Source organism: Kribbella sp. NPDC043289 (assembly GCF_056436705.1).
This window is the reverse complement of the sequence record NZ_JBWKCB010000010.1, coordinates 1-112,355: the sequence shown is the minus strand read 5'-3', so window position 1 is coordinate 112,355 and position 112,355 is coordinate 1. Positions and strand designations below refer to the sequence as shown.

110 protein-coding genes and 1 tRNA gene (1 of these 111 running past the window's edge) are annotated in these 112,355 nt (G+C 68.5%); 49 read left to right on the top strand and 62 right to left on the bottom strand.

Features of this window, described 5'->3' with window-relative positions; genetic code table 11:
- The 5 genes from AC0662_RS37950 to AC0662_RS37930 form a co-directional block, all read right to left on the bottom strand.
- Positions 1–334 carry the start of a DUF917 domain-containing protein gene (locus AC0662_RS37950; RefSeq protein WP_478306733.1) on the bottom strand. 737 nt of this gene lie to the left of the window's left edge, so the window shows 334 of its 1,071 coding nt (coding positions 1–334); its start codon is at positions 332–334; its stop codon lies beyond the left edge, outside the window.
- A gap of 171 nt (positions 335–505) precedes the next feature.
- Positions 506–1,621, bottom strand: a complete 1,116-nt coding sequence (locus tag AC0662_RS37945) for a DUF917 domain-containing protein (protein ID WP_478306731.1) — start codon at positions 1,619–1,621, stop codon at positions 506–508.
- Positions 1,618–2,691 (bottom strand): DUF917 domain-containing protein, encoded by a 1,074-nt coding sequence (locus AC0662_RS37940; protein ID WP_478306729.1) that lies wholly within the window; start codon positions 2,689–2,691, stop codon positions 1,618–1,620. Before AC0662_RS37940 ends, AC0662_RS37945 begins: the two co-directional genes overlap by 4 nt.
- A gap of 109 nt (positions 2,692–2,800) precedes the next feature.
- Positions 2,801–4,360: a hydantoinase/oxoprolinase N-terminal domain-containing protein gene (locus AC0662_RS37935; RefSeq protein ID WP_452200013.1), complete on the bottom strand. Its 1,560-nt coding sequence runs from the start codon at positions 4,358–4,360 to the stop codon at positions 2,801–2,803.
- Between the two features lie 43 nt (positions 4,361–4,403).
- On the bottom strand, positions 4,404–5,750 hold the full coding sequence (locus AC0662_RS37930; protein ID WP_452200011.1) for a purine-cytosine permease family protein: 1,347 nt from the start codon (positions 5,748–5,750) through the stop codon (positions 4,404–4,406).
- Between the two features lie 118 nt (positions 5,751–5,868).
- Between AC0662_RS37930 and AC0662_RS37925 the strand changes: the two genes are divergently transcribed.
- Together AC0662_RS37925 and AC0662_RS37920 are read left to right on the top strand one after the other, a co-directional pair.
- Positions 5,869–6,255 carry a DUF6153 family protein gene (locus AC0662_RS37925; protein ID WP_452200009.1) on the top strand — a complete coding sequence of 129 codons (387 nt, stop codon included), beginning with the start codon at positions 5,869–5,871 and terminating at the stop codon, positions 6,253–6,255.
- 55 nt (positions 6,256–6,310) lie between these two features.
- Complete coding sequence (locus AC0662_RS37920) at positions 6,311–6,916, top strand: DUF305 domain-containing protein (protein ID WP_478306726.1); 606 nt, start codon at positions 6,311–6,313, stop codon at positions 6,914–6,916.
- A gap of 22 nt (positions 6,917–6,938) precedes the next feature.
- On the opposite strand, the gene AC0662_RS37915 is transcribed toward AC0662_RS37920, so the two are convergent.
- Positions 6,939–7,235 (bottom strand): DUF2218 domain-containing protein, encoded by a 297-nt coding sequence (locus tag AC0662_RS37915; RefSeq protein WP_452200006.1) that lies wholly within the window; start codon positions 7,233–7,235, stop codon positions 6,939–6,941.
- A 65-nt stretch (positions 7,236–7,300) separates the two neighbouring features.
- On the opposite strand from AC0662_RS37915, the gene AC0662_RS37910 reads away from it, so the two are divergent.
- Positions 7,301–7,846 carry a TetR/AcrR family transcriptional regulator gene (locus tag AC0662_RS37910; protein ID WP_478306724.1) on the top strand — a complete coding sequence of 182 codons (546 nt, stop codon included), beginning with the start codon at positions 7,301–7,303 and terminating at the stop codon, positions 7,844–7,846.
- Here the strand turns inward: AC0662_RS37910 and AC0662_RS37905 are convergent.
- From AC0662_RS37905 to AC0662_RS37890, 4 genes are all read right to left on the bottom strand, one after another.
- Positions 7,823–9,889, bottom strand: coding sequence for a copper-translocating P-type ATPase (locus tag AC0662_RS37905; protein ID WP_478306722.1), 2,067 nt, complete (start codon positions 9,887–9,889; stop codon positions 7,823–7,825). The genes AC0662_RS37910 and AC0662_RS37905 overlap by 24 nt on opposite strands.
- Before the next feature lie 88 nt (positions 9,890–9,977).
- A complete protein-coding gene (locus AC0662_RS37900) occupies positions 9,978–11,558 on the bottom strand; it encodes an ABC-F family ATP-binding cassette domain-containing protein (protein WP_478306720.1) in 1,581 nt (526 codons plus the stop codon).
- A 148-nt stretch (positions 11,559–11,706) separates the two neighbouring features.
- Positions 11,707–11,913, bottom strand: a complete 207-nt coding sequence (locus tag AC0662_RS37895) for a DUF6343 family protein (protein WP_452199998.1) — start codon at positions 11,911–11,913, stop codon at positions 11,707–11,709.
- A 15-nt stretch (positions 11,914–11,928) separates the two neighbouring features.
- Positions 11,929–12,600: a FadR/GntR family transcriptional regulator gene (locus AC0662_RS37890; RefSeq protein ID WP_452199996.1), complete on the bottom strand. Its 672-nt coding sequence runs from the start codon at positions 12,598–12,600 to the stop codon at positions 11,929–11,931.
- Between the two features lie 500 nt (positions 12,601–13,100).
- On the opposite strand from AC0662_RS37890, the gene AC0662_RS37885 reads away from it, so the two are divergent.
- From AC0662_RS37885 to AC0662_RS37875, 3 genes are read left to right on the top strand one after another with little or no spacing between them, the layout of a single operon-like run.
- Positions 13,101–16,910 (top strand): multifunctional oxoglutarate decarboxylase/oxoglutarate dehydrogenase thiamine pyrophosphate-binding subunit/dihydrolipoyllysine-residue succinyltransferase subunit, encoded by a 3,810-nt coding sequence (locus AC0662_RS37885; RefSeq protein WP_478306718.1) that lies wholly within the window; start codon positions 13,101–13,103, stop codon positions 16,908–16,910.
- A gap of 1 nt (position 16,911) precedes the next feature.
- Complete coding sequence (locus AC0662_RS37880; RefSeq protein WP_350274116.1) at positions 16,912–17,088, top strand: DUF6104 family protein; 177 nt, start codon at positions 16,912–16,914, stop codon at positions 17,086–17,088.
- Positions 17,089–17,097: 9 nt separating this feature from the next.
- Positions 17,098–17,823 carry an AAA family ATPase gene (locus AC0662_RS37875; RefSeq protein ID WP_452199992.1) on the top strand — a complete coding sequence of 242 codons (726 nt, stop codon included), beginning with the start codon at positions 17,098–17,100 and terminating at the stop codon, positions 17,821–17,823.
- A gap of 94 nt (positions 17,824–17,917) precedes the next feature.
- On the opposite strand, the gene AC0662_RS37870 is transcribed toward AC0662_RS37875, so the two are convergent.
- Positions 17,918–18,268, bottom strand: a complete 351-nt coding sequence (locus tag AC0662_RS37870; protein WP_387782290.1) for an ArsR/SmtB family transcription factor — start codon at positions 18,266–18,268, stop codon at positions 17,918–17,920.
- A 114-nt stretch (positions 18,269–18,382) separates the two neighbouring features.
- Between AC0662_RS37870 and AC0662_RS37865 the strand changes: the two genes are divergently transcribed.
- A complete protein-coding gene (locus AC0662_RS37865) occupies positions 18,383–19,612 on the top strand; it encodes a sodium:proton exchanger (RefSeq protein ID WP_478306715.1) in 1,230 nt (409 codons plus the stop codon).
- On the opposite strand, the gene AC0662_RS37860 is transcribed toward AC0662_RS37865, so the two are convergent.
- The 10 genes from AC0662_RS37860 to AC0662_RS37815 all read right to left on the bottom strand — a co-directional run bounded on the left by AC0662_RS37860 (position 19,613) and on the right by AC0662_RS37815 (position 28,754).
- On the bottom strand, positions 19,613–19,837 hold the full coding sequence (locus tag AC0662_RS37860) for a hypothetical protein (RefSeq protein WP_452199988.1): 225 nt from the start codon (positions 19,835–19,837) through the stop codon (positions 19,613–19,615).
- A gap of 56 nt (positions 19,838–19,893) precedes the next feature.
- On the bottom strand, positions 19,894–20,205 hold the full coding sequence (locus AC0662_RS37855; RefSeq protein WP_452199986.1) for a WhiB family transcriptional regulator: 312 nt from the start codon (positions 20,203–20,205) through the stop codon (positions 19,894–19,896).
- A 132-nt stretch (positions 20,206–20,337) separates the two neighbouring features.
- Positions 20,338–20,841: an N-acetyltransferase family protein gene (locus AC0662_RS37850; RefSeq protein ID WP_478306712.1), complete on the bottom strand. Its 504-nt coding sequence runs from the start codon at positions 20,839–20,841 to the stop codon at positions 20,338–20,340.
- Positions 20,842–21,810: a zinc-binding dehydrogenase gene (locus AC0662_RS37845; protein ID WP_478306710.1), complete on the bottom strand. Its 969-nt coding sequence runs from the start codon at positions 21,808–21,810 to the stop codon at positions 20,842–20,844.
- A gap of 45 nt (positions 21,811–21,855) precedes the next feature.
- Positions 21,856–23,406, bottom strand: a complete 1,551-nt coding sequence (locus AC0662_RS37840; protein ID WP_478306708.1) for an inositol monophosphatase family protein — start codon at positions 23,404–23,406, stop codon at positions 21,856–21,858.
- Positions 23,403–24,467: an ABC transporter ATP-binding protein gene (locus tag AC0662_RS37835; RefSeq protein WP_478306706.1), complete on the bottom strand. Its 1,065-nt coding sequence runs from the start codon at positions 24,465–24,467 to the stop codon at positions 23,403–23,405. Before AC0662_RS37835 ends, AC0662_RS37840 begins: the two co-directional genes overlap by 4 nt.
- Positions 24,468–24,474: 7 nt before the next feature.
- Complete coding sequence (locus tag AC0662_RS37830; protein WP_452199976.1) at positions 24,475–25,284, bottom strand: ABC transporter permease; 810 nt, start codon at positions 25,282–25,284, stop codon at positions 24,475–24,477.
- Positions 25,284–26,231, bottom strand: coding sequence for an ABC transporter permease (locus AC0662_RS37825; protein ID WP_452199974.1), 948 nt, complete (start codon positions 26,229–26,231; stop codon positions 25,284–25,286). Before AC0662_RS37825 ends, AC0662_RS37830 begins: the two co-directional genes overlap by 1 nt.
- Positions 26,228–27,385: an extracellular solute-binding protein gene (locus tag AC0662_RS37820; protein WP_478306703.1), complete on the bottom strand. Its 1,158-nt coding sequence runs from the start codon at positions 27,383–27,385 to the stop codon at positions 26,228–26,230. Before AC0662_RS37820 ends, AC0662_RS37825 begins: the two co-directional genes overlap by 4 nt.
- 163 nt (positions 27,386–27,548) lie before the next feature.
- On the bottom strand, positions 27,549–28,754 hold the full coding sequence (locus tag AC0662_RS37815; RefSeq protein WP_478306701.1) for an NAD(P)-dependent malic enzyme: 1,206 nt from the start codon (positions 28,752–28,754) through the stop codon (positions 27,549–27,551).
- Between the two features lie 209 nt (positions 28,755–28,963).
- Between AC0662_RS37815 and AC0662_RS37810 the strand changes: the two genes are divergently transcribed.
- The 3 genes from AC0662_RS37810 to AC0662_RS37800 are packed head-to-tail and all read left to right on the top strand — an operon-like array spanning position 28,964 to position 31,387.
- A complete protein-coding gene (locus AC0662_RS37810; protein ID WP_478306699.1) occupies positions 28,964–29,806 on the top strand; it encodes an ABC transporter substrate-binding protein in 843 nt (280 codons plus the stop codon).
- On the top strand, positions 29,803–30,630 hold the full coding sequence (locus AC0662_RS37805; RefSeq protein WP_478306697.1) for an amino acid ABC transporter permease: 828 nt from the start codon (positions 29,803–29,805) through the stop codon (positions 30,628–30,630). Before AC0662_RS37810 ends, AC0662_RS37805 begins: the two co-directional genes overlap by 4 nt.
- A 1-nt stretch (position 30,631) precedes the next feature.
- Positions 30,632–31,387 (top strand): amino acid ABC transporter ATP-binding protein, encoded by a 756-nt coding sequence (locus AC0662_RS37800; protein WP_478306695.1) that lies wholly within the window; start codon positions 30,632–30,634, stop codon positions 31,385–31,387.
- 38 nt (positions 31,388–31,425) lie between these two features.
- Here the strand turns inward: AC0662_RS37800 and AC0662_RS37795 are convergent, their stop codons facing one another.
- The 7 genes from AC0662_RS37795 to AC0662_RS37765 form a co-directional block, all read right to left on the bottom strand.
- The gene (locus AC0662_RS37795; RefSeq protein ID WP_478306693.1) at positions 31,426–32,052 is read right to left on the bottom strand and encodes a hypothetical protein; all 627 of its coding nucleotides are present in this window, start codon (positions 32,050–32,052) and stop codon (positions 31,426–31,428) included.
- Positions 32,053–32,132: 80 nt separating this feature from the next.
- Positions 32,133–32,636 (bottom strand): twin-arginine translocation signal domain-containing protein, encoded by a 504-nt coding sequence (locus tag AC0662_RS37790; RefSeq protein ID WP_478306691.1) that lies wholly within the window; start codon positions 32,634–32,636, stop codon positions 32,133–32,135.
- Positions 32,637–32,673: 37 nt separating this feature from the next.
- Positions 32,674–33,204, bottom strand: coding sequence for a hypothetical protein (locus AC0662_RS37785; RefSeq protein ID WP_478306689.1), 531 nt, complete (start codon positions 33,202–33,204; stop codon positions 32,674–32,676).
- A 21-nt stretch (positions 33,205–33,225) separates the two neighbouring features.
- On the bottom strand, positions 33,226–33,753 hold the full coding sequence (locus AC0662_RS37780) for a MauE/DoxX family redox-associated membrane protein (protein ID WP_478306687.1): 528 nt from the start codon (positions 33,751–33,753) through the stop codon (positions 33,226–33,228).
- A 138-nt stretch (positions 33,754–33,891) separates the two neighbouring features.
- Positions 33,892–35,628, bottom strand: coding sequence for a selenocysteine-specific translation elongation factor (gene selB, locus AC0662_RS37775; RefSeq protein WP_478306685.1), 1,737 nt, complete (start codon positions 35,626–35,628; stop codon positions 33,892–33,894).
- A gap of 3 nt (positions 35,629–35,631) precedes the next feature.
- Positions 35,632–36,921 (bottom strand): L-seryl-tRNA(Sec) selenium transferase, encoded by a 1,290-nt coding sequence (selA, locus tag AC0662_RS37770; RefSeq protein ID WP_478306683.1) that lies wholly within the window; start codon positions 36,919–36,921, stop codon positions 35,632–35,634.
- A gap of 25 nt (positions 36,922–36,946) precedes the next feature.
- Positions 36,947–37,041 (bottom strand) — tRNA-Sec (locus tag AC0662_RS37765).
- 85 nt (positions 37,042–37,126) lie between these two features.
- Between AC0662_RS37765 and selD the strand changes: the two genes are divergently transcribed.
- The 6 genes from selD to AC0662_RS37735 all read left to right on the top strand — a co-directional run bounded on the left by selD (position 37,127) and on the right by AC0662_RS37735 (position 42,290).
- The gene (gene selD / locus AC0662_RS37760) at positions 37,127–38,119 is read left to right on the top strand and encodes a selenide, water dikinase SelD (protein ID WP_478306682.1); all 993 of its coding nucleotides are present in this window, start codon (positions 37,127–37,129) and stop codon (positions 38,117–38,119) included.
- A gap of 164 nt (positions 38,120–38,283) precedes the next feature.
- The gene (locus AC0662_RS37755; RefSeq protein ID WP_478306680.1) at positions 38,284–39,186 is read left to right on the top strand and encodes an ABC transporter substrate-binding protein; all 903 of its coding nucleotides are present in this window, start codon (positions 38,284–38,286) and stop codon (positions 39,184–39,186) included.
- 8 nt (positions 39,187–39,194) lie between these two features.
- On the top strand, positions 39,195–40,157 hold the full coding sequence (locus tag AC0662_RS37750) for an amino acid ABC transporter permease (protein ID WP_478306678.1): 963 nt from the start codon (positions 39,195–39,197) through the stop codon (positions 40,155–40,157).
- Entirely contained in the window at positions 40,157–40,933 is a 777-nt protein-coding gene (locus tag AC0662_RS37745) for an amino acid ABC transporter ATP-binding protein (RefSeq protein WP_478306676.1), read from the top strand. Before AC0662_RS37750 ends, AC0662_RS37745 begins: the two co-directional genes overlap by 1 nt.
- A gap of 170 nt (positions 40,934–41,103) precedes the next feature.
- The gene (locus AC0662_RS37740; protein ID WP_452199956.1) at positions 41,104–41,496 is read left to right on the top strand and encodes an ATP-binding protein; all 393 of its coding nucleotides are present in this window, start codon (positions 41,104–41,106) and stop codon (positions 41,494–41,496) included.
- The gene (locus AC0662_RS37735) at positions 41,493–42,290 is read left to right on the top strand and encodes an RNA polymerase sigma factor SigF (protein ID WP_452199954.1); all 798 of its coding nucleotides are present in this window, start codon (positions 41,493–41,495) and stop codon (positions 42,288–42,290) included. Before AC0662_RS37740 ends, AC0662_RS37735 begins: the two co-directional genes overlap by 4 nt.
- A 6-nt stretch (positions 42,291–42,296) precedes the next feature.
- Here AC0662_RS37735 and AC0662_RS37730 read toward each other — a convergent pair whose 3' ends face one another.
- Positions 42,297–42,707: a hypothetical protein gene (locus AC0662_RS37730; RefSeq protein ID WP_478306673.1), complete on the bottom strand. Its 411-nt coding sequence runs from the start codon at positions 42,705–42,707 to the stop codon at positions 42,297–42,299.
- A gap of 465 nt (positions 42,708–43,172) precedes the next feature.
- Between AC0662_RS37730 and AC0662_RS37725 the strand changes: the two genes are divergently transcribed.
- Positions 43,173–43,424, top strand: coding sequence for a WhiB family transcriptional regulator (locus tag AC0662_RS37725; RefSeq protein ID WP_130383822.1), 252 nt, complete (start codon positions 43,173–43,175; stop codon positions 43,422–43,424).
- Positions 43,425–43,491: 67 nt separating this feature from the next.
- On the opposite strand, the gene AC0662_RS37720 is transcribed toward AC0662_RS37725, so the two are convergent.
- The 3 genes from AC0662_RS37720 to AC0662_RS37710 form a co-directional block, all read right to left on the bottom strand.
- Positions 43,492–44,424 (bottom strand): helix-turn-helix domain-containing protein, encoded by a 933-nt coding sequence (locus AC0662_RS37720; protein ID WP_452199950.1) that lies wholly within the window; start codon positions 44,422–44,424, stop codon positions 43,492–43,494.
- 90 nt (positions 44,425–44,514) lie between these two features.
- Entirely contained in the window at positions 44,515–45,342 is an 828-nt protein-coding gene (locus tag AC0662_RS37715) for an SAM-dependent methyltransferase (protein WP_452199948.1), read from the bottom strand.
- A gap of 120 nt (positions 45,343–45,462) precedes the next feature.
- Entirely contained in the window at positions 45,463–46,941 is a 1,479-nt protein-coding gene (locus AC0662_RS37710; RefSeq protein WP_452199946.1) for a sensor histidine kinase, read from the bottom strand.
- A gap of 269 nt (positions 46,942–47,210) precedes the next feature.
- On the opposite strand from AC0662_RS37710, the gene AC0662_RS37705 reads away from it, so the two are divergent.
- A complete protein-coding gene (locus AC0662_RS37705) occupies positions 47,211–48,116 on the top strand; it encodes a DUF2785 domain-containing protein (protein ID WP_452199944.1) in 906 nt (301 codons plus the stop codon).
- Here the strand turns inward: AC0662_RS37705 and AC0662_RS37700 are convergent.
- Complete coding sequence (locus AC0662_RS37700; protein ID WP_452199942.1) at positions 48,113–49,081, bottom strand: endonuclease/exonuclease/phosphatase family protein; 969 nt, start codon at positions 49,079–49,081, stop codon at positions 48,113–48,115. The two genes, AC0662_RS37705 and AC0662_RS37700, sit on opposite strands and share 4 nt — an antisense overlap.
- A gap of 83 nt (positions 49,082–49,164) precedes the next feature.
- Between AC0662_RS37700 and AC0662_RS37695 the strand changes: the two genes are divergently transcribed.
- From AC0662_RS37695 to AC0662_RS37685, 3 genes are all read left to right on the top strand, one after another.
- Positions 49,165–49,431 carry a DUF3311 domain-containing protein gene (locus AC0662_RS37695; RefSeq protein WP_452199940.1) on the top strand — a complete coding sequence of 89 codons (267 nt, stop codon included), beginning with the start codon at positions 49,165–49,167 and terminating at the stop codon, positions 49,429–49,431.
- Entirely contained in the window at positions 49,428–51,083 is a 1,656-nt protein-coding gene (mctP, locus tag AC0662_RS37690; protein WP_478306668.1) for a monocarboxylate uptake permease MctP, read from the top strand. Before AC0662_RS37695 ends, mctP begins: the two co-directional genes overlap by 4 nt.
- Positions 51,084–51,214: 131 nt before the next feature.
- A complete protein-coding gene (locus tag AC0662_RS37685) occupies positions 51,215–51,922 on the top strand; it encodes a DUF5317 domain-containing protein (protein ID WP_478306666.1) in 708 nt (235 codons plus the stop codon).
- Here AC0662_RS37685 and AC0662_RS37680 read toward each other — a convergent pair.
- Together AC0662_RS37680 and AC0662_RS37675 are read right to left on the bottom strand one after the other, a co-directional pair.
- Positions 51,884–53,170, bottom strand: a complete 1,287-nt coding sequence (locus tag AC0662_RS37680; protein ID WP_478306664.1) for an HD-GYP domain-containing protein — start codon at positions 53,168–53,170, stop codon at positions 51,884–51,886. The two genes, AC0662_RS37685 and AC0662_RS37680, sit on opposite strands and share 39 nt — an antisense overlap.
- Positions 53,167–54,516 carry an HD-GYP domain-containing protein gene (locus AC0662_RS37675; RefSeq protein WP_478306662.1) on the bottom strand — a complete coding sequence of 450 codons (1,350 nt, stop codon included), beginning with the start codon at positions 54,514–54,516 and terminating at the stop codon, positions 53,167–53,169. The genes AC0662_RS37680 and AC0662_RS37675 overlap by 4 nt, the downstream gene beginning before the upstream one ends.
- A 278-nt stretch (positions 54,517–54,794) precedes the next feature.
- Here AC0662_RS37675 and AC0662_RS37670 point away from each other — a divergent pair, with 278 nt between their 5' ends.
- Both AC0662_RS37670 and AC0662_RS37665 read left to right on the top strand, forming a co-directional pair.
- The gene (locus AC0662_RS37670; RefSeq protein WP_369759046.1) at positions 54,795–54,869 is read left to right on the top strand and encodes a 50S ribosomal protein bL37; all 75 of its coding nucleotides are present in this window, start codon (positions 54,795–54,797) and stop codon (positions 54,867–54,869) included.
- Positions 54,870–55,200: 331 nt separating this feature from the next.
- Complete coding sequence (locus tag AC0662_RS37665) at positions 55,201–57,669, top strand: helix-turn-helix domain-containing protein (RefSeq protein WP_478306660.1); 2,469 nt, start codon at positions 55,201–55,203, stop codon at positions 57,667–57,669.
- Positions 57,670–57,675: 6 nt separating this feature from the next.
- Here AC0662_RS37665 and rsrA read toward each other — a convergent pair whose 3' ends face one another.
- The 4 genes from rsrA to AC0662_RS37645 all read right to left on the bottom strand — a co-directional run bounded on the left by rsrA (position 57,676) and on the right by AC0662_RS37645 (position 60,206).
- On the bottom strand, positions 57,676–57,954 hold the full coding sequence (rsrA, locus tag AC0662_RS37660; RefSeq protein WP_355476190.1) for a mycothiol system anti-sigma-R factor: 279 nt from the start codon (positions 57,952–57,954) through the stop codon (positions 57,676–57,678).
- The gene (locus tag AC0662_RS37655) at positions 57,951–58,601 is read right to left on the bottom strand and encodes a sigma-70 family RNA polymerase sigma factor (protein WP_478306658.1); all 651 of its coding nucleotides are present in this window, start codon (positions 58,599–58,601) and stop codon (positions 57,951–57,953) included. The genes rsrA and AC0662_RS37655 overlap by 4 nt, the downstream gene beginning before the upstream one ends.
- Positions 58,602–58,716: 115 nt before the next feature.
- Positions 58,717–59,358 carry an alpha/beta hydrolase family protein gene (locus AC0662_RS37650; protein WP_452199925.1) on the bottom strand — a complete coding sequence of 214 codons (642 nt, stop codon included), beginning with the start codon at positions 59,356–59,358 and terminating at the stop codon, positions 58,717–58,719.
- 62 nt (positions 59,359–59,420) lie between these two features.
- Positions 59,421–60,206 (bottom strand): SOS response-associated peptidase, encoded by a 786-nt coding sequence (locus tag AC0662_RS37645; RefSeq protein ID WP_478306656.1) that lies wholly within the window; start codon positions 60,204–60,206, stop codon positions 59,421–59,423.
- 82 nt (positions 60,207–60,288) lie between these two features.
- On the opposite strand from AC0662_RS37645, the gene AC0662_RS37640 reads away from it, so the two are divergent.
- Together AC0662_RS37640 and AC0662_RS37635 are read left to right on the top strand one after the other, a co-directional pair.
- Entirely contained in the window at positions 60,289–60,741 is a 453-nt protein-coding gene (locus AC0662_RS37640; RefSeq protein WP_452202115.1) for a MarR family winged helix-turn-helix transcriptional regulator, read from the top strand.
- Positions 60,742–60,745: 4 nt separating this feature from the next.
- The gene (locus AC0662_RS37635) at positions 60,746–61,222 is read left to right on the top strand and encodes a universal stress protein (protein WP_478306654.1); all 477 of its coding nucleotides are present in this window, start codon (positions 60,746–60,748) and stop codon (positions 61,220–61,222) included.
- Positions 61,223–61,337: 115 nt separating this feature from the next.
- Here AC0662_RS37635 and AC0662_RS37630 read toward each other — a convergent pair whose 3' ends face one another.
- Positions 61,338–62,168, bottom strand: coding sequence for a hypothetical protein (locus AC0662_RS37630; RefSeq protein WP_452202111.1), 831 nt, complete (start codon positions 62,166–62,168; stop codon positions 61,338–61,340).
- A 274-nt stretch (positions 62,169–62,442) separates the two neighbouring features.
- On the opposite strand from AC0662_RS37630, the gene AC0662_RS37625 reads away from it, so the two are divergent.
- From AC0662_RS37625 to AC0662_RS37610, 4 genes are all read left to right on the top strand, one after another.
- Complete coding sequence (locus AC0662_RS37625; protein ID WP_478306652.1) at positions 62,443–64,755, top strand: sigma-70 family RNA polymerase sigma factor; 2,313 nt, start codon at positions 62,443–62,445, stop codon at positions 64,753–64,755.
- Positions 64,756–65,003: 248 nt separating this feature from the next.
- Entirely contained in the window at positions 65,004–66,287 is a 1,284-nt protein-coding gene (gene aspS / locus AC0662_RS37620) for an aspartate--tRNA(Asn) ligase (RefSeq protein ID WP_452202107.1), read from the top strand.
- A complete protein-coding gene (locus AC0662_RS37615; protein WP_478306650.1) occupies positions 66,284–67,162 on the top strand; it encodes a phosphotransferase family protein in 879 nt (292 codons plus the stop codon). The genes aspS and AC0662_RS37615 overlap by 4 nt, the downstream gene beginning before the upstream one ends.
- A gap of 296 nt (positions 67,163–67,458) precedes the next feature.
- On the top strand, positions 67,459–68,688 hold the full coding sequence (locus AC0662_RS37610) for an ArgE/DapE family deacylase (RefSeq protein WP_478306648.1): 1,230 nt from the start codon (positions 67,459–67,461) through the stop codon (positions 68,686–68,688).
- On the opposite strand, the gene AC0662_RS37605 is transcribed toward AC0662_RS37610, so the two are convergent.
- The 3 genes from AC0662_RS37605 to AC0662_RS37595 all read right to left on the bottom strand — a co-directional run bounded on the left by AC0662_RS37605 (position 68,685) and on the right by AC0662_RS37595 (position 71,665).
- The gene (locus AC0662_RS37605; RefSeq protein WP_478306646.1) at positions 68,685–69,917 is read right to left on the bottom strand and encodes a serine hydrolase domain-containing protein; all 1,233 of its coding nucleotides are present in this window, start codon (positions 69,915–69,917) and stop codon (positions 68,685–68,687) included. The two genes, AC0662_RS37610 and AC0662_RS37605, sit on opposite strands and share 4 nt — an antisense overlap.
- Before the next feature lie 57 nt (positions 69,918–69,974).
- Positions 69,975–70,643: a DUF4097 family beta strand repeat-containing protein gene (locus AC0662_RS37600; RefSeq protein ID WP_478306644.1), complete on the bottom strand. Its 669-nt coding sequence runs from the start codon at positions 70,641–70,643 to the stop codon at positions 69,975–69,977.
- Between the two features lie 206 nt (positions 70,644–70,849).
- Complete coding sequence (locus AC0662_RS37595; RefSeq protein ID WP_478306642.1) at positions 70,850–71,665, bottom strand: aminoglycoside phosphotransferase family protein; 816 nt, start codon at positions 71,663–71,665, stop codon at positions 70,850–70,852.
- A gap of 97 nt (positions 71,666–71,762) precedes the next feature.
- On the opposite strand from AC0662_RS37595, the gene AC0662_RS37590 reads away from it, so the two are divergent.
- Positions 71,763–72,494, top strand: coding sequence for a DsbA family oxidoreductase (locus tag AC0662_RS37590; protein WP_478306640.1), 732 nt, complete (start codon positions 71,763–71,765; stop codon positions 72,492–72,494).
- Positions 72,495–72,594: 100 nt separating this feature from the next.
- Here AC0662_RS37590 and AC0662_RS37585 read toward each other — a convergent pair whose 3' ends face one another.
- Positions 72,595–73,833 carry an RNA-guided endonuclease InsQ/TnpB family protein gene (locus AC0662_RS37585; RefSeq protein ID WP_478306638.1) on the bottom strand — a complete coding sequence of 413 codons (1,239 nt, stop codon included), beginning with the start codon at positions 73,831–73,833 and terminating at the stop codon, positions 72,595–72,597.
- A gap of 53 nt (positions 73,834–73,886) precedes the next feature.
- Between AC0662_RS37585 and AC0662_RS37580 the strand changes: the two genes are divergently transcribed.
- From AC0662_RS37580 to rsgA, 3 genes are all read left to right on the top strand, one after another.
- Entirely contained in the window at positions 73,887–74,459 is a 573-nt protein-coding gene (locus AC0662_RS37580) for a DoxX family protein (protein WP_452202091.1), read from the top strand.
- An 89-nt stretch (positions 74,460–74,548) separates the two neighbouring features.
- Entirely contained in the window at positions 74,549–75,820 is a 1,272-nt protein-coding gene (aroA, locus tag AC0662_RS37575) for a 3-phosphoshikimate 1-carboxyvinyltransferase (RefSeq protein WP_478306636.1), read from the top strand.
- The gene (rsgA, locus tag AC0662_RS37570) at positions 75,820–76,791 is read left to right on the top strand and encodes a ribosome small subunit-dependent GTPase A (protein ID WP_478306634.1); all 972 of its coding nucleotides are present in this window, start codon (positions 75,820–75,822) and stop codon (positions 76,789–76,791) included. Before aroA ends, rsgA begins: the two co-directional genes overlap by 1 nt.
- A 24-nt stretch (positions 76,792–76,815) precedes the next feature.
- Here rsgA and AC0662_RS37565 read toward each other — a convergent pair whose 3' ends face one another.
- Entirely contained in the window at positions 76,816–77,310 is a 495-nt protein-coding gene (locus AC0662_RS37565) for a DUF2231 domain-containing protein (RefSeq protein WP_452202085.1), read from the bottom strand.
- A gap of 148 nt (positions 77,311–77,458) precedes the next feature.
- On the opposite strand from AC0662_RS37565, the gene hisN reads away from it, so the two are divergent.
- The gene (gene hisN, locus AC0662_RS37560) at positions 77,459–78,238 is read left to right on the top strand and encodes a histidinol-phosphatase (RefSeq protein ID WP_452202083.1); all 780 of its coding nucleotides are present in this window, start codon (positions 77,459–77,461) and stop codon (positions 78,236–78,238) included.
- Here hisN and AC0662_RS37555 read toward each other — a convergent pair.
- Positions 78,222–79,403 (bottom strand): RNA polymerase sigma factor, encoded by a 1,182-nt coding sequence (locus AC0662_RS37555; protein ID WP_452202081.1) that lies wholly within the window; start codon positions 79,401–79,403, stop codon positions 78,222–78,224. The genes hisN and AC0662_RS37555 overlap by 17 nt on opposite strands.
- A gap of 16 nt (positions 79,404–79,419) precedes the next feature.
- Positions 79,420–79,767, bottom strand: coding sequence for a YciI family protein (locus AC0662_RS37550; RefSeq protein WP_387782187.1), 348 nt, complete (start codon positions 79,765–79,767; stop codon positions 79,420–79,422).
- A gap of 117 nt (positions 79,768–79,884) precedes the next feature.
- Between AC0662_RS37550 and AC0662_RS37545 the strand changes: the two genes are divergently transcribed.
- The 3 genes from AC0662_RS37545 to AC0662_RS37535 are packed head-to-tail and all read left to right on the top strand — an operon-like array spanning position 79,885 to position 82,901.
- A complete protein-coding gene (locus AC0662_RS37545; protein ID WP_478306631.1) occupies positions 79,885–81,186 on the top strand; it encodes a M16 family metallopeptidase in 1,302 nt (433 codons plus the stop codon).
- Complete coding sequence (locus tag AC0662_RS37540) at positions 81,183–82,532, top strand: M16 family metallopeptidase (protein ID WP_452202077.1); 1,350 nt, start codon at positions 81,183–81,185, stop codon at positions 82,530–82,532. Before AC0662_RS37545 ends, AC0662_RS37540 begins: the two co-directional genes overlap by 4 nt.
- 45 nt (positions 82,533–82,577) lie before the next feature.
- The gene (locus AC0662_RS37535) at positions 82,578–82,901 is read left to right on the top strand and encodes a DUF4190 domain-containing protein (protein ID WP_478306629.1); all 324 of its coding nucleotides are present in this window, start codon (positions 82,578–82,580) and stop codon (positions 82,899–82,901) included.
- On the opposite strand, the gene AC0662_RS37530 is transcribed toward AC0662_RS37535, so the two are convergent.
- Entirely contained in the window at positions 82,902–83,327 is a 426-nt protein-coding gene (locus AC0662_RS37530) for a CBS domain-containing protein (protein ID WP_452202073.1), read from the bottom strand. It lies immediately after the preceding gene.
- Positions 83,328–83,488: 161 nt separating this feature from the next.
- Between AC0662_RS37530 and AC0662_RS37525 the strand changes: the two genes are divergently transcribed.
- Positions 83,489–84,700: an MFS transporter gene (locus AC0662_RS37525; RefSeq protein WP_452202071.1), complete on the top strand. Its 1,212-nt coding sequence runs from the start codon at positions 83,489–83,491 to the stop codon at positions 84,698–84,700.
- The gene (locus AC0662_RS37520) at positions 84,697–85,371 is read left to right on the top strand and encodes a hypothetical protein (protein WP_452202069.1); all 675 of its coding nucleotides are present in this window, start codon (positions 84,697–84,699) and stop codon (positions 85,369–85,371) included. The genes AC0662_RS37525 and AC0662_RS37520 overlap by 4 nt, the downstream gene beginning before the upstream one ends.
- A gap of 18 nt (positions 85,372–85,389) precedes the next feature.
- Here the strand turns inward: AC0662_RS37520 and AC0662_RS37515 are convergent, their stop codons facing one another.
- Complete coding sequence (locus tag AC0662_RS37515; RefSeq protein ID WP_478306626.1) at positions 85,390–86,277, bottom strand: helix-turn-helix domain-containing protein; 888 nt, start codon at positions 86,275–86,277, stop codon at positions 85,390–85,392.
- A 94-nt stretch (positions 86,278–86,371) separates the two neighbouring features.
- On the opposite strand from AC0662_RS37515, the gene AC0662_RS37510 reads away from it, so the two are divergent.
- On the top strand, positions 86,372–87,211 hold the full coding sequence (locus AC0662_RS37510) for a phytanoyl-CoA dioxygenase family protein (protein ID WP_478306624.1): 840 nt from the start codon (positions 86,372–86,374) through the stop codon (positions 87,209–87,211).
- On the opposite strand, the gene AC0662_RS37505 is transcribed toward AC0662_RS37510, so the two are convergent.
- The 4 genes from AC0662_RS37505 to AC0662_RS37490 form a co-directional block, all read right to left on the bottom strand.
- Positions 87,212–88,039, bottom strand: a complete 828-nt coding sequence (locus AC0662_RS37505; RefSeq protein ID WP_452202064.1) for a carbohydrate ABC transporter permease — start codon at positions 88,037–88,039, stop codon at positions 87,212–87,214. It lies immediately after the preceding gene.
- 115 nt (positions 88,040–88,154) lie between these two features.
- Complete coding sequence (locus AC0662_RS37500; protein WP_478306622.1) at positions 88,155–89,078, bottom strand: carbohydrate ABC transporter permease; 924 nt, start codon at positions 89,076–89,078, stop codon at positions 88,155–88,157.
- 27 nt (positions 89,079–89,105) lie between these two features.
- Positions 89,106–90,506, bottom strand: a complete 1,401-nt coding sequence (locus tag AC0662_RS37495; RefSeq protein WP_478306620.1) for an extracellular solute-binding protein — start codon at positions 90,504–90,506, stop codon at positions 89,106–89,108.
- A 190-nt stretch (positions 90,507–90,696) separates the two neighbouring features.
- On the bottom strand, positions 90,697–91,680 hold the full coding sequence (locus tag AC0662_RS37490) for a hypothetical protein (RefSeq protein WP_478306618.1): 984 nt from the start codon (positions 91,678–91,680) through the stop codon (positions 90,697–90,699).
- A gap of 110 nt (positions 91,681–91,790) precedes the next feature.
- Between AC0662_RS37490 and AC0662_RS37485 the strand changes: the two genes are divergently transcribed.
- The 3 genes from AC0662_RS37485 to AC0662_RS37475 all read left to right on the top strand — a co-directional run bounded on the left by AC0662_RS37485 (position 91,791) and on the right by AC0662_RS37475 (position 95,709).
- Complete coding sequence (locus AC0662_RS37485; protein WP_452202056.1) at positions 91,791–92,387, top strand: TetR/AcrR family transcriptional regulator; 597 nt, start codon at positions 91,791–91,793, stop codon at positions 92,385–92,387.
- Positions 92,388–92,461: 74 nt separating this feature from the next.
- Positions 92,462–93,247 (top strand): ABC transporter ATP-binding protein, encoded by a 786-nt coding sequence (locus tag AC0662_RS37480; protein ID WP_478306616.1) that lies wholly within the window; start codon positions 92,462–92,464, stop codon positions 93,245–93,247.
- Complete coding sequence (locus AC0662_RS37475) at positions 93,244–95,709, top strand: ABC transporter permease (protein ID WP_478306614.1); 2,466 nt, start codon at positions 93,244–93,246, stop codon at positions 95,707–95,709. The genes AC0662_RS37480 and AC0662_RS37475 overlap by 4 nt, the downstream gene beginning before the upstream one ends.
- A 1,300-nt stretch (positions 95,710–97,009) precedes the next feature.
- Here AC0662_RS37475 and AC0662_RS37470 read toward each other — a convergent pair.
- Together AC0662_RS37470 and AC0662_RS37465 are read right to left on the bottom strand one after the other, a co-directional pair.
- Positions 97,010–97,624 carry an NADPH-dependent FMN reductase gene (locus AC0662_RS37470; RefSeq protein WP_452202048.1) on the bottom strand — a complete coding sequence of 205 codons (615 nt, stop codon included), beginning with the start codon at positions 97,622–97,624 and terminating at the stop codon, positions 97,010–97,012.
- Between the two features lie 59 nt (positions 97,625–97,683).
- A complete protein-coding gene (locus tag AC0662_RS37465) occupies positions 97,684–98,361 on the bottom strand; it encodes a DedA family protein (RefSeq protein WP_452202046.1) in 678 nt (225 codons plus the stop codon).
- A gap of 143 nt (positions 98,362–98,504) precedes the next feature.
- On the opposite strand from AC0662_RS37465, the gene AC0662_RS37460 reads away from it, so the two are divergent.
- Positions 98,505–99,233 carry a 6-phosphogluconolactonase gene (locus tag AC0662_RS37460; protein ID WP_452202044.1) on the top strand — a complete coding sequence of 243 codons (729 nt, stop codon included), beginning with the start codon at positions 98,505–98,507 and terminating at the stop codon, positions 99,231–99,233.
- Positions 99,234–99,253: 20 nt separating this feature from the next.
- On the opposite strand, the gene AC0662_RS37455 is transcribed toward AC0662_RS37460, so the two are convergent.
- A complete protein-coding gene (locus AC0662_RS37455; RefSeq protein WP_452202043.1) occupies positions 99,254–99,997 on the bottom strand; it encodes an SDR family oxidoreductase in 744 nt (247 codons plus the stop codon).
- A gap of 33 nt (positions 99,998–100,030) precedes the next feature.
- Here AC0662_RS37455 and AC0662_RS37450 point away from each other — a divergent pair, with 33 nt between their 5' ends.
- Together AC0662_RS37450 and AC0662_RS37445 are read left to right on the top strand one after the other, a co-directional pair.
- A complete protein-coding gene (locus tag AC0662_RS37450) occupies positions 100,031–100,600 on the top strand; it encodes a TetR/AcrR family transcriptional regulator (RefSeq protein ID WP_452202041.1) in 570 nt (189 codons plus the stop codon).
- 51 nt (positions 100,601–100,651) lie between these two features.
- Positions 100,652–100,957, top strand: coding sequence for an ArsR/SmtB family transcription factor (locus AC0662_RS37445; RefSeq protein WP_387782138.1), 306 nt, complete (start codon positions 100,652–100,654; stop codon positions 100,955–100,957).
- A 67-nt stretch (positions 100,958–101,024) separates the two neighbouring features.
- Here AC0662_RS37445 and AC0662_RS37440 read toward each other — a convergent pair whose 3' ends face one another.
- From AC0662_RS37440 to AC0662_RS37420, 5 genes are all read right to left on the bottom strand, one after another.
- Positions 101,025–101,648 carry a hypothetical protein gene (locus tag AC0662_RS37440; protein WP_452202039.1) on the bottom strand — a complete coding sequence of 208 codons (624 nt, stop codon included), beginning with the start codon at positions 101,646–101,648 and terminating at the stop codon, positions 101,025–101,027.
- A 127-nt stretch (positions 101,649–101,775) separates the two neighbouring features.
- On the bottom strand, positions 101,776–102,126 hold the full coding sequence (locus AC0662_RS37435) for a VOC family protein (protein WP_452202037.1): 351 nt from the start codon (positions 102,124–102,126) through the stop codon (positions 101,776–101,778).
- A gap of 3 nt (positions 102,127–102,129) precedes the next feature.
- Positions 102,130–102,942: a MerR family transcriptional regulator gene (locus tag AC0662_RS37430; protein WP_452202035.1), complete on the bottom strand. Its 813-nt coding sequence runs from the start codon at positions 102,940–102,942 to the stop codon at positions 102,130–102,132.
- A 131-nt stretch (positions 102,943–103,073) separates the two neighbouring features.
- Complete coding sequence (locus AC0662_RS37425) at positions 103,074–104,435, bottom strand: lectin (protein WP_478306611.1); 1,362 nt, start codon at positions 104,433–104,435, stop codon at positions 103,074–103,076.
- Positions 104,432–106,297, bottom strand: coding sequence for a lectin (locus AC0662_RS37420; RefSeq protein ID WP_452202031.1), 1,866 nt, complete (start codon positions 106,295–106,297; stop codon positions 104,432–104,434). The genes AC0662_RS37425 and AC0662_RS37420 overlap by 4 nt, the downstream gene beginning before the upstream one ends.
- A gap of 235 nt (positions 106,298–106,532) precedes the next feature.
- Between AC0662_RS37420 and AC0662_RS37415 the strand changes: the two genes are divergently transcribed.
- Positions 106,533–107,759, top strand: coding sequence for a family 16 glycosylhydrolase (locus AC0662_RS37415; RefSeq protein WP_478306609.1), 1,227 nt, complete (start codon positions 106,533–106,535; stop codon positions 107,757–107,759).
- On the opposite strand, the gene AC0662_RS37410 is transcribed toward AC0662_RS37415, so the two are convergent.
- Positions 107,756–108,931, bottom strand: coding sequence for an ROK family transcriptional regulator (locus AC0662_RS37410; protein WP_452202028.1), 1,176 nt, complete (start codon positions 108,929–108,931; stop codon positions 107,756–107,758). The genes AC0662_RS37415 and AC0662_RS37410 overlap by 4 nt on opposite strands.
- A gap of 219 nt (positions 108,932–109,150) precedes the next feature.
- Between AC0662_RS37410 and AC0662_RS37405 the strand changes: the two genes are divergently transcribed.
- A complete protein-coding gene (locus AC0662_RS37405) occupies positions 109,151–110,194 on the top strand; it encodes a LacI family DNA-binding transcriptional regulator (protein WP_478306607.1) in 1,044 nt (347 codons plus the stop codon).
- 265 nt (positions 110,195–110,459) lie between these two features.
- Positions 110,460–112,205, top strand: a complete 1,746-nt coding sequence (locus AC0662_RS37400) for an ABC transporter substrate-binding protein (protein WP_478306605.1) — start codon at positions 110,460–110,462, stop codon at positions 112,203–112,205.
- Positions 112,206–112,355 lie beyond the last annotated feature (150 nt).

The window sequence follows — 112,355 nt, the reverse complement described above, 5'->3', positions numbered from 1 at the left end:
TCAGCGGAGTCAGCCCGTTGAGCCCACCGGCCTCCAGCGACATCAGTCCGGTCACTTCCGCACCGGTCCACCGGCTGACCGCCCGGACCGCCGTCTCGAACTCGCCACCGCTCGGCAGCTTCTCCATCAAGACGCTGGTCGCACCGACCACGCCGATGGGGCTGACCGACACACCGGGTACGTCGGCCGCGTCCCGCAGTACCAGCTCGCCCGCGCCGAGGCGGCGTCGCAGCATCCGGCCGAACGCACCGGTGTCACCGCCACCGCCGGAACCGAGCAGCGTGACGCCGACGACCAGCGCCTCCAGATCCTGCTCCCGCACGACCGTGCTCATGAGCTGATCCTGCCACCGCGGACCTGCAGCACTCATCAACCGCGCCAATTCGGCCCGGCCGACCGCTGCTCAGGCGTGGAGCGCCCGCAGCGCCCGAGGTTGATGAGTGCTGGACGTCCGGGGTGGAGCCCCGGCCCACCGCGGAGGGGTTTCAGCACGGTGGGCCGAGGGTCAGGGGGTGGCGACCAGGTTGTCGCTGCGCAGCTCCACCGGGCTGAACTCGACGTCGAGCCCGAAGCAGGACGGTCCGAACACCGCGAGCGCCTCGGGCGTGCGCATCAGGTCCGGGGTGGAGATGCCGACCACGGTCACCCGCTGGCCGTACCGCAGTCCTTCGGTGGTGATCGGTTCGGCGGTGTCGGCTTCGAGCACGCAGATCAGGTCCGGGACCGTGCAGACGATCTCACCGTCGACGACCGCGAGCAGGTTCTCGTTCTGGAACCGCAACTCCAGCTCCGACGAGCCGTCGTACGTCGTGAACCGGGCCCGGCCGCGCGCGAACCCCTCGACGGTACGCCGCTCGACATCGATCACCTTGCCGCGGAACAGCACCCGCAACTCGTTGTACAGCGTCGGCGCCAGCGCGGCCCGCACCGCCTCGATCGGATCCTCGTGCGCCGCCCGCGCCTCGCGCACAGCCCGCCCGATCGACAGCCCGAGCGACAACGTCCGCGGTACGGCGGTCCGCTTCACGTCGGCGCCCGTCATCGAGTACTCCGCGATGTGCGCGACCCCGCCGAGCCGGATGGTGATGCCGCGAGCCAGCCACTCCATCTGCTTGTTGTCCGTGGCGGTGTCGATCACCACGGTCTCGTCGTGCTCGCCGGCGATCGCCATCGGGGACCCGGGCACGCCGTACACCGAGAAGGTCTCCATCTGGAGCTCGGGGAACGCCCGTCCCATGCCGTCGGCGTCGACGACGGGCAGACCGGTCCGGGCCGCGACGAGCAGCGGGATCATCGAGTTGATCCCACCGCACTCGATCGGCATCGTCGCGTCGGCCGTTCGCCCGAGATGATTCTCGAGCGCCCGGAGCGCGCCGACCGGTTCGCTGCCGCGCGGGATCTTCTCCACGATCACCGTCGGCGCGCCCATCTGCGCGGTCGGGATCACGAACGCGTCGTCGTCCAGCTCGTCGGGATCGAGGACCGTGATCGGTCCGTGTTCCCGGATCGCCTGCTCCACCAGCAGCCGCCCGATCAGCGGATCACCGCCACCACCGGTCCCGAGGATCGCCGCGCCGCGAGCGAGGTCCCTCAGGTGCTCGATGCCGAGTTGCCAGCTCATACGGTCTCCAAGGCGCGGATCGGGTCCAGGTCGTAGCCGAAGTACCGCGGGCCGACCAGCTCGATGCCGGCCGGCGAGTGCCAGCGTTCGTCGGCGGGGGCGGCGAGCACGCTGACGCGGTGGCCGTAGCGCAGCGCCTCGGTGGTGATAGGTTCACCGGACTCGGTGTCGAGCACGATGATCAGGTCCGGCGTGGTCACCACCGCCGTACCGTCGAGCTCGGCCACCAGGTGCTCGTTCTGGAACCGCAGCACCATCAGCCGCCCGTGCGACGCGTCCAGCCCGTCGACCGCCGCGTCACCCCGGGCGAAGCCGGTCGTCGTACGGCGTTGCACGTCGACGACCTTGCCTACGTGCAGCAGCCGCCCACCGAGCTCGTCGACCACGGCCGCGACCGGGTCGGAGTGCGTACGCTGCGCCTGCTCGATCGCGCGGCCGATCGTGACGCACTTGCTGAGCGTCCCCTCGACGAACGACCCGCGCACCTCGGCGCCGGTCATCGCGTAGAGCGAGACGATCGCCGAGCAGCCCATGTCGATGGTCGCCGACCGCGCGAGCCGCTCGGCCCACTCGTTCGTGACCGTGTCGAACACGCCACGGTTGCCCTTCTCGTCGACGATCGCCATCGGCGTCGCCTCGATCCCGGCGAGCGTCGGCAGCACCATCTGCAGCTCGGGGAACGCGCGGCCCATCCCGTCACCGTCCACCAGCGGCAGCCCGAGCTGCGCCGCGGCGATCACCGGGACGGTCGAGTTCACCCCGCCGGCCTCGATACAGGCCAGGTGGGTCGGCGTCTTCCCGACGTACTTCGCCAGCGTCTGCACGGCGACCGAGATCTGGTCGGCCGACGGGAGCTTCTCGATCATTACGGTCGGCGCGCCCATCATCGCCACCGGCAGCACGCACGCGTCGTCCGGAAGGTCGCCGACGGCAACGATCTCCACCGGCCCGTGCTCCCGCAGCGCCTGCTCCGCCAGCAACCGCCCGATATGCGGATCGCCACCGCCACCGGTGCCCAGCACGGCGGCGCCGCGAGCGAGCGCGCCGAGGTCCTCAGCCCGCAGCTTCATCGCCACCACTCCACCCCGGACGCCCAGCCCATCACAATCGCGGACTCCGCCACGCGCCCCGCGTAGGCGATCGCCGAACCAGGGATTGTGATGGCCTGCAGATCCGCGCTCATCGGGTCTCTCCCAGTCGCAGGTCGCCGACCGCCTTGCAGCGGATCCGGGTCGCGTTGCCGGGCAGGTACGGGATCGGGACCTCGTCGAAGTCGACGATCCGCACCGCGGCGGGGTCGGCACCGGCCGCGACCGCCCGATCGACGGCCTCCTGCCGTGCCTCGTCCACGACCGCGTCCCGGCGGCCCGGGTCGATCGCGTACACCCGGTCCACCTCGCCGCCGACCTGCGCGATCGCCGCGCCGATCGCGTTCGCCACCGCGAAGTTCTCCGGCCGATGTACGGCGAGACTCCCCGGCAGATCGTCCGGGAGCAGGATCGAGCCACCACCGACCGCCACCACCGGCAGCGGGTCAGGCGACGTCCGCATCCGCTCGACCGCGTCCGCGATATCCGCGGCGACCCGTGCCAACGCGGCCTTCACCAGCGTCGGATCGAGGTCCGCGACAGCGTCCGTGGAACCGACCTCGGCACGCCCGGCCGCGACCGCGATGTCCGTCGCGGTCAGCGTCTTGCCGCCGAAGACCAGCGCTTCCTCGGTCAAGCGATACCCGACCGACCGCGGACCCACCGACACGTGACCGTTGCTCTCGGCCACCAAGCTGCCACCGCCGATCCCGATGCTCAGCACGTCGGGCATCCGGAAGTTCGTCCGGACGCCGGCCACGTCGACCTCGGTGGTAGCCTCCCGCGGGAACCCGTGCGTGAGGACGCCGACGTCACTCGTCGTACCGCCGACGTCGACCACGGCGCAGGTGTCCAGGCCGGACAGCAGCGCCGCGCCGCGCATCGAGTTCGTCGGACCGGACGCGAACGTGGCGACCGGGTACCTGCGGGCGAAGTCGACGTCCATCAGCGTGCCGTCGTTCTGGCTGAGGTAGAGCGGTGCGGAGATCCCGTGACCCTCGACGGCGCTGGCCAGTCCATCGACGATCGAAGCGGCGAGTTCGCGGAGCGCGGCGTTGATGATCGTCGCGTTCTCCCGCTCCAGCAGACCGATCCGGCCGATCTCGTGGGACAGCGAGATCGCCACGTCGTCACCGAGCTCGGAGCGCAGGATCTCGGCCGCGCGGAGCTCGAACTCGTTGCTCACCGGCGAGAACACCGACGAGATCGCCACCGAGCGGACGCCGTGCGCGACCATGTCGCCCGCGTGCCGGCGCAGCTCGTCCTCGTCCAGCTCGGCGATGTGCCGGCCGTCGAACTCGTGCCCGCCGTGCGCCAGGTAGCTGCGTCCACTGATCGCCTCGACCAACCGCTCCGGCCAGTCCACCAGCGGCGGCAGCGACGCGGTCGCCGGCAGTCCGAGCCGCAGCGCCGCGGTCGGCGCCAGCCGCCGGGCCTCGATCAGCGCGTTGATGAAGTGCGTGGTGCCGATCATCACGGCCTGCACCTGCGCCGGGTCGAAGGATCGCTCCGCCTGCAACCGGTCCAGGGTGTCGATGATGCCGGCGGTCACGTCCGCACTGGTCGCCGACTTGTTCGCCGCCAGCACGGTGGTGCCGTCCAGCAGCACGGCGTCGGTGTTGGTGCCACCGACATCGATGCCGATACGCATTCCAGATCCTCCCGTTGAGTGCCTGAGCTGGGATGTGAGGTTGTCAGTTGGTCGCCGGTACGGCGTTCACGCCGGCCGGCTCGCTGTCCATCGTGCGGCTGGTCCCGACCCCGCGGACCAGGCCGAGCTTCCCGGCGACGACGTACGCGCCGAAGCCGACGATCAGCGAGTTGATGCTCGGCAGGCCCCAGCCGACGTACTTGCCGATCAGGGCGGCGCCGATCCAGATCACGATCGTGGCCGGCACCCAGGTCGGCGCGGTCGCGGGGAGCGCGCCCTCGGCGCGGGTCGCGTCCAACTCGGGGCGCCAGCGCTTCACCACGAAGTACTCCGCGACCATGATCCCGGCGATCGGCGGGAACGCGACGCCGAGGACGATCAGGAAGTCGGTGAACTTGTCCAGGATTCCACCGGCCGCGAGCACGCTGCCGGCGACGCCGACCACCAGCGTGACGACGGCCCGGTTGACGTGCCGGCCGAAGACGGTGCCGATGAAGTTCACGATGCCGAGGCCGGAGCTGTACAGGTTCCAGTCGTTGATCTTGATCGTGCCGAGGATGATCACCAGCGTGCCGACCCAGCCGACCGACGAGGTGACGATGGTGATCACGTTGGCCGAACCAACGGCATGCGCGAGCAGTACGCCGACCAGGCCGATCACGTACTCGCCGAGGGTGATGCCGAGGACGGTCTGCTTGACCACGTCGCCGACGCTGCGGTTGAAGCGGGTCATGTCCGGCGTGATCACCGCACCGACGATGAAGCCGCCGGCCACTAGCGTCGTCCCCTGCAGCAGGCTCAGGTGCGGACCGGGCGGGGCCGAGTTCACCAGCGAGCCGAGGCTGTGGTCGGACAACTCGCTGATGATCGACCAGCCGACCAGGACCAGGAAGGCCGGGACGGTCACGTACGCGACCCAGGCCATCGAGTGGAAGCCGCGGAGCACGACGAGCGTCACTGCGAGACCGAAGACGAGCGACCAGCCCCAGGTCGGGAGGATGCCGACCAGCTGGCTCAGACCGGCCGCGGACACCGCGGACTGGATCCCGAACCACCCGATCAGGCTGATCCCGATCGCGAGGCCGATCAGCGACGAGCCGGCCTGGCCGAAACCGGTCCAGCGCGCGATCACCGAGGTCTGCAGGCCCTCACGGGCACCGATGACACCGATCAGGATCGCGACCAGCTCGAGGATCACAGCGCCGAGCGTGAGGGCCCAGAACGCGGTCCAGAAACTCATCCCGAACCCGAGCGTCGCGCCGAGCAGGAACTGACTCAGCGCCGAGATCTGGCCGAACCGCTGGGTCGCGACGGACCACCACGAGTACCTCGCCTGTTCCGGGACCCGGGCAAGCGCGTAGTCGTCGGCACCAACAGATGAACCGGCCATGGGAGGACCTCCAGCCCTGGGATTTCATCGAAAGTACGACGGTTGTCCCGCAGCCTCACCGTCCAGTGTGCACACTCGCCGGACGCCGACTGTGCAACCTGCCCTACTCTTGGTCGCGATGGCTCGTCGCTGGCACAGGCACGGAGCGCGACTGCTCCGCATACTCGGCGTACTCGTTGTGGTCGCCGGAGTGTTCGCCATGCACGGCCTCACCTCCCACCACGATGCGGCCATGGCCATGCCTGAGTCACCGATGGTGATGGAGCACACCGACCAGGCTGTCCTGCACGTCGACCCGGCCGACGAGATGCCGGGGATGGGCGGAGCGTGCCTCGCGATTCTCACCGGTCTGGTCCTGTTGCTCGCGTTGTCGCTGGCCCTGCGCAGCCTGCTGGTCTGGCGGGCCGTATGGGTGCCGGCCGCGGGTACGTGGCTGGCGGTGAGTGAGCGGTCGCCGCCGTGGCGGGCGCCGTCGTTGTCGTCGTTGGGTGTACTGCGGATATAGGCCGGCGTGCGCCGCACTTCGCCGTACCCAATTCTCGACACACCCAAGGAATGTGATGACGCACGTCTACCGTACGACCGCGGTCTCGGCCGCTCTGCTCGCTGCCGTCTTCGGCATGGCCGGCTGTGGGGACTCCGACGCCGGGGGCAGCCCCAGTACGCCGGTTGCCACGTCGGCGGCCGCTTTCAACGACGCGGATGTGGCGTTCGCGACGCAGATGATCCCGCACCACCAGCAGGCCGTCGAGATGGCCGACCTGGCGTTGCGGAAGGCAACGACCGCTGAGGTGAAGACTCTCGCGACCGCGATCAAGACGGCCCAGGCCCCAGAGATCAAGCAGCTGTCCGGGTGGCTGACGACGTGGGGCGAGCCGGTGCCGACACCCGGTGAACACAGCGGGCACGACATGTCCGGGTCGATGACCGGGATGATGACGCCGGAGGAGATGAATGACCTCGACAAGGCGTCCGGCACGATGTTCGACCGGATGTGGGTCGACATGATGATCAGGCACCACCAGGGCGCGGTCACGATGGCCAAGACCGAGCAGACCGGCGGCCAGGACGCCCCGTCGATCGCGCTCGCCAAGAAGATCCAAGCGGCCCAGACCACCGAGATCGCCACCATGCAACGCCTCTTGGGCCGCCTCCCGGCCGCCTGAGAAACGCTTTACGCCGGGGACGTCAGGCCGGATTCCAGCTGACCTGGAGTCCGTCCCGGCGGCCGATCTGTTCCACCCGGTCGGCGACGCGGGCGCTCTGCTGTTCGAGAGCACCCGCGTCGTCCGCCTCGACCCGCAGGATCAGCTGCTCCGGCGTCGCCCGAACCGACCAGGTCGCCGTACCGAGGTCGATGACCAGTTCCTCCGCCGACGTGGACACGACCCGCAACCCACCCGGCCTGTGCGACAGATGACTGGTGAGCTGCGCGAGGTACCGGTCCGCACGCGACGTTCCGAGACGAGCTTCGACAACGGGCATCATGATCTCCTTTTTCGATACATAGTGTCTCGATCATAGGCAGATCGTCCAGCTAGAATCCTGTCATGCCGAAGCTGTGGAACGACACCATCGCCACCCACCGGACCGCGGTGCGGGAGGCGGTCCTCGACGCGACCGCCGCGGTGGTGGCCGAGCGCGGGCTGACCGGCGTGACGATGGCCGAGGTCGCGCAGCGCGCGGGAGTCGGGCGGGCGACGCTCTACAAGTACTTCGCCGACGTCGACTCCATCCTCACCGCGTGGCACGAGCGTCAGGTCGCGGACCATCTGGAGCAGTTGTCCGAGACCTGGGAGCGGACCCACCGCATCGACGACGTACTGGAGGCTTATGCCTTCATCTGTCACGAGCACCCGCCATCCGAGCCGGCCGCCTCGCTGCATCGGTCCGAACACGTGACGCGAGCTCGTCAGCACCTGGTGGACTTCATCGCCGAGCGCCTCGGGGACGTGCGAGATGACGTGCCGCCGAAGGAGTTGGCGGCGTACTGCGTCAACGCCTTGCACGCCGCAAGCGCCGTACCGTCGAAAGCGGCGGTACGGCGCCTTGTGGCGGTGACGCTGACCGGATTACGCGGTCAGGCGCTTCGGTGACAGGTCGAGCCGGCGCAACAGTTGCGCGTTGAGCGCCACCACGATCGTAGAGATCGACATCAGCAGCGCACCGACAGCCGGCGAGACGACAACCCCGGCGAAGGCGAGCACACCCGCGGCCAGCGGGACCGTGATGACGTTGTACCCGGTCGCCCAGACCAGGTTCTGCCACATCTTCCGGTAGCTCGCCCGCGACAGTTCGATCACCGACAGGACCGCCCGGGGGTCGTCCGCGGCCAGCACCACCCCGGCGGACTCGATCGCGACGTCCGTGCCGGCGCCGATCGCGATCCCGACCTCGGCCCGGGCCAGCGCCGGCGCGTCGTTCACGCCATCACCGACCATCGCGACCTTCAGCCCACGCGCCTGCAGTTCGGCGACCTTCGCGTCCTTGTCCTGCGGCAGCACCTCGGCGAACACCTCGTCGATCCCCAGCTCGGCAGCCACCGCGGCGGCCACCTGGTGCGCGTCACCGGTGATCATCGCGACCTTCACGCCGCGCTTGTGCAACGCAGCGACTGCCTGCCGGGACTCCTCCCGAACCTCGTCCTCGAGCGCGACCGCACCCAACACCTCACCATCGCGAACGACATGCAGCACGGCGGCCCCACGCGCCTTCCACTCGGCAACCGCAGTCGCCAGCGCACCCCGCTCGGCCAGCCCGTTCTCCCGCAGGTACGCCGGTCCGCCGACCGCGACCTCCGCGCCATTCACCAAAGCCTGTACGCCGCGCCCGGTGAGCGACCGGAACTCGGTCGCCACCACTCGCCCGCCACCAACCGGAACCCGCTCGGCATGCGCCCGCACGATCGCCTTAGCCAACGGATGCTCGCTGTCCGCCTCGACAGCCGCCGCCAGCCCCAGCAGTTCGTCCTCCGACAACGCGCCCACCGTGGCGACTCCGGTCACCGCCGGCTCACCCTTCGTCAGCGTGCCGGTCTTGTCGAACAGCACCGCGTCGATCGTCCGCATCCGCTCCAGCGCCAACCGGTTCTTCACCAATACGCCGGCCTTCGCCGCGCGCTCGGTGGAGATCGCGATCACCAGCGGGATGGCCAGCCCGAGGGCGTGCGGGCAGGCGATCACCAGCACCGTCACGGTCCGTGTGACGGCATCGTCGAGCTCACCCAGCAACGCCCAGACCACGAACGTGATCACGCCCGCGATCGAAGCGAAGTAGAACAGGAACGCGGCCGCCCGGTCCGCCAGCGCCTGCGCACGGGACGACGACGCCTGCGCCTCGGCCACCAGCCGCTGGATACCCGCCAGCGCGGTGTCGTCCCCGACCGCCGTGATCTGCACTCGCAGAGCGTTGTCGGTGGCAACAGTTCCGGCCACGACCCCGTCACCGACGGCCCGCGACACCGGCCGCGACTCCCCGGTGATCATCGACTCGTCGACCTCGGCCTGGCCGTCAACCACGGTGCCGTCCGCCGGCACGCGTCCACCGGATCGCACCAGTACGACATCGCCTGCCTGCAGTTCGTGCAGCGACACCTCGACAACCCCGTCGTCGGTCACCTTCTCCGCGGAATCCGGGAGCAGCGCGGCCAGTGCATCCAGCGCACCGGACGCGGCACCGAGCGCCCGCATCTCCAGCCAGTGCCCGAGCAGCATGATCACGATCAGCAGCGCGAGCTCCCACCAGAAGTCCAGGTCGAACCCGCCGATCTTCAGCGTCGTCACCCACGAGGCGACGAACGCCACGGTGATCGCCATCGAGATCAGCAGCATCATCCCGGGCCGCCGCGACTTCAGTTCCGCCCAGCCACCGGTCAGGAACGGGCGCCCGCCGTACAGGAAGATCACCGTCCCGAGCACCGGAGCGATCAGCCCCGACCCCGGAAACTCCGGCGGCATGTAGCCGAGCAGATCCGCAAACATCGCACTGAAGAACACCACCGGCACCGCCAGCCCCAAGCTGACCCAGAACCGATCCTTGAACTGCGCCGCATGATCCCCATGCCCGCCATGACCCTGATGTCCGTCATGACCCTCGTGCCCACCGTGCCCACCGTGCTCGTGGTGCTCGTGCTCGCTCATACCCGAGAACATACCCCTAGGGGGTATCAGAAATCAAGGCACAAGAAAGCCCCGCCACCGGTGCAGGTGGCGGGGCTTTGCCGATCGACTACAGCGGGTCGATGTCGGTGAGGGTTTCTGGGGTCAGTTCGAGCCAGCGGGTGATGCCTATTTCGCGGAGGAACGGTACGTCGTGGCTCGCGATGATTAGCGCGCCGTTGTAGGAGGCGAGGGCGTCCTTCAGTTGGGCGATGCTGGCCAGGTCGAGGTTGTTGGTGGGCTCGTCCAGCATGAGCAGCTGCGGTGGAGGCTCGGCCAGTAGAAGCGCCGCGAGAGTCGCCCGGAAGCGTTCTCCACCGGACAACGTGTGCACCAACTGGTCCGCAGCCCGCCCGCGGAACAGGAACCGCGCCAGCCGCGCGCGCCGTTCCTGGTTCTCCGTGCTCGGCGCGAGCAGCGCCAGGTTGTCGACCACCGACAGGTCGTCCCGCAGCAGATCGAGCCGCTGCGGGAGGTACCGGAACGGCACCAGCGGCGACTCCCCCGTCACGATCGACTGCAGCAGCGTCGTCTTGCCGGCACCGTTCGGCCCGGTCAGCGCGATCCGCTCGGGACCCCGGATCTCCAGGTCGACGTGTGCCCCGGTCCGCAGTACGTGATCCTCCAGCCGCAACACCACGCGACCGGCAGGTACGGCGGTCTGCGGCAGGTCGACCCGGATGGCGTCGTCGTCGTGGACCTTGTCCTCCGCGTCGGCCAAGGCCTCCTGCGCCGAGTCGAGCCGCTCCGACTGCATCCCGAGGTGCTTACCGGCCGACACCTGCGCCGACCGCTTCAGCCCACCCGCGATGATCTTCGGGATCCCGCCCTGCTCGAACGCCCGCTGCCCACGGGCCTGGCGCTGGTCCATCTTCCGGCGCGCCTCGATCAGGTCGCGCTTCTGCTTGCGGACGTCGGCCTCGGCCGCGCGCAGCATCCGCTCGGCCGCCTCCTGCTCGACCGCGACCGCCTCCTCGTACGCCGTCAGGTTGCCGCCGTACCAAGTGACCTCGCCCTTGCGCAGATCCCCGATCTGATCGACCCGATCGAGCAGCTCCCGGTCGTGGGACACGATCAGCAACGCACCACGGAACTGGTCCACGGCGTCGTACAGGTGCCGTCGCGCCCGCAGGTCGAGGTTGTTGGTCGGCTCGTCGAGCAGCAGTACGTCGGGACGCCGCAGCAGCTCGGCCGCGAGTCCGAGCAGGATCGTCTCGCCGCCGGACAGCTCGCCGACGTTGCGGTCGAGACCGATCGCGCCGAGACCGAGTTTGCCGAGCAGCGCCTCGGCGCGTTCGTCGACGTCCCAGTCGTCGCCGACGATGCCGAAGTTCTCCTCGGAGGCGTCACCCGATTCGATCGCGACGATGGCCCGCCGTACCGCGTCGATGCCGAGGGCCTGGTCGACCCGCAACGTGGTGTCGAGGGTCAGGTCCTGCGGCAGGTACCCGAGCTCGCCGCTGACCCGGATCGCCCCACGCTGCGGGGTGAGCCGGCCGGCGATCAGCCTGAGCAACGTCGACTTGCCGGCGCCGTTGCGACCGACCAGCCCGGAGCGCACCGGACCGGCGACGAACGTCAGCCCGTCGAACAGCACCTCGCCGTCGGGCCAGGCGAAGAAGAGGTCGGTACAGGACAGGGAAAAGCTCATGAGTTGTCACTCCAACTGAGGTCTCGGACGAGACCGCGCACCAGAACGGTGGCGATCGATCGATGAAGGCGAGAGCCTCAGTTCGACAACTCGAACCCCTGACGTCGGGAATGTGACAGCTGAAGCTTACGGATCCGGCCCGGCCCGATCAACCGTTTTCCGATCGTTTGCGCCAGGCAACGACCACGAGATCGACCAGAGCGACCACGGCGAACAGCCCGAAGACGACCACCCATCCGGTCGGCAGGTCGTACGCGACCGCGAGCGCCGTACTCACCGCGAACAACACCACCCCGAACGCGGACAGCACGATCCGCAGCGTCAGCGCACTACGTGGCGGAGGCGGTTCGTACATACCTCCTGTGTACGTCTAGGGAGCTTTGCGGAGCCAGGTTTCGACGCCGGCGATGTGGGCGGTCATCCAGGCGCGGGCCGCCTCGGCGTCGCCGGACTCGATCGCGTCCAGGATCGCGGCATGTTCTGCGAGGGTGCGCTCGACAGCGCCGCCCTGCGTGACACCGCGCCAGATGCGGGCCCGCTGGGTCGCGCCGGAGATGCCGTCGAGGAGCGAGCAGACGACCTCGTTGCCGGTCGCCTCGGCGATGCCGCGGTGGAACTGCAGGTCGTTCGCGACCAGTTCCTCGACCGAGGCGTCCGGCGCCAGGTCACTGGTCAGCAGCCGCAGTTCGGTCACCTGGTCCCGGGTGATCCGGGTTGCCGCCAGCGCCGCGACGCCGGGCTCGAGCAGGCGGCGTACCTCGAAGAACTGCAGGACCGAGTCGTCGCGGTGCAGGTCGACCATGAAGTTCAGCGCGTCCAGCAGGTGCCCCGAGTCGAGGCTGGTGACGTAGGTGCCGTCGCCGTGCTTCACGTCGAGCACGTTCACCAGCGTGAGCGCCTTGACCGCTTCGCGCAGCGAGTTCCGCGACAACCCCAGCCGGGCAGCGAGGTCCGCCTCCTTCGGCAGCCGATCCCCCGGCCCCAGTTCCCCCGAGGTGATCATCCCCTTGATCTTGACGATCGCCTCATCCGTCAGTGCCATCTCGTCAGTATGCCCGCCGAGCGGACCGCGGCAGCGGTGTTCGGCGCGCGGGAACGGATGAAGGCCAATCATGCCCGAGTGGACTGATTTGTAGCGTGACGTTGGCCACACGAATGTTCGATGGTGAACGTCACAGGGGGCGAGTGCGCAGCTGCATACAGTGCACATCCAGCGCCCATCCACGCTCAGCCGAGGACCTGATGAGGACCAGCTGAGAACGCCGGAAGTCCACCACTGCAAGGACTCCCGTAGCCGCGGCCGCTGCTCTCTCGTTGATCCGGCGGTGAGAGCCGGGCGTGTGGGCTGAAACACCTTTGTGGGCAGTGTTTCAGGCGCCGATGGATCCGGCCGCCGGGGCCCGACCACTCGACACACTGGTCCGATGGTCCCGAGCTGTGGAAGTGGTCCGCGTGCTATTAGCCTTTGCTTGGGACACCACCCATAACATCAGGATTAGCACCCGCGGTACCGGACCGAAATCGGAAGAGGCGAACTGCCCAGTGGCCACCGAGCCATCAGACACAAATCCCCTAGCAGCCTTCGGTGCGAACGAATGGCTGGTCGACGAGCTGTACGAGAAGTACCTGCAGGACCCGACATCGGTGGATCCCGCGTGGTTGGACTTCTTCAAGACGTATACGCCAGGTGACGCGAAGCCGGTGAACACCACCCCGGCCGACGCTCCCCGGCCGGACGCGGTGTCCGACAACAAGACGCCCGAGGCGCCGAGCCGCGGTACGACGCCGTCCGCGCCCGTCGCGAGCGCTCCCGCCGCCGCCGCGTCCGCACCTGCCGCGCCCGCCGCCAAGCCCGCGACCCCGGCGCCGGCGCAGGCCGCCGTACCGGCCGCGCAGGCTCCTGCCGCGAAGACGGCGACTCCGACCGGAGGAACGGTGAACCAGCCGCCCAAGGCCCAGCCCAAGCCGGCCGCCCCCGCGGCCACCGACGCCGAGCGGCAGATCCTCCGCGGCGCCCCGGCCCGGACCGCGCAGAACATGGAGACCAGCCTCACGGTCCCCACGGCGACGAGCGTCCGCGCGGTCCCGGTGAAGCTGCTGATCGACAACCGGATCGTCATCAACAACCACCTCAAGCGCGCCCGTGGCGGCAAGGTGTCCTTCACGCACCTGATCGGCTGGGCGCTGGTCAAGGCACTGAAGACGCTGCCGGACATGAACGCGTCGTACGACGAGACCGAGGGCAAGCCGACCCTGGTCCACCCGGCGCACATCAACCTCGGCCTGGCCATCGACATGCAGAAGCCGGACGGCACCCGGCAGCTGCTGGTGCCGTCCATCAAGGGCGCCGAGGAGATGTCCTTCGCCGACTTCTGGATGGCCTACGAGGACATCGTCCGCCGGGCCCGCGACAACAAGCTCGCGCTGCCGGACTTCCAGGGCACCACGATCAGCCTGACCAACCCGGGCACGATCGGTACGCAGCACTCGGTGCCGCGGCTGATGACCGGCCAGGGCTGCATCATCGGCGTCGGCGCGATGGAGTACCCGCCGGAGTACCAGGGTGCGGCCGACGAGACGATGGCCAAGCTCGCGGTCAGCAAGGTGATGACGCTGACCTCGACGTACGACCACCGGATCATCCAGGGCGCCCAGTCGGGTGAGTTCCTGCGCCGGATCCACCAGCTGCTGCTCGGCGGCGAGGGCTTCTACGACGAGATCTTCCAGAGCCTGCGGATCCCCTACGAGCCGATCCGCTGGGCCGCCGACCTCCCGCACAGCCACGAGGAGGACATCAGCAAGCAGGCCCGGATCCTGGAGCTGATCCACGCCTTCCGGGTGCGCGGCCACATCATGGCCGACACCGACCCGCTGGAGTACAAGCAGCGCAGCCACCCGGACCTCGACGTCGCCACCCACGGCCTGACGCTGTGGGACCTGGACCGCGAGTTCGCCACCGGCTCCTTCGGCGGCAGCGACCGGCGGTTCATGAAGCTCCGCGAGATCCTCGGGATCCTCCGCGACTCGTACTGCCGGACCACCGGCATCGAGTACATGCACATCCAGGACCCCGAGCAGCGCAAGTGGATCCAGGAGCGGGTCGAGCGCCCGCACACCAAGCCGCCCCGCGAGGAGCAGCTGCGGATCCTGGCCAAGCTGAACGAGGCCGAGGCCTTCGAGACCTTCCTGCAGACCAAGTACGTCGGTCAGCGCCGGTTCTCGCTGGAGGGCGCGGAGACCACCATCCCGCTGCTCGACGAGCTCTGCGAGGAGGCGGCCGGCGCCGGCCTGGACGAGGTCGCGATCGGCATGGCGCACCGCGGCCGGCTGAACGTGCTGGCGAACATCGTCGGCAAGTCCTACGGCCAGATCTTCCGCGAGTTCGAGGGCAACATCGACCCGCGGACCGTGCAGGGCTCCGGTGACGTCAAGTACCACCTGGGCGCCGAGGGCGAGTTCGTCTCCGAGTTCGGCGACAAGATCAAGGTCTCGGTGGCGGCGAACCCGTCGCACCTGGAGACCGTCGACCCGGTGCTCGAGGGCATCGTCCGGGCCAAGCAGGACATCCTGGACCGCGGCGCGGCCTTCCCGGTGCTGCCCCTGCTCGTGCACGGTGACGCGGCGTTCGCCGGCCAGGGCGTGGTGGCGGAGACGCTGAACCTGTCCCAGCTGCGCGGCTACCGCACCGGCGGCACGATCCACGTGATCGTGAACAACCAGGTCGGCTTCACCACCTCGCCGGCCTCGTCCCGCTCGTCGATGTACTCCACCGACGTCGCGCGGATGGTGCAGGCGCCGATCTTCCACGTGAACGGTGACGACCCCGAGGCCTGCATCCGGGTCGCGGACCTGGCCTTCGAGTACCGCCAGGCGTTCAACAAGGACGTCGTCATCGACCTGGTCTGCTACCGCCGCCGCGGTCACAACGAGGGCGACGACCCGTCGTTCACCCAGCCGCTGATGTACGACCTGATCGAGCAGAAGCGGTCGGTCCGCAAGCTCTACACCGAGGCCCTGATCGGTCGTGGCGACATCACGATCGAAGAGGCCGAGCAGGCCATGCAGGACTTCCAGCAGCGCCTCGAGCGGGTGTTCGCGGAGGTCCGGGAGGCAAAGAACGAGCCCGACACGCCGCCGCCGTACGTCACCGCTCCGGAGTACCCGAACAAGCCTGAGGGCCCGGACGCGACCGCGATCAGCCGTGAGGACCTGAAGAAGATCGCCGACGCGTACACCACGCTGCCGGAGGGCTTCACCGTGCACCCGAAGGTGCAGCCGCAGCTGCAGCGCCGGGCGCACGCGATCACCGAGGGCCCGCTGGACTGGGCCAGCGCGGAGATCACCGCCTTCGGCTCGCTGCTGCTCGACGGCCGACCGGTCCGCCTCGCCGGCCAGGACAGCCGCCGCGGCACGTTCGTCCAGCGGTTCGCCGCGGTCATCGACCGCGTGAACGGCCAGGACTACGTCCCGCTGCAGCACCTGGACGAGGCGAACCAGGGCAACTTCTACGTCTACGACTCGCTGCTCAGCGAGTACGCCGCACTCGGCTTCGAGTACGGGTACTCCGTGGCGCGGCCGGAGGCGCTGACCCTGTGGGAGGCGCAGTTCGGCGACTTCGTGAACGGCGCCCAGTCGATCATCGACGAGTACATCTCGTCCGGTGAGGCGAAGTGGGGCCAGAAGTCCGGCGTCGTGCTGCTGCTCCCGCACGGCTACGAGGGCCAGGGCCCGGACCACACCTCGGCCCGGATCGAGCGGTTCCTGCAGCTCTGCGCCGAGGACGCGATGACCGTCGCGCAGCCGTCGACGCCCGCGTCGTACTTCCACCTGCTGCGCCGGCACACGCTCGGCGAGGAGCACGTCCCGATGATCGTCTTCACGCCGAAGCAGCTGCTGCGGCGCAAGGAGGCGGTGTCGCAGCCGGAGGAGCTGACCAACGGCACCTTCCGGCCGGTCATCAACGACCCGGAGGCGGAGGCGAACCCGGGCGCCGTCGAGCGGGTGATCCTGGCCTCCGGCCGGATCGTGTACGACCTGCTGGCGGAGCGGAAGAAGGTCGAGCCGGACAAGATCAGCACCGCGATCCTCCGGGTCGAGCAGCTGTACCCGCTGCCCGCCGACGAGATCGTCGCCGAGCTGGCGAAGTACCCGAACGCGACCGAGATCCGCTGGGTCCAGGACGAGCCCGCGAACCAGGGCCCGTGGCCGTTCATGGCGCTGAACCTGACCGAGCACCTGGGGGGCAAGCCGTTCTACCGGGTGTCCCGGCCGGCCATGTCCGCCCCGGCGGTCGGCTCGCACGGTGTCCACGGCACCGAGCAGGCCACGCTGCTGAAGCAGGCGTTCAGCTGACGTGTACTTCACCGACCGCGGGATCGAGGAGCTCGAGAAGCGACGCGGCGAGGAAGAAGTCTCCCTCGCCTTCGTCGCCGACCGGCTGCGCGAGTTCGTCGACCTGAACCCCGAGTTCGAGACGCCCATCGAGCGCTTCGCCACCTGGCTCGCTCGCCTGGACGACGAGGACGATTAGTCTGAGTGGATGCCCTTCGCCGATCAGCCCGTACGACGGGTTGCCGCGGCGGAGGGCATTCGTCTGTCCGGACGCTGGCCACACACCATCCCAGCCGTCCACCAACTACTGACCGACGGTCTGGATCTCGACCCGGGTGTCACGTTCCTCGTCGGTGAGAACGGCGCCGGGAAGTCCACGCTCGTCGAGGCGATCGCGGTCGCCTTCGGCCTGTCCCCGGAAGGCGGCTCCACCGGCGCCCGGCTCACCACCCGCGCCACCGAGTCGTCCCTCGCCGACGACCTCCAGATCACCCGCGGCGTCGGCGGGAAGCGCGCTGGTTTCTTCCTCCGCGCCGAGACGATGCACGGCTTCTACACCTACCTCGAGCAGAACCCGAGGACCTCGGGTCCGCCGGACATGGCCTTCCACGAGCTCAGCCACGGCGAGAGCTTCCTGAACCTGATCAGCGACCGCTTCACCCGCCAGGGCTTCTACTGCCTGGACGAGCCAGAGTCCGCGCTGTCGTTCTCCAGCAGCCTCGCGGTGGTCGGCGTACTGAACCAGCTGGCCGCGACCGGCTCACAGGTGCTCTGCGCCACCCACTCCCCCGTTATCGCCGCCCTCCCCGGCGCGACGATCCTCGAGGTCGGCGACTGGGGCATCCGCCGCACCACGTGGGACGAACTGGAGCTGGTCCAGAACTGGAAGGCCTACCTACAGGCACCCGAGCGCTACCTGCGCCACGTCCTGTGAGGTGCGGACCGCCAGGCCATCACAATCGCCGCCGCGGACGGCTCCCACGCTCAGCCGGGCGCCGATCGCCGGATTGTGATGGCCTGCGGATACATCAATCCGTGTGCGGCGGTCTGGTGCGGCGGGGTGGGTCCGGCGCCAGGGAGCCGTCGGGGGCGATGTGTTCGAAGATCTGGTCGACCAGGTTGAGGACGTGTGGGTCGTCGACGGTGTAGATGTGCCGGCGGCCCTCGCGGCGGGCGGTGATGATCCCGGCGAGCCGGAGCTTGCCGAGGTGCTGGCTCGCGGTCGCGATACTCACGCCGACACGGTCCGCCAGGGTACCGACGTCGTACTCCCCCTGCGCGGCCAGCGACACCAGGTGCAGCCGGACCGGAGCGGAGAGCATGGCGAAGGTGCCCGCGGCGGATTCGAGCTGCGCCTTCGTCGGTTCAGGGTTGGTCATCGCGCAGTCATTGTGACCGCTGGACCGGTCTCCGGACAGCGCGCCGGGCCGAGGTGAGGACGGTCTCACACTTTCGCAATTGCGAAAGTATCAAAACCGAGGCAGGATGGAACCATGTTCCGAGCGCTCCGCCCCGTCTTGATGCTGCTCCTGGTGGCGATCCCCGCAGTCGCCCTCCGGCTCACCGGCACCCACCCCCCGGCGCTGGCCTCGATCGCGATCTTCGGCCTCGCCGTGGTCGCCGCATCGTTCGTGCTGGCGTGGGCGGCAGAGGCCGCGGAGATGGACATCTCGGGCGGTCTGGCGATCGCGCTGCTGGCGGTCATCGCGGTCCTCCCGGAGTACGCGGTCGACCTGTACTTCGCGCACACCGCCGGCTCCAACCCGGACTACGTGCAGTACGCCGCCGCCAACATGACCGGCTCGAACCGGCTGCTCCTCGGCCTCGGCTGGTCCAGCGTCGTCCTGATCAGCCTGTACGTCGCCTCCCGGCGCAGCGGCCGCTCGGTGAAGGCCCTCGTCCTCGAGTCCGGGTACCGGCGTGAGCTCGGCTTCCTCGCGGTCGCCGGCGTGGTCGCGTTCGTGATCCCTGTGACCGGCGAGATCCACCTGGTGCTCGGCATCCTGCTGCTCGCGTTCTTCGCCTTCTACCTGTACCGCGCCGCGATGTCGGAGCACGACGAGGAGCCCGACCTGATCGGGCCCGCGGCAACCATCGGCGCACTGCCGAAGGTGGCCCGCCGGATCACCGTGACCTCGATGTTCCTGGTCTCGGCCGGCGTCATCCTGGCGGCCGCGGAGCCGTTCGCGGACTCCCTGGTCGCCGGCGGCCGCTCGCTCGGGATCGACCAGTTCCTGCTGGTCCAGTGGCTCGCGCCGCTGGCGTCGGAGGCACCGGAGTTCATCGTCGCGATCCTGTTCGCCTGGCGGGGCAAAGGCGCGGCCGCGCTCGGCCTGCTGATCTCGGCCAAGGTGAACCAGTGGACCCTGCTGATCGGCAGCCTCCCGATCGCGTACGGGATCGGTGGCGGCGGCGCCGCGCTGCACCTGGACGGGCGGCAGATCGAGGAGTTCCTGCTGACGGCCACCCAGACGCTGCTGGGGATCGCGATCCTGCTGAACCTGCGCTTCCCGCGCTGGGCGGCGTGGACGCTGCTGGGGCTGTTCGCGGTGCAGTTCGCGGTGCCGGGCCAGACCGGTCGGTACGTGATCAGCGTGATCTACCTGGCGCTGGCGATCGGCGCGGCGATCCACAACCGCAAGCAGCTGATCCCGACGATCACGGCCCCGTTCCGGCGTACCGCAGCCGTCGCCGAGACGGAACGCGAGCAGGTGCTGGTCTGATCACATACCGACCGTCGGACCCTTCGTCCGGGCACGGTAGCTCCGCAGCCCGGCCGTCTGGCCGACGCTCTGTCCGTCCGGGCTGTTGGGGTACTTCCGGCTGCCGTCCTCGTTTGTCGGCAGCTGGGGTCCCCGCCTGGTCCCGGACCTCAGCTCGGCGGCCAGTTTCGCCGCGACCAGGTCCTGGACCGTGGGGGGCAGCTGGGCAGGGGTGTTCTCGCTCATGACGCTCCTTGTGCGTGCCGGCCTTCGGCGCAAGCTACCAGAGCGGCGGGGTCCCGTCAGCTGGCCTGCTGTTCGCCGATCACGTCCGGCGTCAGGACCGGGCGGGTACGGCGCTCCTGCGGGCCGGGGCGGCCACGGCGGCGGCCGGAGAGGAACTTCTCCCCCGCCGCGGTGCCGGTGAACTTCGTCCGCCGGGCCCATTCCCGGCACTCGTCGATCACCGGGCAGGAGGTCAGGCACACGGCCTGCGCCTTCCGCTGCTCCCAGTGGCTCGCGTTCTCGTCGTACGACGGTGCGTTTCCGACGCACGCGGCCTTGGTCATCCAGCGGTCAGCCGGGTCAACGATCACCGTCAAAGTAGGCCTCATGGGCTCTGCGCTCCTCATCGATCAGGCGGATCGGTAGGAACAGAGTGCCTCGGTCCCGTTGCCCCAGTGCGACACGAATGTTTCAGCCATGAAACGTCATAGCGCCCGGGTGTCACATCCGTGCCGGTGGCACTAACCCCGAACGAGCCGGATCTCCCAGAGGCCGAAGTACGGGTCGTGCTTGCGTACGCCGTCGGGCGCGAACCCGTGGCGGCGGTAGAACGCCAGCGCCCGCTCGTTGTCCTCGAAGACCCAGAGGAACGCCGGCTGCTTGCCGACGGCAACGTCGAAGAGGCGAGTCCCCAGACCGGTCTTCCAGAACGCCTGCCGGGTGTAGATCGCCTCGAGCTCGAACGGGACCGGCGAGTCCTCGTCCCGTCCCGGTCCGGTGCCGATGAACCCGGCGACGCGCTCCTCGACCGGCGCGGCCGGATCCGGGTTCAGCGCGATCCACCGCGTCCGGCCGTCGACGAGGTTGGTTCGCCAGCGCTCGGTCCGGCGCTCGATGTCGGAGGTCCGCTCAAGCAGCAGGCCGGCCGGCACCAGGTCGGCGTACGCCTCCCGCCAGCAGAGCAGATGACACCACGCCCCGGCCTCGGCATCCTCGACCGTGGCCGGCCTGATCTCGGGCTGCATTCAGACAGTAAAGACGATCTTGCCGAAGACGTCGCCCGCATTCATCTTCTCGAAGCCGGTGCGGGCCTCGGCGAGGGGCAGGACCGAGTCGATGTGCGGCGAGATGCCGGCGTTGGCCATGAACTGGACGAGTTCGGCGAGTTCGTTCCGGGTGCCCATCGTGGAACCCTGGACCCGCAGCTGCAGGAAGAAGATCCGGTTCAGCTCGGCGGACTTCGGCGCCTGGCCGCTGGTCGCGCCGGAGATCACCAGCGTGCCGCCCTGCTTCAGCGACTTGAGCGAGTGCGACCAGGTCGCCTGGCCGACCGTCTCCATCACGGCGTCGACCCGCTCCGGCAGCCGCGCACCGGACTCGAACGCGTCGTGCGCCCCGATCTCCAGCGCCTTGGCCCGCTTCCCCTCGTCCCGGCTGGTCGCCCACACCCGGATCCCCGCGGCCCGCGCCAGCGTGATCAGCGCCGTCGCCACGCCACCACCCGCACCCTGCACGAGCACGGTGTCGCCCGGCTTCAGCCCCGACTGCGTGAACAACATCCGGTACGCCGTCAACCACGCCGTCGGCAGACACGCAGCCTGCTCGAAGCTCATCCCAGCCGGCTTCGGTACGACGTTCCGCGCCGGCACCGCGACCTTCTGCGCCAGCGTCCCCTGGTACCGCTCGCTCAGCAGCGACCGCTTCGGGTCCAGCGTCTCGTCGCCCTTCCACGCCGGGTCCGAGATCACGGCGTGCACGACGACCTCGTTCCCGTCCGGGTCGACGCCGGCCGCGTCACACCCGAGGATCATCGGCAGACTCTGCTCGGCCAGCCCGACGCCCTTCAACGACCACAGGTCGTGATGGTTGAGCGCAGTCGCCCGTACGTCGATCGTCACCCACCCCTCGGGCACGGTCGGATCCGGCCGCTCACCCACCTCGAGCGCGGCGATCGGATTGTCGGCGTCGAACTTGGCAGCGTAGGCAGCAAGCATGGAAGCCACCTTAGGCCCCGTGGACCGACCCATCAGTAACCGAGGTCACCGAGTCTCCGAGGTCACCGAGACGCCGCGGGCGGTCGCCCAGAGGGTGTAGAGCTCCGCCGCGTGTTGCCGGTGTGCGGCGAGGATGCCGCCGGAGGTGGGCCAGACGGTCTCGTTGCCGTGGTCGTCGAGGAGGACGCCGCCGGATTCGCGGACCACGAGGGCGGCGGCGAGGTGGTCGATCGGGCTGAAGCGTTCGATCACCGAGCCGACGCCGCGCCCGGCCGCCGGTCCGGCGAGCGTCAGCGTGCCGGATCCCATGACCCGCAGCGTGCAGTAACGGTCGCGGAGTCCGTCCATGAAGACGTCCATACCGGGCCATGCCGAGTGGTTCAGCAGCTCGGTGCTGACGATCTTCCCGTCCAGGCCGATGTCCGGACCATCGCCAAGCTGCAGCCGCCGCCCGTCCAGCTCGGCGCCCTGCCCCGCGGCGGCGAAGAAGACCTGGTTGCGCCAGACGTCACCGACGACCGCGACGAGTGGTTCACGGTCGATCGCCAGGGCGAGCGAGAAGGCCGTCCACGGCACGCCGTTGGCGAGGTTCGCGGTGCCGTCGACGGGGTCGACGTACCAGCACGGCACGCCCGGTTCCGCCGTACCGCCCAGTTCCTCGCCCACCACGCGGTGCCCTGGCAGCCGCTCGGCGATGACCTTGCGGACCTGCTCCTCGACCGCGACGTCGACAGCCGTCACATGATCCGCAGCGTTCGCCTTCGTCCTGATGTCACCGAGATCGGCGTTCCGGGTGAAATCCCCCGCCCACTCCGCGAGTTCCCGGGCGACAGCGATCGCCGTACGCAACTCGTCACCGGTCAGCCTTGCGGGCCGAGGCGCGCGTTCCCACGCTTCCGGCCCTTCCCCGACGACCTTCTGGAACACGCTCAGCCGGTTGGTCGTGACCGCGTCAACGCCGAGCGCCAGCGCCCAGCGCATCGAGTCCTCGTCGTCGACCGTCCAGCAGGCGACGGCAAGCCCGGCCTGATGGACCGCGTCGACGAGCTCCTGGCTGAGGACGACGTACTCCGAGTTCACGACAGCCGGCCGCAGACTCGCGAGAACGTCAGCAGGCGGTACGTCGCGGCGGTCCCACGGGAGCCAGATACTCGCCTCCGGGTCCAGACGCCGGACGGTCGTCATCGCATCGAGCTCGCCACACCACGCAACCTGCGCGTCAGATCCCAGCACGACCTGGACCGCGGCCTCGGCGACCGTTGCCGACCCGACGTCGATCAGCAGAGTCGACGGCGTTCCGGCCACGACGGCGAGGACGTGCGCGAGCAGCGGGATGCGCTCCTCCCCCTCACCAAGCGCCGCGACCTCGGGCCAGTCGACCACGGAGATTGGCTGATCGAGGCCCCACAGGCGCTCGAGAGTCGCATCGTGCAGCAGTACGACGCGACCGTCCCGAGTCACCCGTACGTCGATCTCGACGAAGTCAGCGCCCGCTTCGACGGCGGAGCGCACCGCCGCGACAGTGTTCTCGCGGTACCGCTCGACGTCGCCGCGGTGTGCGGTCGCCTGCGTGGTCCGGACCGGTGCAGTGCTCACGCCTGTCCTCCCTGACGGACGAGCCGCCCGTCCTCGAATTCGAGCCACTTCTCGATCCGTGCCGAACCCTGCGCACCCACAGCGGGCGGCGCACCGGTCACATAGGCCCGGAGTGCCGCGTCCTCACGCCGCAGGTGGAGCTCGGCGAAGTGCCCGCGCGGTACGACGCGTTCGACGCTCGCAGCGAGGCCACCGGGCTGCTGGTCCTGCGCGAAGACGACGTCCTCCGGCCGGACTCCGATCACGCCCTCGCCGGCCACCAGGCGGCCGTCCTCGATCCGGCCCTCGAGCCGGTTCAGGCTGCCGATGAACGTCGCCACGAACTCGGTGGCCGGGGCGCTGTAGAGCTCGGCCGGCGTACTGAACTGCTCGATCTTGCCGTTGTTCATGACCGCGATCCGGTCCGAGACCGACATCGCCTCTTCCTGGTCGTGCGTCACGATCACTGTGGTGATGCCGAGGCGCTGCTGGATCTCGCGGATGTCCTCGCGGACCTTGACCCGCAGCTTCGCGTCGAGGTTGCTGAGCGGCTCGTCGAGCAGCAGCAGTTCCGGTTCCTGGACGAGTGCCCGCGCGAGCGCCGTACGCTGCTGCTCGCCGCCGGAGATGCGCGCCGGGCGGGAGTCCTTGTGGTGCATCAGGTTGACCAGCGCGAGCGCGGCGTCGACGCGTTCGGCGATCTCCGCCTTCGGCCGCTTGCGCAGCTTCAGCGGGAAGCCGACGTTCTTCGCCACCGTCATGTGCGGCCAGAGCGCGTAGTTCTGGAACACCATCGCGCTCGGACGCTGCTCGGGACCGAGGTGCACGACCTCACGGCCGCCGACCTTGATCGAGCCCGCGTCCGGGGTCAGGAAGCCCGCGATCATCCGCAGCGTGGTCGTCTTGCCGCAGCCGGACGGGCCGAGCAGGGACACCAGTTCGCCCGACTGGACGGTCATGTCGAGGCTCTCGATGATGGTCCGCCCGCCGAGCACCTTGTGCAGGCCCTGGATGTCGAGGCCGCCGCCGTTCGGGACGGCGCCGACGGCAACGGTGGTGGACTCGGTCGTATCGGTCGTCATGGTGCCCTTACTTGATCTGGAAGCCCTCGGCGAGGTGGCCGCCGACGATGTGCTTGTGCGCGGCCAGCAGCAGCGCGACGGACGGGATGGCGAGCAGGATGGAGAACACCGCCGCCACCTGGGTCGGGTAGTTGAGCACCAGGCTGTACATCTGCGTCGGCATCGTCATGTAGTCCGGTGCGCCGACCAGGTACGTGCCCTGCGCCTCGTCGAAGGACGCGAGGAAGCTCATGATCGCGGCCACCAGGATGCCCGGCAGCGCCATCGGCAGCGTCACGCTGAAGAACGTCCGCAGCTTGGAAGCCCCGGCGTCCCGAGCCGCCTCCTCGAGACTGCGCGGTACGGCAGCGAACGCGGCCGCCGGGATCCACGTCATGAACACCACCGTGCCGAGGACGTGGACGACGAGGATGCCGAGGATCGAGTTCATCAGGTTGAGCGCGTAGAACAACGCCGCGAGCGAGACGAACAGCCCCATCTTCGGGAACGCGTTGGCCGCGAACACCGAGATCAGGAAGAACCGCCGCCCCGGGAACTCGAAGCGCGCGAACGCGTAGGCCGCCGGCAGGCAGATCACCGCCGAGACCAGCACGGTGATCGGCGCGAAGAACAACGAGTTCTGTACGGCGACCCCGAGCGCGTGCTCGCTGAACACGACGCTCCACCACCGCAGCGTCCAGCCGTCCGGCAGCAGGTTCGGGTAGGTCCAGCTCGACGCGAACGCCCGGACGGCCAGCCACGCGAGCGGCCCGATGATGAACAGCGCCAGTACGCCGGCGAACACGACCGTCAGCGCCCGGGAGACACCCTTGGTCATCAGACCGCCCCGCTTTCCTTGGCGGAGCGGAAGTTCGCCCACACGTATACGGCCGCGATCCCGGATGCGATCGCGAACACGATGAACGCGATCACGACGGCCTGCTGCGGCTGGTTGAACGACGAGAAGTAGTTCGACATGTCGACCCCGAGCATGTTCGGCGAGTTCGGGCCGGTGAAGTACGGCACCGTGAACGAGCCGAGCACCCCGATCGCGGTGAACGTGGTCGCGATGATGATCGGCACCCCGGCCATCGGGACCACGATGCTCACCACCACCCGCCAGAAGGACGCACCGGCGTCGCGTGCGGCGTCGATCATTGCCTGCGGCACCGCTTGCAGACCCGATGCGACCAGCAGCGTCGCGAACGGCAGCGACGTCCACACCGAGCCGATGACGACCGTCACCAGCGTGTACGACCACACCGGGAAGCCGAGCCCGAACTGCGCGGCCACGCTGCGCAGGAAGCCGTTCGCGGAGTAGAAGCCGAGGATGGCCCACGACGCGATCACCACGGGGATGAAGAGCGGCACCACCGCGAGCGTGGAGAGCACCTTGCCGAGCAGCCCGGGCGAGAACTTGAGGTACAGCCCGATGCCGATCGCGAGCACCACGACGAGCGTGGTGCTGATGAACGTGATGAGCACCGTGACGAACAGGTCACCGAGGAACCGTGCGTTGGTGAACATCTCGGCGTACGCCGCGAACGTCGGGACGATGCCGCGCGCGCTGTGCACGTTCTGGCCGATCAGCGCGACGGTCCGGTTCAGGCCGCCGGTGAAGCCGAGACTGAAGCCGAACGCGAGGACCACCGGGAACCCGATGAACAGCGCGATCAGCACGATCGGCGGCAGCGCCATCAGAAAGCCGCGGGTCCGGCCGGCCGTCGCACGAACAGCGGCGGCGGGCCGGACGACGGCCGGCCGGGTTTCGGCCTCTACCGTCACTTGCCCGGAACCTTTTGGTCCCAGAGGTTGTTGAGGTCCTTCACCATCGAGTCGAAGTAGCCCTTACGCAGGTTGTTCGTGTCGGCGTTCGCGAACTTGGTCTGCAGTTCCTGCGGCAGCTTGTCCAATGAGATCGCCGGGTAGCCCGAGATGCCCTTGACGATCAGGGCCTGCTGCTCGGGCTGGAGCACGAAGTTCGCGACCTTGAGGGCCGCCTCCTTGCTCGGGCTGCTGGCCGGTACGCCGAGGTACGCGGCACCGCCGGTGAACGACGGGCCGGAGATCTGCGTGGCCTTCACCGTCGAGGGCACCGCGCCGTTCGCGACCGCGGTCGTGAACATGTCGGACCACACCGGCGCCATCTGGATCTGCCCGTTCGCGAGCAGGTCGAGCACCTGCTGGTTGCCGTTCGGGTAGACACCCTTCTGGTACACGTACGGGTTCAGGCCGTGCAGCGTCGCGAAGCCCTGGTCCCAGGTGGACTCGAGGCTCTTGTCGTAGCCGACCGTCATCTTCTGCCGCGCGTCCGCGGGGACGTACTTGTCGAGCACCGTCGCCACGAACGATCCGCCGGAACCACCCGACTTCGGCGAGTTGTACGTGAACTTGCCCGGGTTCGCCTTGATCCACGCGAGCAGTTCGTCGAGCGTCTTCGGCGGGGCCGCGACGGTCTTCGTGTCGTAGGCGAGCAGTACCGAGGAGCCGCGGTACGGAATGCCGCCGGTCCCGCCGGCCTTCACGACATCGGCCGGAATGTCGGCCAGCGTGCCGATCTTCGACTCATCGACCGGCTCGAGGAAGTTCGCGGCCGACGCCTTGGGGACGAATCCGCCGTCGACCAGGTCGAATCCCGGGTCCTTCTTCTGGGCGACCGACGCCGACAGTTTCGCCATCGTCTGGGCGTCGTGCTCGCCGTGCAGGTCGAGCGTGATCTGCACCTTGTAGCCGGGGTTGGCCTTCTCGAACGCCGGACCGAGGTCGTCGGTCCAGAGCTTCTGGATGTTCGTGTCGCCACTGATGAAGACCCTGACCGTCTTCACATCGCCCGCGCCGCCGCCTTTCGCGGCCGTACTGCTCTGCGGCGCGCACCCACTCAGAGCGAGGGCCGCGGCAGTGACTGCCGCGGCCGCTCCGAATGCGGTCCTGAGCTTCATAGAAGTCTCCCACCATCGGTACGTGTGTGGAATGCCCGGCGGGCGAAACCACGCCAATGGTGGCTGTGGCAGTTTGTTAAGTCAATAGCTTTCCAAGAAGCGTTTGATAACGGGCGGAAAACAACCAAAGATGCCGAGAAGTTGCTCTCAGCAACACTCTGGTTCAGACCGGGCGGGCCACCCCGTCCGCCTCGGCGGCCGTGGCGACGGCGGTCGCGACGGCCGGGGCGACGCGCGCGTCGAACGGGGACGGGATCACGTAGTCGGGGCGCAGGTCAGACGGGGCGATCAGGCCGGCCAGCGCGTCGGCGGCAGCGAGCTTCATACCCTCGGTGATGCGCGAGGCGTTCGCGTCGAAGGCGCCGCGGAAGATCCCCGGGAACGCGAGCACGTTGTTGATCTGGTTCGGGAAGTCCGAGCGGCCGGTCGCGACCACCGCGGCGTGCCGATGCGCGATGTCCGGGTGTACTTCGGGGTTCGGGTTCGCCAGCGCGAAGATCATCGCGTCGTCGGCCATCTGCGCGACGGCCTCCTCGGGCACCGTGCCGCCGGAGACGCCGAGGAACAGGTCCGCGCCCGCGAGCGCGTCGACCAGCCGGCCGGAGATCCCGCCGGTGTTGGTGTCCCGGGCGAGCGACAGCTTCACCGGGTTCAGGTCCGGGCGGTCCTCGTGCAGCACACCCTTGCTGTCGACAACCGCCAGGTCGCCGACGCCGGCCTGCAGGAGGATCCGGGCACACGCGACCCCGGCCGCGCCGGCGCCGGAGATCACCACGCGGATGTTCTCGATCGACTTCCCGGTCACCCGGAGCGCGTTCCGCAGCGCGGCCAGTACGACGACTGCCGTACCGTGCTGGTCGTCGTGGAAGACCGGGATGTCGAGCCGCTCCTTGAGCCGGCGCTCGATCTCGAAGCAGCGCGGCGCGGAGATGTCCTCCAGGTTGATGCCGCCGAATGTCGGCGCCATCCGCGCGACGGTCTCGACGAACTCGTCCACGTCGGTGCAGTCCAGCGCGATCGGCACCGAGTCGACGCCACCGAACTCCTTGAACAGCAGCGCCTTGCCCTCCATCACCGGCAACGATGCGGCCGGGCCGATGTCGCCGAGACCGAGGACGGCGGTGCCGTCGGTGACGACGGCCACGACGTTCGACTTCCAGGTGTAGCGCCGGACCAGCGTGGGATCCTCGGCGATCGCGGTGCAGACCCGGGCGACGCCGGGCGTGTACGCCTTGGACAGATCGTCGGCGTCGTTGACATGGATCGAGGACGTGACCTCGATCTTGCCGCCGCGATGCAGTTCGAAAACGGCATCACCGGCGTACTGATCGGTGGCGGGAACAGCGGGCGAGAACGACTCGGCGACCATGCGGGGACCCTTCGGGAAAGCGTGCGGAATCGAGGCGGAATGGTGAGGTGGGCGTTCGATGAGGGTGCGTCGAACGGCGCCGTTGCCAGGGGGTCACCCGTCGCCCACGAGTAAACCACAGCGTCGACTGGTCTGCTGTGAGGGGCCCCACAGGAACCCGGGTGTGCCAGGATTCTCGGACTCACAACCCCTGTCGAGGAGAACTAGCGATGAACATCGTCCCCACTCTCCGCACCACGCGCGTACGGGCGGCCTTCGCAGCGGCCGCCGTACTCGCTCTGACGCTGTCCGCCTGTGGTGGTGGTTCGGACGGCGGTGGTTCCGACGACAAGGCCAAGGCGGCCGGCATCACGCTGGTCAAGCCCGGCAAACTGACCATCTGCACCCACCTGCCGTACAAGCCCTTCCAGTACAAGGACGGCACCAAGGTCGTCGGCTTCGACGTCGACCTGCTCGACCTGGTCGCCAAGGACCTCGGCCTCGAGCAGGAGGTGGTGAACATCGAGTGGTCCCAGGTCACCTCCGGCGCCGCGTTCAAGGCGAAGAAGTGCGACATGGGCATGGGCGCGATGACCATCACCCCCGAGCGCCAGGCCGCGATCAGCATCACCGCGCCGTACATGGACGCCACCCAGGTGCTGATGACCAAGAAGGACTCCGGCATCAAGACGCTGGCGGACCTGAAGGGCAAGAAGATCGGCGCGCAGGCCGACACCACCGGCAAGAAGTACGCCGACGAGAAGTCCGCGGCGAACGGGTACACGGTGATCCCGTTCAACGACCTCGCGCTGCAGGAGAACAATGTGAAGTCCGGCCGGGTCGACGCCGCGATCAACGACAACGGCGTGCTGTACGACTTCGTCAAGGAGAACCCGGACATGGCCGTGGTCGCCGAGTTCGACACCGGCGAGCAGTACGGCTTCGGCGCGCTCAAGGACGGCAGCGGCCCGAAACTGGTGGCCAAGTTCAACGACCTGCTGACGGCGGCGAAGTCGGACGGCAAGTACAACGAGATCTACAAGAAGTGGTTCGGGGTTGAGCCGGCGAAGTGAGTACCTCGACGGAGACCGACACAGTTGAGCGGAAGGGGCTGAGCCCGCGGCAGCGGGCCCAGCGCTCCCGCTGGATCCAGTACGCGATCCTCGTCGTCCTGATCCTGGCCGCGGCGTTCAGTGCGAACTGGCACCAGATCGCCGACGTGTTCTTCCGGCCGGAGTTCATCAAGTCGACGTTCGAGAACGGCGTCCTGAAGGCCCTGGTGAAGACGCTCGAGTACACGGCCGGTGCGTTCGTCATCGGTCTGGCCGGCGGCACCCTGCTGGCGTTGATGAAACTCAGCCAGGTCGGCCCGTACCGGTGGATCGCGACGGCGTACATCGAATTCTTCCGTGGACTGCCGGCGATCGTGGTGTTCATCGCGTTCAGCCTGCTGCCGCTGGCGTTCCCCGGGATGACGATTCCCTGGGACCCGTACGGCGTCGTGTGGCTGGCGCTCGGGATCGTCGCGTCGGCGTACATGGCCGAGGTGATCCGGGCCGGCATCCAGGCGGTCCCGCGGGGGCAGGTCGAGGCGGCCCGCTCGCTCGGGATGCCGGCCGGGCTGGCGATGCGCAAGATCGTGCTGCCGCAGGCGTTCCGGATCGTGCTGCCGCCGCTGACCAACGACCTGATCCTGCTGGTGAAGGACTCCTCGCTGGTGTTCATGATCGGCGTCGCCGCGGACGGTTACGAGCTCACCGGGTTCGGCCGTGACCTGGCGAACACGGACTCGAACCTGACCCCGATCGTGGTCTGTGGCTTCTGCTACCTGGTGATCACCCTGCCGCTGGGCCTCCTGGCCCGCCGGCTCGAAGCCAGAACTGCGAGGACGCGCTGACATGGCACTGGTAGAGATCAAGAACCTGCACAAGTCGTTCGGCAGCAACCACGTCCTGCGTGGTATCGACTTCACCGTCGAGCAGGGCGAGGTCGTCTGCGTGATCGGCCCGTCCGGCTCGGGCAAGTCCACGCTGCTGCGGTGCGTCAACCTGCTGGAGCAACCGCAGGAGGGCCAGGTGATCGTCCGGGGTGAGGACCTCACCGATCCGGACTGTCACCTGGACGCGGCCCGGCAGCAGATCGGGATGGTGTTCCAGCAGTTCAACCTGTTCCCGCACCTGTCGGCCGTGGGCAACTGCACCGTTGCCCAGCGCACCGTCCTGAAGCGCAGTGCGGAGGAGGCGAACCGGATCGCCCGCGCGAACCTGGAGCGGGTCGGCCTGAGCGACAAGATCGACGCCTACCCGGCGCAGCTGTCCGGTGGCCAGCAGCAACGGGTCGCGATCGCCCGGGCGCTGTCGATGGACCCGGCGCTGATGCTGTTCGACGAGCCGACATCGGCGCTCGACCCGGAGCTGGTCGGCGACGTCCTCACCGTGATGCGCAAGCTCGCCCTGGACGGGATGACGATGCTCGTGGTCACCCACGAGATGGCGTTCGCCCGCGAGGTCGCCGACCGGGTGGTGTTCATGGACGGCGGCGTCATCGTCGAACAGGGTGCTCCCGCCGACGTGATCGGCGACCCGGCCGAGGAACGCACCCGGACGTTCCTGCGCCGGGTCCTCGACCCGACCCACGTCGAGCCGGAGAGCTGAGCCGAGCGGTGGTACCACCGCGTCATTGGTACCACCGCTCAACTCAGCGCGATCGCCAACAGAGCGACCACATCGAGCGCCAGCAGGATCGTCGCTGTCCGGTACACCGATCCGGCGTAGCGGGTAATGGCCTCGAGCAACCAGCCGGGCTCGATCGCAATGTCGTCAGGCCCGTTCCTCGGCGGGACCGCTATCACCGCGATCGCCACCGGCACGACGAACCCCACGGCGTACACCGCACCGGACCACCACGGCAGGAACCCCAGAGCCACCAGGGTCAACGTCGCCCAGGTCGAGGCGGTGACGCGGAACGTGGTGACCATCAGCCCGGTGTCGAGCCCCCAGATGAGTGCTCCACGAACCGGACCGAGCACGTAGAACACCCGTTGCGGGGTCTGCCGTTCCAGCATCGGCGGCTTGAACTGGAACAGGTCGCCGTTCACCACGAACCAGCACGCCAGCAGTACGGCGGCCGTGCCGGCCCGTGCCGACTGTCCGAGACCGAGCACCGACGTCAGCACATGCCCGAGCAGGAACACGACTGTGGTCATCAGGAGGGCTGACGACACGAAGCCGGCAGCCAGGGTGAGGATCGACCAGCGCCCGGCCGGTCGGTCGTCGGCTGCCGACTGCGCGACAGGCCGTAGGTAGCCGACGAACGACATGCCTCAAAGGCTGAACAACTGGGCGAATCCGGCCAGCACAGGCAGGCCGAACATGCCAGCGACGAACAACAGGTGAACGTTCACCGGCGGCGGATCGAGAAGACCTCGGGGTGCGCGTCGACGTAGTCCGGTGCCGGCGCGGAGGGATAGGTTCCGTTCTTCCAACTGGCCAGTTCCGCGGGATCCGCAGCGGCAACACCGCTCGCACACCCGGACACGCAGGTGTTCGGCGCCGTGGTCCAGCCGGCCGAACAGTAGAACGGGCCCTGACCGCAACTGCTGCCGCCAGTGCACTCACCGCAGGCGTACGTGCGCGATGCGGTGCAGCAGCACCACTGCCGCATCGTGCCCCGAGTGCAGTAGTACGAGCCCGACGAGTTGATCGGGCAGTTCGGCGATCCGAAGTACAGGTTGCAGCATCGCCAGTTCGCCTGAGTGGAAGCTGTTGCCTTCTGGGTCGTTTCGACCAGACCTGCCGCACCGGCCACGACCGCCATTCCGACCTTGCTGACGCCACCGAGGAATCTGCGGCGACTGGTTCCGTCGCCGGTCGCGCGTCTCCGCGCCCCACTGATCGGTTTCATCCGTTCTCCTTTCCGACATGCACTGTGCGGGCTTCTCTCAGCTCATGGATTTCGCCGCCCGGCGCGGCGGCAGGGTGCGCAGGTGGCGCACCGAGGGAACCGTCTGGGCCTTCGTGAGTCTGCCGTCCTCGACGAACACCGCGGACGGCGTGACATCCAGCCCGAGCCGGTTGGCGGTCAGTTCACCGAGGTCGACGCTGATCCGGTCGCCGCGAAGTTCGTACAGGTCGACGAACTCGTGCGCATCACCGGTCACCGGAACGACAAGCAGCCACATGCCGTCGGGCAGCCGGCCGCCGCGCAACGTCGCCGCGAGGGTCTGGCAGGTTGCGCACTTGTTGGATAGCAACACGACCACGCCGGACGCGACCTGGTCCAGCTCCTTCGCGAGGCCGACCTCGCTCGGTCGCAGTCCGGCCACCGGAAGCTCGAGATCCTTGACCCGGTCCTCGAGGTCGAGGAACTGCCGCAGTTGTTTGACCTGTTCGAAGAGCTCTATCTGGGCACCAAGAAGGACGAACGTCATCGCAATCAACAGGCATACGACGATCAGCAGTATGGTGACCATCCCCACCCCCCTTTCCTCTCGTCAGCTCAGCGCTACTCGATCCGCTCGGACATCACGCAAGAAGGCCAGACCGCGCACGAACCGGACGAGGAAGCCGATGCTCAACACGACGGCCAGCAGGCCCAAACCGCCTTGAACATGGCCATCGACATCGATGAACTGCGCGATCGCGAGGACGATCAGCCACCCCGGCAGCGCCAGCACCTGCCGCCATCCCAAAGTCGCCTGACCGTCGCCGAAGCAGGCGCAGCGCACGTGAATCCGCGCGGTGACCGCGCGCAGTCCGGCGGCCGCGAAGCCGACGGCGAGAAAAGCTGCCGCGATGCGCGGCCAGGTCTGACCGGCCGCCACGAGTAGCGCGGTACCCACCGCTAGTTCGCCGGCAACGACGATTCGCGCCGTCTGGACGGCGACCCGGTCCGGTGCGCCGAGCCGGCCGAACACTTGGGCCAGCGCCGACGGCCGCCGGACCTTGGCCAGTCCAGCGAACAACAACAGGCAGGCCGGAAGAGTCTGCGCGACCCAGCCGATGATTTCGGTAGCCCTCACGACGTTCCCTCCCCTGATCAGGCGCGATTACCATCCGCGCTCGACCCGTTACGCAAGATGGAAAGGCATTGGCAGACGCCTTGTCAATGGTTCGCGGAGAGCTGCCCATGTTGAGCAACTCATTGACCAGAACCGGGCTCAGGCCGTCTTCGACCGGTGCCGGTTGTCCGACAGCCGGCAGGTGTGGCCAAGGCGATCGAGATGTTCGAGCAGCGCGAACGCGACCCGGCGTGGTGCGCCGAGACACTTCCCGGCCTCGCCGACGGTGAAGGGCTGTGGCAGTCGACTCAGCAACTCTGCGGCCTGCCCGTCCGCACCGGGCAGCAGCACGACGGGCCCGGGAAGTCGGAGCAGGAGACCGGCACGATCCGCGGCCGCGAGGACCTTGCCGTCGAGACCGAGTTCGCGCAGCCGATTCGCATCCGGCGCACCGAACGGGTTCTCCATGAGGTCGGCGACGAGGCGATCGAGCGCGGCCATGGTCGAGTTCGGTCGCCGGCTCCGGATGGTCAACGCTCCCGCGCGCACCTGCAGCGGCGGTTCGGCCATCGCGCGCACCAGCTCGGGACCGGGCAGACCGAGTTCCCTGGCGACCAGCACGAGCGGCAGTCCCAGCTCGGGCGGATCGACGGTCTCATGAATCAGCTCGATCGCCTTGCTGCGCAGGACGGACGCGTACTCCGGGCTCGTCACCCAGTCGCCTGCCTGCACGGCCGACGCCGCCGCGGGATCGATGCCGATCTGCCTGAGCAGCGACGCGCGGACCACCTTACGTCGCCGTACCTCGGCGGCGGGGTCGATCCGTCCGTCGGCACCCGAGAGTTCGGCCGCTCGCCGCGCGGCGGCGCTGCGGCGATCGAGTGCTGGTGGCACCGGATCCACGACGACCGCCGCCAGCAGCCGGCGGCTACCGGGATCGCGAAGGACCGCGCGGTCCCCCACCCGAAGCGGAAGCGGCCGTGGCAGCGCGATCCGCGCGTGCGAGGAGCCCAGCGGCCGGACGTGCACGGTCTCGGCCGCCGCGCCGATGTGCAGTGTCATCGAGTCTCGCGGCCGCCCGAGGCCTGGCACGTACACATCGGCGACCGTCGTGTCGTGCCACGCCCGGGGAGTGGTGAGGACGCTGCCGCGACCGAGCGCGGACGGGACCTTGCCGCCGAGGTTCAGCGCGACCCGGGCAACCCCGCCGACCGATGTACGGCCGCGGCCGAGCGACTCGATCCCGCGAACCCGCAGGGTCTCGTCGCCCAGCGACAGCTGGTCACTCTCGCGGATCGTCCCCGCCGGCAGCGTTCCGGTCACGATCGTTCCGACGCCCCGTACCAGGAAGCACCGATCCACCCACAGCCGGACGTCCGCATCCGGTGCGGGCCGCGGCAACGACGACACCAGCTCGGTGAGGGCCGTACGCAGCTCTGCCAGTCCGAGACCTGTACGAGCGCTCACGACCACCGTTCGCGCGCCGGCCAGACAAGTCCGGTCCAGCTCGGCGTTCGCCCGCTCGGCAGCCGGTGCTGGATCAGCGAGGTCCGAGCGGGTGACTGCGAGCACTGCATTCCGTACGCCGAAAGCGTGCAGCGCCTCGAGGTGCTCAGCGGCCTGGGGCATCCACCCGTCGTCCGCCGCGACCACGAACAGGGCGGCAGGTACCGAGCCGACACCGGACAGCATCGTCGGCAGGAACCGCTCGTGTCCCGGTACGTCGACGAAGGCTACCGAACCCACGTCCGGCAGCTCAGTCCAGCAGTATCCGAGCTCGATCGTCAGGCCGCGCTGCCGTTCCTCTGCCAGCCGATCCGGATCGGTGCCGGTCAGCGCCTTCACCAGGGTCGACTTGCCGTGATCGACGTGGCCAGCGGTGGCGACGACGTGCATCGGTCAGTCCTTCCCGGCCCGGCGGACGGCGTCGATCAGCAACTCGTCATCGGCACGACGGATCGCGATGAGATCGAGCAGGAGCCGGCCTTGGTGCAGATGACCGACCACGGCCGGCGTACCGGTGCGAAGACGTTCGTTCAGGCCCACCGGCATCGACACGGCCGCGCTGTCCAGCAGTACGCCCGGCGCGCCACCGCCGCCCACTGCGGCCGAGGAATCGACTGCGACCGCGCCGTAGGCTGCGAGTTCGGTGGCGATCCGTTCCGCGCGACGCCGAAGATCCCCGGGATCCGAGGCCAGTGCGACCGCGACCGGCGTCGGAGGGCCGGTCAAGGTTGCCTCCAACGCGGCCAGCGTCAGTTTGTCCACCCGCAGCGCACGCGCTAACGGATGCCTGCGGAGGCGCTCGACCAGTTCCTGGTCGCCCAGCAGCAAGCCGCTCTGCGGCCCACCGAGCAGTTTGTCCCCGGAGGCGGTGACAAGGCTTGCTCCGGCGCGCAGGCTGGTGGCTGCGTCCGGCTCGTCCGGCAGACGTGGATGTGGCGCCAGCAGACCGGAGCCGATGTCCGCGACGACCGGCACCGGTAGCGCCGACAGCTCGGTTGTCGACACCGAGGCAGTAAAGCCCTCGACGCGGAAGTTCGACGGGTGAACCTTCAGAACGAACGCGGTGCCGGCGTCGACGGCGTCGGCATAGTCGCTGAGCTTGACCCGGTTCGTCGTACCCACCTCGCGCAGGCTCGCGCCCACGGACTGCAACAATTCGGGGATCCGGAAACCGTCGCCGATCTCGACCAGCTCACCGCGTGCAACTACGAGATTCTTGCCCGCCGCGAGAGCACACGTCACGAGAGCGAGTGCGGCGGCGCCGTTGTTCACCACGTGTACGCCGCCGGCGTCCGGAACCGCGGCCTGCAATGCTGCCAACGTTGCCCGGCCGCGGCGACCACGACGTCCGCTCACCAGATCGAGTTCGACATCCGTTGCTCCCGCGGCCATCCGCACCGCATCCACGGCCGCGGTCGACAGCGGAGCCCGCCCGAGGTTCGTGTGCACAACTATGCCGGTGCCGTTCAGGACAGCTCGCAACGAGGTCGCTTGCTCCGGCAACGATGCGATGACCGCATCGACAACCGTCGAAGGATCGAGCTGCCCGGCGCGGCACAGCTCCAGCGCCCTGTCGACGGCGAGCTTGACGAGGCCTTTGCCAAGGCGCTCCACGGCGCACTGAACATCAGGCTCGGCCAGCACCGCGTCGGCGCGCGGCGTGGACCGCCGGGGATCGTCCACCAACTACCTCCGAGGTCACGAGTGCTGGCGGAGGCGGACGGGAATCGAACCCGCCTGACCGAGATACTCGGCCACGTCGGTGTTGAAGACCGCGCCCGTCACCAGACGAGGTACGCCTCCGCACGTCACCTTAGGACGCGGCCGACCCGACGGACAGATTCGGCGTGTCGGCGAGTTCTCGTACGCCGTGCCCTACCGTGAATTCATGGTCGACCAAGCGCCGCCCCGACTCACTCAGTACGCCGCTGGCGGCGGATGCGCCTGCAAGGTCCCGCCGGGAGAACTGGAGCGGGTGCTCGCGGGCACCTCGACCGCACGGGCAGGCGGCACGCTCCTCGTCGGAGTCGAGAACGGCGACGACGCGGCCGTTGTACGAATCGACGAGGGGCGGGCGATGATCGCGACCGCCGATTTCTTCACCCCGGTCGTCGACGACCCGTACGACTGGGGGCGGATCGCTGCCGCCAATGCGCTTTCGGACGTGTATGCGATGGGCGGTGAACCTGTCGTTGCGATCAACCTACTCGCTTGGCCGCGTGACCGGATCTCGTTCGAGCTGGCGGCCGAGGTGATGCGCGGGGGCGCCGATGTGTGCTCCGCGGCGGGTACTCATCTGGCCGGCGGCCACAGTATCGACGACCCAGAGCCGAAGTACGGTCTCGCCGTCACCGGAATCGGCAACCCGGACAGGCTGCTGCGCAACGACGCCGGGAAGCCTGGCACGCCGCTGACGCTCACGAAACCGCTCGGCCTCGGCGTCCTGAACAACCGGCACAAGGCGACCGGGCAGGTCTTCCCGCAGGCAATCGAGGTAATGACCACCCTGAATCGCGACGCGTCCCGTTCGGCGCTGGAGGCAGGTGCCGTCTGCGCCACCGACATCACCGGCTTCGGACTGCTCGGTCATCTGCTCAAGCTGGTCCGAGCGAGCGGAGTGTCCGCGGTCATCCAATCCTCCGCCGTTCCGTACCTGGAAGACGCTCGCACGTCGCTCGCTGCGGGCTACGTGCCGGGTGGCAGCCGACGAAACCTCGACTGGGTCCGCGCGGCCGTCAGCTCGGCCCTGGACGAGGACGAACTACTGTTGCTTGCCGACGCGCAGACGTCCGGAGGACTGCTGATCGCAGGGGAGGTTCCCGGATATCCAGTCATCGGCGAGCTGGTCGCATCTCCAACTGCCTCCATCCACGTGATGTGACATCACGCTGCGTGTCCGGATGCTCGACGGGCCGCAGCGTGACGGTCGTCAGACTACGAATAGGTCTCCATTCCCCGTTGGTCCGTGCGTTGCCCGCAGGTCGCTGTGTCAAGATGCGGACACATGGCACCGGGCCGACCGGTGCCCGGGTTTGGAGGACCTAGATGTCTGTCCTGCGTAGGACGCTGGTGCTGACCGGCGCCCTGGTTCTCGCCGCCACCGGCTGCGGTTCGAACTCCCTCGAAAGTGGTTCGTCCACCTCGCCGACGAGCGCCCCCTCCAGCGCCAAGGTGAGCGCCGATCCAGCTCTGGTGGCCGCGCTGCCGCCGAAGATCAAGTCCGCCGGCAAGATCGTCGTCGGCGTCGACGCGACCTACCGGCCGAACGAGTTCCTCCAGGGCGGCCAGACCGTGGTCGGCATGGACGTGGACCTGTTCAACGCCGTGGCGCAGAAGTTCGGCGTCACGGTCGAGTGGCAGCCGGCCACCTTCAGCACGATCATCACCGGCGTCCAGGGCGGCAAGTACGACGTCGGTGTCTCGTCGTTCACGATCAACGACCAGCGCAAGAAGCAGGTCAACATGGTCAGCTACTTCAGCGCCGGCACGTTGTGGGCCGCCAAGAAGGGCAACCCCAAGGGCGTGAACCCCGACGACCCGTGTGGCAAGACCATCGGCGTGCAGACCGGTACTACGCAACAGCAGGACGACCTGCCCGTGCGTCTGAAGAAGTGCACGTCCGCAGGCAAGCCTGCGTTCAAGGAGCTGCCGCGCGACAAGCAGGACCAGGCCACCGCCGACCTGGTGTCCGGCAAGTCCGACGCGATGTTGGCCGACTCGCCCGTCGTACTGGACGCGATCAAACAGACCAACGGGCAACTGGAGCAGATCGGTCAGATCTACGACGCGGCGCCGTACGGCTATGTCGTCCCGAAGGCGGATACGCAGTTCGCACAGGCGATCGTCAAGGCACTGCAGGAGCTGAACGCCGACGGCAGCTACAAGCCAATCCTGCAGAAGTGGAACAACGACTCGGGCGCGATCTCCGACTTCGCCGTCAACCCGTGAGCTGAATCATGAGTACCGATGCGAAGACCCGGCCGGCGGACGAACTGTCCGAGCGGCCGGGCGCGATCAACGCCGTACCTGTCCGGCATCCCGGTCGCTGGGTCGCGATCGCGGTCATTCTGATCCTGGTCGCGATGCTGCTGCACCTGCTGGTCACCAACAAGGCGTTCGACTGGAGCTTCGTCTTCAAGGCGATGAACCAGTCGCCGGTGATCAACGGCTTCCTCAAGGGCACGCTGCTGGTCACCGCGCTCTCGATGATCGTCGGTGTCGCGGGCGGCGTCCTGCTGGCCGTGATGCGGCTGTCGGACAACCCGATCCTGTCCGCGGTGTCGTGGGTGTTCACCTGGTTCTTCCGGAGCATCCCGCGATACATCCTGCTGTTCACTATGGGCACGCTGGGCATCTTGTTCCCGCAGGGCATCGATTTCGGGATCCCGTTCGACTGGAAGATCATCGACTGGCTGGGGCTGTCCGGTGACTGGCGGTTCTTCAACCTGAACGCGAACCAGGTGTTCACCGGGATCGCCGCCGGTGTCATCGGCCTGGGGCTGTCCGAGGCGGCCTACATGGCCGAGATCGCCCGGGCCGGGATCATGAGCGTCGACACGGGCCAGGCCGAGGCAGCCGAGGCCCTCGGCATGAGCAGGGGCAAGGTGATGCGCCGGGTCGTGCTGCCGCAGGCGATGCGGGTGATCGTGCCGCCGACCGGCAACGAGACGATCGCGATGCTGAAGGACACTTCACTGCTGCTCGCCGTCCCGGTGATCGGCGAGCTGTTCTACCAGTTGCAGTCGATCGGCAGCAACTTCTACAAGACCTTCCCGATCGCGGTCGCGGCGACGCTGTACTACCTGGCCGCGACGAGTGTGCTGATGGTCGGGCAGTTCTTCCTCGAGCGGCGCTTCGGTCGCGGCTTCGGGACCAAGTCCCCGCGGGCCGCCCGGCCGGCCGGTGCAGGAGGTGCGTGATGCCACTTGTCCACGCGGTGAACGTGAGCAAGTCCTTCCAACACAACGAGGTCCTGAAGGGCATCGACCTGGACGTCGAGCGCGGTCAGGTGGTGTGTCTGCTCGGGCCGTCCGGTTCCGGCAAGACGACCTTCCTACGGTGCATCAACCAGCTCGAGACGATCGACGGCGGCCGGATCTGGGTCGACGACCAGCTGATGGGGTACGACGACCGCGACGGGAGGCTGTACCGCCTGAAGAACAAGGAGATCGCGGCCCAGCGCCGCGAGATCGGGATGGTCTTCCAGCGGTTCAACCTGTTCCCGCACATGACCGCGATCGAGAACGTCGCGGAGGCGCCGGCCCAGGTCAAGCGAGAGGGGAAGAAGCAGGCCCGGGCCCGGGCGCGGGACCTGCTCGAGCGCGTCGGCCTCGGCGACCGCTGCGCGGCGTACCCGGCGCAGCTGTCCGGTGGGCAGCAACAGCGGGTGGCGATCGCGCGGGCGCTGGCGATGCAGCCGAAGCTGATGCTGTTCGACGAGCCGACCTCGGCCCTCGACCCGGAGCTCGTCGGTGAGGTGCTCGCGGTGATGCGGGAGCTGGCCGCCGACGGGATGACGATGATCGTGGTCACCCACGAGATGGCCTTCGCCCGCGACGTCGCGGACACCGTCGTTTTCATGGACGGCGGCGTGGTCGTCGAGTCCGGCCCGCCGAAGAGCGTCATCGGCAATCCGCAGCACCAGCGCACCAAGACCTTCCTCGCCAGGCTCCGCTCCGAACACGAGCACGCCTGAGTAAGGTCATGGGGCCTCCCGGTCTGGACTGAGGAGCGAAGGGAGCGCAGCGACCGGAGCGACGAGGGAAGACCGGGAGTCACAGCCCCATGACCACGCCGTGCCGAAGGCGCGGCCAAAAGTACTGTTGGATGATGGTCGGCGTGGTGGGCCGATACGAGGGAGATGACGTGAGCAGTACCGGACGAGCCGCTGAGGTCCGCCTGAGTATTCCGGCGGACAGTGCGTACATCGCCGTACCCCGATCCGTGGTCGGCAATCTCGCGGCTCGCAACGACTTCACCCTGGACGCGATCGACGATCTGCGGATCGCCGTCGACGAGGCGTGCGCGCTGCTGCTGCCGGAGGCCTCGGACGGCGTGCTGGACTGCGTCTTCGAGATCGCTCCCCCGCAGCTGACCGTGCGGGCCAGCGCGGTGGTACCGAACGGCTGGACGCCCGACACCGACTCGTTCGGCTGGACGGTGCTGACCGCCCTCGTGGAGTCGGCCGCCGCCGAAACCATCGACGGCCGACTGACCATCACCGTGACCGCCACCGCCACGGCGACGGAAACCGCGTGACAGACGAAGCCACCTTGGGCGAAGCCCAGGAGTCCAATCAGCTGCGGACGCGTACGGCGGAGCTGTTTCGCGGGATGGCGGCGGCGTCCGGTCCGGGCGATCCGGCTTACGCCGCGGCGCGGGACGGCCTGGTGGCGCTGCACATGCCGCTGGTGGAGCACCTGGCCCGCCGGTTCCGCAACCGCGGCGAGCCGTACGACGACCTGGTGCAGGTCGCGACGATCGGGCTGATCAAGGCGGTCGACCGGTTCGACTCCGACCGCGGGGTCGAGTTCTCGACGTACGCGACGCCGACGATCCTCGGCGAGATCAAGCGCTACTTCCGGGACAAGGGCTGGGCGATCCGGGTGCCGCGGCGGCTGCAGGAGCTGCGGTTGTCACTGACCGCGGCGACCGCCGAGCTGACCCAGGAGCTCGGCCGGGCACCGACCGTGGCCGAGCTGTCCGAGCGACTCGGTCTCTCGCCGGACCTGGTGATCGAGGGTCTGGAGTCCGCGAACGCGTACAACACCTTGTCCCTGGACGCTCCCGACCAGAACGAGACCGACGCCACCACGGTCCTGGACGGGCTCGGCGGCGAGGACGAGGCGCTGGAGAGCGTCGAGTACCGGGAGTCGCTCAAACCGTTGCTCGCACAGCTCGACACCCGCGAGAAGCGGATCCTGACGCTGCGGTTCTTCCGCGGGATGACGCAGTCCCAGATCGCCGAGGAGATCGGGATCTCGCAGATGCACGTCTCCCGGCTGCTGGCCCGGACGCTCACCGAGCTCCGGACGGGCCTGCTGAAGGAGTAAACCGGCCTAGAGCACCGGGTGATCGTTGGTCGCACCATCGGCCAGGGCGTCGGTGGAGGCCTTCTGGAACACGCAGATCAGCACCGCGACGGCCAGCACCGCGAGCGCGACGGCGACGATCGTGGTCGATCCGCCCCAGAAACTGTACGAGACCAGTAACTGGATCAGCTGCGCGAAGACCGTCGGCCCACGGCTCCACCGCGCCGCCTTCGACAGGCCGCGGGCAACGAAACCGAGGCCGGCGCCGTACACGATGAAGAAGCCGGTCGTGGTCAGGCCGAGCACCAGCCGGGAGCCGTGAATGGTGAAGGCTTCGGCAATTCCCAGAACGATGAGCGCGAGCCCTTCCACAGCGACCACTGCCGCGGCTAACTTGAGCGGTCTCGGGACTGCGGCAACTGGGGAGTCGGTCGGCACTTCGCCAGCTTAGTGCCACATGGTCCCGGGGCCTTTCGGGTACGTCGGACCTGTGCGCACCCGATGCGGTGCGCGGTAGCCCCGGCCCCACAGGGTTTTGAGGTTGTGCGTAACCAAAGGGCAGTTGGAACGGTTACCTGCAGTGAACGGGTGCTCGCAGATGGATCTCCTCGTCCGATAACCGGATAAAGAGAACCGCTGAGTGCCGGTTCGGAGTGTTAAGGAAGTGTTGTGATCTGATCGACAACTCCAGAACCCTTGTTTCACAAGACTGAGATTGGGAACATGGAGTCGTTCGTGAACGCGTTCACAACACTGGCCACAGAAGACCACAGAAGTGTTGAGATCCGCAGTTCGCACGCCAGCACCCCCGCCGTGCGAAACGAACCACGAGTACAACACCGCTGATCGGGCACAGACCTACCCGGCAGCATACGTCAACTACTGAGAGAGATGGGATCCGCCATGGATTGGCGCCACCGGGCCGTATGCCTCGACGAGGACCCGGAACTGTTCTTCCCCATCGGCAACACCGGGCCCGCGATCATGCAGATCGAGGAGGCCAAGCAGGTGTGCCGTCGCTGCGACGTGCGTGAGCAGTGCCTCGCCTGGGCACTGGAAGCCGGCCAGGACCACGGTGTCTGGGGCGGCCTGAGCGAGGACGAGCGCCGCGCTCTCAAGCGCCGCAACGCCCGCCAGCGCATTCGTACCGCCTGAGCAAGTCCTCTCGAGGCCCCGCGGACTGTCCGCGGGGCCTTTGTGTTTCCCCGCTGCGCTTGCCCGCTCAGCGTGCGGGAGCCGACGGCAGCGGCGCGTCGACCGCCGGAACGGCGAAGGAGCGCGGAGCAGCGCCCATGGTCCTGAGGATGCCGGCCAGGAAGTCACGGGTCTTGTTCGGCTTCGGCGCCGCGACACAGAGGGTTTCCATCGTCTCCGTGTACTGATCGAGGTCCTCGACCTTGTCCAGGTAGAGCGCGCTGGTCAGATGCTCGATGTACACGATGTCCCGCAGATCCTGCTCCGCGAACCGAAGGATGCTGTACGCACCCGCGGACCCGGAATTGCTGCTGATCGTGAACGGCATCACCTGCAGCGTGACATGAGGCAGCTGCGTCATGTCGATCAGATGCTCGATCTGCCGCACGAGCGCTTTCTCGCCACCGATCGGCCGGCGCAGCGCCGACTCGTCGAGCACGGCCCAGAGCCGCGCCGGGTCGGGGTTGGTCAGAACGGCCTGCCGACCGACGCGGAGCGCGACCCGCCGGTCGACCTCGTTGGCGGGAACCACGCCCCGACCGAGCTGGACGGTGGCGCGGATGTACTCCTCCGTCTGCAGCAGCCCTGGGACGAACTGCAGCTCGTAGGTACGGATCATGGAGGCAGCGGACTCGAGATCCAGGTACGAGTGGAACCAGCTCGGCAGCACGTCGCCGTACCGGTGCCACCAGCCGGGGTTGTTCGCCTCGCGAGCGAGGGCGAGCAAGCGCTCCCGTTCTTCGGCGTCGTCCAGGCCGTAGAACGAGAGCAGGTCGTTGACGTCACGTTCCTTGAAGCCGACCCGGCCGAGCTCCATCCGGCTGACCTTGGACTCCGAGGAGCGGATCTCCCAGCCTGCCTCCGACCGGCTGAAACCGGCGGCCTCCCGCATCCGGCGGAGATGCGCTCCGAGGATGATGCGCAGCGCGGTCGGCCCGCTCTGCGCGCCCGACTCGGTCACACCTACCTCCCACCGGCTTGGAGCATCTCACCACACCGTGCGCGCGCGTTGTGCCGTAGCGGTACGCGCACGCACGGCGCAGCGAGTCGTTCACGCCTTCTTGGCGATCCCAGCCATCAGGATCCGCTGCCAGGGCTGCAGTTCCTCCGCGTCCGGAACGTCGGCGTCAGGCTCCTCCGGGAACCAGCGGGCGAGGAAGTCCTGGCCCGGAGGTACCAGCGGCAGTCCGAGGAAGTGCTGCTCGATCCGCTCCGGGGTCCGGATCCAGCCGTTGCCGAGGCTCTCCAGGCCGGCGCGCTCCATGTTCTTCTGGAGCGGCTCACCGGTGTCGACGAAGTCGGTGATGAACAGGTAGCTGCCGGCGGGCAGCGCATCCATCAGGGTGCGGACCCACTCGTCCGGCTTCTCGTCGTCGTGGAAGTGCATGTGGATGCCGACGATCATCAGCGCGATCGGACGGCTGAAGTCCAGGTGCTGCTTGATCTCCTCGTTGTCGAGGATCGACTGCGGTTCGCGCAGGTCGGCGGTGACCACGATGGTGCTGTCGTTGGTGGCCAGCAGCGCCTGGCCGTGCGCGAGCACGATCGGGTCGATGTCGACGTACACCACCCGCGCGTTCGGATTGACCTCCTGCGCCGCCTCGTGGGTGTTCTTCTGCGTCGGCAGACCGCTGCCGATGTCGAGGAACTGGTCGATCCCCGCCGCGCGGGCGAGGTAGTGCACGCCCTTCACCAGGGCCTCACGGTTCTCGATCGCGCAGCGGCCGGCATCCGGCACGTACTGCAGGTACATCGCCGCCCCTTCGCGGTCGGCGGCAAAGTTGTCCTTACCGCCGAGCAGAGCGTCGTAGACGCGAGCGATGGTCGGCTGGGAAGTGTCGAAGCTCGGAGTGGGATCCGGAGCGTCTGAGGTCGCCATCGGCAAAGCCTTCTTGGTCGGGGAACTGTGAGGTCATCGTAGGGGAGGTACGGACCGGGTGGACACAGTGTGTAGCAAGTCGCTGACATTCATTCGGGCGTTCGCGAGGTGACTGATTCGTCAGTCTTTGACCGGGATGTCGAGCGTGACCTGGGTGCCGGGGCGGCCGTCGTGACGATTGCCGAAGGCCAGGGTGCCGTCCAGTTCCCCGATCACGAGGGTGCGGACGATCGACAGGCCCAGGTTCCCGGACAGTTCGGTGTCGAAGTTCGTCGGCAGTCCCTTGCCGTCGTCGAGGACGTCGATGTGCAGCCGGCCGACCGACCGCTCGGCGATCAGTTCGATCGTGCCGCTGGCCTCCCCGCCGTCGCGGGTGCTGAACGCGTGCTCCACCGAGTTCTGCATCAGCTCGGTCAGCACCATCGCGAGCGGAGTGGCGACTTCGGAGTCCAGTACGCCGAACGTCCCGCTGCGCCGCGTCTCCACCGACGTCGCGACCGTCGACACGTCCGCGACCATCGCGCTCACCCGGTCCGCCACGTCGTCGAAGTCCACGTGCTCGTCGAACGACTCCGACAGCGTCTCGTGCACGATCGCGATCGACCCGACCCGCCGGACCGCTTCGGCCAGCGCGGCCTGTCCTTCGCCGACCGTGATCCTTCGGGCCTGCATCCGGAGTAACGCGGCGACCGTCTGCAAGTTGTTCTTGACGCGATGATGAATCTCCCGGATGGTCGCCTCTTTGGTGACCAGTTCCCGCTCCCGGCTGCGCAGCTCCGTGACGTCGCGGAGCAGGATCAGTGCGCCGACGTGGGCGCCGTCCGCGCGCAGCGGGATCGCCCGCAGGAACAGCGTGGCGTCGGAGTTCTCGATCTCGATCTCCTGGGCGGCCCGCCCGGTCACCACCGACGCGAGCACGTCGTCGACCTTGTGTCCGGAATGCAGCAGGTCGGCGGTGATGTCCTTCAGCCGGCTGCCGACCAGATCGGTCACCAGTCCCATTCGCCGGTACGCCGACAACGCATTGGGGCTCGCGAACGTCACCATTCCGTGCCGATCGACCCGGATGCAGCCGTCACCGACCCGTGGAGTGGTGGACAGCAGGCGCTCCCCGCCGTACGGGAAGATGCCGTCGGTGATCATCCGGGCCAGGTCGGTCGCACTCTGCAGGTACGCGATCTCCAGCCGGGACGGGGTCCGGACCCCGAGCAGGTTGGTGTTCCGCGCGATCACCGCGATCACGCGGGAACCCCGGCGTACCGGGATCGTCTCGACCCGGACGGGGACGTCGTCGCGCCACTCCGGGTCGCCCTCGCGGCAGATCCGGCCGCCGTCGTAGGCCTGGTCCAGCAGGTGCCGGCGGCCGCGCGGGATGAAGCTGCCGACGATATCGTCCATGTACGCCGTCGGTCCGGTCGTCGGCCGCATCTGCGCACCGGCCCAGAACCCCAGTCCCTCGGTGTCGGGGAGCCAGAGGACGAGGTCGGCGAACGACAGATCGGCCAGCATCTGCCAGTCCGAGACGAGCAGTTGCAAGCGGTCCAGGTCGGCCTGGTCGAGCGTGGTGTGGTTGCGCGCCACATCGGTCAAAGACGGCACCCCCTGATGCTACCGACGAGCTTGTACCACCCACCCCGGTGGTCCGCTCGACAAGTGGGTGCCTGAAGGTGTTGATTGAGCAGGGACCACCTGCTGGTCCGCTGCAGTCGCGAGCAGGTGCCAGGCGGTGTAGCTCGGTGTGCCGGGGCGAAGGGCTCGATGCGGAGCATCGTGACCTTTGCACCGGTGCAGCGAGATGCGCCGACTGGTGCCGCGCAGCACGCAGGGGACCAGCAGGTGGTCCCGGACGACGTGAAAGGATGCCTCGGGTGGAGTCGACGTACTGGCAGGACGTGATGGCCGCGGACTACGCGGTACCGCACGACCGTACGCTGACCGAACTCACCGAGGAGCTCGTCCGTGGGCTCGCCAGCACCAACCCGCAGGTCCGGGACGCGCTCGCCTACCCGACGCTCGCCACCTGGCTGGAGCGCGGGGTGTACGACGACCTGCTGCCGGGCTTCGGCGACGGTCTGTGCGCCGGGCTGAACTACGGTCTCGGTGAGGACGGTACAGACACGGTCTTCCGTCGCTCGTTCACCGCGCTGACGCTGGCGGAGGTGATCCACCGCGACAACGCCGAGTTCCTGGTGCACGACGAGGTCGTGATGCGGTGGGGCGACCGGCTGGCGACCTGGCTGCTGCGCGAACGCGACCTGCGCGGATACGTCGGCGAATGCGGATGGGCGCACGCGGTGGCGCACGGAGCGGACGCGATCGGAGCACTGGCCAGATCCCGGCACTGCGACGCCGGGGTGCTGCGCGCACTGCTCGACGTCCTCGCGGACCGGATCGTCAAGGACACGCCGTACCGCTGGGTGCACGAGGAACACGACCGCGTCGCCCACGCCGTGATGACGATCCTGCACCGGAACATGCTCAGCAGCGACGAGCTCGAGCGCTGGCTGAAGCCGATCGCGGCGACCGCCGGCCAGCAGCCGTTGATGCACGAGACGCTGCCGGAGTGGCCGTCGCCCTCGGTGTTCAACGCCCGCGGCGTACTGCACGTCCTGCTCAGCCAGCTCGCGATCGGCGTGAAGGGTTTCCCGATCCCCGGCGACGACGAGCTCTTCGGCCGCCCGATCGAGGCCCGCGCAGACCTGCTGCTGATGCTCACCGAAGCGGTCCAGGCCTCACAGCCGTACATCTACCGCCCGGCCACCACGACCTCCTAAGCAAGCAGCGCGACCGTCGCCACGACGGCCCGATGGTCGGTCCCCTGGATCGGGTACGTCGTGAACCGCCCAGGCTCGAACCGGCGCGAGACGACCACGTGGTCGATCTGCGTCCGCAGGATCACCGGCTGGTCGGCCGGCCAGGTGCCTTGCAGTCCATCGCCGACGGACGGGCCGACGCTGCGGCAGTAACCGCCGAGCGCGTGCCGGAAGTCCGCGTGGTCGACGGTCGCGTTGAAGTCGCCCGCGATCACCGTCGGCGGGTCCTGCGTGCACCACTGCCGTACCTTCTGCAGGTCGTGCTTCCAGGTGGTGACCGCGTCCGGCAGCGGCGGGTAGCCGTGGTACGCGATCAGCCGGATCGCGCCGAGGTTCCCACCGGTCACGACGATGTTCCCGAACGTCGTCCCGGGCTCGGACGCGAACGACACGTCGCCGAGTGCCGCCGACACCAGCACACTCGTCGCACTCGGCGCCGCCTCGCTCGACTGCACCGTGAACCCCTTGTACTGCTGGTCCTGCAGCTGCGCCCGGATCTCCTCCCGTACGTCGACCTGTGCCTCAGGCAACGAAACCAGGTCCGGCCTGCGGTCCCGGATCACCTGCGCGACGTCCGCGGCGCGCGCCCCGCCGCCGAGCACGTTGGCGACCATGATGGTCAGCACCCTCGACCCGGCCGGCGCGGGCCGCGCGTGCGAGAACTGGCGCGGCATGGTGAGCGCCGTACCGACCAGTGCGAGGACGGCGACCATCGTCGCGGCGATCCGCCAGCCGCGCCGGATCAGCATCAGCAGCGCCAGCACCAGGACCACGACGAGGCCCTGGGGACGGAAGGCGGCGAGCTGCGTGAACGGCGTCACCTCATCCAGACCGAACAGTTCCGGATACAGCGGCACGGCAACGATGACGAGGAACAACACGGACAGCACGACGCGCCGTACGAACCATGCGCGTTCGTTATCCATGATCAATCCTGAAGGTCTGGTCGCTTGTCCGGACGAACGGTAGCGTGCTCCGTTGCGCCTGCTGTGTCCCGAGGAGGTTTGCAGTGTCCCGATTGTCCGCGGTGAAACCCGCGTACTGGATCTCCGGTGTGCTCCTGATCGCTGCGGTCGTCGTACCGCTGCTGGTTCCGACGTACGCCAAGAAAGACCCGCATCTGTGGGGCTTCCCGTTCTTCTACTGGTACCAGCTGCTCTGGGTGTTCCTGTCCGCGGTCCTGGTCAGTATCAGTTACCGCCTGGTGCGCGCCGAGGAGCGCAAGCGCCGCGCGGCCCAGGGACTGGGTGACCCCGAGAAGGAGGACGGCCAGTGAACACCAAGGTCGACTGGGTGCAGTTGATCATCGTCGTGGTGATCTTCGCCGGTGTCACCGCGATGGGCTTCATGGCGGCCCGCTGGCGGAGCAACGGCAGTCTCGACAACCTCGACGAGTGGGGTCTGGGCGGTCGTGGGTTCGGCACGTTCATCACCTGGTTCCTGCTCGGTGGCGACCTCTACACGGCGTACACCTTCATCGCGGTGCCCGCCGCGATGTACGCGACCGGTGCCATCAGCGGCTTCTTCGCGGTCCCTTACACGATCGTCGCCTATCCGATCGTGTTCATCTTCATGGCCCGGTTGTGGTCGGTCTCGCACCGGCACGGGTACGTGACGCCGGCCGACTTCGTGCACGGGCGGTACGGCAGCAAGCTGCTCTCGTTGGCGGTGGCGCTGACCGGCATCCTGGCCCTGATGCCGTACATCGCGCTGCAGCTGGTCGGTATGCAGGCGGTCTTCGAGACCATGGGCCTCGGCGGCAACAACACGCTGGCCAAGGACCTGCCGCTGCTGATCGCGTTCGCGGTGCTCGCGGCGTACACCTACTCGTCGGGTCTGCGGGCTCCGGCGATGATCGCGTTCGTCAAGGACTTCCTGATCTACGTCGTGATCCTGGTCGCGATCTTCTACCTGCCGCACGTGCTCGGCGGCTGGGACGGGATCTTCAACGCGGCGCAGGAGAAGATGGCCAAGCCGAACCCGGTGACCGGCAAGCCGACCGGGTCGTTCATCCCGGGCGACGCCGGCTACGTGTCGTACTGGACGCTGGGGCTGGGCTCCGCGATGGCACTGTTCATGTACCCGCACTCGGTGACCGCCGTCCTGTCGACGAAGACCCGCAACGTCGTACGGCGGAACGCGGCGATCCTCCCGGCCTACTCACTGCTGCTCGGTCTGCTCGCCCTGCTCGGCTTCATGGCGATCAAGGCGAACGTCAACGTGAAGGGCCTGGACGGCCTGGCGAACCCGCAGCTGGCGATCCCGCGGCTGTTCGACCAGGAGTTCCCGTCCTGGTTCGCCGGGATCGCGTTCGCGGCGATCGCGGTCGGCGCGCTGGTGCCGGCGGCGATCATGTCGATCGCGGCCGCCAACCTGTTCACCCGCAACATCTACCGCGCGTTCATCAAGCCGTCCGCGACGCCGGCCGAAGAAGCCAAGGTGTCCAAGCTCGCGTCCCTCCTGGTGAAGGTCGGCGCGCTGGTGTTCGTGCTCGGGATGGACAAGACGATCGCGCTGAACCTGCAGCTCCTGGGTGGTATCTGGATCCTGCAGACGTTCCCGGCGATCGTGGTCGGCCTCTACACGCGCTGGTTCCACCGGTACGCGCTGCTGATCGGTTGGGCCGTCGCGATGGTGTTCGGCACCGTGTCGGCGTACAACGTAGTGAACCCGGCGACCAAGAAGCACTTCGGTGGATCGCTGGCGAACATCCCGTTCACCAACACACCGGCGTACATCGCCCTGACAGCGTTCGTGCTGAACGTGCTGGTCGTGGTCGTGTGCACGGTCGTGCTGCGGGCGCTCAAGGTGCCGGACGGTCAGGACACCACGCACCCGACGGACTACACCGCCGACCGCGGCGACCCGGGGGTCGAGGACCTGCCGGAGATCCTCGACGAGGGCGGGGCGGCGACCGCCAAGTCCTGAGTCGTGGGTGGCAGCTTTAGGGTGGCGGCGGTCCGGAACATCCGGGCCGCCGTCACTTTTTGCGGTTAAGTCGACACGCTACGGGATGAGCTTGCCCGGTTTCGGGCTCCTGATTCGGCAGAATCTCACCCGTGCTGCTGGTCCTCCTCGTCATGGTGCTCGCCGCCGGGACGGCACTCGCGACCGGCGGCCGCTTCGGGCACCTCGCCGACAACACGCTGAGCGGCGTGCACTGGCTGGCCGCGGCCGCGATCGGGCAACTGCTCGGATCGCTCTTCGGAGGTACGGCGTACCCGGTCGGACTGATCGGCTCGGCGGTCTGCATCGGTGTGTTCCTACGGATGAACCTCCGGCATCCCGGCGTCGGTCTGCTCGCGCTGGGGTTCTTCAGCAACGCGATCGTGGTGGCGCTGAACGGCGCGATGCCGGTGTCCCTGCAGGCGTTGACGCGCGCCGGGGTCAGCGACGCGACGGTCACCGACCCTCGCCACGAGATCGCCGACGCTGCGACCAGGCTCCGGTGGCTCGGGGACGTCGTACCCGTCGCTCTGCCCGGTCTGGGTCAGGCGGTCAGCCCTGGCGACGTCCTGATCGCAGCGGGCGCCGGCCTCCTGCTGTACGCCGGCATGGGCGCCTCCGGCCGGGTCCCGAGCCCCACAGCCCCCGTCTGGGACGCCCTCGAGCCCTGCGCCGGCACACCGGCCCTGCTGTCCCTCTCCCCCAAAGCCAGCCGCGAACTCGAGACGCCCGCCGTACGGCCTTCGGAGCCGCCGGTCGCTCGATCAGACGCTTCGGAACTTTCAGAAGCGGAAGCCGCGGCCGACGATCCGGCGGAGTGACTCCACCACGACCGGGTCGTACTCCGCGCCGATCCCCAGCCCGATCGACTCCATCGCCTTGTCCGGCGACTGCCCCGACCCTTCACCCACCAGCTGTTCGTAGGCCAGGGCAACGTTCACGATCCCACTCTCCACCGGGATATCGGAGTTGTTCGCCCGCCCCTGCCGATACGGATCATTGGAGTGCCGAACGATCTCCGCGACATGGTCCAGCACCCCCGACCGCTCGATCACCGAAGCCCCGATCTCCGCCGCCCGCTGCCGCTCCTCCCGAGTCCGCAACAACGAGGCCCCACCCGGACTGGGATCCGCCAACGCCAACTGCCCCACCCCCGACAACAAGGCGGCGTACTCCAACGCCTCCATCCGCACCGGCACCAGCCCGAGATCGTTGCCGATCGCCACCGCCAACGACGCCGTCCGCGCATTCTGCCCCGGACTACTGAACCCGGCGATCTCAGTACTCCGAGCCATCGACCGCACCGTACTCCGGTACGTCCGCTGCGCCGACGCATACCGCCGAAACGCAAACTGCGTCAACAACAGCGGCACGAGAACGAGTGGCACCGCCCAGAGGCCGACCAGTGAAGCGCCTGCGGCGAGGATGACACCTCCGAGGCCCATGGCCATACCGATGCGCCCCATCACCACGAGCTCGTCGCGGAGCGCGGCCGGGAACGGCCGGTTGTACAGCTCGGTGGCCTGGCCAGCTCCGACCAACGCATCGATGACGCCGGCGCTCAGGACGGCCAGGAACATCGCCCCGACCAGAATCACCGCGCGCCAGAACGACCCGTCCCACGTCAGGTCGTCGGGCAGCACGGCTTCGAAGGCGGCAGCCGCGCACGCCACGGAGATGACCCGGCGGGTCGACACGACCGGATCCCAAGGGAGGCCCGCCAGGGCCCGCGGAACGATGCCCGCCAGGGTCGCGACCCAGGTCACGGCCACGACCTGGGCAACCCCCGGGGGCAGGCCGACATCGGCGCCACGAAGAGTCGCATAGCCCAGCGCGGCACTCGTGGCGATCGGCGCTCGGTTACGACTGCTGTCGACCCGGAACTGGACCATCTCACCGATCGCGATCAGGGCACCGAACGACGCCGCGAACGACCACTCGACGACTCCGCGCCGGGCCGTCAGGAACAGCGACAGCAGACCGAGGCAGGAGCCCGCGAGCAGGATGACGGTGCCGCTGCCCAGTCCTCGTGAATCAAATCCGTCGCGAACAGTGGGCGATGAGCTCATGCGGGCCCCGCCGCCGAACCGGAGGCGCCGCCACCACTACCGAGGCTGAGGTCGTCGTGATCGATACTCGCCTCGATCTTCTGGTCGGGCGCCGGCTGTTCGCTGGCCGCCGCCATCCAGCCCTGCCTGCGGATCACGTGGACGAACGCGTCCACGAGTTCCGGATCGAAGTGCGTGTTCCGGTCCTGCTCGAGAATCGCGAGCGTCTCCTCGACACTGCGCGCGGGCCGGTAGGACCGGGTCGAGGTCAGACTGTCGAAGGCGTCCACGATGCCGATGATCCGTGCGAAGTACGGGATCGTCAGGCCGCTGAGACCGGCCGGATACCCGGTGCCGTCGTACTTCTCGTGGTGATGCAGCACCGCCGACTTGACCTCTTCCAAGAAGGGGATGTTGCCGATCAACTCGACACCACGCGCGGGATGCAGCCGGATCGCGTCCATCTCGGAGTCGTCCAGCCGTCCCGGTTTCCGGATGATGCTGGTCGGTACGCCGACCTTGCCGACGTCGTGCAGAAGGCCCGCGTGCTCCAGGGCCTGTTGCCGGTCGTCCGGGAGCTGGAGCTGGCGGCCGAGCATCCCGACACCCGCGCTGACGCGCTCGGAGTGGCCGCGGGTATAGAGGTCCTTGGTCTCGATGACCTGGATGAAGGCTCGCATTGTGGCCGCTTGCGCGTCGCGCTCGGCCTCGTACTGTTGCATCGCCCAACGCGCCAGCGCGAGCGGAACCAGAACGAGCAGGCCGGCCAGTGGCCCCAGACCGCCGAGCCAGGTGACGGCCAGCAACAGGCCGAGACATCCGTAGCCGAGCATCGGGACGAACGTCGGTGCGACCGCGCGGGTGAGGAAGTCGATCGGCCGGATCCGTCCTTCGATCCAGATCACCAGGCAGACGAGGCCGGCGTTGACCAGTTGGTGGGCGGCTGTCGCGGCGACGCCACCGATGATCATCCGCGGCACCGAGTCGAGGGCACGGTCCCCGATCGGTGCGCCGCACAGTGTGTAGGCAAGTCCGCCGGCCGCCGTGGCAGGAACCCGGTAGGCACAGTTGAAGACTTTGCGAATCAAGGGTATGGGCGACCGAATGTGCGCGACATACCCGAAGATCGATGCAACGGTTGCCACCCACGGACCAGCAAGCACGAACACCGCGGTCAGGACCACGGAGTCCAAGGTCATCTGATGATCACGTGTGAGGCCGAACTTGAAAAATCCCGCGACCAGCATGAAGACACAGAAGCCGGCGAGGCTCCAGTAGTCATCGATACGACTGATCGAGAGGGCAATCAGAGATATTGCCAGCACCACCGCCGCCGACACCGCGACGCGCAGCATCACAGTTCTCATGAGGCGGCCTGCCAGCGCATGGTCTCAGTATGCCGTCACCACTCCCAGGACGCAGCAGTCATTCTCCGCTCACCTCCGATCAGCGGTCGCAGTCTTACGCTCCGCTGATGACGGAGCGTAGGGGGGCAGACAGCACTTCGCTGACTCGTCTGAATTTTGCTCATCAGATCCGCGCCGAAACACTGTAAGCCCAACAGTGACCCGCCGTACGACGTGAGGAAGTCCGGCATGGTATGAGAGACTGTGACTCTTTGCAGTTGTTTCAAGGAGGCTTAGAAATGGGCAAGACCGGCCGCAAGCGCCGCGCACGCAAGAAGAAGGGCGCAAACCACGGCAAGCGCCCGAACGCCTGAACTCAGGCGGCTACTGACAGCGAGGACCCCGGAGAAATCCGGGGTCTTTGCGATTTGGTCACAGCTTTACAGCAGACCAGCTTTACCAGAGGTCCTGTATTCAGAGAGTGCTCCGTTGCACACCGAATGCAATATTTCAAACGATCGTTGGGTAATCGGTGTGTAGTCCGAGCAGCCTTCGGCGTCATGCCGTCACCGGGTTCGGCGCCGCTTCGGCACCCCTGTGGACAACCGTCACCCGGCGATCGCCCGATCCCCCTAGAGTTGAGCCCGAAAGTTCCGGTACTGACCGTATTCTGCCGGGTTCCGAGGACCGAGGGAGGTGACTGGTGTGGCTGCAACGACTCTGAGCGAGCTTCTCCGCACGTTCCGCGCTCGAGCCGGCCTCACCCAGGCTGCCCTCGCCGAGAAGGCCGGGCTCAGTGAGCAGGCGATCAGCGTTCTCGAACGCGGCACGCGCAGCCGGCCGCGGATGGACACCATTCGTTCCCTCACCGCGGCGCTCGGCCTCACCACCGAGGAGGCCGGCCAGTTCCTGGCCGTTGCCCGCGGCAAGGTCGGCACACCGCGAACGCCAGCAGTTCCAGCCGTTGCGCCGGCGGCGGCCGACCATCTTCCGACGCCGCGGCAACTACCGCCGGCCGCTCGGGACTTCACCGGACGAACGGCGCAGATCGACGCGATCACCTCGGTTCTCCGTGATGCGACGGGAACCGGTGGGGCCGCTGTCGGACTGGTCGCCGTCACCGGTATGGGTGGCATCGGCAAGACCACGTTCGCGGTGCAGGCCGCACACAAATTGACCCACAGTTATCCTGACGGCCATCTCTACCTGAATCTCCGCGGCTACGGACCGGGAGAGTCGCTGAACACTGCCGACGCACAGCGCTACCTGTTGCGCTCGCTCGGCGTGGACATTCGTTTGATTCCCGACGATGTCGAGGAAACCGCCGCGCTGTTGCGATCTCAGCTGACCGGACGTCGCGTGCTGATGCTGCTCGACAACGCCAGCGACACCTCGCAGGTCCTGCCGCTGCTCCCCGGAAGCGCGGGGTCGGCGGCAATCATCACCAGCCGTGGATCGCTGGTGAACCTTCCAGGCGCACGGCGGATCCACCTGGACGCCTTGTCGGAATCCGAGTCCGTAGAGCTCCTCAGCGGCTTGATCGGTCAGTCACGAGTGGCCGCCGAGCCGGATGCGACGAGGGCTCTGGTCCGCTATTCCGGCCGGCTGCCGCTGGCAGTCCGCCTGATCGGCGGTCGTCTGGCCACTCGGCCCGCCTGGCCGATCCAGCATTTCGTAGACCTGCTCCAGGACGAGCAGCGCCGGCTCGACAGCCTCGGGACCGACGACAACAGCGTCCGGGCGAGCATCGCGAGCTCCGTGCGGTTCCTGGAGTCGAGCGATCGCGACCTGGACCGCCAGGCCGCGCAAGCCCTTCCAGTGCTGAGCATTCCGGATGGATCCGATCTGCTGAGCACGGTCGTCGCGCGGCTGCTCGACCTTCCGCTGCGTCGCGCGGGCTCGATCCTCGAACGCCTCGTCGACCTGAGCCTGCTGGAGTCCATCGCACCTGATCGCTACCGCTTCCACGACCTGATCCGCGCCTATGCCCGCGAGCTCGCCGAGAAGGCACTGACCGCGGCCGAACGCGACGCGGCCCTGACACGCGTCCTGCGCTTCTACACCGCGACCGCGTGGGCTTGCCAGGCCCTGACGCATCCCGCCAGCCCACGCTTGCCGTTGGCCACTATTCGTGACGACAGCGTGCCCGCTTTCCGCAACCGGGAGCACGCATTGGATTGGCTGGAGGACGAGCAGCGCAATCTGCTCGACCGGGTCCGGCAAGCCAGACATAGTTCCCTGGCCGGCTCGGCGGACCTTTCAGAGCTGGCGCTGGCGATGTTCGGATATCACGAGGCGCGCCGGCGCTGGCTCGAAATGCGCGAAACCGGCGAGGGTGCCGTCGACGGCGCACAGGTGCACCATCACCGGGCCGTCGCGGCCTGGCTTCAGCACGACGCGGCCATTCCCGAAGCAGAGAACGGTGACGTTCCGACCGCGGTCGACTGGATCGCTGTCGCACTGAGGATGTTTCGCGAGATCGGCGACCAATCGGGGCAGGCCCGTTGTTGCTCGTCACTCGCTTATCTGCTCGGCGTCGTCGGCCGGATCGACGAGGCACTGGCGTACGGCGAGGAGGCGCTCGCGCTCAGCCGATCGATCCAGGACCAGACGCTGGAAGGTGTTTCCCTGACGGCCGTCGGGAGTCTGTACAACCGCAGGGGTGACTTCGATCGCGCGGACGCCGCCTTCACGGAGGCTGTCGCGTTGGCCTTGCGCGCCGACGATCTGCGCTCGACCTTCAAGCGGTACATCAACGCCGCGCTGTCACATCTGCGGGTCGGCCGCTACCCGGACGCGATTCAGAACGTCACGACCAGCGTGCGGATCGCCGAGGACATCGGCGACGAGGTCGCGCAGGCCGAGGGTCACCACATGCTGGCCCTGACGCTGGCGGCGCAAGGGAAATACGAACTGGCACGCGTCAGTGCTGCCAGTGGGTTGCGTTCGGCGAAACGTGGCCGCGACCTGATTCGGGAAGGCCGTTTGTACCTCGACCTCGCCAAAGTCGAAGCCGCTATGGGCAATCGTGTCGAAGCGCTCAATAATCTCGACGACGCCATTACCAAGCTGCACGTGGCGTCAGCAATTCAAGAAGCCGACGCCTTGGAACTCCGCGCGCAGCTGCAAGAAGGCAAGCCCTACACCTTCGCATTGACGCTGCATTCTCTCTGAGAGAAGTCAATCAGTGGTGGTGATGGTGGTTTCTACCTGGATTTGGGTGAGGCGGAGGAGGATTTTCTGGCGGAGGGCGTCGGGGGCGTGGTCGGAGCCACAGGAGCGGTGGACCAGCTTTTTGACGCAGCGTTCCAGGTCGTATTCGTCCAGGCAGGGGGCGCACTCCTCGAGGTGCTGCCGGATCTCGTCGGAACTGGCGTCCTCGAGTTCGTTGTCGATGAAGACGTACACCCGCTGCAGGATCTCTCCGCAGTCGACGTCGTGGGGCTCGCCGCAGCTCACGACTCCTCCTTCTGCGCGGTCGCGTCGGCGTCCGACGTCGCCGCGTCCGTACTCTCGTCCGAGGCGGGGATCAGGCCACGGTCCCGGGCGTAGTCGCCGAGCAGGTCCCGGAGCTGGCGCCGGCCGCGGTGCAACCGCGACATGACGGTGCCGACCGGAGTGCCCATGATCTCGGCGATCTCCTTGTAAGCGAAGCCCTCGACATCAGCCAGGTACACGGCCAGCCGGAAATCCTCCGGGATCGCCTGCAGGGCGGACTTGATGTCGGAGTCGGGCAGGTGCTCCAGCGCGACCGCTTCGGCCGACTTCAGCCCGCCGGGAGTGTGCGACTCGGCGGCGGTGAGCTGCCAGTCCTCGATCTCCTCGGTCGGTGACTGCGTCGGCTGACGCTGCCGCTTGCGGTATCCGTTGATGAACGTGTTCGTCAGGATCCGGTACAGCCACGCCTTCAGGTTGGTGCCCGGCGTGAACTGGTGGAAGGAGCTGTACGCCTTCGCGAACGTGTCCTGCACCAGGTCTTCGGCGTCCGTCGGATTACGGGTCATCCGCATCGCCGCGGCGTACATCTGGTCCAGGAACGGCAGGGCTTCGCGCTCGAACCGCGCGGTGCGCTGCTCGGGTGTCTCGGTCGTGGTGGGAGTCGGCATCGTGATCGAGAATACCGGTGACTTCCCAGTACTCCGCTCCGGAGCCACTCTCGTCGCCATCATGTTCGTCACAACACGCCCGGTCGCGGGGGCATTCCCGCCGTTCGGCCGGTCGTTATCCGGACACCTCGCGGATCACCCATTCGAACACCGCTTCGATCAGCAGGTCGTAGGTCTCCTGCTGATCGAGCTCGGCCCGCTTCGGAACCTTGAAGGAATGGTCGGCATCCGGCACCACCGCCATCTCGGTGAGCGGCGGGAACTCCTCGGGCGTCCCGAACGGGTCCCGCTCCCCCTGCACCACTAGCGTCGGCAGCCCCGCAGCCTGCAGTTCGTCGACCCGCGACTTCTCCGGTTTCCCCGGAGCGTGCAGCGGAAAAGCCATCGCCAGTACGCCGGAAGCTCCCAGGCCGCCCGCGGTTCGGCAGGCCACCCGGGCGCCGGCGCTGCGGCCACCGATCACCAGCGGCGTACGCACCCGGAGCTGCCCGATGATCGAGATCCAGGCCTCGTCGAGCACCTTCGGCGCAGGCGCGAGCTTGCGGCCGGCGCGCCGCCAGGGCTGCTCGATCAGGAACACGTTGATGTCCTGCTTCGGCAACCGCGCCGCCAGCGCGGCCAGGTCACCCGACTCGATCCCGGCACCGGCCCCATGACCGAGAGCCAGCGTCGCCACCGGCCGGCGGGCCCGATGCGCCACGATCCGGGCCTCCCCGTGCGGCGTCCCCACAATCCGTTCGTCGGTCACCCGCCCCATCCTGTCATCACCAACGGTGAAGAACGGGTGCGAAACCCAGAACTGTTCAGAACAGCGTGAGTTCAGAACAGGGTGGTCGGAGTGTCGATCGGGTCTTCGCCGTCCGGGGGGAGCGGGTCTACCAGGTGCGGGCCGTTGTTCTTCACCGAGCTGACTGCCTTCGACACCGCGTATGCCTCGAGGCGGCCCGGTGCGGCCGGGACCAGCAGGTCGAGCAGGTCGTCGGTGTCCGAGGACAGCGGGTCGAGCCAGGCGTCGTACCGCTCGCGCTCGACGAGGAGCAGCATCCGGTCGTGGATCCGGCCGAGGTCGTCGGTGGACGAGGTGGTGAGGACTGTGCAGGTCCACAGCCAGGCCTCGTCGGACTCCGGGTCCTGGACGCTCCGGTCCCGCCAGATCTCGTACAACCCGGCCATCGCGAGGACGCTGCCGTCCGGCGGGTGGATGAAGTACGGCTGCTTGACCGGCTTGCCGTTCAGCTTCTCCTCGGCGGTGTACCACTCGTAGTACCCGTCGGCGGGCAGGATGCAGCGCCGGGTCTGGAACGCCTTCTTGAAGGCGGGCTTCTCCGCGACGGTTTCCATCCGGGCGTTGATCAGCCGGTTCCCGATCGAGGTGTCCTTGGCCCAGGACGGCACCAGCCCCCACTTGACCGTGGTGAGCTTGCGGATCGTCGCGTCCGGTACCTCGCGGTCCTTCCGCTCGACCACCGCGACCACCTGGTTGGTGGGCGCGACGTTGTAGTTCTCGCCGAGCTCCTCGACCGACTCACGGACGTTGCCCGCCTCGATCTCGAACTCCGCGACGAGGTCGGACGGGTCCCGGCTGGAGGCATACCTACCGCACATGACGCCAGCCTAGACACCAGCACCGACAAGCCGTGCCCGACTTCCATAACCAGATCTATATAGACAGAGCTATACTTACGCCATGACCCCCCGCAGCACCGCTGTCGGCGAAGCCCTCTTCGGCCTGGCCGCAGTGGCGATCCGCAAGCGGCCAAGGACGCTGAGCCTGACCGCGACCTCTGTGCTGTCCACCTTGGAGCGGACCGGGCCCCGCCGCCTGACGGATCTGGCTGTCAGCGAGGAGATCACCCAGCCGTCGATGACGGCGCTGGTCAAGCAACTCGCGGACCTCGGTCTCGCAGAACGCCGACGCGACCCCGCCGATGCTCGAGTGGTGCTGGTCGCGGTCACTGACGCCGGGAGCCGGCAGCTGCGCGAGATCCGCAACGCGGGCGCCTCGACGCTCACCGAACTCATCGACAAACTCGACGACCAGGATGCCGACGCGCTCGATGCGGCGCTGCCGGCCCTGCTGCGTCTGATGGAGCTCGCGGGCGAGAGCCAGGACGAGCGCACTCCCGCGCCGAAGAGGTGACCAGATGAACTACGACGCCGAAGAACGACGGGCCCGGATCTCGGCGGCGCGCGCGGTCGGTACGCCGGCCATCGTCGTCGGGATCGACGGATCGGACACGAGCTGGGACGCGTTCGCCTGGGCCGCCGGCGAAGCGCTGCGCACCAACGGACAGCTCGTCGTGGTCCACGTGATGCCGTACGCCGAGCCCGCAGCACTCGGCGTCCCGTACGGGTACGCCGCCGCGCACAGTGCGCGCCAGGAGTACGCCGAGGAGATCGAGGCCGAAGCGGTACGCCGGGCCGCCGAGGTCGGCGTACCGGTCAGCTTCGTCGGGGAGTACGGCGACGCGATCTGCGCCCTCACCGACATCGCCCGCTCGGTCGACGCGCATCTCGTCGTGGTCGGCCGCTCCTCGAAGCGCTGGCACCGACTCACCGGTTCGCTCGGCCACCGCCTGACCTGCCGCAAGGACGCGCCCGTCGTCGTGGTCGTGCCCTGAAACCTCGAAGAACAGCAGACATCAAAGCGGCGGCGGATCGCCCACCCCGTGTTAGGCGATCCGCCGCCGGACTGATGCGCCCGGCCGCCCCCCTGTAGGCGTCCGGACGCAGGTCTCAGGGTCTGGTCAGCTCATCGAGCAACCGGCCTGCCATCGCGTCACTGCCGGGCAGGCCTTCGATCCAGATCCGGGCCAGCTGGGGTACTTCGGTGTCCACCCGCCACTGCGTGATCAGGGCTCGTACCGTCGCGACCTGCTCCGGCAGGTTCGGCTCGCGGCCGACGAGCGCCGCCGCGCGGTGTGAGCCGACGCGGCCCAGTACGTCACCGCCGCAGAAGACGATCCGCAGGCATTCCGCGACGTCGACGAGGCGGAGTTCGCGCTCGAACGGCGACGTGCCCGCGGGATTGAGCGGTTCGACAACCACCAGTGCGTGGGTTTGCGGTACGGAAGTTCCACGGAATTCCGCCTCTCGGTAGAGCTCGCCGAGCCGGGACCGCAGGTGCGCCAGGCTGGACAGCCCGGTCAGCGGGTCCTCGCAGGACAGCGAGTGCAGGTAGACGAGCGAGGCCTCGGCCCAGCTGGAACTGAGTGCGCGTACCGCATCGAAAGCCGGCTCGCCCCCGGCGATCGAGCGGTACAACGCACTCAGCCCATCAAGTGCCTCCACCAGCGAGACGCCGTCCGTCGCCAGGCGACGTCCGACTTCGTCCGATGCAGGCACGACATCGGCTCCGTCCCGCAGCGCCTCGGCGATCGCGAGGTAGGCGCTGTGGTCGGTGCCAGCTGTGCCGTGCGGCTCCCTCCGGCCGCGCGGTTGCTCGATAGGGTCCTGGGCGGACTGGGACGACGCTTCCGGCCGGGTCCGGGCGGGCGACCCCGCCAGGTTCAGGGACTTGGCCGGACGCAGGTCGAACCGTCTGCGGATGTCCGCGAACAGCGACATGGCCCTCCTCGAATAGCCCCGTCAGTCTCCCGACCGGACGGCCGGAAGCGTCGTACGCCGATGAGACAGAGCCCGTGACGGTTCATGACGCAGATTCCGAGAACTTTTTTTCGCGTAACTTCTGGGCTGGTGTTCTCGTCAGGAAAGCGGCACAGTTCCGCGTCAGGAAAGATGCGCTCGGCCGTCACATCTGGGAGCCTTGTCCTCGGCAACTAAGTGACGGACCGTCACTTTGCCGAACAGAGAGTTGTCACTCAGCCCACGGGGGAGATGGATGGAGACGCCGGAAGGCCTGCCGGACGGACCGAGCGACGCCGAACTGATCGCCCGGGTCCGCAACGGCGACCTGGAGGCGTACGGCGAGCTCTATGCGCGGCACCATCACGCCGCCGAGCGGATGGCCCGGCAACTGGTCCCGGCCAACGACGCCGACGACCTCGCCAGTGACGCGTTCGCGAAGGTCCTGGACGCGCTGCGAGCCGGCGGCGGTCCCGACATCTCCTTCCGCGCCTATCTCCTGACGACGGTACGGCGGGTGCACGTCGACCGGATCCGCGCCGGGAAGAAGGTGCAGTCCACCGACGACATCGCGGCGTACGAACGGGAGCCGGAGGGTTTCGACGACCCGACGGTCACCGGCTTCGAGAGCGGTGCGGCGGCGAAGGCGTTCGCGAGCCTGCCCGAGCGGTGGCAGGCGGTGCTCTGGCACACCGAGGTCGAGGGTGAGAAGCCGGCCGCGATCGCTCCCTTGCTGGGCCTGACGGCGAACGGCGTGTCCGCGCTCGCGTACCGCGCCCGCGAGGGACTGCGGCAGGCGTACCTGCAGCAGCACCTGGCCGACGTCGGCGGGGACCGCTGCCGCTGGACGACCGAGCGCCTCGGCGCGTACGTCCGCGGCGGCCTGACCAAGCGGGAGAACCGGAACGTCCGCGAGCACATGGACGACTGCGTGAAGTGCACCGCGGTCTACCTGGAGCTCGTCGAGGTCAACAGCGCACTGCCGGCACTGCTCGCCCCGGCCCTCCTGGGTACGGCGGGACTCGGCTACCTGGCCGCTGCCTCGGGCGCGAAGATCGGCCTGGTCGGCTTCTTCGTCACCGGCTGGAAGAAGGTCACCGAGAACGGCACCCGGACCGCCGTCGCCGGTGGTGCCGTGGTGGTCGTCGCCATCGCCGCCACGCTCGCTGCGATGGCGCTGACCGGCAACGACACTCCCCCGGCGGCGATCGACAAGCCGCCCACGCAGCAGCCGACCCAGCCGCCGGCTCAGAAGCCGACGCAGCCGCCCGCCAAACCGCCGACGGCGAAGCCTCCGGTCAAGCCACCGGCGTCCCAGCCGACGAAGCCGCCGACGACCGCGCCCACGACTGCGCCGACCACCGCGCCGACGCAGCCGAGCGCGACGCCGACGCCGACTGCGACCACGACCACGCCGGTCCCGACCACACCGCCGCCGAGCAAGCCGACCCCGTCGAAGCCGACGCCGACCACGCCGGTCCGCTACCCCGGCATGGTGACGATCAGCCTCCCGCCGGGCGGTGGCGGCGCCCCGGCCTTCGAAGGCGGCACCGTCCAGACCCGGTCGGAGTCAGCGGCGGGGGTCCGGTTCGTGATCACGATCAAGCCCCCGGCCGGCAACACGAACCCGGTGCAGATCACCTTCAAGTACGGCGCCGAGCTGACCTGGCCGATCACCAGCAACCCGCCGGGCTGGTCCTGCAGCGAGTCGACCGCGACCTGTACGGCGGCCTCGCAGACGAAGCCCGAGCCGATCGCGGTCACCTTCGACGCGCCGAACGGAGGCTCGGCCAACGACCGCACCTTCATGGTCGACGCCAAAACCGGCCGGCTGTACGACTACGCCTCGCGCACCCTGGACCCCGCGCGGAGCACCGACGAGAACCTGCTGAAGATCCTCGACGGCAAGGCGGACCCGGACGTCCACCACCGGATCATCACCGTTGCCCCGCGCACCGGTCGGTCCAAGGTGACGCTCAAGCTCAGCTACGGTTCGGCGCTGGAGTGGCCGATCGCGGCCAAGCCGGCCGGCTGGACGTGCTCCCGCAAGACCGCGACATGTACCGCGGCGAACCCTGACAAGCCGGCGCAGTTGCCGGCCGACTTCGACGTACCGGACGATTCGTCGGTGGCTGCTCGGACGTTCACGGTGGCGGCGACGGCCGACCTGGTCAGTGACACCGATTCCGAGGTGCTCGCGCCGGTGCAGGACGACGAGTCGCTGCTGCAGATCCTGACGCCGTCACCGCACGACGACCCGAACCCGTTCGTCTACAACCGGTTCCTGAAGGTCAACGGGGCGCAGGGCCGCAAGGTGACCCTGGAGATCTCGTGGGGCCGCAACCTCGCGCTGCAGCCGTCGATCGGCTTCGGGTGGACCTGCGAGCGGGCCAGTGACATCCGGAGCGCGACCTGCTGGACGAACAACTACAAGAAGCCGTTCAACTCCGAGTGGATCGCGTGGCTGCCCGGCAACGGGTCGAACAACGCCATCTCCGTGTACGCCCGGGTCGGTGGTCGCCAGGACACCGACGGCGTGCAGATTCCACCGTCGACGACGCGGCGGTGAAATCGGGTTGCCGGGTCCCCTATCCTGGTGTTGTTCGCGCTGACGGAACCGAGTAGCGCCGTACGCCACGTTCGAGAGAGTCGCCGGTAGCTGTGAAGGCGATACGTGGAGCGGTGGCGAAGACACTCCCGAGCGACTGTTGTGCAAGAGGCCGGATCGGTCCGATCCGGTGAAGGTGTGGTGGCACCGCGAGATTCCCCTTCGCCCACACCTCCGGGGTTCGAGACAGACCTGGAGGTGAAACAGCAATGCGCATTCTCAGTCATGAGATCCCCTCAGCAGTAGGCCAGTCCGTCACGGTGGCCGGCTGGGTGCACCGAAGACGACGGCTCGCCGCCGTCAGTTTCCTGATCCTGCGCGACCGGTCCGGCCTGGCGCAGATCGTCGTCAAGGGATCGCAGGAGCAGCTGGACGAGCTGAGCGAGGAGACTGTCGTCGAGGTGACCGGTACGGTCGCCGCGAACGCACAGGCCCCCGGCGGCGCCGAGATCGTCGACCCGGTGATCACGCCGCTGACCGAACCGGCCGCCACGCCGCCGATCGAACTGTGGCGTCCCACGGTCGGCGCCGGACTGCCCGTCGTACTGGACAACGCTCCTGTCGCGCTGCGGCATCCGGTGGTGCGGGCCGGCTGGGAGATCGCGTCGGCCGCCATGTACGGGTTCCGGGAGGCGTTGAGCGGTCAGGGTTTCACGGAGATCCAGACCCCGAAGATCGTCGGTACGGCGACCGAGTCCGGCGCCAACGTGTTCGCACTGGACTACTTCGGCGGACCGGCGTACCTGGCGCAGTCGCCGCAGTTCTACAAGCAGCAGATGGTCGGGGTGTTCGAGCGGGTCTTCGAGGTCGGTCCGGTGTTCCGTGCCGAGCCGCACGACACGGTCCGGCACCTGGCCGAGTACGTGTCGCTGGACGCCGAGTTCGGGTTCATCACGGACCATCGCGACGTACTGGCGATGCTGCGGACCGCTGTCGCGGGCATGTTGTCGGCCGTCGGTTCGCGGGCCGGCAGTGCGTTGGAGCGGCTCGGCCTGGAGTTGCCTTCGATTCCGGTCGACGTGCCCGTGCTGCACTTCACCGAGGCGTTGAAGATCGCCGGCGCGGACCCGGACGAGCCGGACCTGGCGCCCGCGGACGAGCGTGCGATCGGTGAGTGGGCGCTGCGCGAGCACGGAAGCGACTTCGTCGCGGTCGAGGGCTACCCGATGGTGAAGCGGCCGTTCTACACGCATCCGCAGCCGTCGGACCCGCGCTGGTCGAACTCGTTCGACCTGCTGTTCCGCGGCATGGAGCTGGTCACGGGCGGGCAACGCTTGCACCGGTACTCCGACTACGTCGCGGCCCTCGAGGCTCGGGGCGAGTCTCCGGACGCACCGGCGTACAGCTCGTACCTGCAGGCGTTCAAGCACGGGATGCCGCCGCACGGCGGGTTCGCGATCGGCCTGGAGCGGTTCGTCGGCCGGCTGACCGGTGCGGAGAACATCCGCGAGGTCACGTTGTTCCCCCGCGACCTGCACCGCCTGACGCCGTGACCGAGACCACCGCGTCGGTCGTCGCCGAGCTGAACGTTGCCCTAGGCACCAACTATCGGCTCGTCCGGCAGCTGACCGGTGGTCTGCAGTCGACGGCGTACGAACTGACCGACGGCACCACCCGGGTGATCCTCAAGTGGAGCGAGGACCCCGGGTGGGCGCCGCGCGTCCGGCGAGCGGCCGACCTCGTCCGCCGCGCGCGAGCCGTCGGCTACCCGACACCTGCGTGGCTTGCGGTCGGTACGACGGCCTCCGGGGCGCCGTACGAACTCCAGGAATTCGTGACCGGTGCGCCATCCGTTGTCGACGTGTCACTCGCCCGAGAGCTGATCGGAATCTGCGAGCTGCAGCGGGATCTCGTCCCCGAAGACGGCGTGAGCTGGTCGGGGTGGTCGAGCGGCGTCGTCTTCGAGGACTGGGACGGCGTCTGGGCCCGAGTGCTTTCGTACGGCGGTGAGGCCGCAGAGTTGATGCGGCAGTTCGAGGTCCTGTGCGAACCGCATCGTGGCGAGCGACTGCCGGAAAACGATCTGGTGCACGGCGACCTGAATGTCGGCAACCTGCTCGTCGACGACGGGCGGATCGCCGGGATCGTCGACATCGAGGCGGCCGGGTCTGGGTCCCGCGCGTACGACCTGGTCACGCTGGCGATGTCAGCGGCCCGCGACGGCGCTGCGGCCGGCGTCGACGAACTGTTGGTGGAGGCCGCACTCCGAACCTGCGGTCCGGCCGCGGTCGCGGTGTGCGCGGCGGCGTCGTACGCAAGCTGCGCGGAGTTCGCCCACCAACGCTCGACGTACTCGCTCGGCCGGGTAAACCTTGGCGCCCGACGCCTACTCGAGCTGCTCAGCTGCACACCACGGACCGGGACCTGACACAGGAAACGGTGACCGGAGACAGGTAATAGCCTGTCCGCAGTCGCCACTTCCGGTCTCAGCTCACGGTGACTGGCACGGGATCGGTGGCCGCGGAGGCATTCGCGACGTTGTCGGTGCTGACGGCAACCACTAGCCTCGGCCGCGGGGCGTGAGCTCCAGGTCACCTGGTCGTTGGTGGCGTACCCCAGTGGCGCTGGTCGGGCCGTCCTCCGGAAGGTTGTCAGCACCACCTGGTGTCCGTCTGTCGTCCGAACGGCCAGACCTTGTCGTCCGATCGGTGATAATCCTGAGCCGTGACCAACGAGATCGAGCAGTCCGTTCTGGCCGCCGTCGACGACGACCGGATCGTGGCCGACCTGCGGGACCTGGTGCAGATCCCGAGCATCGACGGGACCGCGGCGGAGAGCGACGTACAGGCGTGGTGTGCGGCACGGCTGGAGGCGCTCGGGCTGGCGGTGGATCACTGGGAGCTCGACCTGCCGGCGTTGACCGCGGACCCGGAGTTCCCCGGACAGGAGGTCGAGCGCGCCGCGGCCTGGGGTTGTGTCGGCGTCCTCGGCGGTACGGCGACACCGGGGCTGATCCTCAACGGGCACGTGGATGTGGTGCCGGGTGACGCGTTCGCCGCGCGGATCGTGGACGGCGTGATGTGGGGCCGTGGGACCTGCGACATGAAGGGCGGCGTCGCGGCCGTTCTCGGCGCGGTCGCGGCGATCGTTGCCGCCGGCGTCCCGTTGCGTAAGCCGCTCGCGGTGCACACGGTGATCGGCGAGGAGGACGGCGGCCTGGGGACGTTCGCGACCCTGCGGCGCGGCCATCGCGGCGAGGCGTGCCTGATCGCGGAGCCGACCGCCGGAACCGTGATCCCGGCGAACGCCGGCTCGCTGACCTTCCGGTTGGAGGTGCCCGGTCTCGCGACGCACGGCTCGACGCGCAGCCGTGGCGTGAGCGCGATCGAGAAGTTCACCGTCATCCAGACCGCGCTCCAACAACTCGAGGCGGACCGCAACCGCGACCCGCACCCGCTCCTCGCCCACCTCGACCTCGCCAACCCGCTCTCCGTCGGCACGATCGCGGCCGGCGACTGGGCCAGCACCGTCCCCGACCATCTGATCGCCGAGGGCAGGTACGGCGTACGCCTCGGCGAACCGCTCGCGGAAGCACGAGCCGCATTCGAGATGGCCATCGCCGCCGCCTCCGCCAAGGACGACTGGCTCCGCGAGCACCCGGTCGTGGTGACCTGGCCCGGCGGCGAGTTCGCGTCCGGTCTGCTCCCCGAGGGCGACCCGTTGCTCGCCGACGTCCTGCGGGCGGCGACCGACGCCAGTGGTACCACGCCTGCGGTCAAGGGCGCACCGTACGGGTCGGATCTGCGCCAGTACGCCGCCGCGAACATCCCGACCGTGCAGTACGGACCGGGTGACGTCCGATACGCACATGCCGCCGACGAGCACGTCGTACTCGACGACGTCCTCGCGGCGGCACGTGCTTACGCCCTGCTGGCCCTCAGGCGTTGCGGTTAGTCCTCCAGCGCCTGGTAGAGCGTGGTCCAGAAGTCGTTCATCAGGTGGATCGCGGACGGCACGGTCGCGCCGACCTGGGTGAGCAGGACGCCCGTGATCTTGTTGACCGGGTCGGCGTACGTCGACGTACCCGAGCCACCGTCCCAGCCGAACTGACCGATCGGCGCGTAGTCGCCGCGGTACGTGCGGACCGCCATACCGAAGCCCCAGCCGCCCTGCTGACCCTGGCCGAACGAGATGTGCACGTTGTCGCGGGCCAGCGTCTCGCGGGCCGCCAGCTGCTCGGGCGTGAGGCTGTTGCTGGTCATCAGCTCGACCGCCGGCCGGGACAGGATCCGCTGGCCTTCGTGGACGCCGTTGTTCAGCAGCATCCGGAAGTAGGCGTGGTAGTCGTCGGCGGTGGAGTTCAGGCCACCGCCACCGCCCTGGAACGCCGGCGGGGTGCTGTGCCGGCCGCCCTCGGCCTCGTCCCAGACCTGGAACTCACCGGTCGCCGGGTCCGGCGCGTACAGCGGAGGCAGCCGGTGGATCTGGTCGGCGGGCACCGAGAACCCGGTGTCCTTCATGCCCAGCGGCTCGAAGATCCGCTCGCGCAGGAACGCGTCGAACGACTGGCCGCTGACCCGGGAGACGAGCACGCCGAGCAGGTCGCTGCTGATCTGGTACTGCCAGCGCTCGCCCGGCTGGTACATCAGCGGCAGCGTGCCGAGGCGGCGCATCCACTCGTCCTGCTCGGGCATCGGCACCGGCAGATTCGGCGTGATGCCCTGCTCGAACAGCGCGCCCATGATCGGCGTACCGATCATCGTCATGTCCATGCCGAGGCCGAACGTCGAGGTCAGCACGTCCCGGACGGTGATCGGGCGGCGGGCCGGCACGGTGTCGTCGACCGCGCTGTCGATCCGCTTCAGCACCTGCCGGTCGGCGAGCTCGGGCAGCCACTGCTCGACGGTGTCGTCGAGCCGCAGCTTGCACTCGTCGAGCAGCACCATCGCCGCCGACACAGAGACCGGCTTCGACGTCGACGCCATCCGGAAGATGGTGTCGCGCTGCATCGGCGCGCCGCCGTCGTGGCGCAGGGTCCCGTGGGTCTCGACGTGCGCCTCACCATCGCCCCGGCTGACCAGCGCGACGACGCCGGGAATCTTGCCGGAGTCGACCGACCGGGCCAGTACGTCGTGCAGCCGGCGCAGCCCGGACTCGGTGAAACCGGAAGGTGTGGTTGCCATGGTGATGGTTCTCCTTCTGTTAATGCTGTTCAGGGGCGATGCAGATTCGGTGCAGCGTCAGAGGCTGCGGGCGATGATGTCGCCGACGGCGGTGGTCGCGTGGATGGCGAGCTGGGCGGCCGCGCCCTCGCTGTTCTTCAGCGAGTTGCTGATCCGGCCGGTGGCGGTGCCGGCGTTCAGGGAGGCCGACGAACCGGTGGCGGCGCCGATCTCCACGTCGCCGGCGTCGGTGCGCAGCGTGACCTCACCCTGCACGGCCTCGGCGATCCGGATGTCGCCCTTGCTGGTGCGGATCTGCGCCGGGCCGTTCAGCTTGGCGACGTGCACGTCGCCGGCCGAGGTGGTGATCCGGGCGGTGCCGACCTCGTCGAGGTCGATCGTCCCGTGAGCGCTCTCGACGGCGAAGGCGCCGTACTGCCCGACGGCCTTGAGCTCGGAGCTGGCGGACTTCACCGTGACCTCGGAGCCCTTCGGCAGCTGGACCGTCACCGCGACGGAGCCGCTCGGCCCGAAGTACTGGTTCTTCGCCGGGACGACGATCCGCAGCACACCGTCGGCGTACCCGACCTCAGCGGTCTCGGCGACTTTGACGTCACGGCTCTTCGTGGGGTCGGCCGGCAGCACCTCGACGGTGGTGTCGCTCCGGTCGGCGGCGACGAACTCGATGCGGCCGGCGGGGATGTCCAGCACGGCGGAGATCGGCTCGGGGGTGGTGTACTTCGTCATGGTGGCGCCCTTCTGATGATGGTTCGGTGTGTTGCTGACACCGATGACGATCCAGGAGCGCCCTGACACCGAGCCGCCGTCGCGCTGACACGACCTCTGACACGACCTCTGACATGGCCGCGGACAGGCCTTCCGCGCCCGCCACCCTGACTCCCCCAGATTTTTGCGGCTGATTGTAAATGACCCTCACGAAATCTGTCAGGAAATTACAGCAGCCGTGCTAGGGCCGCTTGACCGGCCGGACCCCAGGCCGGCTTCCCACCTGGTCGGCCCAGGTCGCCGTTGATCCCCATCGCGATCAGGAACAGGGCCCGCTGCACGGCCCACCCGCGCGCTCGCCGTACCGTCGCCTCGTCCGTCGGGTAGCGCTCGAAGAACCGGTCCGCGGCGCCGTCCGGCAGCAGGATCCAGGCGGCGGCCAGATCGTTCGCCGGATCGCCGGCGGACACCTCCTCGAGGTCGATGACGCCGGCCAGCGTGCCGTTGGCAACGACCACGTTGGCGGGGTGCAGGTCGCCGTGCAGCCAGACAGGCGGCCCCTCCCACGGCGGCGCGGCGACGGCGTCCTCCCAGATCGCACGGAACTCGTCGATCCGGTCGACGTGCTCGTGTACGTCGGGGAATCCCAGGTCCTGCGGCAGCGTGCCGCGCTGACTCACCGGAGCGTCGGCCGGAGCCTCGGTGTGCAGCGCCAGGAGGAAGTCGGCGAGCAGGTCGGCGGACTGCGTCGTGCTGATCGGCATCCGGTCGGCGGGCTCGCCGTGGACCCAGGTGGTGACCAGCCACGTCTTCGGGAAGTGGTCCGACGGTACGCCGCGGCGCTGCGGGACCGGAACCGGGAGCGGAAGCCGGCCGGCGAGCTCAGGGACCCAGCGATGTTCGCGCTCGAGCAACTCGGTGCTCTGGTCGAAGCGGGGCACTCGGACCGCCAGGTCGTTGCCGAGCCGCCACATCTGGTTGCCCCAGCCGCCGATGACCTCCTTCAGCTCCAGTTCGGCGAGGTCGGGGAACTGCTCTGTCATGAGGGTCCGCACGAGGTCTTCGTCCACGGAGCGTCAGACGCGTCACAGCAGGCTCTGGTTGGGAATAGGTCCACTGAGCGGGCAGTTGCCGACGGGTATGCGCATTGATGTGTGGTCCGACGTCGTCTGCCCGTGGTGCTACATCGGGAAGCGTCGGCTCGAAGAGGCCCTGGCGGCCAGTGGTGATACCGCAAACATCGTCTGGCACAGCTTCCAGCTCGACCCGTCGTCGACGAACGACGACCCGCGGGACCTGGCCACCCGGCTGGGCGAGAAGTTCGGTCGCGACCGCGAGTGGGGTCTGCAAGCAAACGCCCAGGTGACCGAGGTGGCGGCCGAGGTCGGCCTGGAGTACCACCTGGACCAGGCGAAGGCCGTGAACACTGTCGACGCACACCGGCTGCTGCACCTGGCCCGCGAGCTCGGCGACACCGGGCAGGTGCCGGCGGATACGCAGGGCCGCCTCAAGGAGCGGCTGCTCAAGGCGTACTTCACCGACGGCCTCCCGGTCGGTGACCACGCCACGCTGATCGATCTGGCCACCGAGGTCGGTCTGCCCGCTGATCGAGTGCGTGCGGTCCTGAGCGGAGCGAAGTACGCCGAGGAGGTCGCCGCGGACCAGGCGCAGGCACTGGCGTACGGCGCGAACGGCGTACCGTTCTTCGTCATCGACGAGAAGTACGGCGTCAGTGGCGCACAGCCCGTGGAGGTCTTCCAGGAGGCGCTGCGCCGGGCGAACGCGGACCGCAAGCCGGTGACGCTGATCACCGCACCACGCGCGACCACGGACGGTGACGCGGCCTGCGGACGGGACGGCTGCCCGATCTGATCATGAGTGTCAGCCGTGGGTACCGGGAGTCGTACTGAACGTGGTGTATGAAGGAGGCTTGACGTCCTCCCGGTCCTTTCGGTGCCGGGCTCCAACTGAGCTACACGGAGGCAGCAAGTTGCGGTTCACGCTTCGCGGACCGGCCTGTGCCGAGGTCTCTGCGTGCGGTCACGGCCCGTCCGGCCGCGATAGAGCGTGCTGCGATGTTGATGGCTGCGTTCACGTCAGCGTTCGTCGTATAGGCGCAGGATCGGCAGCGGAAGACGGCTTGGCTCTCGCGCGCCTCCCGATCGACGATGCCGCAGCGCGAACAGGTCTGACTGGTACGGGCGGGGTTGACCTTCTCGACCCGGCCGGGCGCCTTCTGCTCCAAACGGGTGACCAGGCTGCCCCAGGCGTTGGCCAGGATGCCCCGGTTCAGGCCGGCTTTCTGCCGCACATTCCGGCCGGGCTTCTCGACGGTCCCGCGCGCGGATCGGACCATCTGGGTGATGCGGAGGTGCTCGACCCCGATCACGTCGAATCTGCGCGCCAGATCGGTAGAGACCTGCTCTACCCAGTTCCGACGCCTGTCCACCTCCCGCGCCTTCGTCCTCGCGATCGCGGCACGAAGCCTCATGCGCCGCTTCGACCGACGATCAGCGCGTGCGAGCCGGCGCTGCAGCCGCAGCAACCGCGTCCGTTCGCCGCGCCGCAGACTCGGCACGGTCAGCAGTTCGCCGGTCGAGAGGGCCGCCGATACGGCCACTCCCCGATCGACTCCGACAACTTCTCCGTTCCCCGGCGCAGGTATGGGGCCTGGGACGACGGCGAACGCAAGGTGCCACCGACCAGCCCGGTCACGGGTGATCCGGTACGACCTCGCATCGGGCAGTGTCCGCGACAGCCGAAACCGGACCCATCCGACCTTCGGGACGAGCACTCGGCCCCATTTCCGGGACAGCCGTTCCACCCGCCGCGCCTGCGGACCGACAATTCGGAACCCCTCGCGCGCCCGGGCTTTCCGCCAGGTCGGACGCCCGTGGGTGCCGTTGTAGAAGTTGGTCACGGCCTGGTGGAAATCACGCAGCGCCTGCTGCTGCACGGTCTGCGAGCCGGCCCGCAACCACGCGTTGTCCGCACGAGCCTCGGTCAGCTGGGCCGACTGAGCGCCGTACCCAGGTGCGGAGGAACGGCGGCCGGGTCGCCACATCAACCACTGCTCCAGTGCGAGGTTCCACATGAACCGCGCATGCCCGCACAACCCGGAGAGCGCAGCTTCCTGCTCTACGTTGGGTGCGAGACGGTACCTGGACACGAAAGGAAACCTGCCATGCACCACCGACAGTTTCCGGAGCATTCCAGAGCGCTTCGGACTCCCCTCACTCGATCGACGATCCTTCGGAGGATGCGATGACTGTCGTGCGCGCACTGGCCAGGCCGTTGCTGTCCGTCATTTTCGTCGTGCAGGGCGCGAACCAGATCCGTAACCCGGAGCCGCTGGTCCCGAAGGCGCAGCCGGTCACCGACCGTCTCGTCCCGGTCGTGAAGAAGGTCGCTCCGGCGCAGGTCGGCGAGCGGATCCCGGACACCACGGCCAACCTCGTCCGGCTGAACGGCGCGGCCCAGGTGGTCGGCGGGATCGCGCTGGCGACCGGCAAGGGCCGCCGTCTCGGTGCGGGTCTGCTGGCGGCATCGCTGGTACCGACGACGCTCGCGGGCCACTCGTTCTGGCAGGAGAAGGACAAGACGGTCCGGAACCAGCAGCGGATCCAGTTCATGAAGAACCTGGGCATCCTCGGCGGTCTGCTGCTCGCCGCGGTCGACACCGAGGGCAAGCCGGGCGTCGCCTGGCGCGCCTCCCACGGCGCCAAGGCCGCGAAGCGCGAGGCCAAGCGCGGCACGAAGGCCGCCAAGCGCGAGGCCAAGCAGCTGACCCGCGAGGCGAAGCACGCCGCCCGGCTCGCCAAGGCCGAACTGTCCTGAACTGACGCTTCGTTCCACGGACGGCTGGGAGCTCCACCAGGCCGTCATGCCCTAGGCTCAGAGCCGAGATGACGAGTCTAGGGAGTGGTATGAGCGAGGATCAGGGCTGGCCGGCGCCGCGGGCCGAAGGAGCGGTGTCCGGGACAGTCACGGTGCCCGGCTCGAAGTCGATCAGCAACCGCGCCCTCATCCTCGCCGCGCTCTCCGACGGTCCCTCGCAGCTCACCGGTCTGCTCGCCGCCCGCGACACCGCGCTGATGCGTTCCGCCCTGGTCTCGCTCGGCGTGGGCATCGCCGACAGCGGTACGACGGTCACGGTCACCCCCGGCTCGCTCAAGGGCCCGGCCGACGTCGACTGTGGTCTGGCCGGCACCGTGATGCGGTTCGTCCCGCCCGTCGCCGCGCTCGCCGACGGCGTGGTCGCGTTCGACGGCGACCCGTACGCGCGGGAGCGTCCGATGGGCGTCATCCTGGGCGCGCTGCGAGCGCTCGGCGTACAGATCGACGACGGCGGCACCGGGCGGATGCCGTACACGGTCTCCGGGACTGGTGCGGTGCGCGGCGGCAAGGTGACGCTGGACGCCTCCGGGTCGAGCCAGTTCGTGTCCGCGCTGCTGCTCGCCGGCGCCCGGTACGACGAGGGCGTCGACATCCGGCACGACGGGAAGCCGGTGCCCTCGCAGCCGCACCTGGACATGTCGGTCGCGATGCTGCGCGAGCGCGGCGTCCAGGTCGACGACGCGGAACCGAACCGCTGGGTCGTTGCTCCCGGCCCCATTCGGGCGCTGGACACCGCGATCGAGCCGGACCTGTCGAACGCCGCCCCGTTCCTGGCGGCGGCCGTCATCACCGGCGGCTCCGTCACCGTGACCGGCTGGCCGTCAGAGACCACCCAGCCGGGCGGTCAGCTGCCCGAGATCTTCACCCGCTTCGGCGCCGAGGTGACGCTGACCTCCGAAGGACTCACCGTCCGCGGGACCGGCCGGGTGCAGGGCTGCGACCTCGACCTCAGCGAGGTGGGTGAGCTGTCGCCGGTGATCGCCGCCGTCGCGGCCTTCGCCGACGGACCGTCGTACCTGCGCGGGATCGCGCACCTGCGTTTCCACGAAACGGATCGGCTGGCGGCGCTGGAGACCGAGTTCAATGCGCTCGGCGGCGATGTGACGCAGCTGGACGACGGGCTCGCGATCCGCCCGAAGCCCTTGCACGGCGGGCTTTTCCACACGTACGGCGACCACCGGATGGCGCACGCCGCCGCGGTGCTCGGCCTGCTCGTCGACGACCTCGCGATCGAGAACATCGCGACCACGGCCAAGACACTCCCAGAATTCCCCGAACTCTGGTCGGAGCTCGCCGGCTGATGTCGCGGTACGACGAGGAGGCCAAGTTCGACCGGCCCAAGCGCCGCACCCGGCCGCGGACCAAGGACCGTCCCTCGTACGACGACGCCACCGAAGGCTTCGTCGTCACCCGCGACCGCGGCCGCTACACCTGCTGGGTCGAGGATCGGGTGGTGACCGCGATGAAGGCCCGCCAGCTCGGCCGGAAGGGCGTGATCGTCGGCGACCGGGTCAAACTCGACGGCGACGCGAGCGGCGACGAGGGCACGCTGGCCCGCATCGTCGAGGTCGTCCCCCGGACGACGCTGCTGCTCCGCTCGGCCGATGACGACGACCCGATCGAGCGCCCGCTGGTGGCGAACGCGGACCAACTGGTGATCGTCGTCGCGGTCGCGAACCCGGAGCCCCGCACCGGCCTGATCGACCGCTCCCTGGTCGCGGCGTTCGACGCCGGCATGCGACCGCTGCTCTGCCTCACGAAAACCGACCTCGCCGACCCGGACCCGCTGCTCTCGATCTACCGCCCGCTCGGCGTCGAGTCGGTCGCGACACAGCAAGGCGGCGACCTCACCGAGCTCCGCGAGCAGCTGCACGACCGGACCAGCGTCCTCGTCGGCCACTCGGGTGTCGGCAAGTCCACGCTGGTGAACGGGATCATCCCCGGCGCCCACCGTGCGACCGGCATTGTGAACGAGGTCACCGGTCGCGGGCGGCACACGTCGACGAACACCGTCGTACTGCGGCTTCCGGACGGCGGCTGGTTGATCGACACGCCAGGCATCCGCTCGTTCGGCCTGGCGCACGTCGATCCCGACAAGCTCATCCACGCCTTCCCCGACCTGGCCGACATCGCGGAGAACTGCCCGCGGGGCTGCACCCATGCCGCCGACGCGCCGGACTGCGCGCTGGACGAGGCCGTCGCCGAGGACCGCGCGGACGCCGACCGGGTCGCGTCCTTCCGCCGGCTGCTCGCCAGCCGAGCCAGCACTTAGGTCGCGTCCGACGAGCAGCTAGAGCTACTTCTTGGGGAGGATGTTGCCCCAGACTGCGCGGGCACCCGCGTCGCCGGTACGGATGGTCTGGTAGATCACCACGACCGCCATCACGACCACCGCGGCCGTGACGACCAGTTCGAGCGGGCGGCTTTTGATTGCCCTCTCACCCCTTCCGCTCGTCGGCGCGCCCGGTCCGCCGAACACCACGAACGCGAGCACCACCAGGACGGCGAACGCCAGCACGAACCACAGCAGCAGGTTCCCGCGCGAGCGGTGCACCTGGACCAGTTGCTGCAATTGGGGGATCGCCGCAACGAACGCGTCACCGCTCTTCTTCGCCACGAACGCGCACAGCAGCGCGCCGACGCCGAGGACGAGCGCGGGCCAGCGGAGCAGCCACCGCCACTTCGGCACCACCGCGAAGACGATCGCGGTCAGCGCGCTGATCGGCAGCACCACCACCGCGAGGTGGATCACCAGCACGTGCAGCGGCAGGTCTCCGAAGCGCTCGAACATGGACGGCCTCCCGGCGGTCGTTAAGGGCGTGACAGACACTAATGGCACGTTCAACGACCCTGTTTGGTTCAACGGTCGCCGCAACCGATCCGCAACGTTTCGCCGGACAGCCGGGGCGTTGAGCGGCCGTTCAGGCTAGCCTTCCGGCATGCCTTCGCACACGGATGACCTGCGGCTCGCCCACATCCTGGCCGACGACGCGGACTCGACCACGATGGACCGCTACAAGGCGCTCGACCTGCACGTGGCCACCAAGCCCGACCTCACCCCGGTGAGCGAGTCGGACAAGAAGGTCGAGGACGTGATGCGCAAGACGCTCGCCCGGGCCCGGCCCCGGGACGCGTTCGTGGGCGAGGAGGAAGGCACCACCGGCTGGGGCGTGCGCCGCTGGGTGGTCGACCCGATCGACGGCACCAAGAACTACATCCGCGGCGTCCCGGTCTGGGCGACGCTGATCAGCCTGATGATCGAGGACCAGGTGGTCGTCGGCGTGGTCTCCGCTCCCGCGCTCGGCAAGCGCTGGTGGGCGTCGTACGGCGACGGCGCCTGGACCGGCCGCGCGCTGCACTCCTCGCAGCCGTGCCGGGTCAGCGACGTCAGCAAGATCGAGGACGCCTCGCTGTCCTACGCGTCACTCAAGGGCTGGGAGAAGCTCGGCAAGAAGAACCAGTGGGCCGAGCTGATGGACTCGGTCTGGCGGACCCGCGCGTACGGCGACTTCTGGTCGTACATGCTGGTCGCCGAGGGCGCGGTCGACATCGCCGCGGAGCCCGAGCTGAACCTCTACGACATGGCCGCGCTGGCGATCGTCGTCGAGGAGGCCGGCGGCAAGTTCACCTCGGTCGACGGCACCCCGGGCCCGAACGGCCCGAACGCGGTCGCCACCAACGGCCGCCTGCACGACGACGTACTCAAGCGCCTCGAATAATCCGGCGCTTGAGGAACTCGGCCTCGACAGGGTTGCTCGTGAACGCCAAGGCCTCCTCGTACGCCGCCCGCGCGTCCTCGACCCGTCCCATCCGCCACAGCAACTCACCCCGCGTCGAGGCCAGATAGGGGTACGTCGCCAGCGCGGGATCGTCCGGTAGTTGCTCGAGCGCCGTTTCCGGCCCGGCGACGTAGCTGAGCGCGACGACGCGATTGAGCGCCACCACCGGCGACGGCCAGCGTTCGAGCAGGACGTCGTACAGGCCGAGGATCTCCGGCCAGTCGGTGTCCTCCCACAGCGGAGCCTCGGCGTGGACGGCGGCGATCGCGGCCAGCACTCCGAACCGACCGGCCTGCGTGCGCAGCGCGACCTCCACCAACGTCAGGCCTTCGGCGATCAATTCCTGATCCCACAGCGAACGATCCTGGTCCTCCATCAACACCAGCTGACCGGCGTCGTCGACCCGCGCCGCCTCGCGCGACTGCGTGAGCAGCAGCAACGCGAGCAGCCCGGCCGCCTCCGCACTGTCCGGAAGGAGCAGGCGGATCATCCGCGCCAAGTCGATCCCTCGCCGGCTCAGGTCGGTCCGGGTGAGGCTGTCGCCGTCGATCGCGGTGTGGCCGGCCGTGTGGACGAGATGCACCACATCCAGTACTGCGTTGATCCGCTCAGGCAACTCCGCCGTCCGCGGGATCCGGTAGGCGATGCCGGAGCGCGAGATCTTCTGCTTCGCGCGGGTGATCCGCGCCTGCATCGTCGCTTCCTTCACCAGGAAGGCCTTCGCGATCTCCGCCGACGACAGCCCACACACCAGTCGCAACGTCAACGCGATCTGTGCCTCCTGCGCGAGCGCCGGGTGACAACACGTGAACACCAACCGCAGACGGTCGTCGGGGAACGTCTCGTCCGCGGCCTCCTCCTCCGGGATCAGCAGCGGGAGCTTCCGGCGCGCCACATCGGCTCGCCGCCGATGCTCCAGTGCCCGCCGCGTCGCGACGGTCGTCAGCCAGGCACCGGGCCGTTTCGGCACTCCTTGTTCTCGCCAGTGCACCAACGCCTTCGCGTACGCGTCCTGCACACAGTCCTCGGCCAGATCCAGGTCCGCCGCGACCCGGGCGGTCGCGGCGAGGACGGCGGCCCACTCGGTCACATGAGCCGCCGCCACCGCGTCTGCTGTCGGATCACCCACCGTTGACCAGCGGGCGGACCTCGACACCGCCCATCGGGGACGGGACCTGCTTCGCGATCGCCAGCGCCTCGTCCAGATCGGCGGCCTCGATGATGTAGTACCCGCCCATCACTTCCTTGGTCTCCGCGAACACGCCGTCCGTCACGACGTACCCGCCGCTGCCGTCGGAGCGGATCGACGTCGCCGTGGTGCTCCCGTCGAGCTGACCGCCGCCACGCACCGCCGCGGCGTTGTTCTCCACGAACGCACGGTGGTTCTTGTGGTTCTGCTCCATCACCGACGGATCGGCCGCGTCCCACTTCGCCTCGTCGTCGTAGATCATCACCAGGTACTTGCCCACTGCGGGTCACCCCTTCTCGTCGTACACCGGTTCCAGCATTCACCATCCCGATGCGCGAGCAGGCCGCGAATCGACAACCGCCCCGCGCGAGTTTCGCGACCACGTATGGTGGCCGGTATGCCCTTGACGTACCCCATCGCGGAGCAGACGCTGGACAACGGCCTCCGGGTCGTCGTCAGCTCGGATCGTGCCGTGCCGATCGTCGCCGTCAACCTCTGGTACGACGTCGGGTCGCGCCACGAGCCACCGGGCCTGACCGGGTTCGCGCACCTCTTCGAGCACCTGATGTTCCAGGGATCGCGCAACGTCGCCTCCGGCCAGCACTTCAGCCTGCTCGAGACCGCCGGCGCCAGCCTGAACGCGAGCACCTTCTTCGACCGCACCAACTACTTCGAGTCGCTGCCCAGCGGCGGCCTGGATCTCGCGCTCTGGCTCGAGGCGGACCGGATGGGTTACCTGCTCGACGCGGTCAACCAGGAGAACCTGGACAACCAGCGCGACGTGGTCAAGGAAGAGAAGCGGCAGAGCTACGACAACCGCCCGTACGGCGATTCGTACGAGCGGCTCGTCAAGCTCGCGTTCCCCGCGGACCACCCGTACGCGCACATGACGATCGGTTCGATGGCCGACCTGGACGCGGCCTCGCTGGAGGACGTGCACGCGTTCTTCCGCAAGTACTACGGGCCGAACAACGCGGTCCTGACGATCGTCGGCGACGTCACCGAGGACGACGCGTTCGACGCCGCCAAGCGGTACTTCGGGCACCTGCCCGCGATCCCCGCGCCGCCGCCGGCGCCGGACGGGACGATCGGGCCGATGACCGACGTACAGCGTGACGACGTCGAGGACGACGTACCGTCCGACCTGGTGACGATGATGTTCCGGCTGCCGGTCGACGGGACGCCGGAGCTGGACGCGGCCGGGCTCGCGCTGGACATCCTCGCCGCGGGGCAGAGCGGCCGTTTGAATCGGCGGCTGGTCCGTGACGAGCAGATCGCGCAGTCGGTGTCCGGTGGGGCGCTGCCGCTGATCGGCGGGGTGTCGTTCGGGACGCTGACCGGGATCGCGTCGGACGGTGTCGACCTGCAGAAGGTCGAGAAAGCGCTGCTCGAGGAGATCGAGAAGCTGGCCGAGGACGGCGTCACCGCGGACGAGCTGGCCACCGTGCAGGCACAGGCCGAGCGCGACTGGCTCGAGCAGCTGGCGACCTGCGCCGGCCGCGCGGACGAGATCTCGCACCACGCCCTGCTGTTCGGCGACGCGAACCGGATCAACACCCGGATCGACCAGGTGCAGGCCGTGACCGTCGAGCAGGTGCAGGCCGCCGCGCGGACCTGGATCCGCGCCGCGGGCCGGGTCCAGGTGAGCTACACCCGCAAGGACCAGACGTCTTCGGGCGAGTCGGGAGAGCAGGAATGAGCCAGGTTCTGAGCACCCCACCGGCCGTCGGCGCGCCGCGTCCGTGGAACTTCCCCGAGGCGGTCACCACCCAGACCAGCGTCGGTACGCCGGTGCACGTCTTCGACCGCCCGGGCCAGTACGTCGCCACCGTCCGCGTCACGATCGCGATGCCGCTGATCGCGGAACCGCGGGAGCTCGAAGGAGTCGCGACGATCATGTCGCGAACCCTCGACGAGGGCACCGAGCTGCACTCGGCCAACGAGTTCGCCGCCGCGCTGGAGCGCCACGGAGCGGCGTACGGCGTGGATGTCAGCTCGGACGCGCTGCACGTGGAGATCTCGGTGCCGGTGTCGCACCTCGCGCCGGCTGTCGAGCTGCTCGCCGAAGCGATCACCAAGCCCGCGTTCACCCAGGCCGATGTCGGTCGGCACGTGACGATTCGGCTCGGTGAGATCAACCAGGAGCGGGCGAACGCGGGGTACCGGGCGCGTGAGGCGTTCGCGGCGCACCTGTTCGACGCGAAGACGCGGCGGTCGCGGCCGACCGCGGGCACGCCGGACACCATCCGGCCGCTGACCAACGTCCAGGTCGCCGACTTCTACCGGAACAACATCGGCCCGGAGCGGGCGGAGATCCTGTTCGCCGGCGACGCGACCGGCGTGGACGTCGCCGGGATCATCGACGCGGCCTTCGGGACGTGGACGTCGTCGGCCGGTTCGGCGCTGGAGACCCCGGAGCCGATCTTCCTCGCCGGCAACCGCCTCGTGCTCGTCGACCGCCCGGGCTCGGTGCAGAGCCAGCTGCTGATCGGCTGCCCCGGCCCCGACCGGCGGGATCCGGCGTGGGGTTCGGCCGCGGTCGCCAACCATGTCGTCGGTGGGACGATCACCTCCCGCGTGGACACGGTGCTGCGCGAGGAGAAGGGCTACACGTACGGGACGCGGACGAGCTTCGCGGCGCCCCGCAAGGGCGGGACGTTCAGCCTCGGTGGCGCCGTCCGGACCGAGGTGACCGGCGCCGCGATCACTGACGCGCTGCGGATTCTTCGCGAGGCCCGCGACGGGCTGACCGAGCAGGAGGTCCAGGAGGCGAAGGACAGCCTGATCCGGACGGCTCCGCTGCGTTACGAGCAGGCCGACTCCGTGGCCCAGCAGGTCGGCAGCAACATCGCGAACGGCGTACCGGTCGACTTCGCCGACACGTACCTGGCGCAGATCGCCGCGACGACCGCCGCCGAGGCGACCGAGGCCTACCGGCGGTACGTCGGAACCGATGGCCTGCTCGTGGTCGTCGTAGGGGAAGCGAAGGACGTGCGCCCGCAACTCGAGGGCCTCGACCTCGGCGACCTGATCGACCTGAGCTGACGGAACACACCGGTTCCTCCGCTCAGCTCGCTGAGCGGAGGAACCGTGAGCTACCCCGAGCCGACGAAGTACCAGCTGCAGCCCGGCTACCACGACCTGCCCGCGTACGGCGTCCTGCGCGACAACTCCCAGGCGACGGTCGCGCTGGTGCTCGGCTCGATCGCGCTCTGCACCGGGCTCCTGTTCCTGTCACCGGTCGCGTGGTGGCTCGGCGGGCAGGCGCTGGCTGAGATCAACGCGGCGCCCGGCGTCTACAACAACCGGGGCATGGCGCAGGCCGGGCGGATCTGCGGCATGATCGGCACCGGTCTACTCGGTCTCGGCGCGCTGTTCCTGGCGGCGATGGCGGTGTTCTTCGTCGCCGTCTGATCAGCTGCTGATGTAGTTGGAGAGCTGCTCCTTCTCGAACTCGAGCTCACCGATCCGGGACTTGACCACGTCCCCGATGCTGACCAGGCCGGCGAGGTTGCCGTCGACAACGACCGGGACGTGCCGGATCCGGCGGTCCGTCATCAGCCGCATCAGGTTGTCGATCAGGTCGTCCGGTGTACACGTGTGCACCTCGGCCGTCATGATCGAGCTCACCCGCACGTCACCCGCGTCCGGCGTACCGTTCCAGAGCCGGACGATGTCGCGCTCGGAGACGATCCCGGACACCGTCGACCCGTCCGCGCTGACCACCACCGCGCCGATGTTGCGTTCGGCGAGCAGGGCGAGCAGTTCGGTGACAGTGGCTTCTGGGGAGATGGTGACGACCTGGTTGCCCTTGCCGCGCAGTACGTCGTTGATCTTCACGGAGCCTCCTGCAGATCGAGGAACCAATACCCCAAGGTAGCGGCAATCTCCCGATCACACCCAGTGACAACGAGAGACAACCGGCCCGTCTGCCGGCGGGAAAACTGTCGGCGGCCGGACGGCGCCAGCGAGTAGGATCGGCTGGCTTCGGAGGGGGTCTCGTGGGGTTTCGGCAGGACATTGCGGTACTTCGGCATCGGGACGTGCGGGTGTTCGTGTCCGCGCGGTTCATCTCGATTCTCGGGTCGTCGATCGCGCCGGTGGCGTTGGTGTTCGCGGTGCTGGACGTGTCGGACTCGGCCAGCGCGGTCGGGACGGTGCTCGCGGCGCGGAGCATTCCGAACATCGTGTTCCTGCTGATCGGTGGCGTGATCGCCGACCGGCTCCCCCGGCACCTGGTGCTGGTGGCGGCGAACACGATCAGCGGACTCACCCAAGGGCTGGCCGCGGCGCTGGTGCTATCCGGGCACGCGACGATCTGGCAACTGGCGTCGATCGAGGCCGTGAACGGGATCGCGGCGGCGTTCGTGATGCCGGCGATGACCGGGATCCTGCCGTCGATCGTGGACCGGGCGGAGCTCCCGCAGGCGAACGCGATCGCCGGGTTCGCGCGCTCGGCCGCGATGATCGGCGGCGGCGCGGTCGCCGGGGTGATCGTCGCGCTGACCGGTCCGGGAATCGGTCTCGCGGTCGACGGGGTGACGTTCCTGGTCGGCGCGGCGCTGCTGTCCCGGCTACGGATTCCGCGGATCAAGCGCGCGGCCAGCTCGGTACTGACCGATCTGCGCGACGGCTGGAGCGAGTTCGTGTCCCGCCAGTGGGTCTGGGTGATCGTGCTGGCGTTCGCGCTGCTGAACCTGATCTTCACCGCGTGTTACCAGACCCTCGGCCCGGTGATCGCGGACCGGACGTTCGGCCGCGCCGGCTGGGGTGTGGTGAGCGCCTGTTTCGGTGCCGGGCTCGTTGCCAGCGGCATCATCATGCTGCGCCTGAAACCCCGCCACCCGGTGCGGACCGGAATGTTCGGCATGCTCCTCACAGTCCCGGTGATGCTGTGCCTCGCGCTGCTCCCGCAGACGTGGGCGATGGCGATCGCGGCGTTCCTGCTCGGGGTCGGGTTCGACATCTTCGGGATCAGCTGGGAGACCGCACTCGGCCAGCACGTCCCGATCGACAAGCTGTCGCGCGTGGCGTCGTACGACATGCTCGGCTCGTTCATCGCGGGCCCGGCGGGCCAGCTGACGGTCGGGTACGTCGCCGCGACGCTCAGCGTGAAAGCCGTCGAACTGTACGGCGCCGGCCTGTTCGTCCTGATCACCGTGATCACGCTCGTGGTTCCCTCCGTCTGGAACCTGCGTAGGGTGGACGTGTGAGCTCAATCGTTCCGGGACCGAAGCAGAAGCTCGAGCAGGACATCACGTCGGCCCGCGTCGGCGGCAAGGGCCTCGACGCGCGTGACCTCAGTACGTCCGCGCCCCCGCAGGAGGACCTGCAGGGGCTGGACGACTGGCCGGAAGCACTGCGAACGACCGTCGAGGCGGAGCACGCCCGTGTCACCGCGCTGGCGAGCAACCGGCGCAAGACCGCCGACGGCATCGTTCCCGACGTGATCCGCGGACTCGACAGCCTGCTCGACCAGATCGCCGGCCGCCTCCAGGCGGAGAAGCCGTCACTCTTCGGCAAGCCCGCGGCCGCCCAGGCCGACGACCTGGACGACCTGGCTGAGCGCCTCGGGATCCCCGACGACGAGCTCACCGTTCCCGGGCGGGGCGAACACCGCGCGGCGGTCCGCACGATCAAACAGCTCCGCTCGCAGCTCAAAGAGCTCGAGACGGCCAACGACCACTCGAAGCTCACCCGGGTGGTGACTTTCGTGGTCCGCCTCGCCCTCGTCACCGATGCGGCCCCCAGCTCAACGGCAACCCTCGCTCCGATCGCCCTGGACCGCTACGCCAAGTCCCTGCCGGACTACCAGTGGACCTGGACCTTCGACCAGAAACTCGCATTCTGGAAGCAGACCCACGAGGCCCTCACCGGCGAATGATGTCGCTCGGCGGCAAGGTCACAATGGCGGAGTGACGCGTTGGGCGAACTCCAGCAACCGGCCGTGCCGCAGCAGTGGCGCATCGAGGTCGACCGAATCTCCCGCCCGCCGGAGCGCGGAGGGCGACACCCGGTAGACGTCCTGGAGCCGGTGCGACAAGTGGAACTGGTCGCTGAAACCACACGACCGCGCAATCGTCGCGAGCGGCAGGTCGGTGCGGCCCAGCGCCGTCGCCGCGCGCCTGAGCCTAACCAGGAGCAGCCCCCGCGACGGACCGCACCCGAACTCCTGCGAGAACACCCTCGACAGGTAACCCACTGAGACACCGATGGCCGGCGCCGCGGCACGGAGCGGAACAACGTCCGAGTCACCGGATCCCCAGCGCGCCACGACGTACCCGGCGAGAGCATCGACGAGTGGGGTGAACGGTCGCCCGGTCGTGAGTTGTGGTCCGTTCACCATCAGGTCGAGTACGAGTCCGGCGAGCAGTGGAACGCGCTGCCGCGACACGTCGGTGCCGGCCAGCGCGATCGAGCTCAAGTGGTCGACAGTGGCCGCGAGCAACGGTGAGCCGGCCAGTGGAACGGTGAGCGGCCAAGTGCCTCGGTCGGGGTGCTGCGCGTCCAGGCTGAAGTGAAGGTACGCATGCTTGGTCGTGGTCGTCGGCGACCAGCGGAACCCGTCGACCATGCCCGCCTGCGCGAGGCACAGCACTCCGGGACTCAACGCGAACTCCTGCGGCCCCGCACCGCGCAGGTCGTTGTCGATCCGCCAGACGGCCGTTCCCGAGAGCAGCCAAACCAGTTCGTTGTCGCGGAGTTCGCGAGGACCGTAGGTCGAGCCGGGCAGGTACTCCACCACGCTTACCGGCGTGACGGTGGCCAACTCGCCCGACAGGAGGGTCACGTTCAGACATTAACGGGCGCCGACCGAGCATGGTCGCCGACACCAACGGCACGCCATGCTGTCGGCAGATCCTCGGAACCGACGGAGGTAACAGATGACCGCCGACTACCAGCGCGACGGCTACGTGATCCTGCCCGATGCCCTCACGGACGACGAAGTTCGGGCGCTCAACGAAGACGCCGTACGGCTGTGTCGTGGCGAGCACGGCGTCATCGACTCCGACGCCGCCCAGACGTTCGACGGTGTCCCGGATGACGCCGTACTGCGCAACTTCCTGTGCATCCATCAGCCGCACAAGATCTCGCCCGTGGCACTCGACGCGCTGCATCATCCGCGGATCGTCGAGACACTGACCGCGGTGATCGGCCCGAACGTCAAGGCGATGCAGTCCATGCTGTTCGTCAAGAGCGAGGGACGTCCCGGACAGGCCTGGCACCAGGACGAATACTTCATCCCCACCAGGGACCGCTCCCTGACCGGCGTGTGGATCGCGCTCGACGACGCCACGGTCGAGAACGGCTGCCTGTGGGTCCTTCCCGGGTCACACCAGGCGGGCATCCTGTACCCGGCGCGCGAACAGGACGACCCACAGTTCGACTGCACCACCGAGGCATTCGACTTCCCGTACGCCGACGCGGACGCCGTACCGGTCGAGCTGAAGGCCGGCTCCGCGCTGATCTTCAACGGGTACCTCTTGCACCGGTCGCTGCGGAACTCGGGCAAGCACGGACTGCGGCGCGCACTCGCCAACCACTACATGAGCGCGGAGTCCCTGCTGCCCTGGCGGCGCCCGGCCGATGACGAGCACATGGCGATCGCGGACTACCGCGACGTCGTGCTGGTCGCCGGCCGGGATCCCTATGCCTACAAGGGCCTGCAGGACCTGAGCACCCCGCACACGCGGCCCGACAAGGACGGCGGGTGCGGGCGCTGATCAGCCCTTGATGGCGCCGCCGAGTGCGAAGGCACCGCCGAGTTTGCGGCTCAGCAGCAGGTACAGCAGCAGGACCGGCATCGTGTAGATCAGCGAGTACGCCGCCAGCTGGCCGTAGTTCGGCTCGCCGTACTGGCCGAAGAACGTGAAGATGCTGACCGACGCCGGCAACCGCTCCGGGGAGAGCAGCAGCATGAACGGAACGAAGAAGTTCCCCCACATGCCGATGAAGGTGAAGATCAGCACGACCGCGATCCCGGGCCACATCAACGGCAGCACGATCGCGCGCAGCGCCCGCATGTTGCTGGCGCCGTCCACCCAGGCGGCCTCCTCCAGCGAGATCGGTACGCCGTCCATGAACGTCTTCGTCAGCCAGATCGCGAACGGCAACGCACTGGTCGCCATGAACATGATCGTGCCGCCGAGCGTGTCCACCAGGTTCAGCTGCACGAACAGCCCGTACACCGGCACCATCACCGCGGTGATCGGCAACCCGGTGCAGAACAGCACCGTCAGCAGGAACGGCCGGTTGAACCGCGTCCGGAACCGCGACAACGGATACGCCGCCAGCACCGCGCAGATCATCGTCAGCAGCGCGGCACCACCACACAGCACGATCCCGTTGAAGACCGGCCGGTACGTCGTGTCGGTGTTCAGCACGGCCTTGAAGTTCCCGAGCGTCGGATGCGTCGGGAACTCGACCCGCAATCCGGCGGTCCGGTTGATCGACGCGAACAACACCCACAACAAGGGCAGAACGAACAGGATGCCGATCGCCAGCAACACCAGGTTCGATGCCAGCTTGCTCATCCGATCGCGGGCGATCACGGGGCCTCCCGGTCTGGACTGAGGAGTGTAGGGAGCGAAGCGACTGGAGCGACGAGGGAAGACCGGGAGGCGAAGCCCCGTGATCCGCCGCGCCGGAGGCGTGGCATACGCACAGTCATGCCGCCTCCGTGTTCAGTCCACGCAGGTAGATCAGCGAGAAGATCGCGCCGATCGCCAGCATCACCAGCGCGATCGCCGTACCGTAGCCGATCTGGGAGAAGCTGAACGCCTGCTCGTACATGTACAGCGGCAACGTCTGACTCTTGGTCCCCGGGCCGCCCCGGGTCATCGCGTAGATCAGGCCGAACACGCTCAGCGTCTGCAGCGTGATCAGCATCAGGTTGGTCATGATCGCCCGGGTGATCATCGGCACCGTCACGAACACGAGCCGCCGCCAGCCGCCGGCGCCGTCCATCTCGGCGGACTCCTCGATCTCCTTGGGGATCTCGCTGAGCGCCGCGGAGTACACCAGCATCGAGAACGCCGTACCGCGCCAGATGTTGGCCAGCGACACCGCGATGATCGGTGCCCCGTACAACCAGTCCTGACCGGGCAGCCCGACCGCGTGCAGCATCACGTTCAGCGTGCCGTCGTCGTTGAAGAACGCACTCAGCAGGTACGCCGCGACGACCTCGGGAAGGACCCAGGCGCCGATCACCGCCGTACCGACGAAGTTGCGGACGACCTTGGTGGACTTCCGCATCAGCAGCGCGAGGCCGAGCCCGAGGGTGTTCTGCCCGATGATCGCGGAGATGAGCGTGAACACCAGCGTCAGCCAGATCGCGTTCGTGAACGCGCCGCTGCCGAAGGCCTTGCGGAAGTTCTCCAGCCCGACGAACTGCACGTTCGCCGCGCCGTTGCCGGTCAGCGCCATGTTCGTGAACGCGGCGTACACGCAGTAGATGATCGGGCCGGCCAGGAAGACCAGCATGAGTCCGATGGCCGGCGAGAGCGGCAGCATCCGGACGAGTTTGGCCCCCCGCGGCCGCTTGCTGGCAGTGCCGGCAGCGGCCGCGGCGGGAGCGAGAGTCGTCGTCACAGGGGAGATTCCTCCGTCAGGCCCGGCCTACTGGCCGGTGCTCTGCGTCGTCGTCTTGTCCTTGCCGCCGACGACTCCCTCGACGGCCTGGTCGTAGTTCTTCGCGGCGTCTTCGGGCGAGGACTGCTTGGTCATGACCGCCTCCATCGCCGTGATGATCTCGTTGGAGACCTTCGGGTACTCCGGCAGCGCCGGCCGGTAGACCGTCACCGACACCAGGTCGGTGAAGAACTTGGTGCTCGCCGAGGAGGCCTTGTACGCCGCGTCCGAGGCGACGTCCTTCCGGACGGCGATCTGCGCGCCGTCGGTGGCGTACTTCGCCGCGTTCTTCTGGGTCTGCAGCGTCTTGATGAAGTCCCACGCCGCGTCCGGGTTCTTCGACTTGGCCGGGATCGCCCAGGTCCAGCCGCCGGAGAGGCTGACCTTGCCCTTGCCGCTGCCGTCCTGGGTCGGCATCGCGGTCTGGCCCATCACGTCGCTCCACTGCGGCCACGGCTTGGCGCCGGACTTCAGCCAGTTGCTGTAGATCCAGGAGCCGTCCAGGTCGATCGCGAGCTTGCCCTGCGGCAGCAGTTCGGTGCCGACCTTGCTGCCCATGTTCGGGCTGAGCGCATCCTTCGGCGACGGGGCCAGGCCCTCGGTGAAGACGGTCTTGACGAAGTTCATCGAGTCCTTGAAGCCCTGGCTGCCGACGACCCACTTCTTCTGGTCGTAGTTGTACAGGGTGTCCTTGGTGCCGTAGAGCAGCATCTCGAAGCCCTGCATGGCCGAGGCCTCACCCATCGGCTTGCCCGAGTACATGTTGAACGGGATGACGCCGGGGACCTTCTGCTTGATCGTGCGCGCCGCGCTGAGCACGTCGTCCCACGACTTCGGCTGCCAGTCGGCGGGCAGGCCGGCCTTGGCGAAGATCTGCTTGTTGTACCAGAGCGCCCGGGTGTCGGTGCCGTCCGGTACGCCGTACGTCTTGCCGTCCGCGCCGCGCGCCGCGCCCTTGGCGGTGTCCTCGAACTGACTCCACTGGTCCCACTTGCCGATGTAGTCGTCGAGCGGCTTCAGGTACCCCGCGGTGATGTCGGAGTTGATCAGGAAGGTGTCCTCGTAGACGATGTCCGGCGCCGTGTTGGGCGAGCGCATCATCAGCTGGATCTTGGTGTAGTAGTCGTTCTCGCTGGCCACGACCGGAACGATCTCGACCTGCGATCCCGGGTGCGCGGCTTCGTACTCCGCCTTGACGCCGGTCAGGAACGTCTTCATGACGACGCCCGGACCCCACTGCTGGTACGCGATCTTGATGTGCGCGGGGCCGGAGCTCTGCGCACTGCCGGCATCCGGCGTCTTGGTCGTCGAACCCTGACTACAGGCCGAGACCGCCAGCAGCAGCGCGCCGATGGCCGCTGCTGCCTTGAAACGTTTCCTTGTCACCATCAGGTCCACCTTCGGGCAATCGTTGTCATGCCGGTACCACGACCCAAACCCTGCGGGGTTTCCCGCGACGGTAGGAGTCCTCGACGACCGAAGTCAATGCTTGACAGACAACGTTGTCGCCGCAGTCGCGCGCGAACGCGGCGACCGGAACGTAACGATCCGGTCACCGCGTTGTCATAGCTTCACTTTGTCAGGCTGCGACTGCTGTGGCCTGATGGCGAGCCGGTTCGGCGCGTCCCCGGGAACGGAGTGCACCGAGCCCACACAGGACCAGACCGGCGACCAACCAGCAGGTCAATACGACGAGTGGTCGCGCCGCACCCGCGCCGTCGAAGAAGCTCACCGAGCGCAACGCCGTACCGGCGGCTCCCGGGGGCAGGAGCTGACCGACAGTGCCCCAGCCGTTCGGCAGCATCTCCGGTGCGCTCGTCATCCCGGACAGCGGGTTGCCGAGCAGCATCATCGTCGCGCCGCCGAGCGCGAGTCCCGCCGTACCGAGCAGCCACTCGAGGCCGAGCAGGGTCAGGCTGATCGCCGCGATCGACATCGCGATCACGCCCGCGTTGCCGAGGTAGTTGCCCTCGAACGAGCCGAGCCAGTACTGCAGTACGGCGGCCAGCGCCAGCCCGCCGGTGATGGCGAAGGTGATCGCACCGATCATCCGACGCGACCCGGACCGCACGAGTTGGGTCAGCGCACCGGCCGCGATGATCCCGCCGAGCACGAGCGGCAGAGCGCCCGCGGCCAGACCGGCGCCTCGCGGATCGTCCTTGGGCAGCGGTACGACGTCGGTGACCTTCGCCGGGCTCTCGGGCGAGATCTTGGTCGCCAACTGGGTCAGGATCTGCGCGACCGCGGGCCCGGCGGCCGACGCGGTGAGCACCTCGGGCTGCGGGGCGTCCAGCACGATCGCGCCGTACGCGTCCCGGTCCTGGATCCGCTGCACCGCCGCCTGCCGATCCGGTACGGCGGTGATCTCGAACCCACCGGGGATCGCCTGCTCGAGCCCGGCCTGGACCTGTTGGACCGCCGGCGTCGGGCCGGACACCGCGAGCGGGACGTCCCGGGGCTCGGAGCGGGCGGCCGGCCAGGCGAACGCGATCAGCATCACCGTGAGGACCGCGGTCAGCAGCACGATGACGACCACCAGGGGCGGCCGGCGACGTTCGGTCATGACATGACTCCTTAGCGCACGAAAACCGAATGCTCGTTCTTTATCAGGATCGAGCCTGACAACCGGCCGGTCAACTTGTCAAGAACGGACATTCGTTTTATGTTGCGAACGTGCCGAAGGTCACCGAGGAACACCGCCTGGCCCGCCGCGCCCAGATCGTCGCCGCGGGGCGTGCCTGCGTGATCCGGGAGGGCTTCCACAAGACGACGATGGCCGACGTGATCCGCGAGTCCGGCCTCTCCGCGGGGGCCGTCTACGGCTACTTCAGCAGCAAGGAAGAGATCGTCGGCGCGATCGCCGAGGACGCGCTCGGGACGATCCACCAGCTCTTCGACAAGATCCTCGCCTCCGAGGAGCCGCTCACCCCGCTGGCCGCCCTCGAGGCCACCATCGAGCACGTGGTCGAGATCGCCGAGTCGCCCGGCGGCGACGTCACCCGGGTGGCGGTTCAGGCCTGGGCCGAGGCGCTGCGCAACGACTCCATCCGTGAGGTCGCGCGCGGCAAGTACTGCCAGCTCCGCGACCATTTCGTCGTCATCGCCCGCCGCGCGCAGGCCGACGGCACGGTCGACCCGGACGTCCCGGCGGAGTACGTCGCGCAGGTGATGTTCGGGATGGTCCCCGGCTTCGTCCTTCAGCGGCTGATGATCGGCGACGTCTCCCCCGCCACCTACCAGGCCGGCCTGCGCGCACTGCTCCGTGATTAGGTGGAGTTTCCCCCACCCTGAGCGGCGGTCCAGGACCATGGGTTGGTACGTCGCCGCTCCGTAGCGTCGGCGGCATGAAGAAGCGCTCGCAGGAACAAGTCGACGGGACCGGATACTCGGTCGTCCTGCACGACGTACGACGGGTCTACGGCCGTGGCGGGAACACCGTCACCGCCCTCAACGGGATCTCGATGAAGTTCGCCCCCGGCACCTTCACCGCGGTGATGGGCCCGTCCGGGTCGGGCAAGAGCACGTTCCTGCACTGTGCGGCCGGCCTCGACCGGCCGACGTCCGGCAGCGTCCTGATCGACGGGCAGCCATTGGCCGGCCTGAGTGAACGCAAGCTGACCGAGCTGCGCCGGGACCGGATCGGGTTCGTGTTCCAGTCGTTCAACCTGCTGCCCGCGTTGACCGTCTGGCAGAACGTCTGCCTGCCGCAGGAGCTCGACGGCCGGCGGCCGAACAAGGCCGCCGTACGCACCGTTCTGGAGCGCGTCGGTCTCGGCGACCGGCACAAGCACCGCCCGGGTGAACTGTCCGGCGGTCAGCAGCAGCGCGTCGCGATCGCCCGCGCGCTGGTGGCCCGGCCCGCGGTCATCTTCGCCGACGAACCGACCGGCGCGCTCGACACCCAGACCGCGGCCGACGTCCTCGAACTCCTGCGGGAGCCGGTCCGGTCCCAGGGCCAGACGGTCGTCATGGTCACCCACGATCCCGTCGCGGCGTCGTACGCCGACCAGGTCGTCTTCCTCGCCGACGGCGTACTCGCCGGCAGCCTGACCGCACCGACGGCCGAGCAGGTCGCCGACCGGATGACCCACCTCGGCGCGCGGTCCAACCTGCAGGCGGTGGCCGGATGATGCGCCTGGCCATCCGCACCTTGCGGCACCGCAAGAGCGGCTTCATCGCCACGTTCGTCGCGGTCGTCTTCGGTACGGCGATCGTGATGGCCTGTGGTGGCCTGATGGAAACCGGGATCCGGTCCAACGTCGCTCCCGAGCGTCTCGCCGCGACTTCACTGGTTGTCACTGGCAAGCAATCGCACCTCCGGCCCGGTGCGGAAGACGCCACACCGTTGCCCGAACGGGTCGGCGTACCCGTCGATTTGCTGTCCAAGATCCGTTCCACAGAAGGCGTTTCGTCCGCCGTCGGCGACTACACGTTCAGTGCCTTCGGGCCGGGTGCCACTGAGGGCCACAACTGGTCCAGTGCCGCGCTCGCGCCGTACCACCTCAGCGCCGGGCACGCGCCGCGCTCCGGTCAGGTGGTGGTGACAAACGGTAAGGTCGGCGACCAGGCCACGTTCGTGATCAACGGCGAGCCGCGGACGTTCACCGTGAGCGGCCTGGCGAGCGGCCCGTCCGGGCACGCGTTCTTCGCCGACCGTGACGCCGCTGGTCTGGTTCAGAACCCGTCGCGGTTCGCCGACATCGGCGTACAAGTTGCCCCCGGCACCGACCTCGCGACGGTCCAGAAGCGGCTGGAGAAGGTCGACGGCAACCTCACCGTGCGCGCAGGCATCGACCGGGGCATCGCCGAGCACCCCGACGCCGAGTCGCACCGGACCGCGCTGATCTCGATCGCCGGCTCCTTCGGCGGGATCGCGACCATGACGATGATGTTCGTCGTCGCGTCGACACTCGCCCTCGCCGCCCAGCACCGCGAACGCGAGTTCGCCCTGCTCCGCGGGATCGGTACGACGCCCGGTCAGGTACGGCGGATGATTCTCGGGGAAGCCCTCATGGTCGCCCTGCCCGCGGTCGCGCTCGGAAGTCTGCCCGGGATCTTCCTCGGCCGCTTCCTGTTCGACCAGCTCGGGTCGCACGGCGTCGCCTCGCCGGTGGTCGAGTTCTCGCAAGGATGGATCCCGTTCGCGGCCGGCGCCGGTGCCGCCGTACTCGCAGCGGTCGGCGCGGCACTGATCGCGGCACGGAAGTCTGCCAAGATCCGGCCGGTCGAGGCGCTCGTCGAGGCGTCCTTGCAGCGCAGGTGGTTCAGCTGGATCCGGTTGCTGTTCGGTCTGCTGTTCCTCGGCGGTGGCCTCGCGCTGCTGATCGTCACCGCGACTGTCATGACCGGTCCGCTCGCCGGAGCGACCGCTGGTCCGTCGATCCTCTGCTGGGCGATCGGTGTCGCGCTGCTCGGTCCGTTCTGGACGAAGCTGGTGCTGGCGTTCTGGCGCTGGCCGGTACAGGCGCTGACCCGCGTCAACGGCCGCCTCGCGATCCGCAACCTGTCCGCGCGATCCGTGGCGATGTCGGCCGCGGTGATGCCGGTGATGCTGGCCGTCGGGATCTCGACCGCCAACCTGTACATGCAGACGACGCAGGTCCACGCCGCCTCCGAGGCTTTCACGCGCGACCTGCGAGCGGACGCCGTACTCGTGTCTGATGCGGGTCTGTCGCCGGAGTTGCTGTCGCAGGTTCGTTCGGTGCCTGGGGTGGCGAGTGCGTCGGCATTCGTCCGCAGCATGGCCGCGGTCGACGAGCCACGCAACGCCCCCTTCGACGAGGACGGCGCACCGGTGATCGGCGTGGACGCACAGGGCGCGAACGGTACGGCGCCAGTTCGGTTGACGAGCGGTTCGCTCAGCGGGCTGACGGGCTCGACGGTCGCGTTGCCGGAGTACATGGCAACCAAGACCGGGCGTGGGGTCGGGTCCGAGGTCACGCTGACGTTGGGCGACGGCACGACCGTGAAGCTCCGGGTGGTCGCGACGTTCGCGGCCGAACGCGGCTACGAAACCCTCATGCTGCCCGCGTCCCTGGTTGCCGCGCACACGACGGACGGTCTGACCAAGCAGATGCTGGTCCGCGCCGAGCCGGGTGCCGACGTACGCGCGGGGCTGTCCAAGCTGGCCGCTGCGCATCCGGGGGTTCAGGTCGCGGACCGCAGTACCTTGGTCGCCGCGAACGCGGAAGACCTGCAGACACAGGCGTGGGTCAACTACATGCTCGTCGGCATGCTGATCGCGTACACCGCGGTCTCGGTCGTCAACACGCTGGTCTCCACCACACTGCGCCGCCGCCGCGAGTTCGCCCTCCAACGCCTCACCGGCTCAACCCGCCTCCAGGTCCTCCGCATGCTCACCACCGAAAGCACCCTCATAACCCTCGCCGGCATCACCCTAGGCACCGCAGTAGCCCTAGCGTGCCTAATCCCCTTCTCCGCCAAGGTCTCCACCAGCCCCCTCCCCACCGGCCCCCTCTGGATCTACCTGGTCGTAGTCGGCGCCGCAGCCCTCCTAACCTTCACCTCAACCCTCCTCCCCGCCACCACAACCCTCCGCCACTCCCCCACCCAACCCACCCACACCGACTAACCCACCCCGGGCACGAGGCCGCGCACGTGGGTCGCCTCCCGGGCGCTGAGACAAGAACCGGCGACCGAAGACAAGCTATTGCCTGTCCCCAGTCACCATTAGGTGTCTCCACCCCCACGCCCGCGCTGCGGCGAACGGAGGGTACGGCGCCGACCGCACTCGACCGGCCGCGGGACGGCGGAAGGTACTCCGTTCGTCCGCGGCACCGGCCCGGCGCATGAGTGGTGCCGCGCCAACCCGCGCTCGAGGTGGGGCTGAGACAAGAACCGGTAGGTGGCGACCTGTTATTGCCTGTCTCCAGCCACCGTTGCGGGTCTCCACCCCCGCGCACGCCCTGCGTATGGCGCCGGCCGCGCTCGACACCCGGCGTGAGGCCGCGGAAGGTACTGCGTTCGACCGCGCCACCGAGCCCGGCGCGTGAGAGGTGCCGCGCCACCCGTGCTCAAGGTCGGAGGCTGAGACAAGAACTGGTGGGTGGAGACCTGTTATTGCCTGTCTTCGGCAACCATTGCGGGTCGCCACCCCCGCGCACGCGTCGCGGCGACCGAGGTACGGCGCCGGCCGCACTCGACAACGCGGCGGGACGGCGGGACGGCGGGACGGCGGGACGGCGGGACGGCGGGACGGCGGGACTCTACTGCGTTCGTCCGCGGCACCGATCCGGCGCGTGAGAGGTGCCGCGCCAACCCGTGCTCGAGCTCGGGGGCTCAGACAAGAACCGGTGGGTGGAGACCTGTTATTGCCTGTCTCCAGCCACCACTGCGGGTCGCCACCCCCGCGCACGCGTCGCAGCGACCGAGGTACGGCGCCGACCGCACTCACCCCCGCGGCGGGACTGCGGAAGGCGGAAGGTACTGCGGTCGCCCGCGCCACCGAACCCGGCGCATGAGAGGCGCCTCGCCAACCCGCGCTCGAGCTCTGGGGCCTGAGACAGGAACCGGTGGGTGGAGACCTGTTATTGCCTGTCTTCGGCAACCACTGCGGGTCTCCACCCCCCGCACGCGTCGCGGCGAACGGAGGGAACGGCGGCGGCCGCGCTCGGCACCCGCCGCGAGACCGCGGAAGGTACTGCGTTCGACCGCACAACCGAACCAGTTGGGGTAAGAGGTGCTGCCGCGGCCCGATGCGCCAACCCTCACCACAGTTGGCGGGAGTGGCGCTCCGGCCTGCATTCGAATCCTCGCCCGGTGCCCAGCGGGTGGTGGTGCGCTCAACCCGTGCTCGGCCTCGCACCCCGCACCCCGCACCCCGCACCCCGCACCCCGCACCCCGGAGCATCGGGGACACCGCCGGGATCGGGTTATCGGGCGGGGGTGGGTTCGGGGGTGGGTTGGAGGGCGAGGGTGGTGGCTTGGACTATGGCGGCGTTGGTGCGGAGCCAGGTGGAGAGGACTACTTGGAGGTCTTCGAGGTCGCGTTCTTCGAGGATGACGCCGGGGACCGGGATGCTGGCGCCCAGCTCGGACAGCACGGGCCGGAGGTGTTGGTCGGCGAGGAGTTTGTGGCTCGGGGCGGCGGAGACCGTGACCGGTACGACGACCGCGCCGGCCAGGGCAGACGGGCGTAACACGTCGAGGAAGCTCTTCAAGAGACCCGTGTAGCTGCCCTTGTACACCGGCGTCGCGACCACGATCACCGACGCCGACGAGACCAGGTCGATCGCGTTCTCCAGCTCCGCCCGCTCGGACTCACTAGCGCTGTCGCCCTGGAAGATCGCCGGCGCGAACGTCACCAGGTCGACCAGTTCGTCGATGCGGTACGGCGTACCGAGCTCGGAGGCGAGTAGTTCCGCGACGGACGCGGCGGCGGCTGCGGTCCGCGAGCCGGCGCGGGGATTGCCGACGACCGTGACCACGGACTGCGGCCACACCGGCGGCTCCGGCACGACCTGCGATTCGAACGCGACTGACGGCATCTGACCCAACTCCTGAGGCTTCGGCAGTGATACCTCGAGCGTAGTCAAAGTAGAGCGTGCTACTGGACTTTCTCAGTATCCGAACGCCCGCCGCGGAGCTTGACCACGACGAACCACAGCACGGCCGCCACCGCTCCCGCGATCACCAGCTTCTGGAACACCCCGACCGACGACTCCACCAGATGCCAGCGCTCACCGAGCTGGTAGCCGGCGAGGATCAGCAACGAGTTCCACACCAGGCTCCCGACCGCGGTCAGCGGCAGGAACAGTGCGACCGGCATCCGCTCCACGCCGGCCGGCACCGAGATCAGACTGCGGACGACCGGCACCAACCGCCCGATCAGCACCGCTTTCGGGCCGTGCCGCAGGAACCACTCCTCGGCCTTGTCGACGTCCCGCAGTTTCACCAGCGGCAGTTTCGCCGCGATCGCCCTGGTCCGCTCCCGGCCGAGCACCGCGCCGACGCCGTACAGCGCGAGGGCGCCGACGATCGATCCGAGAGTGGTGAACAGGATCGCGCTGACCAGCCCGAGATCGCCGCGAGCGGCCGCGAACCCGGCCAGCGGCAGGATCACCTCGCTCGGCAGCGGCGGGAACAGATTCTCCAGCGCGACCGCGAGGCCCGCCCCGAGTGGCCCGAGCCGCTCCATCAGATCGATAGCCCAGCCAGCCACTCCACCAGTCGGCGACTCGGTCACCTGAACTGCGGTCATCATCACCTGATTCATCGTCAGCATGGCAACGAAACTAGGCCCGTGCACACCACCCACACACTGGAGCCAGCCACCGTCTTCGGTTCTGGCAACCCACCGTACCGACCGGGGGAAAACCCCCGGTTGTGCGAGCCTTTCTCCCAAGCCACACGTCCCCAGGAGGGTCTATGACAGTCGAGCACGCGCCGCGGATCAGCACGTACCCGTCCCGCGAGGAACTCGGCCGCGCCGCCGCGACCGCGGCCGCCGAGGCGATCGGGACGGCGATCGCGACGACCGGACGGGCGCGCATCATGCTCGCCGCCGCCCCCAGCCAGAGCGCGACGCTGGCCGCGCTCGCCACGGCGCCGGACCTCGACTGGAGCCGGGTCGAGTGCTTCCACATGGACGAGTACGTCGCCCTCTCGCCGGAGGCGCCGCAGTCGTTCCGGAACTGGCTGCACCGGAGCTTCCTCGACAAGGTGCCGCAGGCAACGTTTCACCCACTCGCCCCGGAGGACGGCGCGGACGCCTACGCGGCGCTGATGGGCGGCGAACCGTTCGACGTCGTGCTGTTCGGTCTCGGCGTCAACGGCCACCTGGCGTTCAACGACCCGCCGGCCGACTTCGACGACCCGCAGGCGGCGAGGCTGGTCGCGCTGGACGAAACCAGTCGGCGTCAACAGGTCGACGAGGGCAACTTCCCCGAGCTGAGCGGCGTACCCACGCATGCGGTCACGGTGACGATCCCGCGGCTCCTGAACGCCCGCGACCTGGTCGGCTCGGTCCCCGGATCGGTCAAGCGCCAAGCCGTCCACGACACCCTGACCCAACCGATCAGCCCGGCCTACCCCGGTACGGCGCTCCGCACCCACCCGCGCGTCCAGCTCTTCCTCGACACCGAGTCGGCTCCCTAGGAAGCGCCCCAGGAAGCGCCCTAGGCGACCCCGAGGTACAACCCACCGGACGCGTCGACGACCTGCCCGGTGATCCACCGCGCCGCCGGTGAGGCAAGGAACGCGACCACGTCGGCGACGTCGTCAGCGCTGCCGAGCCGGCCGAGCGCGGTGTGTCCGGCGATCAACTCCGGCAGCCCCGGGGTCTCGAAGACCGCACCGTTCGCCTCGGTGCGGGTGGCGCCCGGCGCGACCGCGTTCACCGTGATCGCCCGCGGCCCGAGCTCCAGCGCGAGCGTGCGCGTCATCGTCTCGAGCGCACCCTTGGTCATCGCGAACGAGGTCTGCGCCGGGTTCGCCATCCGGGTCGCGACCGAAGAGATCGAGACGATCCGGCCACCGTCGGACAGCAGCGGCAGCAACCGCTGGATCAGGAAGTACGGCGCCCGCACGTTCACCGCCATCAGCCGGTCGAACGCTTCCTCGGTGTCGGTCGCGAGCGGACCCGCCGGCGCTGCAGCAGCGTTGTTGACCAGCACGTCCAACGCCCGCCCGGCCAGCCCGGCGGCCACCTGCCGACGCACCTCGTCGGCATCACCTGGTACGCCGAGCTCCGCCCCGATCACGAACCCGCGACCACCGATTCGCGCCAGCGTCTCCTCGGCGCCGGCCTTGTCCTGGTGGTAATGCACCACGACCTCCGCGCCCGCCGCGGCCAGCCGCTCTGCGATCGCCCGCCCGATCCCACGCGAGGCGCCGGTCACCAACGCCACCCTGCCGTTCATGTTAGAAACTATCATGACGTTAGTATCTACCACATGAACCTGAGGGACCGCCAGCGTGCCGAGACCCGGCAGCGGATCCAGCGGCACGCGCTTCGCCTGTTCGCCGACCGCGGGTACGACGCGACGACGGTCAACGAGGTCGCCGACGCGGCCGGCGTCTCGGCGATGACCGTCTACCGCAACTTCCCCACCAAGGAAGACCTGGTCCTGTACGACGACTTCGACCAACTCGCCGCGGCCACCCTCGCGCAACTCCCCGCGACCGGCTCACTCGCCGACCGCATCGCCCGGACCGTCGCGGCCACCCTCGACCTGGCCGCTACAAACGACCACGACCTGCTCCTCGCGCGGCTCCAGCTGATGATCTCCACCCCCGCCCTGCAGGCCCGCCACCTGGACAGTCAGTTCCGCCTGCAGGAAGCGTTCGTCACCGCGATCTGCGCCACCGACCCGACCCTCGAGTACGCCGCCCGCGCCGCCGCGAGCGCCTGCCTCGGCGTGGCCCATGTGGCCCTACTGCGCTGGGCCGGCGACAACGGCGAACCGGATCTCGCCGAACTCTTCCGCGAAGCGTTCGTGGCCACCTTCGGTCACTCGCTCTGACGTCGCTGCTGGCCAGGCTTGAAACCGGCCTGACCGGGTTATATTCCTGGTATGGCAACTACGTTCGAGGTGCTGGCGGAGCCCCGGCGCCGGGACATCCTCGATCTGTTGCGCGCCGGGGAGCGGCCGGTCGGTGAGCTCGTCGAGGCGCTGTCGCTGAGCCAGCCCGCGGTGTCGAAACACCTGAAGGTCCTGCGCGACGCCGGCCTGGTCGAGGTCCGGCACGACGCCCAGCGCCGCTGGTACCGGCTCCGTCCCGCCCCACTGGCCGAGATCGACGCCTGGCTGGCGCCGTACCGCGACCTGTGGCGCGACCGCCTCGACGCACTCGAGGCACACCTCGACCAGATGGAATGAGCAACGGCCCGGATCGGATCCGGGCCGTGCTCGAGCGGGGCCGTGCTTACCCGTCGACCACGCGAGGTCAGACGACTTCAGGAACGCGCAGGTGGGCGACGACGAGTTCGAACTCGCCGACGTCGAGCACCTGCGCACCGGCGTCCTTCGTGGTTGCGGCCCGCATGGATGCGGCGGCCTCGCGGTTGCTGTCCATCGCCTCCTGGCTGTCGTAGGTCACCGACGACACCCCGTGGCCGGAGGTGCGGTCGACGAGCAAACTGGCGCTGCAGAAGCCGGCCAGATCCTCCAGCCGCGGCAACGAGGCGACCTTGTAGACGTCGATCGCCCGGTCCATGGTCGCCGGGTCGATCTTCACCCAGGTCGCCCGGACGCAGGCGCCGGGGACCGACCGGTGGTCACGGTGCAGGACCGCGATCTCCCACTCCCGTACGTCCGGACTCCCGCCGCCGAGCGTCGCCGCGATCTGCTCCCGGATCGGCGCCAACCGGTCGTCGGTGGCCCACATCGTCTCCTCGGACCGCCAGGCACTGGTGGCGATGCACCGACCGGACCCCCGGTCCGCCATCATCGACAGGCCGATACAGCCGTCCATGTCGACGATCATCGGCATCACTTCGTCGCGCACTTGCGCGATACCGGCCTCCATCGCCGCCGGCGTGGCATTGATCGTGGTGGAGCGCGCGTACACGATCCACCCCCTAACCCCTCGGGGCAGCACCCCGGCGGCGCCGCCGCTCATCCCCCACATTCCTCCGCGGACCGCACCCACGCAAGAGACCGCGGTCCGGCCGCGCAGACCGGAGTACGGCGGACTGTCAGGCGTGCTCGGCGACGTCGAAGACGTTGCCCTCGGGGTCGGCGAGCGTGATCCAATGCGCTCCGTACTCGGTGTACTCGTCCAGTCGCTTGGCGCCGAGCCCGACCAGCCGGTCGACCTCGGTCGCCCAGTCGGCGGCCGCGAGGTCGAGGTGCAGCCGGTTCTTGGCGGTCCGCGGCTCCGGGACCGCGATGAACATCAGCGTCGTCCCGGGCGCGTTCCGGTTCACGGACGCGAAGGACTCGTTGCCATCCGCATCGACCTCGGCGGAGAACACGCCGGCCCAGAAGGTGGCGAGCGCGTTCGCGTCCACGCAGTCGAACGTGATGGCTTCGAGAGAAACAGACATGGTTCAGCCTTTCAGCACAGGGATCTGCTGGATCGGCCAGCAGACCTCGATTCGGTAGGAGTCGGGATCCTGTACGTCACCGGGACCGGCGACGTACAGCTCACGGATGGGCCCGGGCGCGACCTCGCAGTACTCCGCGACGTGGCTGCCGAGCGCGGCGTAGGTCCGGTCGAAACCGGTCATCGCACCGGCATGGACCGCGATGGCGAAGTACCCGCCGGGAAGGTCCACGAGCTCGACCCCCGTGGCCGGCGCCTGGTCCGGCGGGACCGGCAGGAATGCCACGACCTCGCCGGCGTCGTCGGTGAAGAACTCGTCGCTGTACGTCGCACCCGATGTGGCGCGGATGTCACCGGTGACGGCGTCGAGCTTGCCGAACGCGTACTCGCACCACGGCCCGATACCGTCCCGCTCCACCCGGTCGCGAACACCGTAAGCCCGGAAGGGCGGGATGAACCGGTACGCGACCTCGAGGACCGGGTGGCCGGGCGTCAGCAGTTCACGCAGCGAGGCCACGACCTCGCGAGTGTGCGCGAGCTCCTGCTCCATCCGCTCCAGGTGCGTCCGCAACGTCTCCTCGCGGACCGCACCGTCGGACTCGACCACCGCGCGGACGTCCGCCAGCGGCATCTTGAGTTCCCGGAGCCGCCGGATGAGCAACGCCGTGTCGACCTGATCCGTCCCGTACCGCCGGTACCCCGACGACGCGTCGATCGCGACCGGGGCCAGCAGGCCGATGTCGTGGTAGTGGTGCAGCGTCTTCACCGTCAGATGCGTCAGGCGGGAGAACTCCCCCACCGTCACCGTCGCCGTCATGCGACAAGCTTCCACCCTCCGGTCACCGGAGGGTCAACTGCCGAACGCCCAGGCCATCACAATCGCCGAAAAGCGGCGGGGCGCCGCGTGGACGCCCCGCCACAGACCGATTGTGATGGCCTGGAGATCCGCTATCCCCGATACCGCCCGATCACCTTCGAGAAGTCCCACGGGTTCTGCGAGATCCCGGAGCAGCTGTCCGCGCTGCCGCCGGTGCACGGCCGGTCGCGGTTCGCCGACCAGAACGTGAACCGGGCCAGGTGGTGCTCGGACGCGTAGGACAGCATCGACTCGAAGTCCGACAGGTTGACGCGCTCACCGGCGACGTCGGTGATCCCGTTCATCGAGGAGATCCCGATCTTCCGGTACGCCGCGTCGTCGCTCAGCCCGTACGCCGCCTTCACCTGGTTCTTCAGCCCGTCGGCCGCCTGCCGGGTCAGCGTCCCCATGTTCGTCGACCCACCACCGAAGTCGAACGGCATGATCACCCAGCCGTCGAGATCGAGACCCGAGGCAGCGCCGCGCCTGATCAGGTCCTGCCCGTTCCCGTCCGGTCCCGAGGTCGTCGTACCGAACGTCAGGTACGTCGTGATGCCCGGGTTGTTCTGCTCCACGATCTTCAGCGCGTCGATCACCTTCTGCCGGACGCCGGCCTGCGCGACCTCCTGGTCCTCGATGTCGATGTCGATCGCCTTCAGCGACAGTGCGTTGATCACCTTCTGGTACGCCGCCGCGAGCTCGCTCGCCGTATCGCAGCTCTGCCCCAGCTTGTTCCCGGACCAGCCACCGATCGACACCACGACGTCGCCGCCGTTCGACCGGATCGTGTTGATGGCCTGCTGGTCGGCGCCACCGGTCAGCGGACGACCGCCGTCCCACTGCGGGTTGCAGTACCCGTTGGACAGGATGAACGCCATCGTGAACCACTTCACCCCGGCCGCGTTCATCACCGTCGCCGGGTTCGGCGGGTCACCCCACCCCTGATACAGGTACGGCGCTGCCGCCATCGGTGCACCACTCGCGGGCGGAGGTCCATCGTCACTCGCCGGGGCGTTCCACTTCTGGTTGGCTGCGCCGGTGCAGGTCCACAGCTGTACCGGTGTGGTGTTGGCGGAGTTGTTGCCGGTGACATCGAGGCACTTGTTCGCCTGCGGGTTCACGAGATCCCGCCCGGAGGTGTAGGCCCATTGCTGCGCCGCGCTGCCGTTGCACGTCCACAGTTGCACCCGCGCGCCGTTCGCCACCGAGCCACCGGATACGTCCAGGCACTTGCCCAGCGCACGCAGCGTCCCGTCGCTCGAACGAGACCACTGCTGGGCACTTGTCCCGTTGCAGTCGTACAGCTGGACCGCCGTACCGTCAGCTGTTGCGGCTGCGGCGATGTCGAGACACTTCCCGGCCAAGCCGGTCACAGTGCCAGTAGCGGCCTGTGCGGGTGAGGTGATGGACAGCCCGAGCACCAGGGCCGTGCCTGCGACCAAGAGCCGCTTCACGAGACAGTCCACTTCTGGTTGGCAGCTCCAGTGCAGCTCCACAGCTGGACCGGAGTGCTGTTGGCGGAGTTATTACCCGTGACGTCGAGGCACTTGTTCGCCTGTGGATTCACCAGATCTCTCCCACTCGTATAGGTCCACTGCTGCGCGGCACTGCCGTTGCAGGTGTAGAGCTGGACGCGCGCACCGTTGGCTACCGAGCCGGCGTTCACGTCGAGGCACTTGCCGAGCGCTCGGATCGTGCCGTCACCGGGACGGGTCCACTGCTGCGCCGTCGTACCGTTGCAGTCGTAGATCTGGGCCGCCGTACCGTCGGCGGCACTCGCGCCCGCGACGTCGAGGCACTTGCCGGCCAGGCCGGTGATCTGACCGCCACTTCCTCCGCCGCTCTGGGTCCCACCCCAGGTGAAGGTGGCGGACGTCTTGGTAGGCAGCGTGTAGGTGAAGGACTGAGAGCCCCAGTTCACCCGGACCGACTGCGAGCTGCCGGTCGTGTTGAACGCGATGAGAGCCTTGGAGCCGTCCGGGTTCTTCCAGGCCACGTTCTTCACCGCGCTGTTCGCGGTCGAGTCGATCCGCAGCGCGCCCGGCTTCACGAACTTGGTCAGGTGGCCCATCGTGTAGTACTCGACGGTCTTGGTGACCTGACCGCGCTGACTGTCGTTGCGGTGCACGGTCACGAGTCCGGTGCAGACGTTGCAGCCGGCACCGACGTACGGCAGGTGGTTCTCGTCGAGGGCGATCCCCCACTTGACCCACGACTTGTCCCAGTTGCGGGTGTAGTCGATCAGGTTGTTCATGTCCTCGACCTGTTGGTTCGCGATCCAGGTCCCGCCGGAGTGCTCGGTCATGTACGCGTTCACGTTCGGGTACTGGTTGTGGACCTGGGTCTGCAGGTTCACGTCGCCGCCGTACCCGTGCCAGGCGATGCCGCCGAAGTTCGGGTCGTTACGCAGTGCCGCGTCCGCGATCGGGACCGACCCGAGGTCGTTGTAGTTGCCCCAGTTGTAGTCGAGGATCAGCACCTTGGTGGTCAGCCCGGCGGCGTGCAGTGCGGGCAGCAGGTTGTTCTTGGTGAACTCGAGCAGGCCGGAGCCGTTCCAGTTCATCGACGCGTAGCCGGTGTTGTCGCTCCCGCAGCAGGTCGGCTCGTTCTGCACCGAGATGTAGTCGATGTGGTTGCCCTGGGCCTCGTTCTGTTGCAGGTACTTGACGAAGTACTGCGCGTACATCGGGGCGTACTCCCACTTCAGCCAGCCGCGGTGCACGAAGTCGTTGTTGTCCTTCATCCAGGCCGGCGCGCTCCACGGCGAGCCCATCACCTTGACCGCCGGGTTGAGCTGCCGGGCCTGCTTGGTCAGCGGGACGATGTCGGCGAGGTCGTGCTGGATGCTGAAGTCGTTCAGGTCGCAGCAGGTGTCGTCGTAGGAGTAGTTGGACCGGGCCAGGTCGGAGGCACCCATCGGGTTCCGGATGAACGCCAGCCCGATCCCGTCCACCGGGTCGAACAGGTCCTTCATCACCTGGTTGCGGGTCGCGGCCGAGATCACGTTGCTGCTGTTCAGCAGCCAGGCGGAACTGTCGGCGAACGACGCGCCACCGCCCTCGAAGGACTGGTACGTCGTGTTCTCGTTCACCGTGACGGTCTGGTCCGCCGAGCCGCCGGCGGGACCGAAGTTCACCGGCGTCTGCTGCTGCAGCCCCCGGGTGACGTTCTGGCCGGCGGAGTCGTTCGTGGTGGTCAGCCAGACGTTGACCTGTTCACCGGCGGCCTGGGCGGGTGGGGCGGTTCCGATGCCGAGCCCGGCGGCGGCCACGCAGAGCGCAGCGGCCAGTGCGGGCAGGAGGCGTTTGACACGCATGGGGCGGTTCTCCCTTGTTTTAAAGGAGTGTGGGGCGGTCCGTCGCCGACGCCTGCCCGCGTCCGCAACTGGTGGTCACCATGAGGTAACCATCGGTAAAGTGCCGTGTCAACGCCGGAAGCGAGACTTTTTTCAGATCTCTTAATTAGTCCCGGGGTTGACGTGGGAGCGTTCTCACGGCACGCTGCGGCCCACATCCACCCTCATTCAGACGCCCCCGAAATGAGGTACATCCATGAAGCGTCCCCGCACGCTCGCGCTCCTCGCGATCGGTGCCGCACTCGTCGGCACCGCCCTCCTCCAACCGGCCGCCAGCGGCCACCAGCAGGCTGCCGCCGCGCAGACGGCCACGGTCTGGGAGGACAACTTCGACGGCCCCTCCGGCCAGGCCCCCGACCCCGCCAAGTGGCGGTACGACATCGGCGGCAACGGCTGGGGCAACGACGAACGCGAGTACTACACCAACAGCACCCGCAACTCCGCCCTCGACGGCAACGGCAACCTGGTGATCACCGCCCGGCAGGAGAACGGCGGCTTCCAGTGCCACTACGGCCCGTGCCAGTACACGTCGGCACGGTTGCTCACGGCCCAGACCTTCACTCAGACGTACGGCAGGTTCGAGGCCCGGATCAAGATCCCCCGGGGACAAGGGATCTGGCCCGCGTTCTGGATGCTCGGCGGCGGCAACTGGCCGAACGACGGCGAGATCGACATCATGGAGAACATCGGCAAGGAGCCGGCCACCGTGCACGGCACGATCCACGGTCCGGGCTACTCCGGCGCCGGCGGGATCGGTGCCGCGTACAACCATCCGAACGGCTGGTCGTTCGCCGACGACTTCCACACCTTCGCGGTGGACTGGGCCCCGGACTCGATCACCTGGTACGTCGACGGCGTGCAGTACCAGCGCCGCACCCCGGCCGATCTGAACGGCAACACGTGGGTCTTCAATCACCCGTTCTTCATGATCCTGAACCTCGCGGTCGGCGGCTACTGGCCGGGCTACCCCGACGGCACGACGCAGATGCCGCAGACGATGACCGTCGACTACGTACGGGTCTCCACCCTCGGCAGCGCAGGGGGCGGCGGCTCGCAGATCACCGGCCTGGCCGGCAAGTGCCTCGACGTCGCCGGAGCCAACCCGGCCGACGGTACGACGGTGCAGATGTACGACTGCAACGGGACCAACGCCCAGAAGTGGTCACGTCCCGGGGACGGCACGATCCGTGCCCTGGGCAAATGCCTCGACGTGGCGAACGCCGGCATCGCCGACGGCACCAGAGTCCAGCTCGCCACCTGCAACGGAAACGCCGCCCAGCAATGGGTCTACAGCTCAGGCCACGACCTGGTGAACCCCAAGGCGAACAAGTGCCTGGACGTCACCGGCAACCGCTCCGACAACGCCACCCCAACCCAAATCTGGACCTGCGGCGGCGGAGCCAACCAGAAGTGGACCGTCTAACGAACAGCTCCGCCGTCACGGAGTAGGCGGACGACGGGAAGGGTCGCGGCGCCGAGGGCTACGGCGTCGCGACCCAGTTCGCAGAGGACGATGGTGACCTGGGCGTACGGGCGGCGGAGGGCGTGTTTGCCGACCTCGACGCGCAGCTTGTCCAGGTGTTTCTCGCCGAGCAGCAGGCCGGCCCAGCCTCCGAGGACGATGCGTTCGGGGTTGACCAGGTTGACCAGGTTCGCGAAGCCTGCGGCCAGGTAGCCGATCGTGTCGGCGACGATCGTTGCCGCGAGCTCCGAATCCGACTCCAGCAGTTCCACGAAGGCGGACTCTTCGTCACCGCTGACGACGCCGCCGGCCTGTCGGTACCGATCGAGGACGCCTTCCGCACCGACGTACGCCTCGAGGCACCCGAGGGCGCCGCAGCGGCACTGGCGGCCGCCGTACATGATCGTCATGTGGCCCCACTCGCCCGCGCTGCTGCGGGCGCCGCGGTAACTGGATCCGCCCGCGACCAGCGCCGAGCCGACACCGGAGCCGACCAGCGCCACGACCGCGTCGGTCGCTCCGCGGCCAGCGCCGAACCACATCTCCGCTTGCCCGAGCATGTTCGCGCCGTTGTCCACGTGCACCGGGATGTCGGTGCCCTCGGCAAGCATCGCGGCGAGCGGTACGGCCTCCCAGCCGAGCGTCTGCGCGTCGACGATCGCGTTGTCCTCGACCACACCGGCGACCGCGACGCCGAGCCCGAGAACCTGCGCGGACTGGATGCCTGAGGTCGCGAGAACGCTCGAAAGCCCTTCCAGGACGTGCTTCACGACCTCTTCCGGGGTGGGTGAGCTGATCGGGTGGTCGGCGCGGGCGAGCACGTTCATCGCCAGGTCGAACAGCTCGACCCGGACCCGGGTCTCGCCGACCTCGGCACCGACGACGTACCGGAAGTCCTGGGCGACCCGCAGCAGGACCCGCGGCCGGCCACCCTCGGACTCGACCGAGCCGGCCTCCTCGACGACGCCCTCGCTGATCAGCTCGGCGACCAGGTTGCTCACGCTGGCGGCGCTGAGCGAGGTCCGGACCGTCAACTCCTGGCGGCTCAGCGGGCCCTCGCGGTAGATGCTGGTGAGGATCACCGAGCGGTTGGACCGGCGCATGTCGCGCACCGTGGTCCGGCGTACTTCCATCCCTTACCTCACCCTCGGCCCCGGGCAGGCCGCTCGCCCCCGAGTTCATCATGCCGCCCCGCGCGGCGGAAGAGGTCCCTTCCTCCAGGCTGTGAACTAAGTCGCGATTCGTTACCGCTCCGTGATTGACGGTCCGTGACGGTCTCCGCTTTGATCTACGGAACCGCTTCCGAAACCGGTTCCGTAGCGTCCGGCCCCGACCGCCCGAGGGGAGTCAGCGTGTCCATCACCATCGCCGATGTCGCGGCCCGTGCCGGCGTCAGCAAGACCACCGTGTCCCGCGTCCTCAACGGCAAGGGCGAGCTGGACCTGCGCACCGCCGAGCGCGTCCGCCAGGTGATCGAGGAGCTCGGGTACGTGCCGAGCGCCCGCGCCGTCGGCCTGGCCCGCGGCCGGACCCGGATCGTCGGAATGCTGGTCCCCTCGCTCACCTGGCCCTGGATGGGCGAGGTGCTGCAGGGCGCGGTCGACGTGGTCGAGTCCGAGGGGTACGGCCTGCTGCTGTTCACCGTCAACCGGGGCGCGGAATCCATGCAGCAGTTCGCGTCCCAGGTCTCGTCGCAGTCGTTCGACGGCCTGCTGGTGATCGAGCCGGAAGGCACCCTCACCTACATCGAGCAACTCCACGCCCGCGGTCTGCCGGTGGTCCTGATCGACGACCGCGACCACCGCCCGCAGTTCCCGTCCGTCGCCACCACCAACTACGCCGGCGGCGAGTCCGCTGCCCGGCACCTGCTGGAGCTCGGCCGCCGCCGGCCACTGGTGATCACCGGCGTCGAACGCTTCGGCTGTACCCACGAACGCCTGGACGGCTTCCGCGACACCTACGCCGAAGCCGGCCTGGAGCTCGACCCGAGACTCGTGGTCGAGGGCGACTTCACCCACGAGAGCGGGCGTCTCGGCGTCCAGCACGCCCTCGCCGAACGACTCGACTTCGACGCGATCTTCGCGCACAACGACCTGTCCGCCGGCGGCGCCATCCAGGCCGTCCGGGAGACCGGCCGGAACGTGCCGAACGACGTGTCGGTGGTCGGGTTCGACGACATCCCGTACGCCGAGCACACCGAGCCGCCGCTCACCACGGTGCATCAGCCGATGCGCCAGATGGGCCAGGCCGCTGCCCGGATGCTGATGGGGCACTTCGGCGGCACTCCGCTGCCCGCAGACCCCCAGGTGTTGCCGACGACGCTGATCGTCCGCAGCTCAACCGCCCCGACCGCCGCCCATCGGACCCGACCCGCCCCCAAGAACCGGTCCTACTGAAGCTCCGGCGGCGGGACAGCTGCCCCTGTCCCGCCGCCGGCGTACCCCTCTGAACATCGAAGACCTGGCGTGAGCTCTTCCCATGAGAGCGCTTTCACGCCACCATGCACTGGCCCACCGGCTCAGGGTGGGCCATCCGCCAACAGATACACAGGAGGAACCGATGCGAGCACGACGCACAGTCGCGCCAGGGCCGTGGAGACGGCGTAGCTCGAGCGATCGCGGTGCCCAGGTGCGTGCATCGCAAGGCGACGGACCGCCCTCGATGCGGGGTTCATCGTGGGCGGTCCGTCGCCGCCGCGAGGTGCGTGCCTGGGCACCGCGAGCGCCGAGGTACGCCGTCTCCACGGCCCTCGCCCTCGCGGGCCTGCTCGCGGCAGCCACCCTGGCTGCTTGTAGTAACGGGGACGGGAAGGCCGCCGGCACTGGCTCAGGCGGCGGCGCGACCGTTCTGAACATCGGCATGCCGAACGGTCCACAGACCGAGAACCACAACCCGTTCCTCGGCTCCTCCTCGGGCGCCTCACTGGGCTACCGCTGGATGATCTTCGAGCCGCTGGTGATGATCAACGGCATCAAGCCGACAGATCCCGGCAAGCCGTGGCTGGCGACCGAGTGGAAGTGGGACGCCAACTTCACCAAGCTCTCGCTGACCATCCGGGACGGCGTGAAGTTCTCCGACGGCCAGCCGATGACCGCGGACGACGTGGCGTACTCGTTCCAGCTCCGCAAGGACAACGACGGGCTGAACCAGGACGCGATCCCGTACGGCACGATCGCTGCCTCCGGCAACAAGGTGGACCTGACCTTCACCCGGTCGCAGTTCACCAACCAGAACAAGATCCTGACCGTCTTCGTGGTCCCGAAGCACCAGTGGTCGACGATCAAGGACCCGAGTCAGGACACCCTGAAGAACCCGATCGGCACCGGCCCGTACACGGTCAAGTCGTTCACCCCGCAGACCACCACGCTGACGTTGCGCGACTCGTACTGGCAGGACCTCCCGAAGGTCAAGGAGCTGCGGTACACGTCGTACAACGACAACAACGCGCAGACCACCGCGCTGGCGAACGGTTCCTCGGAGTGGAGCTTCGTCTTCGTCCCGAACGTGAAGGCCGTCTACCAGGACAAGGACCCGAAGAACCACAAGCTCTGGTTCCCGGCGAACCTCGGTATCCACGGTCTGTGGATCAACACCACCAAGAAGCCGTTCGACAACGCCGCGCTGCGTCGTGCGATGAACCTGGTGATCAACCGCGACGACATCTTCCAGCAGGGCGAGGCCGGGTACTTCTACCCGAAGGTCGAGTCGATGACCGGCATCCCGACGCCGGCCGGTGAGTCGTTCATCGCCCCGGAGTACAAGGACAAGAAGCACGCGGTCGACGTCGACGGCGCGAAGAAGGAACTCAGCGACGCGGGCTTCAAGCTCGAAGGCGACGTACTGAAGGACCTGACCGGCAAGCCGGTGACGCTCACGCTCACCGACCCGGCCGGCTGGTCGGACTACCAGACCGACCTGGAGATCATCAAGGACAACCTGTCCACGATCGGTATCAAGGCGACCGTCGAGAAGGCCAACCAGGACGCGTGGTTCAAGAACATCGACACCGGCAACTTCGACGCCGCGATGCACTGGACCAACGGTGGCGCGACGCCGTTCGACATCTACCAGAACATCATGGACGGCAAGATCCTGAAGCCGGTCGGCAAGGGTGGCGTGAGCGGCAACTACGGCCGGTTCAACAGCCCGGAGGCGACCAAGGCGCTGGACCAGTACGCGAACGCCGCGGACGACGCGACCCGCACCAGCGCGCTGAACACGCTGCAGAAGATCATGGTCGAGCAGATGCCGATCATCCCCACCTCGGCGTCCAACGTCGGCGGTCTCTACAGCACCAAGAACTGGGTCGGCTGGCCCGACGAGCAGAACCAGTACGGGCCGGCGCAGCCGACCCAGCAGAACGCTCTGCAGATCATCCTCAACCTGAAGCCGGCCGGCAGCCAGTGATTCCGGGCCGCGGGGGGGGGGGGGGGGGGGGGGGGGGGGGGGGGGGGGGGGGGGCGGGGGGGGGGGGGGGGGGGGGGGGGGGGGGGGGGGGGGGGGGGGGGGGGGGGGGGGGGGGGGGGGGGGGGGGGGGGGGGGGGGGGGGGGGGGGGG

Excerpts from the sequence above, each read along its gene's own strand:
- AC0662_RS37945 (WP_478306731.1), bottom strand. The coding sequence starts at position 1,621 with ATGAGCTGGCAACTCGGCATCGAGCACCTGAGGGACCTCGCTCGCGGC.
- AC0662_RS37940 (WP_478306729.1), bottom strand. The coding sequence starts at position 2,691 with ATGAAGCTGCGGGCTGAGGACCTCGGCGCGCTCGCTCGCGGCGCCGCC.
- AC0662_RS37935 (WP_452200013.1), bottom strand. The coding sequence starts at position 4,360 with ATGCGTATCGGCATCGATGTCGGTGGCACCAACACCGACGCCGTGCTG.
- AC0662_RS37930 (WP_452200011.1), bottom strand. The coding sequence starts at position 5,750 with ATGGCCGGTTCATCTGTTGGTGCCGACGACTACGCGCTTGCCCGGGTC.
- AC0662_RS37925 (WP_452200009.1), top strand. The coding sequence starts at position 5,869 with ATGGCTCGTCGCTGGCACAGGCACGGAGCGCGACTGCTCCGCATACTC.
- AC0662_RS37920 (WP_478306726.1), top strand. The coding sequence starts at position 6,311 with ATGACGCACGTCTACCGTACGACCGCGGTCTCGGCCGCTCTGCTCGCT.
- AC0662_RS37915 (WP_452200006.1), bottom strand. The coding sequence starts at position 7,235 with ATGCCCGTTGTCGAAGCTCGTCTCGGAACGTCGCGTGCGGACCGGTAC.
- AC0662_RS37910 (WP_478306724.1), top strand. The coding sequence starts at position 7,301 with ATGCCGAAGCTGTGGAACGACACCATCGCCACCCACCGGACCGCGGTG.
- AC0662_RS37905 (WP_478306722.1), bottom strand. The coding sequence starts at position 9,889 with ATGAGCGAGCACGAGCACCACGAGCACGGTGGGCACGGTGGGCACGAG.
- AC0662_RS37900 (WP_478306720.1), bottom strand. The coding sequence starts at position 11,558 with ATGAGCTTTTCCCTGTCCTGTACCGACCTCTTCTTCGCCTGGCCCGAC.
- AC0662_RS37895 (WP_452199998.1), bottom strand. The coding sequence starts at position 11,913 with ATGTACGAACCGCCTCCGCCACGTAGTGCGCTGACGCTGCGGATCGTG.
- AC0662_RS37890 (WP_452199996.1), bottom strand. The coding sequence starts at position 12,600 with ATGGCACTGACGGATGAGGCGATCGTCAAGATCAAGGGGATGATCACC.
- AC0662_RS37875 (WP_452199992.1), top strand. The coding sequence starts at position 17,098 with ATGCCCTTCGCCGATCAGCCCGTACGACGGGTTGCCGCGGCGGAGGGC.
- AC0662_RS37870 (WP_387782290.1), bottom strand. The coding sequence starts at position 18,268 with ATGACCAACCCTGAACCGACGAAGGCGCAGCTCGAATCCGCCGCGGGC.
- AC0662_RS37865 (WP_478306715.1), top strand. The coding sequence starts at position 18,383 with ATGTTCCGAGCGCTCCGCCCCGTCTTGATGCTGCTCCTGGTGGCGATC.
- AC0662_RS37860 (WP_452199988.1), bottom strand. The coding sequence starts at position 19,837 with ATGAGCGAGAACACCCCTGCCCAGCTGCCCCCCACGGTCCAGGACCTG.
- AC0662_RS37855 (WP_452199986.1), bottom strand. The coding sequence starts at position 20,205 with ATGAGGCCTACTTTGACGGTGATCGTTGACCCGGCTGACCGCTGGATG.
- AC0662_RS37850 (WP_478306712.1), bottom strand. The coding sequence starts at position 20,841 with ATGCAGCCCGAGATCAGGCCGGCCACGGTCGAGGATGCCGAGGCCGGG.
- AC0662_RS37845 (WP_478306710.1), bottom strand. The coding sequence starts at position 21,810 with ATGCTTGCTGCCTACGCTGCCAAGTTCGACGCCGACAATCCGATCGCC.
- AC0662_RS37835 (WP_478306706.1), bottom strand. The coding sequence starts at position 24,467 with ATGACGACCGATACGACCGAGTCCACCACCGTTGCCGTCGGCGCCGTC.
- AC0662_RS37830 (WP_452199976.1), bottom strand. The coding sequence starts at position 25,284 with ATGACCAAGGGTGTCTCCCGGGCGCTGACGGTCGTGTTCGCCGGCGTA.
- AC0662_RS37820 (WP_478306703.1), bottom strand. The coding sequence starts at position 27,385 with ATGAAGCTCAGGACCGCATTCGGAGCGGCCGCGGCAGTCACTGCCGCG.
- AC0662_RS37815 (WP_478306701.1), bottom strand. The coding sequence starts at position 28,754 with ATGGTCGCCGAGTCGTTCTCGCCCGCTGTTCCCGCCACCGATCAGTAC.
- AC0662_RS37810 (WP_478306699.1), top strand. The coding sequence starts at position 28,964 with ATGAACATCGTCCCCACTCTCCGCACCACGCGCGTACGGGCGGCCTTC.
- AC0662_RS37800 (WP_478306695.1), top strand. The coding sequence starts at position 30,632 with ATGGCACTGGTAGAGATCAAGAACCTGCACAAGTCGTTCGGCAGCAAC.
- AC0662_RS37795 (WP_478306693.1), bottom strand. The coding sequence starts at position 32,052 with ATGTCGTTCGTCGGCTACCTACGGCCTGTCGCGCAGTCGGCAGCCGAC.
- AC0662_RS37790 (WP_478306691.1), bottom strand. The coding sequence starts at position 32,636 with ATGAAACCGATCAGTGGGGCGCGGAGACGCGCGACCGGCGACGGAACC.
- AC0662_RS37785 (WP_478306689.1), bottom strand. The coding sequence starts at position 33,204 with ATGGTCACCATACTGCTGATCGTCGTATGCCTGTTGATTGCGATGACG.
- selB (WP_478306685.1), bottom strand. The coding sequence starts at position 35,628 with ATGCACGTCGTCGCCACCGCTGGCCACGTCGATCACGGCAAGTCGACC.
- selD (WP_478306682.1), top strand. The coding sequence starts at position 37,127 with ATGGTCGACCAAGCGCCGCCCCGACTCACTCAGTACGCCGCTGGCGGC.
- AC0662_RS37755 (WP_478306680.1), top strand. The coding sequence starts at position 38,284 with ATGTCTGTCCTGCGTAGGACGCTGGTGCTGACCGGCGCCCTGGTTCTC.
- AC0662_RS37750 (WP_478306678.1), top strand. The coding sequence starts at position 39,195 with ATGAGTACCGATGCGAAGACCCGGCCGGCGGACGAACTGTCCGAGCGG.
- AC0662_RS37745 (WP_478306676.1), top strand. The coding sequence starts at position 40,157 with ATGCCACTTGTCCACGCGGTGAACGTGAGCAAGTCCTTCCAACACAAC.
- AC0662_RS37725 (WP_130383822.1), top strand. The coding sequence starts at position 43,173 with ATGGATTGGCGCCACCGGGCCGTATGCCTCGACGAGGACCCGGAACTG.
- AC0662_RS37715 (WP_452199948.1), bottom strand. The coding sequence starts at position 45,342 with ATGGCGACCTCAGACGCTCCGGATCCCACTCCGAGCTTCGACACTTCC.
- AC0662_RS37700 (WP_452199942.1), bottom strand. The coding sequence starts at position 49,081 with ATGGATAACGAACGCGCATGGTTCGTACGGCGCGTCGTGCTGTCCGTG.
- AC0662_RS37680 (WP_478306664.1), bottom strand. The coding sequence starts at position 53,170 with ATGAGCTCATCGCCCACTGTTCGCGACGGATTTGATTCACGAGGACTG.
- AC0662_RS37675 (WP_478306662.1), bottom strand. The coding sequence starts at position 54,516 with ATGAGAACTGTGATGCTGCGCGTCGCGGTGTCGGCGGCGGTGGTGCTG.
- AC0662_RS37655 (WP_478306658.1), bottom strand. The coding sequence starts at position 58,601 with ATGCCGACTCCCACCACGACCGAGACACCCGAGCAGCGCACCGCGCGG.
- AC0662_RS37650 (WP_452199925.1), bottom strand. The coding sequence starts at position 59,358 with ATGGGGCGGGTGACCGACGAACGGATTGTGGGGACGCCGCACGGGGAG.
- AC0662_RS37645 (WP_478306656.1), bottom strand. The coding sequence starts at position 60,206 with ATGTGCGGTAGGTATGCCTCCAGCCGGGACCCGTCCGACCTCGTCGCG.
- AC0662_RS37640 (WP_452202115.1), top strand. The coding sequence starts at position 60,289 with ATGACCCCCCGCAGCACCGCTGTCGGCGAAGCCCTCTTCGGCCTGGCC.
- AC0662_RS37635 (WP_478306654.1), top strand. The coding sequence starts at position 60,746 with ATGAACTACGACGCCGAAGAACGACGGGCCCGGATCTCGGCGGCGCGC.
- AC0662_RS37630 (WP_452202111.1), bottom strand. The coding sequence starts at position 62,168 with ATGTCGCTGTTCGCGGACATCCGCAGACGGTTCGACCTGCGTCCGGCC.
- AC0662_RS37625 (WP_478306652.1), top strand. The coding sequence starts at position 62,443 with ATGGAGACGCCGGAAGGCCTGCCGGACGGACCGAGCGACGCCGAACTG.
- aspS (WP_452202107.1), top strand. The coding sequence starts at position 65,004 with ATGCGCATTCTCAGTCATGAGATCCCCTCAGCAGTAGGCCAGTCCGTC.
- AC0662_RS37605 (WP_478306646.1), bottom strand. The coding sequence starts at position 69,917 with ATGGCAACCACACCTTCCGGTTTCACCGAGTCCGGGCTGCGCCGGCTG.
- AC0662_RS37600 (WP_478306644.1), bottom strand. The coding sequence starts at position 70,643 with ATGACGAAGTACACCACCCCCGAGCCGATCTCCGCCGTGCTGGACATC.
- AC0662_RS37595 (WP_478306642.1), bottom strand. The coding sequence starts at position 71,665 with ATGACAGAGCAGTTCCCCGACCTCGCCGAACTGGAGCTGAAGGAGGTC.
- AC0662_RS37590 (WP_478306640.1), top strand. The coding sequence starts at position 71,763 with ATGCGCATTGATGTGTGGTCCGACGTCGTCTGCCCGTGGTGCTACATC.
- AC0662_RS37585 (WP_478306638.1), bottom strand. The coding sequence starts at position 73,833 with ATGCTCCGGAAACTGTCGGTGGTGCATGGCAGGTTTCCTTTCGTGTCC.
- AC0662_RS37580 (WP_452202091.1), top strand. The coding sequence starts at position 73,887 with ATGACTGTCGTGCGCGCACTGGCCAGGCCGTTGCTGTCCGTCATTTTC.
- aroA (WP_478306636.1), top strand. The coding sequence starts at position 74,549 with ATGAGCGAGGATCAGGGCTGGCCGGCGCCGCGGGCCGAAGGAGCGGTG.
- rsgA (WP_478306634.1), top strand. The coding sequence starts at position 75,820 with ATGTCGCGGTACGACGAGGAGGCCAAGTTCGACCGGCCCAAGCGCCGC.
- AC0662_RS37565 (WP_452202085.1), bottom strand. The coding sequence starts at position 77,310 with ATGTTCGAGCGCTTCGGAGACCTGCCGCTGCACGTGCTGGTGATCCAC.
- hisN (WP_452202083.1), top strand. The coding sequence starts at position 77,459 with ATGCCTTCGCACACGGATGACCTGCGGCTCGCCCACATCCTGGCCGAC.
- AC0662_RS37545 (WP_478306631.1), top strand. The coding sequence starts at position 79,885 with ATGCCCTTGACGTACCCCATCGCGGAGCAGACGCTGGACAACGGCCTC.
- AC0662_RS37540 (WP_452202077.1), top strand. The coding sequence starts at position 81,183 with ATGAGCCAGGTTCTGAGCACCCCACCGGCCGTCGGCGCGCCGCGTCCG.
- AC0662_RS37510 (WP_478306624.1), top strand. The coding sequence starts at position 86,372 with ATGACCGCCGACTACCAGCGCGACGGCTACGTGATCCTGCCCGATGCC.
- AC0662_RS37495 (WP_478306620.1), bottom strand. The coding sequence starts at position 90,506 with ATGGTGACAAGGAAACGTTTCAAGGCAGCAGCGGCCATCGGCGCGCTG.
- AC0662_RS37490 (WP_478306618.1), bottom strand. The coding sequence starts at position 91,680 with ATGACCGAACGTCGCCGGCCGCCCCTGGTGGTCGTCATCGTGCTGCTG.
- AC0662_RS37480 (WP_478306616.1), top strand. The coding sequence starts at position 92,462 with ATGAAGAAGCGCTCGCAGGAACAAGTCGACGGGACCGGATACTCGGTC.
- AC0662_RS37475 (WP_478306614.1), top strand. The coding sequence starts at position 93,244 with ATGATGCGCCTGGCCATCCGCACCTTGCGGCACCGCAAGAGCGGCTTC.
- AC0662_RS37470 (WP_452202048.1), bottom strand. The coding sequence starts at position 97,624 with ATGCCGTCAGTCGCGTTCGAATCGCAGGTCGTGCCGGAGCCGCCGGTG.
- AC0662_RS37465 (WP_452202046.1), bottom strand. The coding sequence starts at position 98,361 with ATGCTGACGATGAATCAGGTGATGATGACCGCAGTTCAGGTGACCGAG.
- AC0662_RS37460 (WP_452202044.1), top strand. The coding sequence starts at position 98,505 with ATGACAGTCGAGCACGCGCCGCGGATCAGCACGTACCCGTCCCGCGAG.
- AC0662_RS37455 (WP_452202043.1), bottom strand. The coding sequence starts at position 99,997 with ATGAACGGCAGGGTGGCGTTGGTGACCGGCGCCTCGCGTGGGATCGGG.
- AC0662_RS37450 (WP_452202041.1), top strand. The coding sequence starts at position 100,031 with ATGAACCTGAGGGACCGCCAGCGTGCCGAGACCCGGCAGCGGATCCAG.
- AC0662_RS37445 (WP_387782138.1), top strand. The coding sequence starts at position 100,652 with ATGGCAACTACGTTCGAGGTGCTGGCGGAGCCCCGGCGCCGGGACATC.
- AC0662_RS37435 (WP_452202037.1), bottom strand. The coding sequence starts at position 102,126 with ATGTCTGTTTCTCTCGAAGCCATCACGTTCGACTGCGTGGACGCGAAC.
- AC0662_RS37430 (WP_452202035.1), bottom strand. The coding sequence starts at position 102,942 with ATGACGGCGACGGTGACGGTGGGGGAGTTCTCCCGCCTGACGCATCTG.
- AC0662_RS37420 (WP_452202031.1), bottom strand. The coding sequence starts at position 106,297 with ATGCGTGTCAAACGCCTCCTGCCCGCACTGGCCGCTGCGCTCTGCGTG.
- AC0662_RS37415 (WP_478306609.1), top strand. The coding sequence starts at position 106,533 with ATGAAGCGTCCCCGCACGCTCGCGCTCCTCGCGATCGGTGCCGCACTC.
- AC0662_RS37410 (WP_452202028.1), bottom strand. The coding sequence starts at position 108,931 with ATGGAAGTACGCCGGACCACGGTGCGCGACATGCGCCGGTCCAACCGC.
- AC0662_RS37400 (WP_478306605.1), top strand. The coding sequence starts at position 110,460 with ATGCGGGGTTCATCGTGGGCGGTCCGTCGCCGCCGCGAGGTGCGTGCC.